Raw genomic sequence first — 115343 nt, 5'->3', positions numbered from 1 at the left:
CGTCGAGGAGGGCGGCGGTGTCGTCGGCCATGTCGGCCAGGCGGTAGGGCACCTGCGAGTGGTCGCCGCCCATGACGGCGAGGACGTCGGGCGCCCCGGCGTCGTCGAGGTGGGTGGACAGGCCGATGTCCCGGTTGTCGAACCGGACGACGTACAGGCCGCGCTCGGCCAGCATCCGGCAGAACTCGTCGGGCCAGCCGATCATCTGCGTGGCCAGGCCCATGACCAGCAGCAGCGGCGGGTCCCCGGCCGAGCCGAAGGTCTCGTAGGCCAGGTCGACGTCGCCGGCGCGGGTGGTCTGCACCCCGGTGTGCTCCATGCCACGCACGCTAGTCCGGACGCGCGACCGCCCGGCACCGGACGGGACCGGTGCCGGGCGGCGCGGCGGGAGGGCCCGGTGGACGGCGGGCGGCCGTCCACCGGGACGAGGCGGTCAGCGCTCGGTGACCTGCCGGCCGGGTCGCGCCTCGGCCAGGACCTCCTGCAGCCGGGTGTAGGCCGGCTTGGGGTTGAACTGCTCGTCCATGACCGTCGCCTCGCCCTCGTTGGCGAAGAAGACCGGCACCCACGAGTACTTGTCGGTGAAGCCCCAGAGGGTGAAGGAGTTGCAGTCCTCGACGGCCAGGCAGGCCTCCAGCGTGCGGCCGTACCAGTCGGCCTGCTGCTCCAGCTGCGCGGTCGTGGGCTCGGTGCCGGGCGTGACGGGCATGCGGACGTCGAGCTCGGTGACGGCGGTCTCCAGGCCGAGGTCGTCGAACCGCTGCAGGTTCTCCTGGAGGGTGCCCGGGAAGGGGTACTGGAAGCTGAGGTGTGCCTGCACGGAGAAGCCGTGGACCGGGACGCCCTGGGCCTGCAGCTCCTGCACGAGCGCGTAGTAGGCGTTGCTCTTGGGGCCGACGTGCTCGACGGCGTAGTCGTTGAAGAACAGCTTGGCGTGCGGGTCGGCCTCGTGCGCCCAGCGGAAGGCGTCGGCGATGATCCCCGGACCCAGCTCGCGGATCCAGATGTTCTCCTGCCGGAGCTGACCCTGCTCGTTGAAGATCTCGTTCGCCACGTCCCACTGCTGGATCTGGCCCTTGTAGCGGCCGACCACCGTCTGGATGTGCTCGCGCAGGATCTCGCGCAGCTCCTCGGCCGAGAAGTCGCCCTGCTCCAGCCAGGCGGGGTTCTGGCTGTGCCACAGCAGCGTGTGGCCGCGCACGACCTGGTGGTTCTCGCGGGCGAAGGCGACGATCTCGTCGGCCGGCCCGAAGTTCCAGACGTCCCGCTCCGGGTGGATGAACTCCCACTTCATCTGGTTCTCGGGCGACAGCGAGCTGAACTCCTCGGCGAGGACCTCGCGGTACTGCGCGTCGTTCGGGAACGGGTCGGGGTAGGGCATCGTCTCGTGGTGCCCGCCGCCGGCGACGGCGCTGCCGATGACCAGGTCCGGCGGCGCGAGGCGGCGCAGGCTGTCCTGCTTGTCGTATCCGGGAGCGGAGCCGGTGCCCCCGCCCGCCGGCGCGGCCCAGGCCTGGGCGCCGGTGGACAGCAGGGCAGAGGCGGCGCAGGTGGCAGCGGCCAGTCGGAGAACTCGCTTCACGGTGTCCCTCCAAGGACGTCCGGTGCGCGGGCACGGCCCTGTGGCCCGCGTCACTTCCGAAAGTTACCGGAACACAACCGGTCATCCGCAAGGGGGGTGGGCAGGACGGGAGCGCGGGTGTCGGCCACTCCCGGCCGTAGGCTGACCGTCGGCCCGGAGGAGGGGACGTGACGGACACCCAGCGCCAAGCCGTGACGATCTCCGACATCGCCGCGAAGGCCGGCGTGTCCGTGCCCACCGTCTCCCGGGTGCTCAACCACCGGTCCGACGTCGCGCCGCACACCCGGGAGCGGGTGGAGCGGCTGCTGCGCGAGCACGGCTACCAGCGCCGCGGCCCGCACCGGGAGGAGCGGGCGGGCCTGGTCGACCTCGTCTTCGACGACCTGGACAGCCCGTGGGCGCTGGAGGTCATCCGCGGCGTCGAGCAGGCCGCGCACGCCGCCGGGGTCGGCACCGTCGTCTCCGCCGTGCACCGGCAGCGCAGCTCGGCCCGGCTGTGGCTGGACAACGTCCGGGCGCGGGCCAGCGACGGCGTCATCCTGGTCACCACCGCGCTCGACCCGGACCTGCACACCGAGCTGCGCGGGCTGCACCTGCCGGCGGTCGTCGTCGACCCGGCCGGGCTGCCCGACCTCGACGTCCCCACGATCGGTGCCACCAACTGGGCCGGCGGGGTCGCCGCCACCGAACACCTCACCGCGCTCGGCCACCGGCGGATCGCCCACGTCGCCGGCCGGCCGGGCCTGTGGTGCACCCGCGCGCGGCTGGACGGGTACCGGGCCGCGCTGGACGACGCCGGCCTGGCGGCGGACCCGCAGCTCGTCGTCCCTGGCGAGTTCGACTACGCCTCCGGCGCGCGGGCCGCCGCGCGGCTGCTCGAGCTGGCCGACCCGCCGACCGCCGTCTTCGCCGCCAGCGACCAGATGGCGCTCGGCGTCTACGAGGCGGTGCGCCGCCGCGGCCTGCGGGTCCCCGACGACGTGAGCGTCGTCGGCTTCGACGACCTGCCCCAGGCCGCGTGGTCCTCGCCGCCGCTGACCACGGTGCACCAGCCCCTCGGGCAGATGGGGGAGCTGGCCGTCCGCACCGTGCTGCGGCTGGTCAACGGCGAGCGGCTCGAGGGGCCGAAGGTCGAGCTGGCCACCCGGCTCGTCGTGCGCGACAGCACCGGCGCCCCCCGCTGACCCGACGTGCCGCGACTCGCCGTCGCGACCTCGGGTGACGTGACGCAGCACACGCTTCCGCTTGCTCTCCGCTGTGACCGGTGCCACGCTCGGCCGCGCTCGTTCCGGAAGTTCCCGGGAAGTGAGCCGCCCCGCCGATCGTCGACAGGAGCCCCCGTGCGCCGTTCCACCCGCCTGGCCCGCCTCGCCGTCCCCGCTCTCACGGCCGGCCTCCTCCTGGCCGCCGCTCCGCCGGCGCAGGCCGGGCAGCCCACCGCCGAGGTCGTGACGACGACCCGGCACGACGACCGGTCGGTCGCCCTGACCTTCGACGACGGACCCAACCCGCCGGACACCTACCGCCTGCTCGAGGTCCTGCGCGAGCACCACGTGAAGGCGACGTTCTGCCTGTGGGGCGACCACGTCCGCCAGCACCCCGAGGTCGCCCGGGCGATCGCGCGCGACGGGCACACCCTGTGCAACCACACGATGCACCACGACGACATGTCGTCCTGGACGCCCGAGCAGATCCGCGCCGACCTCGAGGCCACCTCCGCGGTCATCCGCGAGGCGGTGCCCGGCGCGCACATCCCGTTCTTCCGCGCGCCCTACGGCAACTGGGGGCAGACGCCGGAGGTGGCGGCGGAGATGGGCATGCAGCCGCTGGGCTGGGCGCTGGCCATCGGCGACTGGGAGCCGCCGGGCACCGACGAGCTGGTCCGCCGCGTCGTGGACGGGGTGACCCCGGGCGCCGTCGTCCTCATGCACGACGGCGGCGGCGACCGCAGGCAGACCGTCGACGCCGTCGACCGGCTGATCCCGCTGCTGCGCGAGCAGGGCTGGCGCTTCGACCGCCCGGCGAAGACCGCCTGAGCGCGGGGCCGGCCCCCGGTTTCCCCGGCGACACGCCGGGCCGGTGATCGCTACGCTCCGCCGCCACGTACCGGTCGAGGGGAGCGGGGTCGCGGTGGCGGGAGCGTCGGAGGACGAGGCCAGGGAGTTCGCCGCGGGGCTGCGGTCCCTGCTCGACTGGCTGCAGTTGTCCGGGCACGCGGCGGGCAACGAGGTCGTCGCGCTGGTGCAGGGGGCCCTCGGCCCCGCCGGTCTCGGCCAGTCGGTCGTCGCCCGGGAGCTGCCGGCCTTCGAGCACGTCAACCTGCAGACCGCGCTCGACGCGTGGAGCGCCGCGCCCGGGCGCTCCGTGGAGGTGCGCGGCGTCGTCCTCCCGCCGCACTACGTCGGCATCGACCTGCAGCAGCTGATGACCGGGGAGGCGCTGCCCCCGGTGCGGCTGAGCGCGCCCGCGGTGGTCGACCTCCCCAACGGGCCGGGGTCGACGCTCGCCTGCCTGCGCCTGGCGCTGCTGCTCGTCACCGACGACGACGGCCGCTACGTCCTGCTGGTGCAGGAGGCGGGGGAGCACCGGCCGACGATGAGCGTCGAGGTGGCCGGCCTGCCGGTCCGGCGGGCGCAGGCCGTCCTGGCCGAGCTCGACCGGCTGCGCCGCGAGCTCAACGTCTACCGGGGCCGGCTGGTGGAGGTGACCCCCACGCCGACCGGCCAGGTCGTGCTCACCTTCCTCGACCCGCCGGACCTCACCCGCGACGACGTCGTGCTGCCCGCGGCGGTCCTCGACCGCGTCGAGCGGCACGCGCTCGGGGTGGCCGGGCACCGTGCCGGCCTGCGCGCCGCCGGCCAGCACCTCAAGCGGGGGCTGCTGCTCTACGGCCCGCCGGGCACCGGCAAGACGCACACCGTGCGCTACCTGCTCGGCCGCATGGGCGACTACACCCGGCTGCTGCTCACCGGGCGCTCGCTCGGCGTCGTCGGCTCGGTCACCGAGCTCGCCCGCGACCTGCAGCCGGCCGTGGTGGTGCTCGAGGACGTCGACCTCGTCGCCGCCGACCGCTCCTTCGGCCCCGGCGGCAGTCCCGTGCTGTTCGACCTGCTCGACGCGATGGACGGCGCGGCGCCCGACGCCGACCTCCTGTTCGTCCTCACCACGAACCGGGCCGACCTGCTGGAGCCGGCGCTGGCCGCCCGGCCGGGCCGCGTCGACGTGGCCGTGCAGGTCGACCTCCCCGACGCCGCGGCCCGCCGGCGGCTGCTGCTCCTCTACGGCCGGGCGGTGCCGCTGCGGCTCACCGACGACGACGTGACGCGCGCGGTCGACCGCAGCGAGGGCGTGACGGCGTCGTTCCTCAAGGAACTGCTGCGCCGCGCCGTGCTCGAGGCGCTGCACGAGCAGGACCCGGTCGTCGCGGTCACCGCGGAGCACCTCGACCGCGCCCTCGACGACCTGCTCGACTCCACCCAGCAGGTCACCCGCACCCTGCTCGGCGTGGGGGCCGAGGGTGCGGTGGCGGACGGCGACGGCCCGCAGCCCGGCCTCGCGCCCCTGCACTTCGAAGGCGGCTACCGCCCCTTCCGCCCGCGCTGACCGCGAGCGGCCGGCGGTCAGCGCAGCCGGTCCGCGATCTGCTGCAGCCCCTCCCGGACGGTCCGCCCGTAGGGGTCGTCGCCGAGCGCGCCGATCGCGGCCCGCGCCGCGCGGAGGTGCTCGCGGGCGCGGTCGAGGTCGCCCAGCCGGCGGTGGCACTCGCTCAGGTCCAGGTGCAGCGACGGGTACAGGCCGGCCGCCGGCAGCGTCACCCCGGCCTGCGCCAGCCGTTCGTCGGTCAGCAGGCCGGCGGCCGCGAGCGCCCGCTGGTCCCAGACCAGCTCCTGACGCACGTCGTCCTGGACGTCGGCCATCGCGTGGGCGAGCGTGCAGACGTGCAGGGGATCCCCGTCCTCGCCGCCGATCTCGTCCCAGATCGCGGCGAACAGCGCGCGGGCGGCCTCCCGCTCGCCCCGGTGGGCCAGCTGCACCGCCCGGCCGATCCGGATCAGCGTCTCGTCCGTGACCACACGCAGACGACCACCCCGGCGCGCGGAACTCATCGCCGGCGCCAGCCGATCCGCCGCGGGCCGGAGACGAGAACGGCCCGGACGGGGGACCGTCCGGGCCGTTCAGCAGGGAGTGCCCCCGGCAGGATTCGAACCTGCGCACCCGCCTCCGGAGGGCGGTGCTCTATCCCCTGAGCTACGGGGGCTCGGGGCAGGAGAGAAGTTACCAGCCCTCCCCGCCCGTCCCGGCGGCGGGTCAGGGCGCCGGCAGCGGCGTCCCGCCCCGCGCGGTCAGCATGCCGACCATCGTCGTCACCTCGGCGGTCTGCGTCTCGGCGATCGAGCGGGCCAGCGTCCGCACGGCCGGCTCGGCGGCGTTCTGCGCGGCGTACTGCGCCATGTCGAAGCCGCCCTGGTGGTGGCGGATCATCAGCCGCAGGAACTCGACGTCGAACGCCGTCCCCGACAGCGACCGCAGGGCGGCGAGCTCGTCCTCGGTGGCCATGCCGGGCATCAGCGCCCCGCCGGAACCGGACGTCGAGGACGTGTCGTGGCCGGCGTGCTCGCCGCCCATCCACGCCATGTGCTCACCGCCGGAGCGGGGGAGACCCCACAGCGCGAGCCAGCCCTCCATCTGCCCGGCCTGGTTGGTCTGGGTGCTGGAGATGTCGAAGGCGATCTGCCGGATCTCGGGGTCGGTGCTGCGCTCGAGGGCCAGGTTGGCCATCTCCACGCCCTGCCGGTGGTGCACCGCCATGTCCCGCGAGAAGCCGGCGTCGACGGAGTCCGCCGTCGGCGTCGCCTCCTGCCCGAGGCCGAGCCCCACCGCCAGCCCGCCACCGAGCGCGACCAGCGCGACGGCGATGACGGCCAGGAGCGCGGCCCGCAGGCCGCGGCCGCGCGGGCGGGCGGCCGGCGCGGGGGACTCCTGCCCGGGGCGGGTGGCGGTGGCGGTCACGGCGCGGTCACTCCGTCGGGGACTCGGTGGAGCCGTCGGCACCCATGGTCGGTGTGGTCGGCGCGTCGGTGGTCGCGCCCGCGCCGCGGCTCGCGTCGCCGGTGACGAGCGGGTCGCTGATGAAGGTCGGGTTCTCGCAGCTGGCGCCGACCTCGGGGTAGGCGCCCTCGACCTCGGAGTTGAAGGTGAGGAAGTCGGCGAACTGCTCGATCCGCGGGTCGTCGACGGAGTCGACCTTCAGCTGGTGGTTCCAGGACTGCAGGCTGACCGCGGAGTCCAGGCCGGCGTAGGGCGACAGCAGCCGGCCGGAGACGCCGTCGACCAGCTCGGCGAGCTTCGCGACATCGTCGCCGGTGACCTCGTCCGGGTCGTAGGTGATCCACACGGCGCCGTGCTCCATCGAGTGGACGGCGTTCTCGTGGCGGATGTCGACGTCGTAGACGGTGCCGGTGCAGTCGGCCCACTCGCCGTCGTGCGGCCCGCCGACCGGCGGCGCCTGCTCGTACTCGACCGGGGTGGTGACGTGCTCCTGGCCGGCGGCGTAGTCGAAGCTCTGGATGCCGGAGATCTCGTCGAGGGCGTCGATCTTCGCGGCGTCGGACTGCCGCACCTGGACGACGGCGTAGGTGATGGCCGCGGCGGCGAACACCACGACGGCGACGGCGGCGGCGATCAGGCCCCACGGCCGCTGCTGCGTCACCACCTGCGTCGGCGGACGGGTGCGGCCGCGGCCCCCGGGGCGGCCGGCGGGCGGGCGGGCCGACGACCCGCTGCCCGGCTTCGCCGTCGACACCGGACGTGCGCCGGACCCGGACCGGCTCGACCCGCCTCCGGCGCGGCCGGCCTCGGGCTTGCGGTCCTTCGCCACGTGCTCTCCTCAGTGATCGTCGAGTGGTGCGTCCGCCGGTCGTGGCGCACGATGGGCGCTCCGGCGCGGCAGGCCTCGCGGCTGCCCCCGCACGCGAGTCTAGGTCGCGCACCTGTGCGCACCCTGGCAACGCGGGTGCGGCGGGGAACCGGGTCGCGGCCGCTGCCTACGATGACGCGGTGACACCCGAGCAGCTGCGCAACCTCGTCCGGACCGCGGTCGCGGCGGTCGTCGAGCGCGGCACGCTCGCCGTCGCCGTCCCCGACGACGTCCTCGTCGAGCGCCCCAAGAACCCCGAGCACGGCGACTACGCGACCAACGTCGCCCTGCGCCTGGCCAAGCCCGCCGGCATGCCGCCGCGCGCCGTCGCCGACCTGCTGGCCGAGGAGCTGCGCGCGCAGCCGGCCGTGGAGCGGGTCGACGTCGCGGGTCCCGGCTTCCTCAACGTCACCCTCGCGCAGGGCGCGCTGGGGCGGATCGCCGTGCAGGCGGTCACCGCGGGGGAGGCCTACGGCCGGACCACCACGCTGGCCGGCCAGCGGCTGGACCTCGAGTTCGTCTCCGCCAACCCCACCGGCCCGGTGCACATCGGCGGCAGCCGGTGGGCCGCCGTCGGCGACGCGATCGGCCGGCTGCTGCAGGCCAGCGGCGCCGACGTGACCCGCGAGTACTACATCAACGACGCCGGCGCGCAGATCGACCGCTTCGCCCGCAGCCTGCAGGCCGCCGCGAAGGGCGAGCCGGTGCCCGAGGACGGCTACGGCGGCGCCTACATCGCCGACATCGCCGCCGCCGTCGTCGCCGAGGTGCCCGACGTCCTCGACCGCGACGACGACGCGCAGCGGCAGACCTTCCGGGACCGCGGCGTCGCGCTGATGCTCGACGAGATCCGCCGGTCGATGGAGGGCTTCGGCGTCGACTTCGACGTCTGGTTCTCCGAGAAGTCGCTGTACGACACCGGCGCGGTGGACAAGGCCCTGGCCCGGCTGCGGGAGCAGGGGCACGTCTACGAGTCCGACGGCGCGGTGTGGCTGCGCACCACCGACTTCGGCGACGACAAGGACCGCGTCCTGGTCAAGGCCGACGGCGAGACGACCTACTTCGCCTCCGACTGCGCCTACTACCTGGACAAGCGGGCCCGCGGCTTCGACCGGGTCGTGATCATGCTCGGCGCCGACCACTCCGGCTACGTCGGCCGGTACAAGGCGCTGGTGGCCGCGACCGGCGACGACCCGGACACCCACCTCGAGATCCTGATCGGCCAGCTGGTCAACCTGCTGCGCGACGGCGAGCCGGTCCGGATGAGCAAGCGGGCCGGCACGATCGTGCTGCTCTCCGACCTCATCGACGCGATCGGCGTCGACGCCGCCCGGTACGCCCTGGCGCGGGCCTCGGTGGACCAGACGATCGACATCGACGTCGAGCTGTGGAGCCGCAGCACCAACGAGAACCCGGTCTTCTACGTCCAGTACGCGCACGCCCGGATCTCCTCGGTGCTGCGCAACGCCGCCGACCTCGGCCTGGCGCTGGGGGAGGCGGACGGCGTCGACACGGGGCTGCTCGCCCACGAGCGGGAGAACGACCTGCTCCGGGCGATCGGCGAGTTCCCGCGGGTGGTCACCTCGGCCGCCGAGCTGCGCGCGCCGCACCGGGTGGCCCGCTATCTCGAGGAGCTGGCCGGCACCTACCACCGCTTCTACGACGCCTGCCGGGTCCTGCCCCGCGGCGACGAGGAGGCGACGCCGCTGACCACCGCGCGGCTGTGGCTGTGCGCGGCCACCGCGGTGGTGCTCCGCAACGGCCTGGGCGTGCTCGGCGTCTCCGCGCCGGAGCGGATGTGAGGGCCCACCCGGCGGGGCCGCTCCACGGCGCCTTCGCCCCGGAGCCCTCGGCCGGGATGCCCCCGGCCGACCTCGGCGAGCTCGACCCGCAGGTCTGGCCGCGCACGGCCCGCCGGGTCGACGGCGAGCTGCACCTGGGCGGCAGGCCGGTCACCGAGCTCGCCCGCACCCACGGCACCCCGCTGTTCGTCCTCGACGAGGAGGACTTCCGCGGCCGTGCCGCCGACTTCGCCGCCGCCTTCGACGGCGCCGACGTGCACTACGCCTCCAAGGCCTTCCTCTGCGGCCAGGTGGCCCGCTGGATCGCCGACGACGGCCTGCACCTGGACGCCTGCAGCGGCAACGAGCTCGCCGTCGCGCTGGCCGCCGGCTTCCCCGCCGAGCGGATCGCGCTGCACGGCAACAACAAGTCGCTGGTCGAGCTGCAGCTGGCCGTCGACTCCGGCATCGGCCACGTCGTGCTCGACTCCTTCGACGAGATCGACCGGCTGGTGCCCATGGCCGAGGCGCGGGTCGCCGCCGGCGGCAGCCCGGTGCCGGTGCTGGTGCGCACCACGGTCGGCATCGAGGCGCACACCCACGAGTTCATCGCCACCGCCCACGAGGACCAGAAGTTCGGCTTCTCGCTGGCCACCGGCGACGCGCTGACCGCCGCCGTGCGGGTGATCCGCGAGCCCGCGCTGCACCTGTCCGGGCTGCACAGCCACATCGGCTCGCAGATCTTCGACACCGCGGGCTTCGAGGCCGCCGCGCACCGCGTCGTCGGGCTCATGGGGCAGGTGCACCAGGCCACCGGCGAGGTGCTGGAGGAGCTCAACCTCGGCGGCGGGTTCGGCATCGCCTACCTGTCCGACGACGACCCGGTCACCCCCGCCGACGTCGCCCGCCGGCTGCGCACCGTCGTCGCCGCCGAGTGCGCCGCGCTGGACCTGCCGGTGCCGCGGCTGGCGGTCGAGCCCGGGCGCGCGATCGCCGGGCCCGGCACGGTGACGCTGTACGAGATCGGCACGATCAAGCCGGTCCGGCTGGGCGGCGGCGGCCACGGCGGACCGCAGGTGCGCAACTACGTCTCCGTCGACGGCGGGATGAGCGACAACATCCGCACCGCGCTCTACGACGCGAGCTACACCTGCGTGCTGGCCAACCGCACCTCCGACGCCCCGCCGGCGCTGTGCCGCGTCGTCGGCAAGCACTGCGAGAGCGGCGACGTGCTGGTCCGCGACCTGTGGCTGCCCTCGGACGTGCAGCCCGGCGACCTGCTCGCCGTCGCCGCCACCGGCGCCTACTGCTGGTCGATGGCCAGCAACTACAACTACCTGCTCAAGCCGCCGGTGCTGGCCGTGCGGGACGGCGCCGCCACCGAGATCGTGCGGCGTCAGACACTGTCCGACGTGTTCGCCCTCGACGCCGTGCTGGCCACGACGCCCGCCCCGTCCCCGGCGATCGACCAGCCCGCGCCCGAGCACCCGGTGGGAGCCCGCTCGTGAAACCGCTCAAGGTCGCCCTCCTCGGCTGCGGCACCGTCGGCAGCGCGGTGCTGCGCCTGGTCGACGAGCAGGCCGCCGACCTCACCGCCCGGGTCGGGCGCCCGGTGCAGGTCGCCGGGGTCGCCGTCCGCCGGCCCGACCGGCACCCCGACGTGCCCGCCGACCTGCTCACCACCGACGCGCTCGGCCTGGTCACCCGCGACGACGTCGACCTGGTCGTCGAGGTCATCGGCGGGATCGAGCCGGCCCGCACGCTCATCCAGGCGGCGATCGAGGCCGGCAAGTCGGTGGTCAGCGCGAACAAGGCGCTCTTGGCCGAGGACGGCGTCGCGCTGCACGCCGCCGCCGCCAAGGCCGGCGTCGACCTCTACTACGAGGCCGCGGTGGCCGGCGCCATCCCGCTGCTGCGGCCGCTGCGCGAGTCGCTGGCCGGCGACCAGATCCGGCGGGTGGTCGGCATCGTCAACGGCACGACCAACTACATCCTGTCCCGGATGGCCGAGACCGGGCACGGCTTCGCCGAGGCGCTGGCCGAGGCCACCGAGCTCGGGTACGCCGAGGCCGACCCGACCGCCGACGTCGACGGCTTCGACGCCGCCGCGAAGGCCGCGATCCTCGCGTCGCTCGGGTTCCACACCGCGGTCACCGCCGCCGACGTGCACCGCGAGGGCATCTCGTCGGTCACCGCCACCGACGTCGCCCGCGCCGCCGAGATCGGCTGCACGGTGAAGCTGCTGGCCATCTGCGAGCGGGTGCCGGCCAACGGGGACGGGGAGGGCGAGTCGGTCGCCGTCCGCGTCCACCCGGCGATGATCCCGACGTCGCACCCGCTGGCCGCCGTCGGCGGGGCGTTCAACGCCGTCTTCGTCGAGGCCGAGGCCGCCGGGCAGCTGATGTTCTACGGGCAGGGCGCCGGCGGCGAACCCACCGCGAGCGCCGTGCTCGGCGACCTGGTCGCCGTCGCCCGCAACCGGGTGGCCGGCGCCGCCGGGGCCGGGCCCACCACCTACGCCGAGCTGCCGGCCCGGCCGATCGCCGAGACGCCCACCCGGTACCACGTCAGCCTCGACGTGGCCGACGTCCCCGGGGTGCTGGCGACCGTCGCGACCGCCTTCGCCGAGCACGGGGTGAGCATCGCCACCGTCCGCCAGGACGGGCACGGCGACGCCGCCACACTGGTCATCGTCACCCACAGCGCCCCCGACGCGGCGCTGTCGGCGACGATCGCCGCGCTCCGGGAGGTCCCCGCGGTCCGCGGGGTCACCAGCGTGCTGAGGGTGGAGGGTCTGTCATGACGGGGACGCTGCACGGTGCCGTATCACCGGTCTGGCCCGGGCTGATCGAGGCCTACCGGTCGCGGCTGCCGGTCAGCGCCACCACGCCGGTGGTCACCCTCCACGAGGGCGCGACCCCGCTGGTGCCCGCCGTCGAGCTGTCCCGGCGCACCGGCTGCGAGGTGTTCCTCAAGGTCGAGGGCGCGAACCCGACCGGGTCGTTCAAGGACCGCGGCATGACCATGGCCATCACCAAGGCGCTCGAGGAGGGCTCGCGGGCGGTCATCTGCGCGTCCACCGGCAACACCAGCGCCAGCGCCGCGGCCTACGCCGCGCGCGCCGGGATGGTCTGCGCGGTCCTCGTGCCGCAGGGGAAGATCGCGCTCGGCAAGCTCGCCCAGGCGCTGGTGCACGGCGCGAAGCTGCTGCAGGTCGAGGGCAACTTCGACGACTGCCTGGCGCTGGCCAGCAAGCTGGCGATCGACTACCCGGTCAGCCTGGTCAACAGCGTCAACCAGTACCGCATCGAGGGGCAGAAGACCGCCTCGTTCGAGATCGTCGACGTCCTCGGCGACGCCCCCGACGTGCACTGCCTGCCGGTCGGCAACGCCGGCAACATCACCGCCTACTGGCAGGGCTACCGCGAGTACGAGGCCGACGGCCCCGCCACGCGGCGGCCGCGGATGTTCGGCTTCCAGGCCGCCGGCGCCGCGCCGATCGTCACCGGCCGGGTCGTCGAGAACCCGAGCACCATCGCGACGGCGATCCGCATCGGCAACCCGGCGTCGTGGACCAAGGCGCTGGCCGCCCGCGACGAGTCCGGCGGCCGCATCGACTCCGTCACCGACCGCGAGATCCTCGCCGCCTACCGGCTGCTCGCCCGCAGCGAGGCGGTCTTCGTCGAGCCCGCCTCGGCCGCCTCGGTCGCCGGGCTGCTCAAGGTGGCCGCGGCCGGGGAGCTGGAGCCGGGGCAGCGCGTGGTGTGCACCGTCACCGGCAACGGGCTCAAGGACCCGGAGTGGGCCATCTCCGGTGCGCCCGCCCCGGTCACCGTGCCGGTCGACGCCGCCGCGGCCGCCGCGCAGCTGGGTCTCTGAGTGGCCGCTCGCCCCTCGGTGCGGGTCCGCGTGCCCGCGACCAGTGCCAACCTCGGCCCCGCGTTCGACTGCGCCGGGCTCGCGCTGACGCTGCACGACGTCGTCGAGTTCGCCGTCGCCGACTCCGGGCTCGCCGTCGAGGTGTCCGGCGTCGGCGCGGGGGAGCTGCCCACCGACGAGCGGCACCTGGTCGTGCGGGCCTTCCGCGCCGCCTGCGAGCGGCTGGGCTGGACCCCGCCGGGCCTGTGCGTGCGCGCGGAGAACGCGATCCCGCAGGGCCGGGGGATGGGCTCGTCGGCCGCGGCCGTCGTCGCCGGCGTGGTCGGCGCGTTCGAGCTGTGCCCCGACGTCGACGTCCGGGACGACGACGCGGTGCTGCGGCTGGCCGACGAGCTCGAGGGGCACCCGGACAACGTCGCCGCGTGCCTGCTAGGCGGCGCGACGCTGTCGTGGACGACGCCCGGGGGCGCGCGGGCCGACCGGCTGCCGGTGAGCGAGGACGTCGTGCCGGTGGTGCTGGTGCCGGAGGCAACCCTGTCGACGCACACCGCGCGCACGCTGCTGCCGGACCTGGTGCCGCACGCCGACGCCGCGTTCAACGCCGCCCGTGCCGCGCTGCTGGTGCACGCGCTGACCGCGGAGCCCGCGATGCTGCTCGAGGCCACCGACGACCGGCTGCACCAGCGGCAGCGCGCGGCCGCGATGCCGGACACGATCGCGCTGGTCGACCGGCTGCGGGCGGCCGGTCACCCCGCCGTCGTGTCCGGGGCCGGGCCCAGCGTCCTCGTGCTCGCGCGGCGGCACCCCGACGACGTCCCGGGAGACGCGGCGGCGCGCGAGGTGAGCGGGATCACCCCGGACGGGTGGCGGGTGTACCCCCTGGAGGTGGACCACGGCGGCGCGCGCGTGGTGCGAGTGACGCCTGGGGTATCGTCTTCGTAACGAGGAACACTCCGCTGGTCAGCGGTGTTGTCCCGTCCGTGGGGCGAGTCCTAGGCTTGCTGCGTAGCCGCCCCTCGGGCGAGCCTCGCGCGGAACGTTGCAGACGACCTTCCTGTCGACGCTGATCCCCGCTCCGCACCCACTGGATCCGCCGTCCCCCCTGTCCGGAACAGATGGACGGGGCGGCGCCGGGTCACCTCCTGCGCTGGTAGGCGCAGGTCACCGCAGGGAAGGACCTGTACGTGAGCGAAACCACCGACCTCGCCACCACCGGCGCCCCCGAGGGCGCTGCGGGCGAGGCAGCTGCGGCCTCCGGCACCGCGGGCCGGTCCCGCCGCCGCGGCAGCGGGCTGGCCGGCATGCTGCTCCCCGAGCTGCAGCGGCTCGCGGCCGAGCTGGGCATCCCCGGCACGGGCCGCATGCGCAAGGGCGACCTCGTCGCCGCCATCTCCGCCCGCCAGGTCGGCGGTGCGACGCCGGGCAGCGTCCCGGCGCCCGGCGCCCCGGCCGACGCGACCCCCGACGTCCCGGCCTCGCGGGGCGCCGACGCCGTCGCCGCCACCGCCACGCCGGTCGAGGCCCCCGTCACCGGGGGCGCCAACAGCGGTCCGGTGACCGCCCCTGCCGCCGACGCCCCCGCCGAGGGCGCCCCGCGTCGCCGGCGTGCCGCCAGCCGCCCGGCCGGCGCCCCCACCTCGGACGCGCCCGCTGCCGCGGCCCCCGCTGCCGAGGCCCCGGCCGCCGAGGCCCCGGCCGCCACGCCGGCCGCCCCACCCGCGGAGCGGACCGAGGGCGAGCGTCCCGCCGGTGACCGCAGCGACGGCGACCGCGCCGAGGGTGACCGCCCGGCCCGCAACCGGGACCGCAACCGCAACCGGGACGGCCGCGAGGCCCGCGACGGCGACCGCGCCGAGCGTGGCCAGCGCGACGGCCAGCGCGATGGGCAGCGCGACGGCACCCGGGACGGCCGCGAGCCCCGCGACGGCGACCGCGCCGAGCGCGGCAACCGCGACGGGCAGCGCGACGGCACCCGGGACGGCCAGCGGGACGGGCGCGGTCCCGACCGCGGCGAGCGCGCCGACCGCAACGCCCGGCCGAACGACCGCGCCGACCGGAACGACCGCGCGGACAACCGCAACGACGAGGACGACGACGACTTCGAGGGCGGCCGCGGCCGCCGCGGGCGCCGCTACCGGGACCGCAACCGCCGCAACGGCCGGGACCGCTTCGACCAGCCCAGCGAGCCGACGGTCAGCGAGGACGACGTCCTGCTGCCGGTCGCCGGCATCCTCGACGTCCTGGACAACTACGCGTTCGTCCGGACCTCGGGCTACCTGACCGGCCCCAACGACGTGTACGTGTCGCTGTCCCAGGTCCGCCGGCACGGCCTGCGCCGCGGTGACGCGATCACCGGCGCCGTCCGCCAGCCGCGCGAGGGCGAGCGCAAGGACAAGTACAACGCGCTGGTCCGCCTCGACTCGGTCAACGGCCTGGACCCCGAGCAGGCCCGCAACCGGCCGGAGTTCACCAAGCTGACCCCGCTCTACCCGCAGGAGCGGCTGCGGCTGGAGACCGACCCGCACCAGCTGACCACCCGGGTCATCGACCTGGTCATGCCGATCGGCAAGGGGCAGCGCGCGCTCATCGTGTCGCCGCCCAAGGCCGGCAAGACGATGGTGCTGCAGGCGATCGCCAACGCGATCACCACGAACAACCCCGAGTGCCACCTCATGGTCGTCCTCGTCGACGAGCGGCCCGAGGAGGTCACCGACATGCAGCGCTCGGTGAAGGGCGAGGTCATCGCCTCGACCTTCGACCGGCCGCCGTCGGACCACACGACCGTCGCGGAGCTGTCGATCGAGCGCGCCAAGCGCCTGGTCGAGATGGGCCACGACGTCGTCGTCCTGCTGGACTCGATCACCCGTCTGGGCCGCGCCTACAACCTGGCCGCCCCGGCCAGCGGGCGCATCCTGTCCGGCGGTGTCGACTCGACGGCGCTCTACCCGCCCAAGCGCTTCCTCGGGGCCGCCCGCAACATCGAGAACGGCGGCTCGCTGACCATCCTCGCGTCGGCGCTGGTCGAGACGGGCTCGACGATGGACACGGTCATCTTCGAGGAGTTCAAGGGCACGGGTAACGCGGAGATCAAGCTCGACCGCCGGCTGGCGGACAAGCGGGTCTTCCCGGCCGTCGACGTCAACGCGTCGGGCACCCGCAAGGAGGAGATCCTCCTCTCGCCCGACGAGCTGGCCATCGTCATCAAGCTGCGCCGGGTGCTCTCCGCGCTCGAGCCGCAGCAGGCGCTGGAGCTGCTGCTCGACAAGCTGCGCAAGACGCGCAACAACGTCGAGTTCCTCATGCAGATCCAGAAGACGACGCTCGGCCCCGAGCGCGACTGACGCACCGCCCGCCGCCGCGCTCGGCCGATCGGGGATACTGGTCGGCCGAGCCCCGCTGCGCGGCCGGAATGACCGGCCGGCCGCCGGCGTTCACGACAACAGCACCGAGACGTCCCCGGAAGAGGCCCGCATCATGAAGTCCGGTATCCACCCCGACTACCACACCACCACGGTGACCTGTGGGTGTGGGAACACCTTCACCACCCGCAGCACCGCCCCCGGCGGCACGCTGACCGTCGAGACCTGCTCCGCCTGCCACCCCTTCTACACGGGCAAGCAGCGGATCCTCGACACCGGTGGCCGCGTGGCCCGCTTCGAGAAGCGGTTCGGCAAGCGCGGCGCCACCGCCGGCAAGTAGCACCCCCGACGGCGCCCGTCCCACCTCGCGTGGGACGGGCGCCGTCGTCGTGTCCGCCCCCGCCCCCCGTACGAGAGGCACCCCGATGAGCAGCCCGACCGACGCCGCGCCCGACCGGCTGCGCGGGCTGCTCGAGGAGCACGCCGCGCTGGAGACCGAGCTGGCCGACCCCGCGGTGCACGCCGACGCCGGCCGCGCCCGGCGCCTCGGTCGCCGCTACGCCCAGCTGGCGCCCGTCGTGGAGACCGCCCGCGCGCTCGACGCCGCCCGCGACGACCTCGACGCCGCCCGCGAGCTGGCCGCCGAGGACCCCTCGTTCGCCGAGGAGGCCCGCGGCCTCGAGACGCGCATCGACGAGCTCACCGACCGGCTGAGCGAGCTGCTGCTGCCGAAGGACCCCGACGACGACAAGGACGTCATCCTCGAGATCAAGGCGGGGGAGGGCGGCGCGGAGTCCGCGCTGTTCGCCGGCGACCTGCTGCGCATGTACCTGCGCTACGCCGAGCGCCGCGGCTGGGCCACCGAGGTCCTCGACGCCGTCCCCGCCGAGCTCGGCGGCTACAAGGACGTCTCGATCGCGGTGAAGTCCCGCACCGACGAGGGCATCTGGTCGCGGCTGAAGTTCGAGGGCGGCGTCCACCGGGTGCAGCGGGTGCCGGTCACCGAGTCGCAGGGCCGCATCCACACCTCCGCCGTCGGCGTGCTCGTGCTGCCCGAGGCCGAGGAGGTCGACGTCACCGTCGACCCGAACGACCTGCGCATCGACGTCTTCCGCTCGTCCGGCCCCGGCGGGCAGAGCGTGAACACCACCGACTCCGCCGTGCGGATCACCCACCTGCCCACCGGCATCGTGGTCAGCTCCCAGAACGAGAAGAGCCAGCTGCAGAACCGCGAGTCGGCGCTGCGCGTGCTGCGCTCCCGGCTGCTGGCCGCCGCCCGCGAGGAGGCCGCGGCCACCGCCAGCGACCAGCGCCGCAGCCAGGTCCGCACGGTCGACCGCAGCGAGCGGGTGCGCACCTACAACTTCCCGGAGAGCCGCATCTCCGACCACCGGGTCGGCTTCAAGGCGCACAACCTCGACCAGGTCCTCGACGGCGAGCTCGACCCGGTCATCGACGCGCTCACCCGCGCGCACACCGCCGAGCTCATGGCGGCCGGGTCCTGAACACTCGCACGCTGCTCGCCGGCGCCGCCCGCCGCCTCGCCGAGGCCGGCGTCGAGTCGCCCCGCGTGGACGCCGAGTTGCTGCTCGCCCACGTCCTCGGCTCCTCCCGGACGGCGCTGCTCACCCGCGGCGACGTCGACGACGACGCCGCCGCCCGCTTCACCGCGCTGCTCGACCAGCGCGCCGCCCGCGTCCCGCTGCAGCACCTCACCGGCCGGGCGCCGTTCCGCCACCTCGAGCTCGCCGTCGGCCCCGGCGTGTTCGTGCCCCGGCCCGAGACCGAGCAGCTCGTCGAGTGGGCGCTGGCGCGGCTGGCCGGCGTCGCCGAGCCGGTCGTCGTCGACCTGGGCAGCGGGTCCGGCGCGATCGCGCTGTCCATCGCGCACGAGCACCCCGGCGCGCGGGTCACCGCGGTGGAGCGCGACCCGCAGGCGATCGAGTGGACCCGCCACAACGCCGCCCTGCGCGCCGCGGCGGGGGACCGGCCGGTTCCCGTGCTCGCCGGCGACATGACCGACCCGGGCCTGCTGCGCGACCTCGACGGCACCGTCGACCTCGTCGTGTCCAACCCGCCCTACGTCCCCGACGGCGCGCGGGTGCCGCGCGAGGTCGCCGACCACGACCCGCCGCTCGCGCTGTGGGGCGGCCCGGACGGCCTCGACGTCGTCCGCGGGCTGCTGACGACGGCGGCCCGGCTGCTGCGCCCCGGCGGCGGGCTCGGCATCGAGCACGCCGACCAGCAGGGGAGCGCGCTGCCCGCGCTGGTGCGCGGCACCGGCGACTTCACGTCCGTCGCGGACCACCCCGACCTCGCCGGGAGGCCGCGGTTCACGACCGCGGTCCGGGCTGGGGGAGACTGACCGCCCGTGGCCGACCTCTACGACTGCACCGACCCCGAGCAGCGCGCCGCGGGTCTCGACGCCGCCGCCGCCGCGATCGCCCGGGGCGAGCTGGTCCTGCTGCCCACCGACACCGTCTACGGCGTCGGCGCCGACGCCTTCTCACCCGCCGCGGTCTCCGGCCTGCTGGCGGCGAAGAACCGCGGCCGCGCCATGCCGGTCCCCGTGCTCATCGGGGAGGCGTCGACGATGGCCGGGCTGACGATGAGCGTGCCCCGGGTGGCCCAGCGGCTGGCCGAGACCTTCTGGCCGGGCGGGCTGACCCTCGTCGTCGAGCACGCGCCGTCGCTGGCCTGGGACCTCGGGGACGCCGAGGGGACGGTCGCCGTCCGCCTCCCCGACGACGACGTCGCCCGCGACCTGCTGCGCCGCACCGGTCCGCTCGCCGTCTCCAGCGCCAACCGCTCCGGCCGGCCCGCCGCCACGAGCGCGCAGGAGGCGGACGCGCAGCTCGGCGAGCACGCCGCGGTCGTCCTCGACGGCGGCCCGCGCGCCGGCTCGGCGGCCAGCACGATCGTCGACTGCACCGGTCCGGTGCCGCGCGTCCTGCGGGTGGGCGCGGTGCCGGTCGAGCGGCTGCGCGAGGTCGTGCCCGAGGTCACGGACTAGGGCCCCGTCACCGGCCGCTGCGGATCCCGCTCCGTCCGGTGACGGGGGGATACCGTGGGGGTACCGCCCGTCCCGTCCGCCCGCCGTCTCGCCCCCCGGGAGCACCGTCGCGATGAGCACGCCCGCCGCGCGCCCGGCCGGGACCCTGCGCGGTCCGCACGGGGGCTGAGCCGTGCGGGAGTACGCCGTCGTCCTGCTGACCGCGGGCCTGGTCACCTTCCTGGCCACGCCGGTGGTGCGGATCGCGGCGGTGCGGCTGCGGATGATGGCCGCCCCGCGCGAGCGCGACGTGCACGTCATCCCCACCCCCCGCGGCGGGGGCGTGGCCATGTACCTCGGGGTCGCGGCGGCGGTGCTGGTGGCCACCCGACTGCCCGCGCTGCAGCGCACCTTCGACGACTCGCAGACCGCCGCCGTCCTCGTCGCCGGCGGGCTGATCTGCCTGCTCGGCGTCCTCGACGACAAGTTCGGGCTCGACGCGCTCACCAAGCTCACCGGCCAGATCGCCGCCGCCGGCGTCATGGTGCTGCTCGGCGTCCAGCTGGCGTTCCTGTTCCTGCCGGTCGCCGACATCGGCACGATCTCCTTCGGCCCGGACGTCGGCGTGCCGCTGACCATCCTGCTGACCGTCCTCACGGTCAACGCGCTCAACTTCATCGACGGCCTCGACGGGCTGGCCGCGGGCGTCTCGGCCATCGCGGCGCTGGCCTTCTTCGCCTACAGCTACAACCTCAGCCGGGTCGGCTACGACGAGGTCGCCAGCGCCCCGGCCCTGGTGACGGCGGTGCTCGCCGGCGCCTGCCTGGGCTTCCTGCCGCACAACTTCAGCCCGGCGCGCATCTTCATGGGCGACTCCGGGTCGATGCTCGTGGGCCTGATGCTCTCGGCCGCCGCGGTGAGCGCCACCGGCCGGGTCGACGCCCAGTCCTTCGACTCCGCGGCCAGCCTGCTGCCGCTGGCCCTGCCGCTGCTCGTGCCGATCGCGGTGCTCTTCATCCCGTTCGTCGACCTGCTCCTGGCGGTGGTCCGCCGGACCCGGCGCGGGCAGTCGCCGTTCTCGCCCGACAAGATGCACCTGCACCACCGGCTGCTGTCCATCGGGCACTCGCACCGCCGGGCGGTGCTGACCATGTACTTCTGGGCGGCTCTCCTGTCCTTCGGCGCGGTGGCCCTCTCGGTCACCGGCGGGACGGTCGAGCTGCTCGTCGTGATCGGGGTGCTGCTCGTCGTGGGTGTCGTCGTCGTCCTCGCCCCGCACGCCCGGCGTGCCGCCCGGGCGGCCCGGGCCGCCGAGATCGCCGAGCAGCGCCGCCGCAGCCGCGCCGCCCACCCGACCGCGCGGGCGCACCGCGCCGGGCGCCGGTCCCCGGAGCCCGCGCCGCCGGCAGGCCCCCCGGTGCCGGCCGCGGCGACCACCACCACCCCGTCCGCCCCGCGCGCGGCCGGGGCCGGTCAGGGGCTCCGGTGAGCGCGCCCCGCCCGGTCGCGCAGGTCCCGTGGGACCTGTCGTTCCTCAGGGTCGGCACGCTCGTCACCGGCTCGGTCGCCGTCGTCGCGGCCCTGGTCGTCGGCCTGGTGCTCGGCTGGCCCGACGCCGTGGGGGTCCTGGTCGGCGGCCTGGTGGTGACGGCGTTCTTCGTCGTCTCCGGCGTGGTCATCGCCTGGGCCGGGCGGATCAACGACACCTTCACGCTGCCGGCGGCGCTGGGCACCTTCTTCGTCAAGGCCGTCGTGTTGTTCGGGATCCTCAGCGCGCTGCCCGAGGACGGCTGGCTCGACCGGCGCACGCTGGCGTGGGCGGTGGTCGTGGGGGCCCTGCTGTGGAGCGGTGTGCAGCTCCGGTGGGTGTGGACCCGCCCCCTCTACTACGTGACGCCGCCCGCGCCACCCGGTCAGGCGACGGTCCCCCCGGCACCGGGAGGCGCCCCGACACGCGGCTGATAGTGTCCGGGCGATGGCCGAGGACGACCCCACCCGTGGGGAGCCCCGGCCCCGACCTGCGCGACCAGCCCCTCGGGGCAGCGGTGCCGAGACCGGCTGGGCCGTCATCGGGACCATGATCTCCGGGATGGCCGTGTGGGGCGGAGCCGGGTGGTTGCTCGACCGGTGGTTGGACACGCGGGTGTTCCTGCCGGTCGGGATCCTCCTCGGCATCTCGGCGGCCATCTACCTGGTCGTCAAACGGTTCGGCGGGCTGCCACCAGACCAGGGTGCACCCGAGCAGGGCAACACCCCGGGCGGACGACGGAGCCGGCCCAGGACGCAGAAGGGACAACGGTGACCTCCAGCGCCCTCGCGCTCGTGGACGTGCTCGCCGCCGAGGGCGGCGGGTCCGGAGACGGCTTCCAGGCCCCCGGCCTGGGCGAGTTCTACCCGGAGCCGCTCGCCGAGTTCTCGCTCTTCGGCATCGACTTCGAGATCACGCGCATCACCCTCGGCCTGTGGTTCGCCACGCTGGCGATGCTCGTCTTCATGGTCCTCACGGTCCGCAAGCCGCAGATCGTGCCGGGCAAGATGCAGTTCATCGGCGAGAGCGGCTACTCGCTCGTCCGGGACGGGATCGCCCGCGACGTCGTCGGCCCCAGGGGGATCCCCTTCGCGCCGTTCCTCGCGTCGCTGTTCTTCTTCATCCTCGCGAACAACTTCATGTCGATCCTGCCGTTCGCGCAGATCTCCCCGATGTCGAAGTTCGCGTTCCCGCTGGTGCTCGCCGCGATCTGCTGGGTGCTCTACATCTACATCGGCATCCGCGAGCAGGGCGCCGGCCGCTACTTCAAGGACATCCTGTTCCTGCCCGGCGTGCCCAAGCCGATGTACATCCTGGTCACGCCGATCGAGATCCTGCAGAACTTCATCGTCCGGCCGTTCACCCTCGCGGTCCGGCTCTTCGCGAACATGTTCGCCGGCCACATGCTGCTGGTGGTGTTCTCCCTCGGCGCGGTCTACCTGTTCAGCCGGGACAACTTCTCGGTCGTCTTCGGCCCGGTCTCGGCCCTGATGGCGATCGTCATGACCTTCTTCGAGCTGCTGGTCATCTTCCTGCAGGCCTACGTCTTCACCGTGCTGATGGGGACCTACCTCAACGGCTCGATCGAGGCCGAGCACTGACCGGCTGAGCAGGCACCTCCCGGACCGCACCACCCCCAAGACCCCCGCAAGCCGCCCGGAGACACCGGGCGACGACACAGGAGGAACACCCCGTCATGGATCTTCTGGCTGAGCTGTCCGGCAGCATCGGCTCCGTGGGCTACGGCCTCGCCGCCATCGGCCCGGGCATCGGCGTCGGCATCGTGTGGGCGGCCTACATCCAGGCCACCGCGCGCCAGCCCGAGTCGGCCGGCCTGACCCGTACCTACGCGTTCCTCGGGTTCGCGCTCTCCGAGGCGCTCGCGCTCATCGGCTTCGTCGTCCCCTTCGTCTTCGGCACCTGATCCGCGCCCCGCGGGCCGGCACCGACTGAGACAGGGACACTGAGACCATGAACATCCTCGCAGCGGAGGAAGCCCACAACCCGCTGATCCCGCCGCTGGGCGAGATCATCATCGGGCTGATCGCGTTCGCGATCGTCATGCTGGTCTTCTTCCGGTTCATCGCCCCGCGCTTCGAGCAGGTCTTCCGGGCCCGCCGCGAGGCCATCGAGGGCGGCATCGAGCGGGCGGAGGCCATGCAGGCCGAGGCCAAGGCCGCGCTGGAGCAGTACCGCGCCCAGCTGGCCGAGGCGCGCACCGAGGCCGCGCAGATCCGGGACCAGGCCCGGGCCGAGGGCCAGCAGATCCTCGAGGAGCTGCGCGCCCAGGCGCAGGAGGAGTCGGCGCGCATCGTCGCCCGCGGCGAGGAGCAGCTGGCCGCCAACCGCCAGTCGGTCGTCAACGAGCTGCGCGGCCAGATCGGCACGCTGGCCGTCGACCTCGCCGGCCGCGTGGTCGGGGAGTCCCTGGAGGACGAGGCGCGTCGTCGCGGCACCGTGGACCGGTTCCTCGACCAGCTCGACGGCATGGCCGGCGGGGCGGCGGGCAACGGCCGTGCCGGCAGCACCGTGTTCGTCCCCGGCGGCGACCGCTGATGGACGCCTCCAGCCGGGAGGCGCTCGCGGTCAGCCGCGAGCGCCTCGCCGCGACGACGGCCGGTGCCGCCGGCCCGGGCCTGCTGGCCCTGGCCGACGAGCTGTTCGCCGTCGCGCGGCTGCTCGACGGCACCGTGGCGCTGCGCCGGGCCCTGTCCGACCCGTCGGCCAAGCCGGCCGACCGGGCCGGACTGGCCCGCCGGATCCTCGGCGGGCGGGTCTCCGAGGCCGCCGTCGACCTCGTCGAGACCGCCGCCCGCCAGCGGTGGTCGCGGCCGCTGGACCTGGTCGAGGCCGCCGAGACCCTCGCCACCGAGGCCTCGCTGGACGCCGCCGAGGCGCGCGGCGAGCTCGAGGGCGTCGAGGACGAGCTGTTCCGCTTCGGCCGGATCGTCGGCGGCGACCCCGAGTTGTCCCGCATCCTCTCCGACGACTCGGCACCGGCCGAGGGGCGCGCGGCGCTGCTCGACCGGCTCCTGTCGGGCCGGGTCAGCCCGGTCACCGAGCAGCTGCTGCGGAACTCGCTGACCGCCCGGCACGTGGGGAACGCGGAGAACCGGGTCGAGCGGCTGTCCGTGGCGGCCTCCGCCCGGCGCGGCCGCTCGGTCGCCCACGTGACGACGGCGGTGCCGCTGACCGTGACGCAGGAGCAGCGGCTGCGCGACGTGCTCGGCCGGATCTACGGGCGGACGATCGGCCTGCAGGTGACGGTCGACCCCGAGGTGCTCGGCGGCCTGGTCGTGCGCGTCGGTGACGAGGTCATCGACGGCAGCATCGCCAACCGGCTCGAGTCCGCCGGCCGCCGGCTCGCCGGCTGACCCGCCCCACCCCAGACCACAGACAGCACGACCCAGCAGGGAAGAGGACGCGCGCCATGGCCGAGCTGACGATCTCCGCAGACGAGATCCGCAGTGCCATCCAGAACTACGTCACCGAGTACTCCCCGGACGTGTCCCGGGAAGAGGTCGGGATCGTCACCGAGGCGGGCGACGGCATCGCCCGGGTCGAGGGCCTGCCCTCGGTCATGACCAACGAGCTGCTCGAGTTCGAGAGCGGCGTCCGCGGCCTCGCGCTGAACCTCGACGTCCGCGAGGTCGGCGTCGTCATCCTCGGTGACTTCGCCGGCATCGAGGAGGGCCAGCAGGTCCGCCGCACCGGCGAGGTCCTGTCGGTGCCGGTCGGCGACGGCTACCTCGGCCGCGTCGTCGACCCGCTCGGCAACCCGATCGACGGCGGCGGCGAGATCGCCACCACCGGCCGCCGCGCGCTGGAGCTGCAGGCCCCCACCGTCGTGCAGCGCAAGTCGGTGCACGAGCCGCTGCAGACCGGGATCAAGGCCATCGACGCCATGACCCCGATCGGGCGCGGCCAGCGCCAGCTGGTCATCGGCGACCGCCAGACCGGCAAGACGGCGATCGTGCTCGACACGATCATCAACCAGAAGCAGGCCTGGGCCACCGGCGACCCGAAGCAGCAGGTGCGCTGCATCTACGTCGCCGTCGGTCAGAAGGGCTCGACGATCGCGGCGATCCGCGCCTCCCTCGAGGAGGCCGGCGCGATGGAGTACACGACCATCGTCGCCGCTCCCGCGTCGGAGGCCGCCGGCTTCAAGTACATCGCCCCCTACACCGGCTCGGCCATCGGCCAGCACTGGATGTACGAGGGCAAGCACGTCCTGATCGTCTTCGACGACCTGTCCAAGCAGGCCGAGGCCTACCGCGCCGTCTCGCTGCTGCTGCGCCGCCCGCCGGGCCGCGAGGCCTACCCGGGCGACGTCTTCTACCTCCACTCCCGGCTGCTGGAGCGCTGCGCCAAGCTCTCCGACGACCTGGGCGCCGGGTCGATGACGGGTCTCCCGCTCATCGAGACCAAGGGCAACGACGTGTCGGCCTACATCCCGACCAACGTCATCTCGATCACCGACGGGCAGATCTTCCTCGAGACCGGTCTGTTCAACTCCGGTGTCCGCCCGGCCATCAACGTCGGCATCTCGGTGTCCCGGGTCGGCGGCTCGGCGCAGATCAAGGCGATGAAGTCGGTCGCCGGCCGCCTGCGCCTGGACCTCGCCCAGTACCGCGAGCTCGAGGCCTTCGCCTCGTTCGCCTCGGACCTGGACGCCTCCAGCCGGGCCACCCTCGACCGCGGCCAGCGCCTGGTGGAGCTGCTCAAGCAGGGCCAGTACCAGCCGTACCCGGTCGAGCGCGAGGTCGTCTCGCTGTGGCTGGGCACCACCGGCAAGCTCGACCGCGTGCCGGTGTCCGACGTCCGCCGGTTCGAGTCGGAGTTCCTCGACTACATCGGCCGCAGCGAGAGCGGTGTCTTCGACGAGATCCGCACCTCGCGGGCCCTCGGCGACGACGCGGTGAGCAGCCTCGAGCGCGCCGTCGAGAGCTTCTACCAGCAGTTCACGACCTCCGACGGCACCTCGCTGGTCAACGAGCCCGAGGCCGAGGCCATGGACGCGTCCGAGCGTGGCCAGGAGCGCGTCCAGGTCAAGAAGGCCTGACCGGTGGCCGGTTCCCTTCGCGCGCTGCGGCGGCGCATCCGCTCCACCCAGTCGACGAAGAAGATCTTCTCGGCCCAGGAGCTGATCGCCGGCGCCCGCATCGTGCGCGCCCAGGCCCGGGTGGAGGCGTCCAAGCCGTACGCCCGGGAGATCACCCGGGTGCTGTCCGCGCTGGCGTCGTCGGCCTCGCTCGAGCACCCGCTGCTCACCGAGCGGCAGGCGACGCGGCGGGCCGCGGTCCTGGTGGTCACCTCCGACCGCGGGTTCGCCGGCTCGTACAACGTGAACGTGCTGCGGCGGACCGAGGAGCTGCTGTCGCTGCTGCGGCAGGAGGGCAAGGAGCCGCAGGTCTACGTCATCGGCCGCAAGGGGGAGACCTACTACTCCTTCCGCAACCGGCCGGTGGTGCAGACCTTCACCGGGTTCTCCGAGCAGCCGGCCTACCCCGATGCCCAGGAGGTCGGGCGCGTCCTCATCGACGCGTTCACCGCCGGGGCGGACGACGCGGACGGCGGCCCCGGTGCCGACGGCGTGGCCGGCGTGGACGAGCTGCACATCGTCTACACCGAGTTCCGCTCGCTGCTCGCCCAGGTCCCGGTCGCCAAGCGGCTGGCCCCGCTGGAGGTCGAGGAGGTCGAGGAGTTCGACTTCGAGCGGGAGGACCGCGAGGCCGGCCGCACCGGCGACTCCGGCGTCCCCACCTCGTACGAGTTCGAGCCCTCGGCCGACGCGCTGCTCGACGCGCTGCTGCCGAAGTACGTCACCACCCGCATCTACGCGGCGCTGCTCGAGGCCGCGGCCTCCGAGTCGGCGTCGCGGCGGCGGGCGATGAAGTCGGCCTCGGACAACGCCGAGGAGCTGGCGAAGAACCTCTCCCGCCAGGCCAACCAGGCGCGCCAGGCCGAGATCACCCAGGAGATCAGCGAGATCGTCGGTGGTGCCGACGCGCTGGTCGCAGCCAACGCCGACGACTGACCACCCCGGTCCCCGCCCGAGGCGGGGGCCGCAGGATCTCCGATCCACCTGACCGAGGAGCCCCCCTCATGACCGTCACCGAGGACCGTCCGACCACCCAGACGACCGGCCGCGTCGTCCGGGTCACCGGGCCGGTCGTCGACGTCGAGTTCCCGCGCGACGCGATGCCCGACCTGTTCAACGCCCTGCACGTCGACGTGACCCTCGCCGACCTGGGCAAGACGCTGACCCTCGAGGTCGCCCAGCACCTGGGCGACAACGTGGTCCGCACCATCTCCATGGCCCCGACCGACGGTCTGGTCCGTGGCGCCGAGGTCCGGGACACCGGAGGCTCGATCAGCGTCCCGGTGGGCAACGAGGTCACCGGGCACGTGTTCAACGCCCTCGGTGAGTGCCTCGACAAGCCCGGCTACGGCCAGGACCTGCCGCGCTGGTCGATCCACCGGCACGCGCCGCGGTTCGACCAGCTCGAGGGCCGCACCGAGCTGCTCGAGACCGGCATCAAGGTCATCGACCTGCTCACCCCGTACGTGGCCGGCGGGAAGATCGGCCTGTTCGGCGGTGCCGGCGTGGGCAAGACCGTGCTGATCCAGGAGATGATCCGCCGGGTCGCCCAGGAGTTCGGTGGCGTGTCGGTGTTCGCCGGCGTCGGCGAGCGCACCCGCGAGGGCAACGACCTCATCACCGAGATGACCGAGTCCGGGGTCATCGAGTCCACCGCGCTGGTCTTCGGCCAGATGGACGAGCCGCCGGGCACCCGGCTGCGGGTGGCGCTGTCGGCGCTGACGATGGCGGAGTACTTCCGCGACGAGCAGAACCAGGACGTGCTGCTCTTCATCGACAACATCTTCCGGTTCACCCAGGCCGGGTCCGAGGTGTCCACGCTGCTGGGCCGCATGCCCTCCGCCGTGGGTTACCAGCCGACCCTCGCCGACGAGATGGGCGAGCTGCAGGAGCGGATCACCTCGACGCGGGGTCACTCGATCACCTCGCTGCAGGCGATCTACGTGCCCGCCGACGACATCACCGACCCGGCGCCGCACACCACCTTCGCCCACCTCGACGCGACGACGGTGCTCTCCCGGCCGATCTCGGAGAAGGGCATCTACCCGGCCGTCGACCCGCTGGACTCCACCAGCCGGATCCTCGACCCGCAGTACGTCGGGCAGGAGCACTACCAGGTCGCGCAGACGGTGAAGCAGATCCTGCAGCGCTACCAGGAGCTGCAGGACATCATCGCGATCCTCGGCATCGACGAGCTCTCCGAGGAGGACAAGGTCACCGTGCAGCGCGCACGGCGGATCGAGCGGTTCCTCTCGCAGAACATGTTCGTGGCCGAGGCCTTCACCGGTCAGCCCGGCTCGTTCGTGCCGCTGTCGGAGACCCTCGAGGCCTTCAAGGCGCTCACCGAGGGCAACTACGACCACGTTCCCGAGCAGGCCTTCTTCATGTGCGGTGGGCTCGAGGACCTCGAGCGCAACGCGGAGAAGCTCAAGCGCGGCTGAGGAAGGACCCCGTCCTCCTCACCCCACGCACGCTCGGGGTGGGCCTCTGGACGGGGCCACACCACGTCACGGCCGGGTGTCCCTGCGGGGACACCCGGCCGTCGTGCGTCCGGGGCCGCCTCCGCGTGCAGGACCGGTCACGGACGGTCGGGACGGGCCAGGGCGTGGCGCGCGAGGTGGTTGACGTACCCGGCGTCGTGGGCAGGTGCCTTCCGGGCGCACCTCAAGAGCGGGAGCCTTGCTGCCGATCGGAGAGGGTGGCGCCCGGAGGGACCGGACGCGTCGTGTGGGAGAAGACCATGGAGTGGCTGGACGCGACCAGCACCGACGGCACGGTGACCCGCCTGCCGGCCGGGACCGCCGATCCAGGGTGGACCTGGCCGTCGACGTCCGTACCGCACGTGCACGACATCGCCTACGACACCGAGGAGTGGGCGCCCGCCTCGACGGTGCGCCACCCGTGGGTCCGCGTCGGTCGCTGGACCCTGCTCTACCGCCGCGCCGCCTGACGAGGGACCGGGGCCGCCGCCCGGCCGGGTGAGCGCCGGACGGCCCGCGCCGGGTGCCCCGCGTCCCGCGGCTAGAGTGGGCGACGACCGTCGCCGTGCCCGCTTCCCGGCCGGCGTCCCAGCACCGCCCGTCGGTGAACCCGGAGGAGTGTCGTGGCGACCCTGCAGGTCGAGTTGGTGGCCGTCGAGCGGACCATCTGGTCCGGTGAGGCGAGCATGGTCATCGCCCGCACCACCGAGGGCGAGATCGGCGTCCTGCCCGGCCACGCCCCGCTGCTCGGCGAGCTCGCCCCCGGTGGCGTGGTCACCGTCCGGACCACCGAGGGCCCCGACATGGTCGTCGCCGCGCACGGCGGCTTCCTGTCGGTGACGCCGAAGGGCGTGTCCATCCTCGCCGAGACCGCGGAGATCTCCTCCGAGATCGACGTCGAGCGGGCCCGCGAGGCGCTGCGCCGCGCCGAGTCCGCCGGCGACGACCCCGAGGCCCTCGCCGCCGCCCGCCGCGCCCAGTCCCGCCTGCGGGCCGCCGGACAGGCCGACTGACCCGACCGGACGCGCCCGCCCCAGCCGACGGTGACCACCGCCCTGCTCGTGCTCGCCGGGGTGCTGGTCGTCGTCCTGGTGGTCGCCTTCCTCATCCGCCGCCGGCTGCTGCTCTCCGGCCTCGGCGCGGTGACGATGTGGCTGCGCCCGGCCGGCAGCTCCCGGTGGTCGGTGGGCGTCGCCTGGTACGGCGGAGAGGCGCTGCTCTGGTACCGCGCGCTGTCGCTGTCGGTCCGCCCGCAGCAGCGGCTGTGCCGCACCGAGGTGCAGGTCGAGGGCCGGCGGCCGCCGGGCCGGGACGACGTCGCCCTGCCCGACGACGCGGTCGTCCTGACCTGCGTCACCGGCAGCGGCCGCAAGGAGCTGGCCATGGACCCCTCCACGGTGACGGGGTTCCTCTCCTGGGTGGAGTCGGCCCCGCCCGTGCACTGAGGGCCGGCGTCAGCCCCGCGCGGCCCGCTGGGCGTGGACGCCGCTGTGCGCGCCGGGTGCCCACAGCACGTCGCCGTCCGGGTTCGCCTCGCGGGCGAGGATGAACAGCAGGTCCGAGAGCCGGTTGAGGTAGCGGGCGGTCTCCGGGTTGGTGCGCTCACCGTCGGCCGCCAGCAGCGCCCACACGCTGCGCTCGGCCCGCCGGACGACCACCCGCGCCTGGTGCAGCAGCGCCGCCAGCGGCGTGCCGCCGGGCAGCACGAAGCTGGTGAGCCTCGGCAGCGCCTCGTTGTGCTCGTCGCAAGCGGCCTCGAGCCGCTCGGTGTAGGCGGCGGTCACCCGCAGCGGCGGGTGCGCGGGGTCGGGGACCACGGGCGTGGACAGGTCGGCGCCGACGTCGAACAGGTCGTTCTGCACGCTGCGCACGAGCTCGGCCAGCTCCGGCGACGGCGCCCCCAGCGCCAGGGCCACGCCGAGCACGCTGTTGGCCTCGTCGACGTCGGCGTAGGCGACCAACCGCGGGTCGGTCTTGGCCACCCGGCTCATGTCGCCCAGGTGCGTCTGCCCGGCGTCACCGGTCTTCGTGTAGATGCGGGTCAGCCGGACGGTCATGGAGCGAGCGTAGGACGCTGCCCGGAGCCGCCCGGGCACCCGCCGTAGGGTGGTCGGGTGCACTGCTTCGAGGTGACCGGCGGCACCGCCCTCAGGGGCCAGGTACGGGTCACGGGGGCGAAGAACAGCGCCCTCAAGCTCATGGCCGCCGCGCTCCTGGCCTCCGGGCGGACGACGATCGACGAGGTGCCCGACATCCTCGACGTCGCGATCATGAGCGAGGTGCTGCGCCGCCTGGGCTGCGGCGTCAGCTACGAGCGCTCGGGGCAGCCCGGGGGCGGCGGCCGGGTCGTCGTCGACGTGCCGGAGGACCCCGCCACCGAGACCGACTACGACCTGGTCCGCAGGATGCGCGCCTCGATCAGCGTGCTCGGCCCGCTGGTCGCACGCTGCGGCAGCGCCCGGGTGGCGCTGCCCGGCGGCGACGCGATCGGCTCCCGCGGGCTGGACATGCACATCTCCGGCCTGGAGCGGCTCGGCGCCTCGATCCACAGCGAGCACGGCTTCCTCGTCGCCTCCGCGCCGCGGCTGGTGGGCACGTCGATCTGGCTGGACTTCCCGTCGGTGGGCGCCACGGAGAACCTGCTCATGGCCGCGGTCCTGGCCGAGGGGACGACGGTCATCGACAACGCCGCCCGCGAGCCGGAGATCGTCGACATCTGCTCGATGCTCACCGCCATGGGCGCCCGCATCGACGGCGCGGGCACCTCCACGCTCACCGTCGAGGGCGTCGACGCGCTGTCGCCGGTGACCTACTCGACGGTGCCGGACCGGATCGTCGCCGGGACGTGGGCGATCGGCGCGGTGATGACCCGCGGCGACGTCGTCGTCGAGCGGGCCGTCCCCGACCACCTCGCGGTCCCGCTGGACAAGCTGGTGAGCGCCGGCGCCACCGTGGAGGTCGTCGAGAACGGCGTCCGGGTCGCCATGGACGAGCGGCCGCGCGGGGTCGACGTCGTCACCCTGCCGTTCCCCGGCTTCCCGACCGACCTGCAGCCGATGGCGGTCGCGCTGGCCGCGGTGTCCACCGGCACGGCGCTGATCACCGAGAACGTGTTCGAGGGCCGGTTCATGTTCGTCAACGAGCTGGTGCGCCTGGGCGCCGACGTGCGCATCGACGGCCACCACGCCGTCGTCCGCGGGCGGGAGCGGCTGTCGTCGGCGCCCGTGCTGGCCACCGACATCCGCGCCGGCGCCGGGCTGGTGCTCGCCGGCCTGCTGTCCGACGGCGTCACCGAGGTGCAGGACGTGCACCACGTCGACCGCGGCTACCCGGACTTCGTCGAGCAGCTGCGCGGCCTGGGCGTGCGGATCGAGCGGGTCGAGCGCCCGAGCGACCTCTAGGCCGCGGGGAAGGACGACGCCAGCGCGCGGGCGCGGTCGGCGTCCTCGGGGAAGACCAGCACGTCGGCGCGGTGCGCCTCGGGGAAGCGGACCGTCGAGCGGATCCCCGCGTCGGAGAGCACCGCGCGCAGCGCCATCGCCGACTCGCGGCGGGAGAGCGTGGCGACCCGGGTGAGCAGGCCGTCGTCGGTGGGCGAGGGACGGCCCCGGCGCATGCCCCCGGTGGAGCTGCCGCCGAAGGCCCAGCGCATGAAGAGGGCGAGCAGCACCATGACGACGATCGCGATGACCGGTCCGGCGATGTAGCTCAGACTGCCCGGCTGCAGCACGGCGCCTCCCCTCGGCGGGCGGCGTCCGGGCCCCGACAGGCCCGGTCGCACGCGATCGAGTGTGCCACCGCGGGGCTCCCGGACCGGTGCTGCTACTCGCCGGTAACCCCCTTACACTCCGCTGGCATGCCGTTCCCTTCATCGCCGAAGGAGCGCGACCGCCCCTGGGTCATGCGCACCTACGCCGGCCACTCCTCGCCGGCCGAGTCCAACGCGCTCTACCGCCGGAACCTGGCGAAGGGGCAGACCGGCCTGTCGGTCGCCTTCGACCTGCCGACGCAGACCGGCTACGACCCGGACGACGAGCTCGCCGTCGGTGAGGTCGGCAAGGTCGGTGTCCCGGTCACGCACATCGGCGACATGCGCGCGCTGTTCGACGGCATCCCGCTCGACGAGATGAACACGTCGATGACGATCAACGCCACCGCCATGTGGCTGCTCGCGCTCTACCAGGCGGTCGCCGAGGAGCACGGGCACGACGTCGCGAAGCTCGCCGGGACGACGCAGAACGACATCATCAAGGAGTACCTGTCGCGCGGGACCTACGTGTTCCCGCCCGGACCCTCGATGCGGCTGATCACCGACATGGTCGCCTACACCGTGACGGCGATGCCGAAGTGGAACCCGATCAACATCTGCAGCTACCACCTGCAGGAGGCCGGGGCGACGCCGGTGCAGGAGATCGCCTACGCGATGAGCACCGCGATCGCCGTCCTGGACTCGGTGCGCGACTCCGGGCAGGTGCCGCAGGAGCGCTTCGGCGAGGTGGTCGCGCGCATCTCCTTCTTCGTCAACGCGGGCGTCCGCTTCGTCGAGGAGATGTGCAAGATGCGCGCCTTCACCCAGCTCTGGGACGAGCTGACGCAGGAGCGCTACGGCGTGCAGGACCCCAGGCACCGCCGCTTCCGCTACGGCGTGCAGGTCAACTCCCTGGGCCTCACGGAGGCGCAGCCGGAGAACAACGTCCAGCGGATCGTGCTGGAGATGCTCGCCGTCACACTGTCCAAGGACGCCCGCGCCCGCGCGGTGCAGCTGCCGGCGTGGAACGAGGCGCTCGGCCTGCCCCGGCCGTGGGACCAGCAGTGGTCGCTGCGGCTGCAGCAGGTGCTCGCCTACGAGACCGACCTGCTCGAGTACGACGACCTGTTCACCGGGTCGGTCGTGGTGGAGCGCAAGGTCGCCGAGCTCGTCGAGGGCGCCCGTGCCGAGATCGCCCGGGTGCAGGAGATGGGCGGGGCGGTGGCCGCCGTCGAGTCCGGCTACATGAAGGGGCAGCTGGTCGCCTCGCTGGCCGAGCGGCGGCGCCGGATGGAGAACGGCGACGACGTCGTCGTCGGCGTGAACCGGTTCGACAGCACCGAGCCCAACCCGCTGACGGCGGACCTCGACACCGCGATCATGGTCGTCGACCCGGCCGTGGAGGCGGCCGCGAAGGAGGCCGTGCAGCGGTGGCGGGCCGAGCGCGACCCGGCGCCGGTGGAGGCCGCGCTGGCCGCGCTGCGCGAGGCCGCCGGCAGCGACGTCAACCTCATGGAGGCGACCCTGCAGTGCGCCCGCGCGGGCGTGACGACGGGGGAGTGGGCCGGCGTGCTGCGCGAGGTGTTCGGCGAGTACCGCGCCCCCACCGGCGTGGCCGCGGCCACCGGCGGCGGCGAGGCCGACGAGACGCTGGCGCAGGTCCGCGAGCGGGTGCGCGCCACCGGTGAGGAGCTGGGCGGGCGACTGCGGTTCCTGGTCGGCAAGCCCGGCCTCGACGGGCACTCCAACGGCGCCGAGCAGATCGCCGTCCGCGCCCGCGACGCCGGGTTCGAGGTGGTCTACCAGGGCATCCGGCTCACGCCCGCGCAGATCGTGTCGGCCGCGATCGAGGAGGACGTGCACGTCGTCGGGCTCTCGGTGCTGTCCGGCTCGCACCTGCAGGTGGTGCCGGCGGTGCTGCGGGGCCTGCGGGAGGCGGGCCTGGACGACGTCCCGGTCGTCGTCGGCGGGATCATCCCCGACAGCGACGCCCGCCGGCTGCGCGAGCAGGGCGTGGCCCGGGTGTTCACGCCCAAGGACTTCGGGCTCACCGACATCATGGGCCAGGTCGTCGACGTGATCCGCGAGGCGAACGGCCTCGACGAGAAGGTGCCCGCCTCCGTGTGAGGGCCCGGCCGGCGCCGCTCAGGAGATCGGCGCCGGCCGGCCGAACAGGTGGCCCTGGCCGTAGCGGACGCCGCGGGCGAGCAGGGCGTCGCGCTCGGCGGTGGTCTCGATGCCCTCGGCCACCAGCGTGGCGCCGGTGTCGGCGGCGAAGGCCACCATCGCCGCGGTCATCGCCTGCCGGGCCGGGTCGACGTCGACCCCGCTGACCAGCGCGATGTCGAGCTTGATGGTGTCCGGCCGCAGCCGCAGGATGTGCCGGAGGCTCGCGTAGCCGGCGCCGGCGTCGTCGATGCTGAGCCGGATCCCGGCCGCCCGCAGCGGCGCCAGCGCGCCCAGGACCGGCCCGTAGTCCGCGATCGGGCTGTGCTCGGTGATCTCCACGGTCAGCGCCGTCCGCCGGACGCCGTCGAGGAGGGCCTCGCCGACCTCGGGGGACAGCAGCGCCTCGGGGGAGAGGTTGACCGCCAGCCGCAGGCCCCGCGGCAGCCGGTCCCCGGCCTCCAGCGCGGCGTGCACGGCCAGCAGCTCCAGGTCCACGCCCAGGCCGACGACGGCGGCGTCGGCGAACAGCGTCGCCGGGCCGCCCTCGCTGCCCGGGAAGCGGGACAGCGCCTCGTGCGCGACGACGGTGCCGCTGTGCATGTCGACGACCGGCTGGACGTGCACCTCCACCGCGCGCCGCTCCAGGACGCCGCAGACCCGCGCGCGCCGGGCGGCCAGCTCGGCCTCGGCGGCCTCCTCGGCGGTCAGCCGCTCGCCGATCAGCTCGGCGAGCATCTCCACCGTCCGCACCGACGAGCCGTCCAGCTGCTCCCCGGGGTCCCGGCTGATGCAGCACAGCATCCCGAGCGGGCGCCGGTCGTCGCCGCGCACCGGGGCGCCGACGTAGGAGCCGATCCCCAGCTGCCGGGTGACCGCGAGCTCGCGGGTGACCGGGTTGCGGTCGGCGCCGGTGACCACCGGCGGCAGCTGGCCGGACAGCACCCGCACGCAGAAGGACTCCTCGAGCGGCATCGACATGCCCTCGGAGACGTTCATGGCGCCGAGCTCGCCGGTGGCCGAGGCGATCTCCTGGCGGTCCTGGGTGAACACCGACAGCCAGGCGACGTCCATCCCGAGCCGGGCGCGCGCGAGCTCGAGCAGGCGGTGCACCCAGTCCTCGCCGGCGTCGTCGGTCGTCGGGTCGGCCGTCGCCACGGGCTGCGGTGCTCCCACCCGGGCAGTGTCGCCGCTGGGCGCCGTCTTGCCCAGGGGGTTGCGGAACGGCTCCGTGCGTCAGACGCGGGGGCCGAAGCGGACGTCGACGCCGGGGGAGAACAGCACGCTGTCCGGCGGGCCGCCCACGCCGGGCAGCCCGGCCGCGGCGAGCAGGTCGCCGTCCCAGGTCAGGAGCTCGGCGCGGTGCAGCGGCCAGGCCGGGTGCTCGTTGGGCCAGTAGCGCGTGCGGCCCCGGCTCGTCTGGTGCAGGCCCCAGCGGCCGGTGAGGAAGCGCTCCAGCGGACCGGGCCGCTCCAGCCGCGGGCCCACCCGCACCTCGACCCGGCCGCCGGCCCCGCGCGGCCCGGGCCAGCGCCGCCGGCAGGTGTAGGTCAGCAGGTCGCCGTCGCGGGTCAGGCGCATCCGCGACCACAGGTAGGGCAGCCCCGCGGCGCGGGCGACCAGCACCGGCAGCAGCCGGTCGGCGTCGAGGGACGCGAAGACGACGCCGCGCCGGCCCTCCCCGTCCACGGAGTACAGCCGCACGTTGGTCTCGAGGAACGAGCCGACCCAGGGCAGGCCGGGCGAGCCGAGGACGCCGATGCGGCGCATGCGGAAGGGCACCAGCCCCACCCAGCTGCGCCCGTCCGGGGTGGTGTCGGGCCGGGTGCCCGGCGGCAGCAGCGGCGCGACGACGTCCGGGTCGACCGCCCAGTGCAGGAACGCGACGTCCCGCCAGCCCTGGGTGAACAGCGTCCGCCCGGCGGCGCGGGGCGCGGTGTCGGTGACCTCCTCGGCGTCCACCCCTCCAGCGTCCCCAGCCGCGTTGCCCCCGACCGGCGGTCCGTGGTGAGGTCGGTCACGTGACCGCCGAGGGAGCTCCCCGCGTCGAGCGCGACGGCGACGTCGTCCGCATCACGATGTGCCGCCCGCAGCGGCGCAACGCGCTGTCCCGCGACCACCTCACCCAGCTGCTGGCCGCCGTCACCGACGCCGGCGCCACCGACGCGGCGGGCATCGTCCTCGGCGCGGAGGGACCGGTGTTCAGCGCCGGGCACGACTTCCGGGACGTCGTCGACCGGCCGGTGACCGAGGTCCGCAGCCTGCTCGCGCTGTGCACCGAGCTGATGCAGACGCTGCAGGACGTGCCGCAGGTCGTCGTCGCGCGGGTGCACGCCCTGGCCACCGCCGCGGGCTGCCAGCTGGTCGCCTCCTGCGACCTCGCGGTGGCCGCGGAGTCGGCCGGCTTCGCCGCCCCGGGCGGCAAGGGCGGCTGGTTCTGCCACACGCCGATGGTGGCGATCGCCCGCAACGTCGGCCGCAAGCGGGCGATGGAGCTCGCGCTCACCGGCGACGTCATCGACGCGCGCACCGCGCTGGACTGGGGGCTGGTGAACCGGGTCGTGCCCGACGGCGAGCTCGACGCCGCCGTCGACGAGCTGATGGCGCGCGCCACCCGTGGCTCGCGGGCGAGCAAGGCCTGGGGGAAGCAGACGATGTACGCCCAGCTCGACCGGACCGAGCGGGACGCCTACGCCGTCGCCGTCGAGGTGATGGCGTCGGCCAGCCAGATCGACGGCGCCCGCGAGGCCATGCGGTCGTTCCTGGAGAAGCGCCCGCCGGCCTGGACGGACTGAGGGCGGGTCAGCCGGTCAGGTCGGCGCAGCCGGTCTCGTGCGGGAGCACCGGCCGGAACGCGATCGACCAGCGCGCGCCGTCGACGGTGACCCAGGGCGTCAGGACGTTCGCCGGGGCGGCGGCCGCGAGCACGTCGGCGGCCTGCTGCCCGGTGGCGCTCACGCAGGTCAGGCCGGCGCCCAGCGGCGTGCCGGGCAGCTCGGGACCCGGCCAGGCGACGTCGGGCTGGGGGAACTCCGGGTCGGCGCCGGCGTGCGGCTGGACCACCGCGGCGACCGTCTGCGGCACGTAGGACTCCGCCGGGCCCGTGCCGGCCAGGCCGGTGAGCTCGTCGACGAGGTCCTGCAGCCGGCCGCGGGCCTCGGCCTGCTCCGGGGTCAGCGACCCGTCGGGGGTCTCGGCGAGCGCGTAGACCTCGCGGACCGCGGTGCCCTCGTCGGTGGTCAGGGTGATGCGGGTGGTGGGCGCGTCGGCCACCGGCGGCTCGCCGAGGTCGGCGTCCTCCGCCACGCCGGCGTCGACGGCGCGGTCGAGCAGATCGCGCACGGTGGCCTCCCCGACCTCGGTCACCTGCACGTTCGGCAGCGCGGGCGAGGGCCAGATCTCGATCTGCGGGCCCTCGGTGAACACCCGGCCGTCGCCGTAGACGGTGACCAGCGGCAGCCGGGTGACCAGGTCCTCCGGGGGCACGAAACCGCCGGTGTGCTCGACCTGCAGCACGGGGCCCGCGGGCAGGGGGGCGGGTGACGGCGCCGCGGCGTCGGCACCGTCCTGCGCGCACCCGGCCAGTGCCAGCGCGCCGGCCAGCAGGGCGGCCGCGCGCACCGTCGACGTCGTCGTCACGGTCCTGCGGACGCGCGACCCGGCTCGGCGGTTCCCGTCGTGACCGGACCGGTACCGTCGGCCCCCGTGCGTCTGGTCATCGCCCGCTGCTCGGTCGACTACATCGGGCGGCTGACCGCCCACCTGCCCATGGCCCCGCGGCTGCTGCTGGTCAAGGCCGACGGCTCGGTGTCGGTGCACGCCGACGACCGCGCCTACAAGCCGCTGAACTGGATGAGCCCGCCGTGCTCCCTGAAGGACGAGCTGGTCGACGGGTCCGGCACCTGGACGGTCACCAACAAGGCCGGTGAGCAGCTGGTCATCACCATCGAGTCGGTCGAGCACGACTCCGCGCACGAGCTGGGCGTGGACCCCGGCCTGCAGAAGGACGGCGTCGAGGCCGAGCTGCAGCGGCTGCTCGCGCTGCACGTGGAGACCTTCGGGCAGGGCTGGTCGCTGGTCCGCCGCGAGTACCCGACGGCGATCGGCCCGGTCGACCTGCTCTGCCGCGACGCCGACGGCCGGACCGTCGCCGTCGAGGTCAAGCGGCGCGGGGAGATCGACGGCGTCGAGCAGCTGACCCGCTACCTCGAGCTGCTCAACCGCGACCCGCTGCTGGCCCCGGTCAAGGGCGTGTTCGCCGCGCAGGAGATCAAGCCGCAGGCGCGGGTGCTCGCCGGCGACCGCGGCATCGAGTGCGTGACCGTCGACTACGCCGTCCTCAAGGGCACCGACGACCCCACCCAGCGCCTGTTCTGAGACCGCTACCCACCGGTAGCCCCGGGCCGTTCGGGTGGGAGACTGCCCCGGTCAACGCACGGGAGGAGATGGCAGCGTGGCCAGAGAACTGACCGAGGTCGGCGTGGTGGGCCTGGGCACCATGGGTGCGGGCATCGCCGAGGTGCTGGCCCGCGCGGGCCTGTCGGTGACCGCCGTGGAGATCAGCGAGGACGCGCTGAGCCGGGGGCGCGGGCACGTCGAGCAGTCCACCGGCAAGGCGGTCGCGCGCGGCAAGCTCGACGACGCCGAGCGCGAGGCGATCCTCGGGCGGATCCGCTTCACCACCTCGCTGGAGGACCTCTCCGCCGCGGAGCTGGTCATCGAGGCCGTCCCGGAGCGGATGGAGCTCAAGACCGAGCTGTTCGCCGAGCTGGACAAGATCTGCCCGCCGGACACCATCCTCGCGACCAACACCTCGAGCCTGTCGGTGACCGAGCTGTCGGTGGCCACCGGCCGGCCGAGCAAGGTCATCGGGATGCACTTCTTCAACCCGGCGCCGGTCATGAAGCTGGTCGAGGTCGTGCGCACCGTCGTCACCGAGCCCTCGGTCATCGAGGACGTCGAGGCCCTGGCCGAGCGGCTGGGCAAGGTCGACGTGACCATCGGCGACAAGGCCGGCTTCATCGCCAACGCGCTGCTGTTCGGCTACCTCAACCACGCGGTCTCCATGTACGAGAACCGCTACGCCAGCCGCGAGGACATCGACGCCGCCATGCGGCTGGGCTGCGGCCTCCCGATGGGCCCGCTCGCGCTCATGGACCTCATCGGCATCGACACCGCCTACGAGATCCTCGACACGATGTACAAGCAGTCGCGCAACCGGCTGCACGCGCCCAGCCCGATCATCAAGCAGATGATGACCGCGGGCCTGCTGGGCCGGAAGTCCGGCCGCGGCTTCTACACCTACGCCCAGCGCGACTCCGCCGAGGTCGTGCCGGACGCGCTCACCCCCGGCGCCGGGCAGGCCGCGGAGGGCGCCCGCCCGGTGTCGAAGGTCGGCGTCGTCGGCTCCGGGACGATGGCCACCGGCATCATCGAGGTCGTCGCCAAGGGCGGCTACGAGGTCGTCTTCGTCGCCCGCACCCTCGACAAGGTCGAGGCCGTGCACACCGCGCTGCGGAAGTCGCTGGACAAGCAGGTCGCCCGCGGGCGGCTCGACGAGGCCGGCCGGGACGAGGTCCTCGCCCGGGTCACCGGCACGGCGTCGCTGGACGACCTCGCCGACGTCGACCTGGTCATCGAGGCCGTCGTCGAGCACCTGGCCACCAAGCAGGCGCTGTTCGCCAACCTCGGCGAGATCTGCAAGCCCGGCGCGGTGCTGGCCACGACGACGTCGAGCCTGCCGGTCATCGAGTGCGCCAAGGCCAGCGAGCGCCCCGCCGACGTCGTCGGCCTGCACTTCTTCAACCCCGCGCCGGTGATGAAGCTGGTCGAGGTGGTCAGCACCATCGCCACCGCCCCCGACGTCGCGGCCACCGCGCACGCGGTCTGTGCCCGGCTCGGCAAGCACGCGGTGTCCTGCACCGACCGGGCCGGTTTCATCGTCAACGCGCTGCTGTTCCCGTACCTGAACGACGCGGTGAAGATGCTCGAGGCGCACTACGCGACCGCCGACGACATCGACGCCGCCATGAAGGTCGGCTGCGGCTACCCGATGGGCCCGTTCGAGCTGCTCGACGTCGTCGGTCTCGACGTCTCGCTGGCCATCGAGCGGGAGCTGTACGTCGAGTTCCGCGAGCCCGGGTTCGCGCCCGCGCCGCTGCTCGAGCACCTGGTCACCGCCGGCTACCTGGGCCGCAAGACCGGCCGCGGGTTCCGGGACTACTCCCGGCGCTGAGGTGCCCCGCAGGGGACGACGCAGCGGGGGGCGGCCGACCCGCCGCCCCCCGCGCGGGCCTCGGCGCGTGGAAGGCGAGGAGGCCGCGGCCCGCCCCAGGGTCGTCCCCCGGCTGACCCCGGCCGCCAGGACCAAGCCCTACCGCTGCCCGGGGTGCGACCAGGAGATCCGGCCGGGCACACCGCACGTGGTCAGCTGGCCGGCCTACGCCCGCGACTCGGACCTCGAGCCCTGGGACACCGACTCCGCCGCCGACCTGCGCCGGCACTGGCACACCGCCTGCTGGCAGGCCCGCGACCGCCGCCGCTGACGAGGGGCTCAGGCCGTCGCGGTCGCGAAGACCACGACGTTGTCCTCGTAGCTGCGCACCGAGCGGTCGAAGGCGCCGCCGCAGGTGACCAGCCGCAGCTGGGCGTCCGCCGTCGGCCCGTACACGGCGTCGGTGGGGAAGGCGTCCTTCGGGTGCCGCTCGACCCGGGTGACGGTGAACGCCACCGTGCTGCCGTCGGCGCGGTCGACGAGCACCTCGTCCCCGGGGGCGAGCTCGCGCAGGCGCCAGAAGACCGCCGGGCCGCTGCGGGAGTCGACGTGCCCGGCCAGCACCGCCGGGCCGACGTCGCCCGGCGCCGGGCCGCCGGTGTACCAGCCGGCCGTGGCGAAGTCGGCCGGGGCCGCCAGCGCGCCGGCGGCGTCGAGGCCCAGGTCGACCAGCCCGCTGTCGAGGCCGATCGCGGGCGCCCGCACCCGCACCGGCGGCACGGCCGCGGGGGCGGAACGCTGGGCGAGCACGACCGGCCCCGGGACGGTCGCGGCCGGCGCCCCGGCGGCGGCCGGCGGGGGAGCGGCCGGCTCCAGCAGAGCGACCGCCCCCGCGGCGAGCGCGAGGAGGGCCAGCGCCAGCCGCAGCAGGCCTCCCCGGCTCCAGCGGGGCGCGCGGTGCCGGGACCGGCGGGCGGGAGCGCGGTGGCAGGCGGCCGGCCCGCTCACCGGCGCCGGCGGCCCGCGGCGTGCCGGCCCGGAGCCGCGCCGGCGGCCGCCCGCCGCGTGGTGAGCAGGACCAGGCCCGCGGCGGCGGCGAGGACGGTGGCCGTGACCGGCGCGGGCAGCGAGGGGTCGTCCACCGCGCCGCCGGCACCGGCCTCCACCCCGCCCGAGGGGACGACCCCGGCGCCGGCGGCGTCGAGGGCGGTCCGCACGGTCAGCCCACCGCCGGCCCGGTCGAGCACCAGCACGCTGTACACGGATCCGGCGTCGACCTGCACCGGCAGGTCCGTGGCCTGGCCGCCCTGCGGCGTCACGCTGACCGCCGTGGCGCCCGCGGGGACGTCGACGTAGCCGGTGGTGTCGGCGAACGCCAGGCCGGTGGCCAGCGAGGGCCCGCCGGGGACGGCGACGTCGAGGGTCTGCGCGCCGGCCGCCGCCGCGACGACCCGCAGCCGCGCGGTGCCCGGCGGCGGCGGGGTGAGGTCGTCGTCGAGCACCTCGAGGCCGAGGTCGGCGAAGGCGCCGACGCCGGCCACGGTGTGCGCGCTGTCCGCGCCCACCTGCACCGTCGTCGACAGCACCGGCGGGCTCCCCGGGCCCGCGCCGGCGGCGCGCATGCTCACCGCGTAGGTGCCGGCGGGGACGGGCTGGTAGTCCGACACCGTGCCGTAGCCGACCGCGGGGAACACCTGGCCGGCCGCGGGGTCGGCGACCGAGTCGACGTAGACGTCGACGGCCGGCGTGTCGGGGGACAGGTGCGCCAGCCGGAGCAGGCCGCCGTCGTCCGCGGCCGCCGGGCCGGTGGGCAGCCCCGCCATCGTCGCGGTCAGGGCCACCACCGCCAGGACCCGGCTCGTCCTGCTCACGCGCGCCTCCCGGTGCAGGGTCGGATCCCCGCCGTCGTCAGGGGATGACCCAACGTCTACCTCGTGGGTCCGCGGGCCACACCCGCGGGGTCCGCCGGGCGCGCCGTCAGCCGGTGGCGGCGGTCACCAGGGCCTCCGGCGCGGAGACGTAGCGGAAGGACACGAGCACCCCGGCGTCGGTCACCTCGACGTCGTCGGGGGCGAACGGCGGGAGCTGGGCGGCGAGCCACGCCCGCAGCCGCTCGGTGGCCTCCGGGTCCCCGGGCACCGGCGCGCCGCCGACGGCGTCGACGAGCGCCCGGCGGGCCGGCGTCGCGGCGCCCTCCTCGCCCGGCAGCGCGGGGAACGCCGCGACACCCACGCCGTCGGCGGCGGCCACGGCGGCCAGCACGGTGAGCAGCCGCTCGTCGACGGCGGCGTCCTGGAGGACGGCGGCCGCCGCGCCCTCGGCCCGGGTGGTCGGGTTGGCGAGCAGCGCCCGGGCGAGGTCCTGCCGGCGGGCGACCTCCCCGGCCGTGGGCTCGCCGGGCGCGGGGTCGACGACGAGCAGCTCGCTGCCGTCCCCGTGCCGGTCGAAGCGCGCCACCACCCGCGTGCCGGCCGGCGCGGCCCCGACGACGGCGAGCAGCGTGCCGGGCGGGACGCCGTCCTCGGCCGGGCGCAGCCGGCCGGCCGGGACGCCGGCGTCGGTCAGCTCCCGCCGGACGGCGGCCGTGGCGGCCAGGTCCGTCTGCGGCGGCAGCGCGGCGCCGAGCCAGCCGGCCACCGGCTCGGCGCCGTCCGGGGGAGTCGCGTCGTCGCCCGGACCCAGGGTGCTCGCGGTGGACGGGCGCGCCGCCGGGCCGGCGTCGTCGCGGCCGAGCGCGGCCTGCCCCAGTCCCACGCCGCCGACGAGGACGGCCAGGCCCGCGGCGAGCAGCGTGCCGCGCACGGCGGGACGCCGCGGGCCCGCGGGCCGCGCGCGGTGCCGGTGCCGGGCACGCCGCCCGCGCCTGGCGGCGCGCGGTGCGTCCGGACCGGGAGTGACCGATCCGGACGCGTCTGTCACGTCTCCTGCCTACCCCGCCGCGGTCCGCGGCGCGCGGGCAGCAGGTCAGCGACGCCCGGGGACGGCGGGCTGGCCGCCGGTGTCGCCGCTGCGGACGGCGGGCTGCACCGCGGTCTGCGGGCCCTGGGGCTCCGGGGCGCCCTCGGGGGACGGCTGCTCGGCGCGGGTCGACCCGCCGGCCGGCCGGCCCTCCTCCTGACCCGCGGTGTGCACCGGGCGGATCTGCTGGGTCTCCGCCACCGACGGCCGGCCGGACCCGGACTCCTGCCCGGTCGGCGGCTGCACGGCGGGCATGGTCTGCGGCGACGACGGCCGGGTGGGCTGCCGGGCGGCGGCGGCCTCGCCGGCGGGGGCCTCGGCGGGCCGGGTGTGCGGCGTCGGGCGGGGTGCGGCCGGCTGCCCGCCGCTCTGCGGGCCGACGGCGCGCTGCACGGCCGTCTGCGGCCCGACGGCGGGCTGCACGAGCGTCTGCGGCTCCCCGGCGGGGCGGCCGACGGCCGGCTGCACCGCGGTCTGCGGGCCGTCGGCGTCGCGGCGGGCCGCGGGCTGCTGCTCCTGCGGCGACGACTGCGCGGGCTGCGGGGCCGGGGCCGCCGGCTGCGGGGCGGGGGCGGCCGGCGGGCGGGTGGCCTGCTGCGTCGGCTGGCCCGGGCGCTGCGCCTGCGGCTGGGGCCGGTCGGCCAGGTCGGGCAGGGTGGACAGCACCCGCCGGGCCTCGTTGAGCCGCGCGGTGAGCTCGTCGCGCACCCGGCGGACGGCGGCGGCGGAGGCCTCGGCGTCGGTGACGACGGCGGCCGCGTGCGCCTCCGCGGCGGCGACGCGCTCCTGCGCGGCCCGCACCGACTGCTGGTCGCGCTCCTCCTCGATCCGCGCGGCCTCTGCGCGGCGGGCGCGCTGCGCGATCTCGAAGTCCTCCTCGACCTTGGCGCGGCGGGCCTGCGACTCGGCGTCGAGCCGGGCGACCTTCTCCTGCGCCTTGGCCACCAGCTCGTCGGCGCGGATCTGCGCCTTGCTGGCGATCTGCTCGGCGTTCTGGCGGGCCTCGGCGAGCATCCGCTCCACCTCGGCCTGGCCCGCCGCGTGCCGCTCGAGCATCGCGCGTTCCTCTGCGGCGGTCTGCTCGCGCAGCGCCCGGGCCTCCTGCTCGGCGGTCGCGCGGATGTCGGCGGCCTCCTCCTCGGCCAGCCGGAGCATGTGCGAGATGCGCTCGCTCATGTTCTCGAACGTGGCGGGGCCCGAGTTCGCGGCCTTGCGGCGCAGCTGGTCGATCTCCGCGTGCATCGCCGACAGCTGGCCGGCGAGGTCGCTGACGCGCGCGGCCGCGGCGTCCCGGTCGGCCAGCGCGACCCGGATGTCGGCCTCGAGGCGCTCGATGGTCTCGGCCACCTGGTGGCGGTCGTAACCCCGCAGCACCACGTCGAACGAGTGCTGGGCCTCGCGCATCGGCAGCAGGTCGCGGCGGGGATCGGTCATGCGGGTCATCCTCGCAGAGTCGGGGGAGGGGCGTCAGCGTGTCGAGGCGGGTCCGGCCGTTCGGCGTGTGGCGCCCCGGGTGGTGCCGGTGGGCCCCGGACCGCGCCCCGTCGGACAACGAGGCGGCTCCCCCCAGGGTGCCCGGTCGCCGGCCGGCGTCCGGGCGCCCCCGTCCGGGGACCGGTGGATCAGATGCCGCGGAAGCGGTTGATCGCCGGCAGGTGCTTCTCCCGCTTCTCGGCGTCCTTGACGCCGAGGCCCTCCTCCGGGGCGAGGGTCAGCACGCCGACCTTGCCCTGGTGGAGGTTGTGGTGGACGTCGTAGGCGGCCTGGCCGACCTCGTCCATCGCGTAGGTCTTCGACAGGGTCGGGTGGATCAGCCCCTTGTCGATGAGCCGGTTGGCCTCCCACGCCTCCTTGTAGTTGGCGAAGTGCGACCCGACGATCCGCTTGAGGTTCATCCACAGGTAGCGGTTGTCGTAGGAGTGCATGTAGCCGCTGGTGGAGGCGCAGGTGACGATCGTGCCGCCCTTCTTGGCGACGTAGACGCTGGCGCCGAAGGTCTCGCGGCCGGGGTGCTCGAAGACGATGTCGACGTCGTCCCCGCCGGTCAGCTCGCGGATCCGCTTGCCGAACCGCTGCCACTCCCTGGGGTCCTGGGTCTGCTCGTCCTTCCAGAACCGGTAGCCCTCGGCGGAGCGGTCGATCACCAGCTCGGCGCCCATCTTCCGGACGATGTCGGCCTTCTCCGGGCTGGAGACCACGCAGACGGGGATGGCGCCGCCGTTGAGGGCCATCTGGGTGGCGTAGGAGCCCAGGCCGCCCGACGCGCCCCAGATCAGGACGACGTCGCCCTGCTTCATGTCCGCACCGTTGCGGGACACCAGCTGGCGGTAGGCGGTGGAGTTGACCAGCCCGGGGGCGGCCGCCTCCTCCCAGGACAGGTGCGCGGGCTTGGGCATGAGCTGGTTGCTCTTGACCAGCGCGAGCTCGGCGAGGCCGCCGAAGTTGGTCTCGAAGCCCCAGATCCGCTGCTGCGGGTCCATCATCGTGTCGTCGTGGCCGGCCGGGTCCTCGAGCTCGACCGACAGGCAGTGCGCCACGACCTCGTCGCCGGGCTTCCACCTGTTCACGCCCGGGCCCACCCGCAGGACGACGCCGGCCAGGTCGGAGCCGACGACGTGGTAGGGCAGGTCGTGCCGCTTGGTCAGGTCGTTCTGTCGCCCGTAGCGCTCGAGGAACCCGAAGGTGCTGACCGGCTCGAAGATCGACGTCCAGACGGTGTTGTAGTTCACCGAGGAGGCCATGACGGCGACGATCGCCTCGCCCGGGCCGAGCTCCGGGGTGGCGACCTCCTCCACGTGCAGCGACTTGCGCGGGTCCTTCTCCTTGGTGGGCATCCCGGCGAACATGTCCTGCTCGTCCTTGCGGACGAGGACCGCCCGGTAGGACTCCGGCACCGGCAGGCCGCCGATGTCGCTGAGCTGGTCGGCGAGGATGGCGTCCCTGATCTCGTCCACGTGTCTCTCCCGGGTCTTCGTCGGCGCGGAGGGTGGTAGGGCGGGTGCGCGGCAGGTTACCGGCCGGTAACCCACGGGTCGTGCGCAGGTCGGGGGCGGGGCTGGCCCCGGCTGGTCAGTGCGGGGTGCGGGCCGGCTCGACCAGCTCGACCAGCACGCCGCCGGCGTCCTTGGGGTGCACGAAGTTCACGCGGCTGTCCGACGTCCCGCGCCTGGGGGTGTCGTAGAGCAGCCGCAGGCCGCGCTCGCGCAGCGTGGCGCTGACCGCCTCGACGTCGTCGACGCGGAAGGCGAGCTGCTGCAGGCCCGGGCCCGACCGGCCGATGAACTTGGCGATCGTCGACTCCGGCGTCAGCGGGGCGAGCAGCTGGATGCGGGTGTCGCCGGAGCCGACGGCGAGCATCGCCTCGCGGACGCCCTGCTCCTCGTTGGTCTCCTCGTGCACGGAGCGCACGCCGAAGGCCTGTGCGTAGAAGGCGATCGCCTCGTCCAGGTCGGGGACGGCGATGCCCACGTGGTCGATGGTGGTGAACAGCTCGGCGGGCAGGCCCGCGGGAGCAGACGCGTCGGCGGTCACCGCGTCATCCTGACGCAAGACGTCTGAGACGACTCCCCGGTGTGGCCACCATCACGCCCTCGGGGTGGGGGACGGGGGCAGCCCGGTCGGGCCGCCCCGAGGACGGCCGGGCCGCTGCCACCGGTCGCCCCGGGCGACCGCTCGCCGCTGACCTCGGACGGGACGACCGCGCCGCCGTCGCCGTGGACGACCGGGGTCGGCGCAGGCCGTCGACCCCGGTTGGAGAACCGATCTATCCTGTGCCGCAGCCCGACCGCCGCGACCCGTCCGCCCGGCGCGGCCCGACCCGCGGTCGCCAACGACGGCGACCCGCACTGGAGGCAGCATGTCCCGCTCGGTCATCGTCAGCGGCGCCCGGACCCCCATGGGCCGGCTCCTCGGCTCCCTCAAGGACTTCTCCGCCGCCGACCTCGGCGGCATCGCCATCAAGGCCGCCCTCGAGCGCGCCGGCATCTCCGGCGACCAGGTCGACTACGTGATCATGGGTCAGGTCATCCAGGCCGGCGCCGGCCAGAACCCGGCCCGCCCGGCGGCGGTCGCCGGCGGCATCCCGATGTCGGTGCCGTCGTTCACGCTCAACAAGGTCTGCCTGTCCGGCCTCGACGCGATCGCCCTGGCCGACCAGCTCATCCGCGCCGGCGAGTTCGACGTCGTCGTCGCCGGGGGCATGGAGTCGATGACCCAGGCGCCGCACCTGCTGCCCAGCTCCCGCACCGGCACCAAGTACGGCGACGCCACGCTCGTGGACTCGATGGCCCACGACGGGCTGTCGGACACCTTCGACCAGATCGCCATGGGCGCCCTCACCGAGCGGGCCAACGAGCGGTACGACCTGACCCGCGAGGAGCAGGACGCCTTCGCCGCGGAGAGCCACCAGAAGGCCGCCCGCGCCGCGAAGAACGGGGTCTTCGACGAGGAGATCACCCCCGTGCTCATCCCGCAGCGCAAGGGCGACCCGATCGAGTTCCGCGAGGACGAGGGCATCCGCGCCGACACCACGGTCGAGACCCTCGCCAAGCTCAAGCCGGCCTTCGCCAAGGACGGCACCATCACCGCCGGCACCGCCTCGCAGATCTCCGACGGCGCGTGCGCGGTCGTCGTCATGTCCGCGGAGAAGGCCGCCGAGCTCGGCTGCACCGTGATCGCCGAGATCGGCGCGCACGGCGTCGTCGCCGGGCCGGACGCCACGCTGCAGAGCCAGCCGTCGCGGGCCATCCAGAAGGCCTGCGCGCGCGAGGGCATCGACCCCAAGGACCTCGACCTGGTCGAGCTCAACGAGGCCTTCGCGGCGGTGGGCATCGTGTCCACCCGCGAGCTCGGCATCGACCGGGAGAAGGTCAACCCCAACGGCGGCGCGATCGCCCTGGGGCACCCGGTCGGCATGAGCGGTGCCCGCATCGTGCTGGACCTGGCCCTGGAGCTGCGCCGCCGCGGTGGCGGCGTCGGCGCCGCCGCGCTGTGCGGCGGCGGCGGCCAGGGCGACGCGCTGATCCTGCACGTGCCCGCTCCCGCCTCGGCGTGACGGAGTCCCCGCAGGGGACGGCTGTACGGACGCCCGGCCCCGTCGCCCCCCGCGGGCGGCGGGGCCGGCGCGCTGTCGACGTCCCCGACCTGGTCGCCCGCGCCCGCGACGGCGAGGCCCGGGCGGTGGCCCGGCTGATCTCGCTGGTCGAGGACGCGAGCCCGGTGCTGCGCGAGGTCGCCGCCGCGCTGGCCCCGCACACCGGGCACGCGCAGGTCATCGGCCTGACCGGCTCCCCGGGCGTGGGCAAGTCCACGACGACGACGGCGCTGGTGCGCGCGCTGCGGGCGGCCGGGAAGCGGGTGGGCGTGCTCGCCGTCGACCCGTCGTCGCCGTTCTCCGGCGGGGCGCTGCTCGGCGACCGGGTGCGGATGCAGGACCACGCCGGCGACCCCGGCGTCTACATCCGCTCGATGGCCTCCCGCGGGCACCTCGGCGGGCTGGCCTGGGCGACGCCGCAGGCGCTGCGGGTGCTCGACGCGGCCGGCTGCGACGTGGTGCTGGTGGAGACCGTCGGCGTCGGGCAGTCGGAGCTGGAGATCGCCTCGCTGGCCGACACCACGCTGGTGCTCGTCGCGCCGGGGATGGGCGACGGCATCCAGGCGGCGAAGGCCGGGATCCTCGAGGTGGCCGACGTCCTCGTCGTCAACAAGGCCGACCGCGACGGCGCCGACCGGACCGTGCGGGACCTGCGGTACGCGCAGTCCCTCGGCGGGCGGCACGCCGGCCCGGGCGCGTGGAAGCCGCCGATCCTGCGCACCGTGGCCGCCCGCGACGAGGGGATCGACCGGGTCCTCGCCGAGGTCGAGGCGCACCGGCGGTGGCTCACCGGCTCCGGTGAGGGCACCCGGCGCCGCGCCGAGCGGGCCGCCCGGGAGATCGAGGCGATCGCGCTGGCCGGGCTGCGGGCGCGGATCGGCGAGGTGCGCGGCTCGGCGGCCCTGGCCGCGCTGGCCGACGAGGTGGTGGCGGGGGCGACCGACCCCTACCGCGCGGCCGACCGGCTCCTCGCGCAGCTCTGACCTGCCCCGGGCAGACTGGCCCGGTGAACGGGAAGCCGGACGCCGTCGTCGTCGGGGCCGGGCCGAACGGCCTGGCCGCCGCCCTCCGGCTGGCCGCCGCCGGCCTGCGCGTGCAGGTGGTCGAGGCGGCCGACAAGCCCGGCGGCGGGATGCGGACCGAGGAGCTCATGCGGCCGGGGTACCGGCACGACGTCTGCTCGATCGTGCAGCCGATGGCCGCGGCGGCGCCGTTCTTCCGCGAGTTCGACCTGCCCAGCCGCGGCGTGCGGCTGGTGCAGCCGGAGGTCAACTTCGCGCACCCGCTCGACGGCGGGCGGGCCGCGGTCCAGTACCGCTCGCTGGAGGAGACCGCGGACGCGCTCGGGCCCGACGGCGCGGCCTACCGCCGGCTGTTCGAGCCGCTGGTGGAGCACGGGCAGGACGTCGTCGACTTCTTCCTGACCAGCCGGCTGCGGCGGCTGCCGACCCGCAGCGTGCCGCAGATCGTGCACTTCGGGCTCAACGGGCTGCCGAACGTGAGCTGGCTGGCGCACCGGTACTTCGAGACGGAGGAGGCCCGCGCGCTGCTGGGCGGGGCCGCCGCGCACGGCATGCTCGACCTGAGCCAGCCGCTGACGTCCGCGCTCGGGATGCTGCTGGCGATGCTCGGCCACCACGTCGGGTGGCCGCTGGTCGAGGGCGGGTCGCAGAACCTCGCCGACGCGATGGTCACCGCGCTGGAGCAGCAGGGCGGGGAGGTGGTCACCGGGCACCTGGTCACCGACCTGCGCGAGTTCGACGGCGTCCCGGCGGTGCTGCTGGACACCGCCCCCGAGGCGTTCGTGTCGATGGCCGGCGACCGGGTGAACGAGGGCTACCGGCGGTGGGTGCGGCGGTACAAGCACGGCGCCGGCGTGTTCAAGATCGACTGGATCCTGTCCGAGCCGGTGCCGTGGACCAACCCCGACGTCCGGCGGGCCGGGACGCTGCACGTCGCCGGGACGCTGGAGGAGACGATCGCCGGCGAGCGCGCGCCCAACCAGGGGAGGGCCGCCGAGCGCCCGTACGTGCTCGCCGTCCAGCCGACCGTGCCCGACCCGACGCGCGCCCCCGCGGGCGGGCACGTGTTCTGGGCCTACGTGCACGTGCCGCACGGCTCCGACGTCGACATGACCGCGGCCATCGAGGACCAGGTCGAGCGGTTCGCGCCGGGGTTCAAGGACACGATCGTCGACCGGGTCACCAAGAACGCCGTCCAGATGGAGGCGTGGAACCCGATGTACATCGGCGGGGACATCTCCAACGGCCAGGCGACCCTGCGGCAGATGCTGTTCCGCCCGGTGCCGCGGTGGAACACGTACAAGACGCCGGTCGACGGCGTGTACCTCGCGTCCTCGGCCACCCCGCCCGGTCCCGCGGTGCACGGCGCCTGCGGCGACAACGCCGCGAAGGTGGCGCTGCGCGAGGTGTTCGGCGTCCGCGAGGTGCCCCGCCTCCGCCCCGCCGCCTGAGCCTTCTCTCCGGCGGCGGCAGCGCCGGTGTCGACCTGCGGCTGTCTCAGCGCCCCCGAGGCGACCGCAGGTCGACAACGGGCGCAGTGGCTGTCAGCTCGGCGGCGATGCGGGCGACCAGTACGTCCGGCTCCCGCAGGTCCTCGGCGGTCACGAACACCACCCGCCACCCGGCCGCGGTGAGCCGGTTGAGCCGGGCGCGGTCCGGGGCCACCTGCTGCGGACGGCCGTGCCACCGGCCCTCGTACTCGACCGCCAGCCGCTGCTCCGGCCACGCGAAGTCCACCCGGGCCACGAACCCGCCATCGGCGTCGCGCACGGTGTGCTGCGCGAGCGGCCGGGGGAGGCGGGCGCCGTGCAGGAGGAGCCGCAGCCGGGTCTCCTGCGGCGACCCGGCCAGCCCGTCGGCCAGCTCGGCGACGCGGCGCGCACGACGGCAGCCGGGACCGGTCGCGGCCGCCGCGGCGGCCCGGACGGCGACCAGCTCGGTCGCCCGGCAGGTGACCAGGGCGTCGACGAGCGCGACGGACTCCTCCAGCGGTCCGGGACCCCGGCCGATGTCGACCGCGGTGGTCTCCGCGATGGTCACCGGGATGCCGCGGCAGGTGGTCACCGCGTCCGCCGGCAGCGCCCACCGGCGGACCCGGACGCCCGGGGCCGTCGACGCCGACGACCCGGGCGGCACGGTGAGCTGGACGTCGTCGTCCGGTCCGGCGGCGTCCACCCCCCACAGGACGGCGGCGCTCCGGCCGGAGACCACCGCACCCGGCACGAGCAGGAGGGCCGCCGCCCCGGCGCGCACCTCGTGCGTGACCGCGACCGACGAGCACGCATAGACGTCGCGGAAGAGGCGCTGCCAGGCGGTGCTGCGCAGCTGTCCCCGGGTCAGGCGGCCGGCGGCGACCTGGGACGAGCCGCGAAAGACCCGGCCGTGCAGCCGGGCGGGACGGGCGGGTCGGATGGGCACCGCCGGAGGATGGCGGAGCGGGCCCGTGCCGCGCTGACGCCGTCCACAGGCACGGCGCCCGTTGTCGACCTGGCGTCGTCTCGCGGCGGCTGAGGCCGCAGCAGGTCGACGGGGCGCGTCCGGGTGACCGGCACGGCGCACGGGGCGGGCCCGCGGCGCGGGGCAGGTAGCGTCGGGCGCATGGTCCGGGCGCTGGGGCTGCCGTTCGACCCGATCGAGCGCGCGGGGGAGACCTGGGAGCAGCGCTTCGGCCCCGCCTCGGCGATGCGCGCGGCGACGTCGGTGTTCCGGGTCCAGCAGATCCTGCTCGCCCGCTTCGACGAGGTGCTGCGCCCGCACGGGCTGACCTTCGCCCGCTACGAGGTGCTCGTGCTGCTCACCTTCAGCCGGACCGGGCAGCTGCCGCTGAAGGTGATCGGCAGCCGGCTGATGGTGCACCCGACCAGCGTCACCAACGCGATCGACCGGCTGGTCGCGGCCGGCTTCGTCGACCGCCGGCCCAACCCCGCCGACGGCCGCGGCGTCCTGGCCGGCATCACCGACCGTGGCCGCGAGGTCGTCGAGGTGGCCACCGGGCAGCTGATGGCCCTCGACTTCGGCCTCGGCGACCTGCCCGAGGCCGAGCAGGCGCAGCTGTTCGGCCTGCTGCGCCGCGTCCGCCTCGGCGCCGGCGACGTCGCGGACGTCGACCCGGCCCCGTCCGCCGAGGGCTGACACCGCACCCGCCCGCCGGTGGGATCATGGAGGCATGCAGCCCACCCGTCCCGGACGCCCCGACCCGCGCGCGCAGGCCCAGCAGGCCCAGCTGGCCGCCTCACTGGCCGGTGCGGTCGACCTCGCCGCCGTCAAGGCACGCTCCGAGGCCGCCGCGCGGGCCCAGGCCGCCCCGCCGCCGAGCGCCGCCGCGCCGGCGGGTGCCCCCGGCTCGGCCGTCGTGGACGTCACCGAGGCCACCTTCCAGACCGAGGTCCTCGACCGCTCCTTCCAGGTGCCGGTCGTCCTCGACCTGTGGGCCGAGTGGTGCGGGCCGTGCAAGCAGCTGTCCCCGGTCCTCGAGCGGCTGGCCGCCGAGGGCGGCGGCTCGTGGGTCCTCGCCAAGGTCGACGTCGACGCGAACCCGGCGCTGGCCCAGGGCCTGAGGGTGCAGGGCATCCCGGCGGTCAAGGCCGTCTGGCAGGGGCAGCTGGTCGCCGAGTTCACCGGCGCCATCCCCGAGGAGCAGGCCCGCCAGTTCGTCACCGAGCTGGTGCGCGCCACCACCGGCGGCGCGGTGCCCGGCGCGGAGGGCGCCGAGGACGAGGGCCTCGACGACCCCCGCCTGGACGCCGCCGAGGCCGCGCTCGAGCGCGGGGACCTGGAGGCCGCCGAGGCCGCCTACCGGGCGATCGTCGACGCCGAGCCCGACCACCCGGTCGCCGCCCTCGCGCTGCGCCAGGTGCAGCTGTTCCGCCGCGCCGACGCCGCGGGCCCCGACGCGCTCGCCGAGGCCGACGCCGCCCCCGACGACGTCGCCGCCCAGACCCGGGCCGCCGACTTCCTGCTGGGCACCGGCGACGTCGAGGGCGCCTTCACCCGCCTGGTCGACGTGGTCCGCCGCACCGCCGGCGAGGACCGCGACGCCGCGCGCAGGCACCTGGTCGAGCTGTTCGACGTCGTGGGCGCCGAGGACCCGCGGGTGGTCGCCGCGCGCCGCCAGCTCATGGCCGCCCTGTACTAGGAGGACCCCCGGCCCCCTGCAGGGCCTCGCCGGCTCGCGGCGGGGCCCTGCAGGGGGCCGGCTCGGAGGACGGAGGCTCAGGCCCCGACGTCGCAGGCGCCGGCGCCCTGCAGGAACCCGGCGCGGAACACGTCGACGAGCTGGAAGCCGGTCAGGTCGACGTCGGCCAGCACGTCGGGGTCGTTGCCGTAGATGAGCAGGAACTGCACGCTCTCGTCGATGTCACCCGGTGAGATCTGCACCGACGCCAGCTGGTTGTTGTAGACCTGCGCGGAGTACCAGCCGGTCAGACAGACCGCCGACTGCAGGGCGGCGGTGTCGTCGGTGGACAGGCCCAGCTGGTCGCGCGCAGCCAGCGCGTAGGGGATGGCCACCCCCGTGACGACGGCGAAGTCGCCGAGGTCGTAGGCCTGCCCGGCGAAGTCCTCGTCGTACGCGACCAGCCCGGAGCTCCCGCCGCCGTCGGGGCAGTAGACGAGGGCGACGTCGGCCGGGGCGCAGTCCGGCGGCCTCGTGGTGCTCTCCAGCTGCGGCTCGGTGAACCGTGCGTCCAGCACCTCGCTGAACGCGCGGCTCCAGAACTCGGGCAGGGACTCCTCGATGATCCCCACCGTCTGGCCGAAGGGTGCGTTGCCGCCGCGGGCGAAGTCGTCGTCCCTGGTGAACTCGCCCTGGGTGAAGACGCGGTCGGGGCCGTAGCGGTCGCGGCAGGCCTCGGCGCCGTCGTCGAACCCCTCCTGGAACGAGGAGACGCGGTCGAAGTAGGAGCCGTGCGCCTGCTGCTCGCCGGTGCCGGTGCCCACCGGGTCGCGCAGCAGGAAGTACCCGCGCAGCAGCTGGTCGAGGTCGGGAGTGTCGACGGAGGAGAACTCGGCGTTGCCGTCGGCCACCCACGCGGTCCACGCGCCGGCCAGGCAGTCGGCCTGGGTCTCCGTGGCGATCGACGTGTCCGGATAGCCGACCCGGGCCTGCACCGCGTGCCCGAACTCGTGCGCCATGACCAGCTGCGGCAGGACCTCGCCGTACTGCGAGGCCAGCTCGCCGAGGAAGGCGCGGTCGTAGCTGATCGAGTCGGAGTTCGGCACGCCCGACGAGGAGCAGTAGAAGGCGTTGTTCTCCAGGTCCCGCGGGTCGGTGCCGCAGCCGATGCCCTGGGGGTAGGCCGCCGGGTCGACGTCGTTCGGGTCGACGCTGAAGTAGCCGCCGGTCAGCGGCTGGAACGCCTGGCCGAAGACGGTGGGGAAGGTGTCCGACCAGAACGTCTGCAGGTCGGCCAGCGCGTTGCGGGCGAGGGTGTCGATCGGCCCGTCGGTGGCGCCGACGACGCGCAGGGTGTCGTCGCCGACCGACTGGGACGGGGCGCCCTGCGAGCGCGCCTGGCCGATGACGACGTAGGAGCACCCCGTCGTCAGGAGGACGCCGAGCGCCACGACGACGGCGAGTGCGCCCCGGGAGTGCCTGCGGAGGTCCATCGCGGGAGCCTCTACCCGGCACGGGCCTGCGTGAACGCGGACGGCGCCCGCCCCCGTGCGGGGGACGGGCGCCGTCACGGGCGGTGCGCTCCTAGAGGCCGATCTCGCAGCCGGCGCCGCCGTCGAGGAAGCCGTCGCGGAAGGCGTCGACCATCTCGAAGCCGGAGAGGTCGGTGTTCGGGAAGACGCTCTCCTGCTGGCCGTAGGTGAGCAGGAAGATCGCCGCCTCGTCGACGTCGCCGGGGGACAGGGCGCCGACGTCCTGGAAGTCGCCGGTCCAGAACCGCCCGGCGTACCAGCCGGTCAGGCACACCGCGGAGCTGACGGCGGTGGCGTCGTCGATGGACAGGCCGAGCTCAGCGCGCGCGGCCTGGGCGTAGGCGAGGGAGACGGCGGTGGCCACGGCGAAGTCGCCGATCCCCTCGTAGGCCGGGCCGAGCAGGTCGGTCTCGTCGACGTAGACGGTGCCGTCGGCCTCGCAGAACCCGAGGTCGCGGTCCTCGGCGCCCATGTCGCCGCAGTCGGGCGCGGTGCCGTCGAAGACCTGGATGGTCGGCGCGGTGAAGTCCTGGCCGAGGCCGGGGAACACCTGCTCGTAGAACAGCGGCAGCGACTGCTCGGTCAGCCCGGCGATGTCCTCGTACGGGGCGTTGCCCTCGTTGTCGAGGTCGTCCTCGGTGAGGAACTCGGTGGCGACGAACAGCCGCTGCTCGGTGAAGTCGTCCCGGCAGGTGCCCACGCCGCCGTCGTAGCCGGCGTAGAAGCCCGACAGCCGGTCGAAGCCCGAGCCGTGCGCCCGGTCGTCGTCGGGGGAGAACCCGACCGGGTCGCGCAGGCCGATGAACCCGAGCACCACCTGGTCGAGCTCCGAGACGCGCAGCGCGATGTGCTCGGCGTTGCCGTCGATCACCCACCGGGTGAAGGCGCCGGCCAGGCAGTCGGCCTGCGTCTCGACGACGATCGTCGAGTCGGCGAAGCCGAACCGGCCCTGCATGGCGTGGCCGATCTCGTGCGCCATGACGGCGGGGCCGAGGTAGGGCCCGAACTCGGCGCTGAGCTGGTCGAGCAGGGCGCGGTCGTAGGCGACGGCGTCGCAGTTGGGGTCGTAGTGGGCGTTGTTCGCCACGCCGTCGGGGTCCTCGGGCGCCCGTTCGCAGCCGATGCCGGTGCTCGGGTAGGCGGACTCGTCGATGTTCGTGGAGTCGACCGAGAAGTAGCCGCCGGTGATCGGCTGGTACTCCTCGCCGAAGAACTCGGGGTAGGCCTCGCTCCAGAAGGTGTCGAGGTCGGCCAGCGCGTTGCGCGCCAGCCGGTCGGCCTCGGTGTCCGCGGAACCGGTGATCGGGAACTCGCCGTCGGACACGTCGACCGGGACGCTCGGCCCGCGGGAGGCGGCGCCGACGACGGTGCTCGAGCAACCGGTGAGCAGCACGCTGCCCGCCGCTGCCGCGACGATCGCGCGGCGCAGACCATGCCTCATGGAGCTGGGGTTCCTTCTCTGCCGGGGTGCGGGCGCCCGAGGGAGCCGGGGCCGGTCCGCGCCACCGGGGCGCGGAGCCGGGCCATGATGCACGGGCAGGCGGCAGCGGGGAACGGGTCCGCGCGCGACGACGGCCGGGCCGCTCCACACCGTGGAGCGGCCCGGCCGTCGGGGATTAGGCCTGGTGGGCGGCCGGGGGATCAGCCCTCGTGCAGCAGCCAGAGCGTGCCCAGCGGCGGCGCGGAGACGGTGGCCGAGAACGGCTGGCCGTGCCAGGGCTCCTCGACCGCGTCCACCCCGCCGTAGTTGCCGACCCCCGAGCCGCCGTACCCCTCGGCGTCGGTGTTGAGCACCTCGCGCCACCGCCCGCCGCGCGGCAGGCCGATCCGGTACCCGTGGTGCGGGGCGCCGGCGAAGTTGCAGACGACGGCGAGCACCTGGCCCGGCGTCTGCCCGCTGCCCTCGACGACGGCGGCCTCGGTGCCGCTCTCGGCGGCCTCGGTCGGCGTCGGGACGTCGGCGACCTTCGGCCGGCCGTAGCGCAGGAAGGTGATGACGTTGCCCGACGCGTCGTTGGCGTCGATCCACTGGAAGCCGGCCGGGTCGACGTCGAGCGACCACAGCGCCTCGGTCTCCCGGTACCGGGCGTTGAGGTCGGTGACCAGCTGCAGGACGCCGCGGTGCGCGGGGTCGTCGAGGTGCCACCAGTCCAGCGAGCGGCTCTCGGCCCACTCGCCGTCCTGGGCGAACTCCGAGCCCATGAACAGCAGCTGCTTGCCGGGGTGGGCCCACATGTAGGCGAGGTAGCCGCGCACGCCGGCCAGTTGCTGCCACCGGTCACCCGGCATCTTCCGCAGCAGCGAGCCCTTGCCGTAGACGACCTCGTCGTGGCTGATCGGCAGCACGTAGTTCTCGGAGTAGGCGTACATCATCGAGAACGTCAGCTGGTTGTGGTGGTAGCTGCGGTGCACCGGCTGGCGCTGGACGTAGGCCAGCGAGTCGTGCATCCAGCCCATGTTCCACTTGAAGCCGAAGCCCAGGCCGCCGAGGTAGGTGGGCCGGGTGACCCCGGGCCAGGCGGTCGACTCCTCGGCGATGGTCACCACGCCCGGCACCTCGCGGTAGACGGTGGCGTTGACCTCCTGGAGGAACGACACCGCCTCGAGGTTCTCCCGCCCGCCGTACACGTTGGGGATCCACTCGCCGTCCTCGCGCGAGTAGTCGAGGTAGAGCATCGAGGCGACGGCGTCGACCCGCAGCCCGTCGACGTGGAACTCCTGCGCCCAGAACAGCGCGTTGGCGACCAGGAAGTTGCGCACCTCGGTGCGGCCGAAGTTGAAGACGAAGGTGCCCCAGTCCGGCTGCTCGCCGCGGCGCGGGTCGTCGTGCTCGTAGAGCGCGGTGCCGTCGAACCGGCCCAGCGCCCAGGCGTCCTTCGGGAAGTGCGCCGGCACCCAGTCGACGATGACGCCGAGGCCGGCCTGGTGCGCCCGGTCGACGAGGTAGCGGAAGTCGTCGGGGCTGCCGAACCGCGACGTCGGGGCGTAGTAGCTGGTGACCTGGTAGCCCCACGAACCGCCGAACGGGTGCTCGGCGACCGGCAGGAACTCCAGGTGGGTGAACCCGGCGGCGACGGCGTAGTCGACGAGCTCCTCGGCCAGCTGGCGGTAGGACAGGCCCTGCCGCCACGAGCCCAGGTGCACCTCGTAGACGCTCATCGGCCGCTCGTGCCAGTTGCCGCGCGCGCGCTCGGCCAGCCACGCGTCGTCGTTCCACTCGTGGGAGGACTCGACGACGACGGAGGCGTTGGCCGGCGGCACCTCGGTGGCGAACGCCATCGGGTCGGACTTCTCCCGCCAGACGCCGTCGGCGCCCAGGACGTGGAAGCGGTACCGGGTGCCGACCTGCACGCCCGGGATGTAGATCTCCCAGACGCCGATCGAGCCGAGCTGGCGCATCGGGTAGGCGCGGGCCTCCCAGTAGTCGAAGTCGCCGGTGACCTTCACGCCCTGCGCGTTGGGCGCCCAGACGGCGAAGGAGACGCCCTCGACGGCGCCGCGCGGGGTCTCGTAGCGCCGCACGTGCGCGCCGAGCGCCTCCCACAGCCGCTCGTGCCGGCCCTCGCCGATCAGGTACATGTCGAGATCGCCGAGCGTGGGCATCCAGCGGTAGGGGTCGTCGACGGTGAAGGTGTCCCCGCCGTAGGTCACCTCGAGCCGGTAGTCCCCGGGCTGCTGCGGCAGGGTGGCCTCGTAGATGCCCCCGCCGTGGATCCGCCGGGCCTCGTAGCGGGAGTCGTCCTGGTCGACGACGACCACCGCGGAGGCGTCGGGCCGCAGCGTGCGCACCACCCAGCCCTCGGTGGTGGCGTGCGCGCCGAGCACCCGGTGCGGGTCGCGGGACCAGCCGTCGACGATCGCCCGCAGGTCCTCCTCGCTGACCTGCTCAGGGGCGTCGTGCTCGCCCCCGCCGCCGGCGCCGCTGGTGAGGCCGCCCTCCTCGACGCCCGGCGGCGTCGGCTCCGGGGCCCGCGCGACCGCGGTCCCGGTGGAGGCGACGGCAGCCGTGCCCTCCTCGGGCGCCTGCGGCGTCGACGGCTCGGCCGGGTCGGGCGAGGGCGGCTCCGGCTGTCCGGCGGGCGCGCCCGAGGGGGAGCCGGGCTCGGCGATCGGCGCGGGGGCGACCACCGGCGCCGCGGTGCCGCCCTGCTCGGCGACCACCTCGGCGGCGGGCTCGGCGATGCTCTCCGCGGCCGTCTTGCGCGGCGCCCGCTTGCGGGTGGCCTTGACCGGCGCCTCGCCGTCGGCCGCCGGCGCCGCCTTCTTCGCGGCCCGCTTCGTGGTCTTCTTCGCCGCGGCGGGCTCGGCGGCGCCGTCGCCGCCGGCCACCGCGGCGCTGGCCGCGTCCGCGGGGGCGGCCTTCTTCGCGGTGGCCTTCTTGGCCGGGGCCTTCTTCGCGGCGGCCTTCTTGGCCGGCGCCCGCTTGCGCGCCGGGGTCGGGTTCACGACCGGCTCGGCCTCGGCGGCCTCGGCCTGGGCGGTCATCTCCTCGACCGCCCGCTGCAGCTCGTCCTTGGTGGCCGGCGAGTCGGCGGTCTCCGCGGCCGCCCCGCTCGCGGGTGTCGGGTCGCTCGTCGTCATCGTCGCGTTGCCGTCCTCTTCGTCGTCTGCTGCGTCGTCTGGTGCTGCGTCGTTCTGGTGCGTCGTCGTCTGGGGTGGGGTCAGGTGCTCGCGGCGGTGAGCCGGGACAGCGAGTGCAGCGGGATCATCAGCCAGTTCGGCCGGTTGCGCGCCTCGTAGACGCACTCGTAGACCGCCTTGTCCGCCTCGAAGGCCCGCAGGAGGGGGGAGTCCCCGCACGGGTCGATCCCGCTGGCCGCCGAGTAGCCCGCGCAGAACGCGCCGCGGTTGCGCACGGCCCACTCCTGCGCCCGGTAGGCGCGCTGGGGGTCGTCGGGCTGCTCGACGAGCATGTGCCGGGCGGCGTAGTCGAAGCTGCGCAGCATCCCCGCGACGTCGCGCAGCGGGCTGTCCAGCTGCCGCCGCTCGGCCAGGGGCCGGGCCGGCTCGCCCTCGAAGTCGAGCACCACCCAGCCGGTCGCGGTCCGCAGCACCTGGCCCAGGTGGAAGTCGCCGTGCACCCGCTGGCGCACCACCTCCTCCGGGCTGTCGGCCACCGCGGCGTAGACGGCGCGCAGGCCCTCGAGGTGCTCCTCCAGCTGCGGGACGACGGCCAGCGCCGCCTCCAGCCGGTCGGTCATCGCCCGCGCGGTGGCGGCGAACCACTCCCGGTCGGCCGGCTCGGTGTCCAGGACGCGGGCGAGGTCGGCGTGCACCGAGGCGGTGGCCGCGCCCAGCCGCTCGCTGTCGGCGGCGAAGTCGCCCCCGACCTCGTCGGCGTGCAGGTCGCCCTCCGCGTAGAGGTCGCGGACGCTGGCGGTGGCCAGGCGCCACCCGTCGCTGGCGCCGCGGACGAAGGTCTGCAGCATCGCGGCCGTGGCCGGCTCGCCGCCGTCCGGGTCGTCGATCTCGATGTACCCGAGCAGCGGCGCGATGTGCGGGTTCTCCGTCTTGCGCAGCGCCTGGCCGATCTCGACGTCGGGGTTGAGCCCGGGCTCGAGCCGGCGGAACAGCTTGAAGATGGCGTCCTGGCCGTAGACCAGCGAGGTGTTGCTCTGCTCGGTCGAGACGACGTCGCCGGGCACGCCCTCGGGGATCGGCGCGACGCCGGCCGGGTGGAAGTGCATCGGCCCCACCGTGGAGGCGGCGACCAGGTGCGTCAGCCACGGCGGGGTGGCGTCGCGGTCGCGCAGCGCGTCGTAGGCGTAGTTCTCGCGGTCGGTCCCGTCCGCGCCCTTGGCAGGGACGGCGCCCACGAGCGCGGAGGACAGGTCCTCCTCCGGGTGCGCCCGCCACGACAGCGGCACCAGATAGGTCTCGACGGCGCCGTCGGCGTAGGTCACCCGCACGCGGTGCACCGACAGGACCGGCTCGGACCGCGAGAGGAAGAAGCCCTCCTCGGTGACGTCGGCCCACTCCCGGCCCTTGCCACCGAACCAGCGCTGGTGCGGCATCCACTCGCGCAGGACGTCGGCCAGGGCCTTGCTCATTCGGCTGCTCCGCTCATCGGGGTCCTCCGCTGCTGGGCGGGACGTCGTCGCCGGTCCGGGTGTCGCTGTCGCCGGGGATCTCCTCGGCCTCGCTGACCAGGCCGGCGGCCAGCAGCGAGTCGGCGACCGGGCTGGTGGCGGCCTCGGGCTCCGCGGCCGGCTCCTCGACCGGCTCCACCGGCTTGGCCAGCTCGAACCAGTAGAAGCCGTGCCCGGCCAGGGTGAGCATGTAGGGCAGCACGCCGATCTGCGGGAACTCGACCCGGCCGGTGAGCTCGATGGGCGTGTAGCCCTCGAACCGGCGCAGGTCCAGCTCCACCGGCTGCGGGAAGCGGGACAGGTTGTTGACGCACAGCACCACGTCGTCGCCGAACTCGCGGACGAACGACAGCACCGTGGGGTTGCGCGAGCCGACCTCCTCGTAGCTGCCCAGGCCGAAGGTCGGGTGCTCCTTGCGGACGGCGATCATCCGGCGGATCCACTGCAGCATCGAGTTGGTGTTGCGCAGCTGCGCCTCGACGTTCGTGGTCTGGTAGCCGTAGACCGGGTCCTGGTTGAGCGGCAGGTACATCCGCTGCGGGTCGGCGGTGGAGAAGCCGCCGTTGCGGTCGGGCGTCCACTGCATCGGCGTGCGGACGCCGTCGCGGTCGCCGAGCCAGATGTTGTCGCCCATGCCGATCTCGTCGCCGTAGTAGAGGACCGGCGAGCCGGGCAGCGAGAGCAGCAGCGCGTTGAACAGCTCGAGGGTGTTGGTGTCGTTCTCCAGCAGCGGCGCCAGCCGGCGGCGGATGCCGATGTTGGCCTTCATGCGGGGGTCCTTGGCGTACTCCGCCCACATGTAGTCGCGCTCCTCGTCGGTGACCATCTCGAGGGTCAGCTCGTCGTGGTTGCGCAGGAAGATGCCCCACTGGCAGTTGTCGGGGATCGGCGGCGTCTGGGCCATGATCTCCGAGATCGGGAACCGCTGCTCCCGGCGGGCGGCCATGAACAGGCGCGGCATCACCGGGAAGTGGAAGGCCATCTGGCACTCGTCGCCGTCCTCGCCGAAGTACTCGACGACGTCGGCCGGCCACTGGTTGGCCTCGCACAGCAGCACGCGGTCGGGGTAGTCGGCGTCGACCACCTTGCGCACGTGCTTGAGGAACTCGTGGGTGCGGGGGAGGTTCTCCCCGTTGGTCCCCTCCTCCTCGAACAGGTAGGGGACGGCGTCGAGGCGGAAGCCGTCGATGCCCAGGTCCAGCCAGAAGCGCAGGGCGTCGATGATCGCCTCCTGCACCTTCGGGTTCTCGAAGTTGAGGTCCGGCTGGTGCGAGAAGAAGCGGTGCCAGAAGTACTGCTTGCGCACCGGGTCGAACGTCCAGTTGGACGACTCGGTGTCGACGAAGATGATCCGCGCGTCGGCGTAGCCGGTGTCGTCGTCGGCCCACACGTAGAAGTCGCCGTAGGGGCCCTCGGGGTCGCTGCGGCTGGCCTGGAACCAGGGGTGCTGGTCCGAGGTGTGGTTCATGACGAAGTCGATGATCACGCGGATGCCGCGGGCGTGGGCGGCGTGCAGCAGCTCGCGGAAGTCGTCGATGTCGCCGAACTCCGGCAGCACGGCGGTGTAGTCGCTGACGTCGTAGCCGCCGTCCCGCAGCGGCGAGGCGAAGAACGGCGGCAGCCAGAGGCAGTCGACGCCGAGCCACTGCAGGTAGTCGAGCTTGTCCATCATGCCGCGGAGGTCGCCCACGCCGTCGGCGTTGCTGTCGGCGAAGCCGCGGACCAGGACCTCGTAGAACACGGCGCGCTTGAACCACAGCGGGTCGGTGCCGCGTGCGGGCAGGCCGGATGCGCCGCTGTCGGGAGCGGGCACGGGGAGCGTCATCGGTGCGGGGAGCCCTCGCTGGTCGTCGTGGGTGGGGAGGGGATCAGCTGACCGGCGGCGGCCAGGTCACCGGCCGGGGCAGGTGGACCGAGAACACGTGCGCGGGCTCCCAGTAGGGGTCCAGCTCCACGTAGTTGAACTGGCCCCAGTCGTAGCGGGCGCCGGTGATCTCGTCGGTGACGCCGAACCGCTCGTGCCAGTCCAGGCCGAGGGTCGGCATGTCCAGCGCCGTCGTCCCGATCTGCCGGTTCTGGCTGTCGAGGGCGCAGACCACGAGGACGGCGTCCTGCGACCCCGGGTCGGTCTTGGAGAAGCAGATGAGGTTCGGGTTGTCGACCGGGTGGAACCGCAGCGTCCGCAGCTGCTGCAGCGCCGGGTGCGCGCGGCGGATCTCGTTGAGCCTGCGCAGGTAGGGCGCCAGGCTGCGGCCGGCCGCCTCGGCGCCGGCCCAGTCGCGTGGGCGCAGCCGGTACTTCTCGCTGTCGAGGTACTCCTCGCTGCCCGGCCGCACCGCCACGTGCTCGTAGAGCTCGTACCCGGAGTAGACGCCCCAGGTCGGGCTCATCATCGACGCGAGCACCGCGCGGATCTTGAACATCGGCGGGCCGCCGTACTGCAGGCTCGCGTGCAGGATGTCCGGGGTGTTCACGAAGAAGTTCGGCCGCATGTAGTGCGCGTTGGTGGCGAGCTCGCGGCCGTAGTCCTCGATCTCGGCGCGCGCGGTCCGCCACGTGAAGTACGTGTAGGACTGGGTGAACCCGATGCGCGCCAGCTGGTGCATCATCGCCGGCCGCGTGAAGGCCTCGGCGAGGAAGAGCACGTCCGGGTCGGTCTCCTTGACCTTCCAGATCAGCCAGTGCCAGAAGTCCAGCGGCTTGGTGTGCGGGTTGTCGACCCGGAAGATCCGCACGCCGGCGTCCATCCAGACCCGCACCACCCGCAGCACCTCGGCGTAGATGCCCTCGGGGTCGTTGTCGAAGTTGACCGGGTAGATGTCCTGGTACTTCTTCGGCGGGTTCTCCGCGTAGGCGATGGTCCCGTCGGGCTTGGTGGTGAACCACTCCGGGTGCTCCTTGACCCACGGGTGGTCCGGCGCGGCCTGCAGCGCCAGGTCCAGCGCCACCTCCATGCCCAGGCCGCGGGTGCGGGTGACGAAGGCGCGGAAGTCCTCCATCGTGCCCAGCTGCGGGTGGACGGCGTCGTGGCCGCCCTCGTCGCTGCCGATCGCCCACGGCGAGCCGACGTCGTCCGGGCCGACCTCGTGCGGGTTGCCGCCGGGGAACTGCGGCGTGTTGGGGCCCTTGCGGTTGACCTTGCCGATCGGGTGGATCGGCGGCAGGTAGACGACGTCGAAGCCCATCTCGGCGACGGCCGGCAGCCGGTCGCCCGCGGTCTGGAACGTGCCGTGCGCGGGGACGCCGCCGACGACGGGGCCCTCGGAGCGGGGGAAGAACTCGTACCAGGAGCCGTAGAGCGCGCGCGGCCGGTCGACCCACACCTCGTACTCCGGCGTCGGGGTGACCAGCTCGCGGACCGGGTGCTCGTCGAGGTAGCGCTGCACCCCGGCGGCCAGCGCGGGCGCGACCCGGTCGGGCAGCGTGCGGGAGGTGTCGCGCAGGGCCGCGACGGCGTCGCCGAGGCGGCCGCGCCACTCGTCGTCGGCACCCTCGGCGACCCGCTCGAGCAGCCGCGCGCCCTCCTCGAGGTCGTTGGCCAGCTCCCCGGGGCCCTGGCCGGCCTCGATCTTCACCTCGACGGCGTGGTGCCAGGTGGCCAGCGGGTCGCTCCACGCCTCGACCCGGAACGTCCAGCGCCCCTCCCGGTCGGGCACCACGGTGGTGATCCACCGGTCGGGCTCCGCGCCGAAGCGGCGCATGCGGTTGAGGGGTCCGCGGGTGCCGTCCGGAGCGGTCCAGACGACGTCGGCCGCGACGGCGTCGTGGCCCTCCCGGAAGACGGTGGCGGTGACCGGCAGGTGCTCGCCGACCACGGCGCGGGCCGAGAACGACCCGCAGGACACGACGGGGGCGACATCGGTGATGCCGAGGCGGAGGTCAGCGCGGCGAGTCATCCCGACCACGCTATCCACCTCCGGCACCGGTCACACCTCGGCCGCCGAGACGTCCCCGGCCGGGTGCCCGGCCCCGCCCGTGTGGTGCGCCCGACCTGTCCGGACGCGCCCTGCTGGCTAGGCTCCCCGCGTGCGAGCTCTGCGTCGGTTCACCGTCCGGGCGGCCCTGCCCGAGGCCCTCATGCCGCTGTCCCAGCTGGTCATGAACCTCCGCTGGTCGTGGCACCCGGAGACCCGCGACCTGTTCGAGGCGCTGGACCCCGAGTTGTGGCGGACCTGCAACAACGACCCGGTGAAAGTCCTGGGCGAGGTGTCGGCCGAGCGGCTGGCCACGCTGTCGACCGACCGCCGGTTCCTCCGCCGCCTCAAGGACGTCGTCGACGACCTCGACGACTACCTGTCCTCCGAGCACTGGTACCAGTCGCTGGGCCCCGAGGCGCCGCGCAGCATCGCCTACTTCTCCGCGGAGTTCGGCATCACCGAGGTGCTGCCGCAGTACTCCGGCGGCCTGGGCATCCTCGCCGGCGACCACCTCAAGGCCGCCTCCGACCTCGGCGTCCCGCTGATCGGCGTCGGCCTGCTGTACCGGGCCGGCTACTTCGAGCAGGGGCTGTCGGCCGACGGCTGGCAGCTGGAGCACTACCCGTCGCTGGACCCGCACGGCCTGCCGGTCAAGCTGCTGCGCCAGCCCGACGGGTCCGCCGTCGTCATCACCGTGCCGCTGCCCGAGGGCCGCACCCTGCACGCCCACGTGTGGCGGGCGCAGGTCGGCCGGGTGTCGCTGCTGCTGCTCGACAGCGACATCGAGGAGAACGCCCCGGCCGAGCGCGGGGTCACCGACCGGCTCTACGGCGGCGACGAGGACCACCGGCTGCGCCAGGAGATGCTGCTCGGCATCGGCGGCGTCCGGGCGCTGCGCGCCTACTGCCAGCTCACCGGCACCCCGCAGCCGGAGGTGTTCCACGCCAACGAGGGCCACGCGGGCTTCCAGGGCGTCGAGCGGATCCGCGAGCTCACCGAGTCGCACGGGCTGTCCTTCGCCGAGGCGCTGCAGGCCGTCCGCGCCGGCACGGTGTTCACCACGCACACCCCGGTGCCCGCCGGCATCGACCGGTTCCCGCGGGCGCTCATCGAGCGGTACTTCGCCGGGTTCGGCGTCCCGCTCGAGCAGCTCATCCCGCTCGGCGCCGAGGACGACCCGACGAAGTTCAACATGGCGCACATGGGCCTGCGGCTGGGGCAGCGGGCCAACGGCGTCAGCGAGCTGCACGGGCACGTCAGCCGGTCGATGTTCAACCCGCTGTGGCCGGGCTTCGACGAGGCCGACGTGCCGATCACCTCCATCACCAACGGCGTGCACGCGCCTACCTGGACCGCCCGGGAGCTGGTCGAGCTCGGCACCCAGACCTCCAGCGACGGCGACCCGTTCGAGGGCACCGGGCCGGCGTCGTTCGACGGCGTCGACCGGATCCCGGCGCTGGAGCTGTGGAACACCCGCCGGGTGCTGCGCGGCCGGCTGGTCGAGGAGGTGCGCCGCCGGCTGCGCGAGACGGCGCGCTCCCGCGGCGCGGCCGAGGCCGAGGTGCGCTGGACCGACACCGCCTTCGACCCCGACGTCCTCACCATCGGCTTCGCCCGCCGGGTGCCCTCCTACAAGCGGCTGACCCTCATGCTGCGGGACCCGGAGCGGCTGCGGGCCCTGCTGCTCGACGAGGAGCGGCCGGTCCAGCTGGTCATCGCCGGCAAGAGCCACCCGGCCGACGACGGCGGCAAGCAGCTGATCCAGCAGATGGTGAAGTTCGCCGACGACCCCGCGATCCGGCACCGCATCGCGTTCCTGCCCGGCTACGACATCGGGATGGCCCGCTACCTCTACTGGGGCTGCGACGTCTGGCTGAACAACCCGCTGCGGCCGCTGGAGGCCTGCGGCACCTCGGGCATGAAGGCCGCGCTCAACGGTGGGCTCAACCTCTCCATCCGCGACGGCTGGTGGGACGAGTGGTTCGACGGCCAGAACGGCTGGGCGATCCCCACCGCCGACGGCGTCACCGACCCCGAGCGGCGCGACGACGTCGAGGCGCGGGCCATCTACGACCTGCTGTCCACCCAGGTGCTGCCGCGGTTCTACGAGACCGACCGCGACGGCATCCCCACCCGCTGGGTCGAGATGGTGCGGCACACGCTGCGCGAGACCGGCCCCAAGGTGCTCGCCACCCGGATGGTGCGCGACTACGTCGAGCGGCTGTACGTGCCGGCGGCGGGTTCGTCGCGGACCATGGCCGACGGCGGGTACGCGCCGGCGCGGGCCGAGGCGCAGTGGCGGGCGCACCTGCTGGAGAACTGGACGGGCGTGCGGGTCGCGCACGTGGAGGCCACCGGCGCCGGTGACACCCCGGAGATCGGCTCGACCCTGGCGCTGCGCGCGGAGGTGGAGCTGCCGCACCTCACCCCGGCCGACGTCGAGGTGCAGGCGGCCTACGGGCGGGTCGACGACGCCGACGGCCTGCACGAGGTGACGACGGTGCCGATGCGGCACGAGCACACCGAGGGCTCGCGGCACTGGTTCACCGCGACGCTGCCGCTCGAGCGCACCGGCGCGTTCGGGTACACGGTGCGCGTGCTGCCGCACTCCGAGCACCTGGCCGACCCCGCGGAGCTGGGCCTGGTCCGTTCCGCCTGACCGGAGGCTCATCCGTCACGCCGGTCGCAGCGTCCCCACGGGCGGCGTGGCGGTGCGGCCGGACCACGCACGGCGGCGTGCGGTCACTAGGCTGGCGCGCATGCCCGACCGCTGTGAAGTCCTGCCCGGAGACGCCCTCGTGGCCCGTCGCGGCGGGGGACTGCTCTGGGTCGACGCACCCGGCTCGCCGGCCCTGGTCGCCGCCCTGCACGCCTGCCTGGGTGTGTCCGGCCCCGGCGCCGACCGCGTCCTCGCGGCGGTCGCCGCCCAGGTGCCCGCGCTCGGGGGCGGCTCGGCCTCCTTCGCGCTCGTCCTCGTCGACACCGGCGACGGCACGGGCACCGGCGTCGCGCTGTGGTCCGGCAAGGGCCAGCCGGCCGTCGACGGCGTCCCGGTCTCCGGCCAGCCGGCCGACGGGTGCAGCCTGGCCGCCGGGTTCCCGCTCGGCGCCACGCTCTACGTGGGCCCGGGCCAGGCCACGCCGCAGATGCCGCCGGGCGTCGCCTACGACCTCGTCGAGGGGGCGGTCCCCGGCGCCGGCGCGCTGCTGCAGCTCGCGGCGGCCTCCTCCGCCCCGGCCGCCGTCCCGCCGGCCACCCACGCGCCGGCGTCGTCGTTCAGCGCGGGCTCGGACGCCGGCTTCGCCGCCGCGCCGTCCTACGGCGCCCCGGTCGGGTCCTCGGTGTCGGGGCAGGGGTCCACCCGCGTCGACGACGGCGGCGAGGAGACGGCGTTCTGGAAGCCCGACGCCGCCGCCGCGCCAGTGCTGCGCTTCGACGACGGCCTGGTCGTCACCGTCGACGAGGACCTCGTCCTCGGCCGCCGTCCCGACAGCCACGAGCTGGTGACCGCCGGCAACGCCCGGCCGGTGCCGATCGCCGACACGCAGAACGTGCTGTCCTCGGCGCACGCGGCCATCCAGCGCTCCGGCCGCGAGGTCACGCTCACCGACCTCGGCTCGCTCAACGGCACCCACGTCGCGGGCCCCGAGGCCACCGAGTGGACCCAGCTCGAGCCGGGCGTCGCCCACCCGCTCTCCGACGGCGACCGCCTCCTGCTCGGCTGGACGGTCATCACCTACGAGCAGCCCCAGGACTGAACGACACGGCGAGAGCCCCGGTCCACCGCGGACCGGGGCTCTCGCCGTCTGCGGGGCCGTCCTGGCTCACCGGAACGCGTCCTGGCTCAGCGTCGACGGTGAGCCAGGACGCCGCACGATCAGCTCACCTGATCATGCGGGCGGCGCAGGACGCGCAGCAGCCAGACGGTGCGCGGCGGCACCTCGATCGCCCCGGGCGCGACGACGGCCGGCCGCGGCGGCGCCCCAGTCGGGTACTCGGTGCTCAGCACGAGCTCGTAGCCGTCGGACCACGGCGCCCCCGGCAGCTGCACCGTCACCGGGTCCGGCCCGGCGTGCAGCTGGACGAGGTAGGAGTCGTCGACCACCGGGCGGCCGCGCTCGTCGCGGTGCCGGATGCCGCGGCCGTCGAGGTACATGCCGACCGTCTGCAGGCCGGTGTCGAACCAGTCCGCGGTGGTCAGCTGCCCGCCGCCGGGCGCGAACCAGGCCACGTCGCGGGTGCCGCCGGTGCCCGGGATCTCGTGGCCCTCGAAGAACGCCTCCTGGCGCAGCACCGGCGAGTCGCGGCGCACCCGCAGCAGCCGGCGGACGAAGGCGAGCAGGTCCCCGTCGGCGGCGTCCCAGTCGATCCAGGACACCGCGTTGTCCTGGCAGTAGGCGTTGTTGTTGCCGCCCTGGGTGCGGCCGAGCTCGTCGCCGGCGGTGAGCATCGGGACGCCGGTCGACAGCAGCAGCGTCGTCAGCAGGTTGCGCACCTGGCGGGCGCGCAGCGCCTGCACCCCGGGGTCGTCGGTGGGCCCCTCGACGCCGCAGTTCCAGTTGCGGTTGTGGCTCTCGCCGTCCCGGTTGTCCTCGCCGTTGGCCTCGTTGCGCTTGCGCTCGTAGGTGACCAGGTCGGTGAGGGTGAACCCGTCGTGGGCGGTGACGAAGTTGACGCTGGCGAACGGGCGGCGGCCGTCGGAGCGGTAGAGGTCCGAGGAGCCGGTCAGCCGGTAGGCCAGGTCGCGCACGCCGACGTGGGAACCGGCCCACACGTCGCGCACCGTGTCGCGGTAGCGGCCGTTCCACTCGGTCCACAGCGGCGGGAAGTTGCCCACCTGGTAGCCGCCCTCGCCGATGTCCCACGGCTCGGCGATGAGCTTCACCTGGCTGACGACGGGGTCCTGGTGGACGACGTCGAAGAACGCCGACAGCCGGTCGACGTCGTGGAAGGACCGGGCCAGCGCGGCGGCGAGGTCGAACCGGAAGCCGTCGACGTGCATCTCGGTGACCCAGTACCGCAGGGAGTCCATGAGCATCGCGAGCACCTGCGGCCGGCGGACGTCGAGGGTGTTCCCGCAGCCGGTGTAGTCGGTGTAGCGGGCCCGGTTCTCGCCGTTGAGCCGGTAGTAGCCCCCGTTGTCGATGCCCTTGAGCGACAGCGACGGCCCGGTGTGGTCGCCCTCGGCGGTGTGGTTGTAGACGACGTCGAGGACCACCTCGATGCCGGCCGCGTGCAGGGCCTTCACCATCGCCTTGAACTCGGTGACCTGCGCCCCGCCGGACCCGGCCGAGCTGTAGGCGGCGTGCGGGGCGAAGTAGCCGAGGGTGTTGTAGCCCCAGTAGTTGGTCAGCCCGCGGCGCAGCAGGTGCGGCTCGCTGACGAAGTGGTGCACCGGCAGCAGCTCGACGGTGGTGACGCCCAGGCCCACCAGGTGCTCGACGAACGCCGGGTGCGCCAGCCCCGCGTAGGTGCCGCGCAGCGCCGGCGGCACGCCCGGGTGGCGCATGGTCGCGCCCTTGACGTGCACCTCGTAGACGACGGTGTCCGACCACGAGGTGGCCGGCCGCCGGTCGCCGTCCCAGGGGAAGGAGTCGTGGACGACGACGCCGCGCGGCACGTACGGCGCGGAGTCCCGTGGGTCGGCCGGGCCGGTGTCGGGGCCGTCGGCGCGGTAGGCGAACAGCGCCGGGTGCAGCGTCAGGTCGCCGTCGACGGCGCGGGCGTAGGGGTCCAGCAGCAGCTTGGCGGCGTTCCACCGGTGGCCGGCGCCGGGGTCCCAGGGCCCGTGCACCCGGTAGCCGTAGCGCTGGCCGGGTCCGACGCCGGGCAGCCGCCCGTGCCAGACCTGGTGGGTGGTCTCCTGCAGCCGGTGCCGGTGCTCGAAGCCGTCGTCGTCGAACAGGCACAGGTCGACGGCGGTGGCGCCGGCCGACCACAGCGCGAAGTTCGTGCCGGTGCCGTCCCAGTGCGCGCCCAGGGGAGCGGGGGAGCCCGGCCAGACCTCGACGTCCTCGCTGGTGGTCACCGGGCGATCGTGCCAAGACCGCCACCTCCCCGGGTGCAGGCGGGCGGGTTGGTTGGATGGGGTCGTGTCCAGCAGTGCCGCCGTCGGCGGAGCAGAACCGGTCGTCGAGATGCGCGGCGTGGACGTCGTCCGCGGGCAGTCGCACCTGCTGCGGGGGGTGGACTGGCTCGTCCGGCCCGAGCAGCGGTGGGTGGTGCTCGGCCCGAACGGCGCGGGCAAGACGACGCTGCTGCAGCTGGCGGGGGCCCACATGCACCCGACGCGGGGTGAGGTGCGGCTGCTGGGCGAGACGATGGGCGCGGTCGACGTCTTCGAGCTGCGCCCGCGGATCGGCCTGACCAGCGCCGCGCTGGCGCAGCGGATCGAGGCGGGGGAGCGCACCGGCGACGTCGTCCTGTCCGCCGGGTACGCGATCGTCGGCCGCGCGCGGGAGCGCTACGACATCCACGACCTCACCCGCGCCGCGACGCTCATGCAGCAGTGGGGCGTGCAGCGGATCGCGCACCGGCCCTTCGGCACCCTCAGCGAGGGGGAGCGCAAGCGGGTGCAGATCGCCCGCGCGCTGATGCCCGACCCGGAGCTGCTGCTGCTCGACGAGCCCGGCGCGGGCCTGGACCTGGGTGGCCGCGAGGACCTGGTGAGCCGGCTGTCGGACCTCGCCACCTACGTCTACGCCCCGGCGCAGGTGCTGGTCACCCACCACGTCGAGGAGATCCCGCCCGGGTACACGCACGCGCTGCTGCTGCGGCAGGGCGCGGTGGTCGCCTCGGGCCCGCTGGAACAGGTGATCACCGCCGAGCTGCTGTCGGAGACGTTCGGCCTGCCGCTGGCGCTCGAGCGTTCCGACGGCCGCTTCACCGCCCGTCGCCGGGGGTGACCGGCGGCCGTCTGGTTAGGGTCCAGGCGACGACGTCGTCCCCTCGCTGGAGGCCGTGCATGGCAGCGCCCGAGTTCGTGACCCTGTCGGTGGAGGACGGGGTGGGCACGATCCGCCTCGACCGGCCCAAGATGAACGCGATCGACGAGGAGCTGTACACCGAGGTGCGGGCCGCGGCGATCGAGGCGACCGAGCGCGCGGACGTGCGCGCCGTCGTGCTCTACGGCGGGGAGCGGGTGTTCGCCGCCGGCGCCGACATCAAGGCGATGTCGCAGCTGACCGGCTCCTCGATGGTCGCCTGGGGCCGCGAGCTCACCCACAGCTTCACCACCGTCGCCCGCATCCCCAAGCCGGTCATCGCCGCCATCACCGGTTACGCCCTCGGCGGCGGCTACGAGCTCGCCCTGTGCGCCGACTTCCGGGTCATGGGCGCCGGCGCCAAGGTCGGCCAGCCCGAGATCCTGCTCGGCGTCATCCCCGGCGCCGGCGGCACCCAGCGGCTGGCCCGCCTGGTCGGCCCGGCCAGGGCCAAGGACCTCGTCTTCACCGGCCGGCACGTCGGCGCCGAGGAGGCGCTGGAGATGGGCCTGGCCGACGCCGTCGTCCCGGACGCCGAGGTGTACGACACCGCCGTCGCCATGGCGCGCAAGCTCGCCGCCGGGCCGCCGCTGGCGCTGGCCGCGGCCAAGCAGGCGATCGACGAGGGCCTCGACGGGCCGATCGAGCAGGGCCTGGCACTGGAGAGCCGGCTGTTCGCGGAGCTGTTCGACACCGAGGACCAGAAGACCGGGATGCGCTCCTTCCTCGAGAGCGGGCCCGGCAAGGCGACCTTCACCGGCCGCTGACCCCCGGGGTCCGCCGAACGTTCCCCGGACCGTCACCGGAACCGGCCCTGCGGACGGTCCGGTTCTGCCACCATCCGTCGGGCCCCCCGCACGGCGCACCGCCCTGCCGGCCGGGGCCGTCCGACAGCTCCCGAGGAGGACCTCCGTGCGATCCACCCCCACCCTGAGGACCGCGACCGTCCTGGCGGCCGCGACCCTCGTGCTGACCGCCTGCGGCGGCGGCGGCGACGACGGCGGCTCGGGCGGGGGTGGGGGCGGCTCGGACGCGGCCAGTGCCCGCTCCGCCGAGGACCTCGGGGGCATGGACGCCCTCGTCGAGGCCGCGCAGGCCGAGGGCGAGCTCAACGTCATCGCGCTGCCGCCGGACTGGGCGAACTACGGCGAGATCATCTCCGCCTTCGAGGAGGAGTACGGGATCACCGTCAACAGCGCCTCGCCCGACGGGTCCAGCCAGGACGAGCTCAACGCCGTCGAGAGCCAGCGCGGCCAGGACCGGGCCCCCGACGTCCTCGACCTGGGCACCGCCTTCGCCCGGCAGGCGCAGGCCCAGGACCTGCTCGCGCCCTACCAGGTGGAGACCTGGGACGACATCCCCGAGGGCCAGAAGGACCCCGAGGGCCACTGGTACAACGACTACGGCGGCTACATCTCCATCGGCTGCAACGCCACGGTGATCGCCGAGTGCCCGACCAGCTTCGCGGACCTGCTCGACCCGCAGTACGCCGGCCAGGTCGCGCTCAACGGCAACCCGACCCAGGCCGCGGCGGCCTTCTCCGGCGTCTGGGCGGCGTCGCTGGCCAACGGCGGCAGCCTCGACGACATCGGCCCGGGCATCGACTTCTTCGCCCAGGTCAAGGAGGTCGGCAACTTCAACCCGGTCGAGATCACCCCGGCCACCATCCAGAGCGGCGAGACGCCGCTGGCGATCGACTGGGACTACCTCAACGCGGGCCTGACCGGCACCCTCGCCGAGCAGGGCGTCGACTGGCAGGTAGCCGTCCCGTCCGACGGGCTGTTCGGCGGCTACTACAGCCAGGCGATCAGCGCCTACGCCCCGCACCCGGCCGCCGCGCGGCTGTGGCAGGAGTTCCTCTACAGCGACCGCGGCCAGAACCTGTACCTGGCCGGTGGCGCCCGGCCGGTCCGGCTGCCGGTGATGGAGGAGGCCGGGACCGCCGACGCCGAGGCGCTGGCCGCCCTGCCGCCGGTCGAGGGCACCGCGGACTTCCCGACCCAGGAGCAGGAGAGCGCCGCCCAGCAGGTGGTCGCCACCCGGTGGAACCAGGAGATCTCCGGCTGAGCACCGCACCCGCACCCGCCGCGCCGGCGCCCCGCAGGGGGCGCCGGCGCGGCGCGCTGCTGCCCGCGCTGGGCGTCCTGCCGTTCCTGCTCTACGTCGCGCTCTTCCTGCTGCTGCCGGTCGGCGTGCTGGCCGTGGAGGCGTTCCGCGCCACCGACCCGGTCACCTTCGAGGAGAGCTGGTCGACGGCGAACATCGGCACGGTCACCGGCGGCGCCTACGCCCGCGCCTACCTCGGCAGCCTGCAGCTGTCGGCGACCACCGCGGTGCTGGGCGCGGTGCTCGGCCTGGCGCTGGCCTTCGCCGTCGTCGGCACCCGCCGCGGCCGCCTGCTGCGCCGGCTGGTGCTCACCGCCTCGGGCGTGCTGGCCAACTTCGGCGGCATCCCGCTGGCGTTCGCGTTCATCGCCACCATCGGCACCGCCGGCGTCGTCACGGCCCTGCTGACCGACACGCTCGGCCTGTCCGGCTTCTCGCTGTACTCGATGACCGGCCTGGCGGTGGTGTACCTGTACTTCCTCGTGCCGCTGATGGTGCTGACCATCGTCCCGGCGGTCGAGGCGCTGCGGCCGCAGTGGCGTGAGGCCTCCGACGTCCTCGGCGCCAGCCGCTGGCAGTACTGGCGGTACGTCGGCGGGCCCGTCCTGGCCCCGCCGGTGCTCGGCGCCACGATGCTGCTGTTCGCCTCCGCGTTCGCCGCCTACGCCACCGCCAAGGCGCTGGTCGGCTCGAGCCTGCCGCTGGTGACGCTGCAGATCGCCGACTCGCTGTCGAGCAACGTCGTCGTCGGCGCGGAGAACCTCGGCAAGGCGCTGGCCCTGGGGATGGTCGTCCTCGTCGGGCTGGTGATGGTCTTCTACACCTGGGTGCAGCGGCGCACGTCGCGGTGGCTGGCGTGAGCGCGACGACGACCGGGCTGTCCACCGCCGCCGTCGCCGGCGCGGGGGGCGTCGAGCCGGAGACCCCGGTCCGGCCCGCCCGGCGGGGACGGGGGCGGTGGCGGTGGGTGGTGTTCGCCGTCCTCGGCCTGTACTTCCTCGTGCCGCTCGGTGCCTCGGTGTGGTTCACCGTCCGGGGCCGCGACGGGGTCACCGCCGACGCCTACACGAGCATCCCGACCGCCGAGGGGTTCGCCGAGAACTTCGGCCGCTCGCTGCTGCTGGGCGTCCTCACCGTGCTGGTCGCGCTGCTGCTCGTGGTGCCCACGGTGGTGCTCGTGGAGCTGCGGCTGCCGCGGCTGCGCCCGCTGGTCGAGTTCCTCACCCTCGTGCCGCTGCTGCTGCCGCCGATCGCGCTGGTGGTCGGCGTGCGCAGCGTGCTGGCCTGGGCGCCGGACCACTTCTACGGCACCCCGCTCGCCGAGGCGTTCTTCGCGCTCCAGGAGCCGGCGCTGCCGTGGATCCTGGTGCTCGTCTACGTCGTCCTGGCCCTGCCGTTCGTCTACCGGGCGCTCGACGCCGGCGTCCGCGGCGCGCAGCTGCGCACCCTGACCGAGGCAGCCCGGGTGCTCGGCGCCTCGTGGCCGCGGGTGATGGCCTCCGTCGTGCTGCCGGTGCTGCGGACGTCGGTGCTCAACGCCGCCTTCCTCACCCTCGCGCTGGTGCTGGGGGAGTTCACCGTCGCCGCCATCCTCGGCTTCGAGACGTTCCCCACCTGGATCGTGCGCATCTCCGGCTCGCAGCCGCGGCTGTCGGTGGCGGTGTCGGTGCTCTCGCTGCTGCTGACCTGGGTGCTGCTGCTGCTCATCTCCGCGCTGGACCGCCGGCGCCGCGAGGAGGACCCCGCATGACCGCCGTCCGCGCCGCCGCCCCCGCCGACCTCCGGGAGGCACCCGGCGTCGATGTGCGGCTCGAGGGCCTGACCCGCCGCTACGGCTCCGTCCTCGCCCTCGACGGGCTGGACCTGGAGATCGCGGGCGGGGAGTTCCTCGCCCTCCTGGGGCCCTCGGGCTGCGGCAAGACGACGGCGCTGCGCGCGATCGCCGGCTTCGAGGCGCCCGACGCCGGCCGGGTGTGGTTCGACCGCCGCGACGTCACCGGCATCCCGCCGTCGAAGCGTGACGTCGGGATGGTGTTCCAGGCATACAGCCTGTTCCCGAACATGACGGTGGCCGAGAACGTCGCCTTCGGGCTGCGGGTGCGCCGCCGGGGCAGGGAGGAGCGCGCCGGGCGGGCCGCGGAGCTGCTGGAGCTGGTCGGCCTCGCCGACCGCGGGCAGCGCTACCCGCACCAGCTGTCGGGCGGGCAGCAGCAGCGGGTGGCGCTGGCCCGCGCGCTCGCCGTGGCGCCGCAGGTGCTGCTGCTCGACGAGCCGCTGTCGGCGCTCGACGCCCAGGTGCGCGTGCAGCTGCGCGAGGAGATCCGCCGCATCCAGCTGGAGCTGGGCATCACCACCGTGTTCGTCACCCACGACCAGTCCGAGGCGCTGTCGGTGGCCGACCGGGTCGGCGTCATGCGCGCCGGCCGGCTGGAGCAGGTGGCCACCCCCGACGACCTCTACGAGCGCCCGGCGACGGCGTTCGTGGCGGGCTTCGTCGGCACGATGAACCGCATCCCGGCCGTCCTCGGCGACGGCGACGTCGAGTTCCTCGGCGTGCGCCGCGAGGTGCTCGGCGCCGCCCCGCCGTCGGGCCCGGCGTTCGCGCTGGTGCGGCCCGAGGCGCTGGAGGTGGTCGAGGACCCGCGCGGGGTCGGCCGGGTGGTCACCCGCACGTTCTCCGGCGCCACCACGCGGCTGGCGGTCGCGCTGCCCGACGGCGTCGAGGTGCGGGCCGACGTCCCCAGCGCCGGCAGCCAGGGCCTCACGCCCGGGACGGCGGTCACCGTCACCCCGGCCGAGCGCCCCGCCCTGGTCGAGCCCGCGGGGGAGGTCCCGGCCGCCGGCTGAGGTGCACGAGGATGGCCGGGTGAGCGAGCGCCCGAGCCCCGAGGTCACCGACGTCGACCGGTCCGACCCCGCCGGGCGGGCGTGGGTGGAGCGGGCGATCGCCGTCGTCGAGGCCGACGCGGTGCGCAGCGCCGACACCCACCTGCTCGTCTACCCGCTGCCGCCGGAGTGGGGCGTCGACCTCTACCTCAAGGACGAGTCGACCCACCCGACCGGCAGCCTCAAGCACCGGCTGGCCCGCTCGCTGTTCCTGCACGCGCTGTGCTCGGGCTGGATCACCGAGGGCAGCACCGTCGTCGAGGCCTCCAGCGGGTCGACGGCGGTCAGCGAGGCCTACTTCGCCCGGATGCTGGGCCTGCCGTTCGTCGCGGTCATGCCGGCCTCGACCAGCCCGGAGAAGGTCGCGCTCATCGAGTTCGCCGGCGGGCGCTGCCACTTCGTCGACCGCGCCCCCGACGTCTACGACGAGGCGCGCCGGCTGGCCGCCGAGTGCGGCGGGCACTACCTCGACCAGTTCAGCAACGCCGAGCGGGCCACCGACTGGCGCGGCAACAACACGATCGCCGAGTCGGTGTTCGAGCAGATGGCCCTGGAGCGCCACCCGGTGCCGGAGTGGGTCGTCGTCGGGGCGGGCACCGGCGGCACCAGCGCGACCTTCGGCCGCTACCTGCGCTACCGGCGGCACCCCACCCGCCTGGCCGTCGTCGACCCGGAGAACTCGGCGTTCTTCCCCGGCTGGGTGGAGGACGAGCCGGCCTGGACGACGGGGATGCCGTCGCGGATCGAGGGGATCGGCCGGCCGCGGGTCGAGCCGTCGTTCCTGCCGTCGGTGGTCGACCGGATGATCCGCGTCCCCGACGCCGCGTCGCTGGCGGCGGTGCGGCACCTGGAGCGGGTGACCGGGCGGCTGGCCGGCGGCTCGACCGGCACCAACCTGTGGGGCGCGTTCCGGCTGGTCGCGGAGATGGTCGCCGAGGGCCGGACCGGCAGCGTGGTCACCCTGCTCTGCGACGGCGGGGAGCGGTACGCGCACACCTACCACTCCGACGTCTGGGTGGCCGAGCACGGACTGGACCTCGCGCCGTACCGGTCGGTCCTCGAGGAGTTCACCGCCACCGGCCGCTGGACGGCGTGACCGGGCTCACCGGCACCCCGCTCCGCCGCCCCGTTACCCCGCAGTAACCTCCACTATCGGAGCCAGGCGGGCCGCGGCCCGCGTCCCCCATGACCGACTGCGGAGGTAGGTCTGGCGATGAACATCGTCGTTCTGGTCAAGCAGGTCCCCGACTCGGGCACCCAGCGTTCGCTGGACCCGTCGGACAACACCGTCGCCCGCGCCACCGCGGACAACGTCATCAACGAGATCGACGAGTACGCGATCGAGGAGGCGCTGCAGGTCAAGGAGGCGCAGGGCGGTGAGGTCACCGTGCTGACCGTCGGCCCGGGCAGCGCCACCGACGCCATCCGCAAGGCCCTGTCGATGGGCGCGGACAAGGCCGTCCACGTGCAGGACGACGCCATCCACGGCTCGTGCGCGATCCAGACCTCGGCGGTCCTCGCCGCGGCGCTGCAGCAGCTCGAGTACGACCTGGTCCTCATGGGCGCCACGTCGACCGACGGCCAGATGGGCGTCATGCCGGCGCTGCTGTCCGAGCGGCTGGGCATCCCGCAGGTCTCCGGCGCCCGCAAGCTCACCGTCGAGGGCTCGACGGTGAGGGTGGAGCGGCAGACCGACGGCGGCTACTGGGCCCTGGAGGCTCCGCTGCCGGCCATCGTGTCCACCTGGGACACCATCAACGAGCCGCGCTACCCCTCCTTCAAGGGGATCATGGCCGCGAAGAAGAAGCCGGTGGAGAGCCGGTCGCTGGCCGACCTGGGCGTGGACGCCTCGGCCGTCGGCCTCGCCACCGCCACCAGCCAGGTCCTCGACTTCGCCGGCCGCCCGCCGAAGGGCGAGGGCGTCAAGGTCACCGACGAGGGCAACGGCGCCGAGGAGCTCGTGGGCTTCCTCGCCGGCCAGAAGCTCGTCTGACCCGGCCCGGATCGAAGCGAAGAGGAGACTGAACAGCCATGGCAGAGGTCCTGGTCCTCGTCGAGCTGAACCCGGCCGACGGCACCGTCCGCAAGGGCACCCTCGAGGCCCTCACCGCCGCACGCGCGCTGGGTGAGGTCTCGGCGGTCGTCGCCGGCGGCCCCGGCGTCGCCGCCGGCGCCCGCGAGCAGCTCGCCCAGTACGGCGCGGCGAAGGTCTACGTCGCCGAGTCCCCGGAGATCGACGAGTACCTCGTCGCCCCCAAGGCCGAGGTGCTCGCCCAGCTGGTGCAGCAGGCGTCCCCGGCCGCCGTCGTCATCCCGTCCTCCCCGGAGGGCCGGGAGATCGCCGCGCGGCTGGCGCTCAAGACCGGCAGCGGCTTCCTGACCGACGTCAGCGAGATCGCCGCCGACGGCACCGCCACCCAGGTGGTCTTCGCCGGCCAGCAGATCGTCCACTCGAAGGTGACGACCGGCACCCCGGTCTACACGCTGCGCGGCAACTCGGTCACGCCCGAGCCGGCCCCCGCCGCCGGCGAGGAGGTCCCGGTCGAGGTCAGCCTGTCCGACCAGGCGAAGCAGACCCGCGTCGTCGACCGGGTCGTGGAGCAGAAGAGCAACCGGCCCGAGCTGACCGAGGCCTCGATCGTCGTCTCCGGTGGCCGCGGTGTGGCCAGCGCCGAGAACTTCTCGATCATCGAGGCCCTGGCCGACTCGCTCGGCGCCGCCGTCGGTGCCTCGCGTGCCGCGGTCGACTCCGGCTTCTACCCGCACAGCTTCCAGGTCGGGCAGACCGGCAAGACCGTCTCGCCGCAGCTCTACATCGCCGTCGGCATCTCCGGCGCGATCCAGCACCGCGCCGGCATGCAGACCTCGAAGACCATCGTGGCCGTCAACAAGGACCCCGAGGCCCCGATCTTCGAGCTGGCCGACTTCGGCGTCGTCGGCGACCTGTTCCAGGTCGTCCCGGCCGCCACCGAGAAGATCGCCGCCCGCAAGTAGCAGGAGGCCCCCGCTGCAGGGGCCGTTCCAGCACGTCGCCACGGGCGCCGATCCCCTCCGGGGGTCGGCGCCCGTCGCCGTTCCCGGGGTCACCGGCGTCACCCGAGCGGGTCCGTCGTGCGCGACTAACCTGGGCGGAGTGACCTACCTCGACCACGCGGCGACCACGCCGGTGCTCCCCGAGGTCCTGGCCGCGATGACGGAACAGCTCGGCCGGGTGGGCAACGCCTCCTCGCTGCACGCCAGCGGCCGCGCCGCGCGGCGGGCCGCCGAGCAGTCCCGGGAGCGGCTGGCCGAGGCGCTGGGTGCCCGCCCGTCGGAGGTGCTGTTCACCGGGGGTGGCACCGAGAGCGACAACCTCGCGGTGAAGGGCCTGTACTGGGCGCGGCGGGAGGCCGACTCGCGCCGGCGGCGGCTCGTGGTGAGCCCGGCCGAGCACCACGCCGTCCTCGACAGCGCCGAGTGGCTGGCCAAGCACGAGGGCGCGGAGGTCACCTGGCTGCGCCTGGAGCCCACCGGGCGGGTGACGCCGGAGGCGCTGGCCGAGGCGCTGGGCGACGGCTCCGACGTGGCGATGGCCAGCGTCATGTGGGCCAACAACGAGATCGGCACGGTCAGCGACGTCGCCGCGCTGGCGCAGGTCGCCCACGCGGCGGGGGTGCCGCTGCACACCGACGCGGTGCAGGCCGTCGGCCAGGTGCCGGTGGACTTCGCCGCCAGCGGCGTCGACGCGCTCACCATGACCGGCCACAAGCTCGGCGGCCCGATGGGCGCCGGCGTGCTGCTGCTGCGCCGCGACGCGGAGTGCATGCCGCTGCTGCACGGCGGTGGCCAGGAGCGCGACGTCCGCTCGGGCACCCTCGACGTGGCGGCCATCGTCGGCCTCACCGTCGCCGCGACCACCGCCGTCGGGTCCCGGCCCGAGCGCGCCGCCCGGCTGGCCGCGCTGCGCGACCGGCTGGTGGCCGGGGTGCTCGAGCAGGTCCCCGACGCCGAGCTCAACGGCGCCCCGCTGGACGACGTCGTCGCCGGCGGGCCCGGCCGGCTGCCGGGCAACGCGCACCTGTCCTTCCCCGGTGCCGAGGGCGACGCGCTGCTCATGCTGCTCGACGCCCGCGGCATCGAGTGCTCGACCGGGTCGGCGTGCAGCGCCGGGGTGGCCCGGCCCAGCCACGTGCTCACCGCCGTCGGCGCCGACGCCGCGCGGGCCCGCAGCTCGCTGCGGTTCAGCCTGGGCTCGCCGAGCACCGACGCCGACGTCGACGCGCTGCTGGCCGTGATCGCCCCCGTGGTCGAGCGCGCCCGCGGGGCGGGGAGGTAGCGCCGTGCGCGTGCTCGCCGCGATGAGCGGGGGAGTGGACAGCGCGGTCGCGGCGGCGCTGGCGGTCGACGCGGGCCACGACGTCACCGGGGTGCACCTCGCGCTCTCGCCGGACCGGCAGACGCTGCGCAGCGGCGCCCGCGGCTGCTGCAGCGTCGAGGACGCCCACGACGCCCGGCGGGTCGCCGACGAGCTCGGCATCCCGTTCTACGTCTGGGACCTCGCCAAGCGGTTCACCGAGGACGTCGTCGAGGACTTCGTCGCCGAGTACGCCGCCGGGCGCACGCCCAACCCGTGCCTGCGGTGCAACGAGAAGATCAAGTTCACCGCGGTGCTCGACCGGGCGCTGGCGCTGGGCTTCGACGCCGTCGTCACCGGCCACCACGCGCGGCTGGAGGACGGCCGGCTGCGCCGCTCGGTGGACGCGGCCAAGGACCAGTCCTACGTGCTCGGTGTGCTCACGCCCGGCCAGCTGGCGGGGGCGGTGTTCCCGCTGGGCTCGATGACCAAGGACCGGGTGCGCGCGATGGCCGCCGAACGCGGGTTCGCCGTCGCCACCAAGCCCGACTCGCACGACATCTGCTTCATCCCCGACGGCGACACCCGCGGCTTCCTCACCCGGCGGCTGGGGACGGCGCCCGGGCCGGTCGTCGACGCCGCCACCGGCGCCACCGTCGGCACGCACGAGGGCACGCACGGGTTCACCGTCGGGCAGCGGCGCGGGCTGGGCATCGCCGTCGGCGACCAGCGCCCGCGCTACGTGCTGTCGATCGAGCCGGTCTCCCGGACCGTGACGGTGGGGACCGCCGAGCTCGCCGGCGTCGCCGAGGTGCGCACCGGCCGGCCGACGTGGACCGGGGCGGCCCCGGAGCTCCCGCTGCGTGCGGAGGTGCAGCTGCGGGCGCACGCCACCGCCGTCCCGTGCACGGTGACCGCCGGTCCCGACGGCGGCCTGGTCGTCGCGCTCGACGAGGCGCAGCGCGGCGTCGCGCCCGGGCAGTCGGCCGTCCTCTACGCGCCCGACCCGGAGCGGGGCGACCTGGTGCTCGGTCAGGGGACCGTCGCCGGCTGATCGCCCGTCACGCGATCGTCACCGGGAGGACCTGGTGTCGGAACGGTCCGTCACCTACGGTGTCGTCCGAGCCACTTCCCGAGCACGGCTGCGTAGCTCGGCTCACCACCCCCGCCCGGGCCGCCGTCTCCCGGTGGCCCGTTCCGCATGTCCTCCGGAGGACTCCTTGCGCCCAACGCGCTTCTCCCTCGCCGCCGCCGTCGCGGTGGCGACCACGGCCGGTCTCGTGGCCGTCCCGAGCACGGCCCAGGCCGCGCCCAGGCCGTCCGTCCCGGTCCAGCTGATCGCGATGAACGACTTCCACGGGCGGATCACGCCGCAGGGCGGAGCCGACGGCTCCCTGGCCACCGCGCCCGGTCCTGATGGTGCCTACGGCACGACCGACGACGTCACGACCCCGGTCGGCGGCGCCGCGCACGTCGCCGCCACCGTCGACGCGCTGCAGGCACGGTTCGCCGGGCAGAACGGCGGCTCGACCGACTCGTTCTTCGTCGGCGCCGGTGACCTGGTGAGCGCCTCGCCGTTCGAGTCGAGCGTCTACAAGGACGAGCCGACGATCGAGGCCCTCAACGCGATGGGCCTGGACGTGTCCTCCGTGGGCAACCACGAGTTCGACCGGGGCACCGAGGAGCTGCGCCGCATCTCCGGCGCCACCGACGACAGCCACACCGACGACGTCACGGCGTGCGAGGGCGTCGCCGCCGGTGTCGACGGCTGCTTCGGGACCGGCGAGCACGCCTTCCACGGCACGGAGTTCCCGTACCTGGCCGCCAACGTCATCTCCCGGGAGACCGGTGAGCCGATGCTGCCGCCGTACCAGGTCTTCGACGTCGCGGGCGGCCAGAGGATCGCTCTGATCGGCGTCGTCACCGAGACGACCCCGACCATCGTGTCGCCGGCCGGCATCACCGACGTCCGGTTCATCGACGAGGCCGAGGCCGTCAACCGCTGGACGCACGAGCTGAAGAAGCAGGGCATCCGCTCGATCGGTGTCCTGGTCCACGAGGGCGGCGACGTCACCGACCCCACCGCGGCTCCCACGGCCAACGGCTGCACCGGCCTGACCGGCCCGATCGTCGACCTCAACACCCGCATGGACAAGCAGGTCGACTTCATCGTCAGCGCGCACAGCCACGAGACCTACAACTGCCTGCTGCCGGTGCGCGGCAGCGAGCCGCGGCTGGTCACCCAGGCCGGCTTCTACGGTCGTCTGGTCACCGACATCCGGCTGACCATCAACCCGAACACCGGTGACGTCGACCGGCGCGCCACTTACGCCGCGACGAACGTCCCCGTGACGCGCACGGCGACCGACCCCGAGGTGCAGTCGATCGTCGACTACTGGAACGGCCGCTCGGCCGAGGCCCGCAACCGGGTCGTCGGCAGCGCGACGGCGACCATCGGCGCCTCCGGGTCGGCCAACCGGGCCACCGAGCAGCCGATCGTGAACCTGGTCGCCCAGGCCCAGCTCGAGGCGCTGAGCGACCCGGTCTTCGGCGGCCCGGTCATCGGCTTCACCAACCCCGGTGGGGTGCGCACCAACATCGCCGCCGGCGAGGTGACCTACGGCGAGCTCTTCGACGTCCAGCCCTTCGGCAACACGGTCAACGCCCTGACGCTGACCGGCGCCCAGATCGACGACGTCCTCGAGCAGCAGTTCCAGGCCCAGAGCGCCGGGCCGCGCAACAGCCAGCTGATCCTGGGCACCTCGCAGGGCTTCGCCTACACCTACGACCTGGACCTGCCCTACGGCGAGCGGGTGATCGACTCGTCGATCACGCTCAACGGGACGCCGCTCGTGCCGACGCAGGAGTACCGCGTCGTGGCCAACTCGTTCCTCGTCGGCGGCGGTGACGGCTTCACCGCCTTCACCGGCGGCACGAACGTCGCCACCGGTCCGTTCGACGTCGACGCACTGGTCGCGTACTTCGCGACCCGCTCCCCGGTCAGCCCGCCGCCCGCGAACCACAGCACGGCCGTCTGACCGACCGCACCACCCCGGGCCCGGCCGGTCGCGGCGGCGACGGTACTACCGTCGCCGCCGTGGCCACCCCGACCGAGCCCGACCCGACCAGCACCGACCCGAGGCCGGCTCCCGCACCGTGGGGGCCGGCCTCGGGCGTCGGATCGCTGCCCGGCACCGATCCGGCCGAGGCCCTGCGGGTCGTCCTCGGTGAGCTGCCCGGCCTGCCGCACCTGCCCGAGCTGCCCGCCCGCGGCGCGGGTGCCGACCTGCTCGGCCGCAGTGCCGCCCTCCTCGTCGACCTCGCCGTCGACCTGACCCCCGCCGGCTGGCGCCTCGTGCCGCGCCCCGGCCGGGACCTGCGCCGCGCGCAGGAGTTCCTCGCCCGCGACCTCGACGCCCTCCACGACGTCGCCGGCGACCACCGCGGCCCGTTCAAGGTGCAGGCCGCGGGGCCGTGGACGCTGGCCGCCGGTCTCGAGCGGGAGCGCGGCGAGCGGGCCGTCGTCGACGCCGGGGCCCGGCGCGACCTCGGGCAGTCGCTGGCCGAGGGCATCGCCGCGCACGTCGCCGCCGTGACCGCGCGGGTGCCCGGCGCGGAGGTCGTCGTCCAGCTCGACGAGCCCTCGCTGCCGGCGGTCCTGCAGGGCGCGCTGCCGACGGCCAGCGGCTTCGGCCGGCTGCCCGCCGTCGCCGCGCCCGACGTCGAGGCGGAGCTCGCCGCCGTCGTGGCCGCGCTGCCCGGCCCCGTGGTCGTGCACTGCTGCGCGAACCGGGCGCCGCTGGACCTGCTGCGCGCCGCGGGCGCGGCCGGGCTGTCGTTCGACCTCGGGCTGGTCCAGGACCTCGACGCCGTCGGCGCCGCCGTCGAGGCCGGCACCCACCTGCTGCCCGGCGTCGTCCCCGGGACCGACGCGCCGCTACCCGCGCCGAAGGCCACCGCCTCGCGGCTGCGCGCCTGGTGGCGCGAGCTCGGTTTCCCGGCCGAGACGCTGCACGAGGCGGTCACCCTCACCCCGGCGTGCGGCCTGGCCGGCGCCAGCCCCGCCCACGCGCGGGCGGCGATGGCCCACGTCCGCGAGGCCGCGCGGTACCTGCTGCCCGAGTGACCGACACCCGATCGGGCGGACCGGCGTCGGAGTCACACCCGGCGGATACCGTGCCCGCGTGAGCACGGACGCCGAGCTGGACACCCCGCAGGTCGCCGCGGTCGCCGACCGGGAGGACCTCACCGAGGTCCCCGACGACGCGCGCACGCGTCACCGCGACCTGTCCGAGGAGCTCGACCGCTACGCCTTCGCGTACTACGTGCGCGACGAGCCGCTGGTCAGCGACGGGCAGTACGACGCGCTCATGGGGGAGCTCAAGGCCGTCGAGGCGGCGCACCCGGCGCTGGTGACGCCGGACTCGCCGAGCCAGAAGGTCAACGGCGGGTTCGCCGCCACCTTCGCGCCGGTGCAGCACCTCGAGCGCATGCAGAGCCTGGACAACGTCTTCGACAGCGACGAGCTGGCGGCCTGGGCCGCCCGGGTGGAGCGCGAGGTCGGCACCGGCGCCCGCTACCTGTGCGAGCTCAAGATCGACGGCCTGGCGGTCGCGCTGCTCTACGAGCGCGGGCGTCTGGTCCGCGCCGCCACGCGGGGCGACGGCGTCACCGGCGAGGACGTCACCGCCAACGTCCGCACCATGCAGGACGTCCCGCAGCAGCTGACCGGCGAGGACCTCCCCGCGCAGCTGGAGGTCCGGGGGGAGATCTACTTCCCGGTCGCCGCCTTCGCCGACCTCAACGCGAGCATGGTCGAGCAGGGCAAGGCCCCGTTCGCCAACCCGCGCAACGCCGCCGCCGGCTCGCTGCGGCAGAAGGACCCGCGGATCACCGCCTCCCGGCCGCTGCGGATGATCGTGCACGGGCTCGGCGTGCACGACGGCTGGCAGCCGGAGAACCAGTCCGAGGCCTACGCCCGGCTGCGGGAGCTCGGCCTGCCCACCAGCGACCGTTTCGAGGTGGTCGACGACCTCGAGGGCGTCCGGGCCTACATCGAGCGCTACCGCGAGCAGCGGCACTCGGTGGAGCACGAGATCGACGGCGTCGTCGTCAAGGTCGACCAGATCGCCCTGCAGCGGCGGATGGGGTCCACCTCGCGGGCGCCGCGGTGGGCGACCGCGTTCAAGTACCCGCCGGAGGAGGCCACCACCGAGCTCCTCGACATCCGGGTCAACGTCGGGCGCACCGGCCGCGTGACGCCGTTCGCCTACATGGAGCCGGTCAAGGTCGCGGGCTCCACCGTGCAGCTGGCCACGCTGCACAACGCCAGCGAGGTCAAGCGCAAGGGGGTGCTCATCGGCGACACCGTCGTCATCCGCAAGGCCGGCGACGTCATCCCCGAGGTCCTCGGGCCGGTGGTCGCCGCGCGCACCGGCGACGAGCGCGAGTTCGTCATGCCGACGCACTGCCCCGAGTGCGGCACCGAGCTGCGGCACGAGAAGGAGGGCGACGCCGACATCCGCTGCCCCAACGCGCGGTCCTGCCCCGCGCAGCTGCGGGAGCGGGTGTTCCACGTCGCCGGGCGCGGGGCCTTCGACATCGAGGTGCTCGGCTACGAGGCCGCGGTCGCGCTGCTGGCCGAGCACCTGCTCGAGGACGAGGGCGACGTCTTCGACCTGACCGAGGAGAAGCTCTGCCGCACGTCCTTCTTCACGAAGAAGGACGGCACCCTGTCGGCGAACGGGCAGCGGCTGCTGGCCAACCTGCAGGTGCGCAAGGACGTCCCGCTGTGGCGGGTGCTGGTCGCGCTGTCGATCCGGCACGTCGGCCCGACCGCCGCGCAGGCGCTGGCCCGGGACTTCCGCTCGCTGGACCGGATCGCCGAGGCGTCGGAGGAGGAGCTCGCCGCCGCCGACGGCGTGGGCCCCACCATCGCCCGCTCGGTGCGCGACTGGTTCGCCGTCGACTGGCACCGCGAGGTCGTGGAGAAGTGGCGCCGGGCCGGCGTGAAGCTGGCCGACGCCGGCGAGGACGCCCCGCCCGGGCCGCTGACCGGCGTCACCGTCGTCGTCACCGGCTCGCTGCGGGACTACAGCCGCGACCAGGCGATCGCCGCGATCCAGGAGCGCGGCGGCAAGGTGACCGGCTCGGTGTCGAAGAAGACCGGGTTCGTGGTGGTCGGTGCCGACCCCGGCAGCAAGTACGACAAGGCCGTGCAGGTCAAGGCGCCGATCCTCGACGACGACGGCCTGCGCGTGCTGCTCGAGCAGGGGCCCGAGGCCGCCCGCGCCGCCGCGACCATCGGCGACGGGAGCGAGCCGGCGGGGAGTGAGCCGGCGGGGGAGTGAGTCAGGCCGGCGGCAGGTGGGCGACGCTCGCCGCGATCCCGGTCAGGTGGGTCAGCCGCAGCAGCTCGGAGCGGCGGTAGGCGGGCCCGCCCGAGCGCCCCAGGACGACGGCGGTGCGCGGGTCGCCGAAGGGCGCGGCCATCATCTCGACGGCCAGGTCCCGCCAGCGCTCGGGCAGCCAGTCGTCCTCGCTGGGCAGCAGCCGGGGCGAGGCCAGCGGCAGCCACGGCAGCCGCATGCCCTCGAACGCCGGCGCCGCGTCGGAGGCGGCCAGCGCCTCGCAGCCGCCGTCGTCGCCGGCGTGCAGCACCGCGGCCCAGCCGCTGTGGAACACCCGCGGGAGCTCCGCGGCCAGCAGCTTGACCGCGGTGCCCTCGGCGGCCCGGGCCAGCCCCTCGAGCAGGTCGAGCTCGCGGTGGGTGTCCAGCGGCCCGGCGAACGGGCGCAGCGCCTCCACCTGCACGCCGGGCACCGACTGCACGGCGGTGATCAGGCTGTCGGGGAGCCGGCCGGGCGGGAGGTCGACCACGACGTCGTCGACGGCGACACCGTTGCCGCGCTCGAGCACGTCGAGCGAGACGATGTCGACGCCCGCCGTGCCCAGGGCGGTGGCCACGGCGCCGAGCAGACCGGGGCGGTCGGGCACGACCAGGCGCAGGAGATAGGACACGGGTGCCTCCGCAGGCGACGAGGTGAGCCGATCTCCGTCGATCGTGGTCGCAGCAGCTTCCCGCATGCGCGGCCCGCGGTCGAGCACCGCGCCCGGCCGGACCGGCCCCGCACCCGCCCCACGTACAGTGAACAGGTTGCGTCCCTGGCGCCGGCCGGCGCCGACGACAGGAGTCCTCCCCGAGCATGAGCCCCACCACGCCCGACCGCGGAGCGTCACCCGCCCTCGGCCGCCAGGACATCGCGCACCTCGCGCGACTGGCCCGGCTGGCCGTCACCGACGAGGAGCTCGACCGCTTCGCCGGCCAGCTGGGCGCGGTCCTCGACGCGGTGGCCCAGGTGCAGCGCGCCGACGTCGAGGACGTCGCCCCGATGACCCACGCCGTCCCGCTGACCAACGTGCTGCGCGACGACGTCGCCACCCCGTGCCTGCCGCGCGACGCCGTCCTGGCCGGCGCGCCCGCCGCCGAGGACGACCGCTTCCGCGTGCCGCGCATCCTGGGGGAGGAGGAGTGAGCGACCTCACCGCGCTGCCGGTCACCGCGCTGCAGAGCGCGCTCGCCGCCGGCGAGACCTCCGCCGTCGAGGTCACCCGCGCCCACCTGGACCGGATCGCCGCCGAGGACGGCGACCTCGGCGCCTACCTGCACGTCGACGCCGAGGCCGCGCTGCAGCGGGCCGGCGAGATCGACGCCTCGGGCACCGCCGGCACCGGCCTGGCCGGCATCCCGGTGGCGCTCAAGGACGTCTTCGTCACCGAGGGCGTGCCCACCACCAGCGGCTCGCGGATCCTCGAGGGCTGGCGCCCGCCGTACTCGGCCACCGTCGCCACCCGGCTGCACGAGGCCGGCACGGTGCTGCTCGGCAAGACCAACATGGACGAGTTCGCGATGGGCTCGTCCACCGAGAACTCCGCGTACCAGGTCACCCGCAACCCGTGGGACCGCGACCGCATCCCCGGCGGCTCGTCGGGCGGCTCCAGCGCCGCGGTCGCCGGCCGGCTCGCCCCGTTCGCGCTCGGCACCGACACCGGCGGCTCGATCCGCCAGCCCGCCGCGGTCACCGGCCTGGTCGGCCACAAGCCCACCTACGGCTCGGTGTCCCGCTACGGCCTGATCGCGTTCTCCTCCAGCCTGGACCAGGCCGGCCCGATGGCCCGTACGGTCATGGACGCCGCCCTGCTGCACGAGGCGATCGGCGGCCACGACCCGCGCGACTCCACGAGCATCGACGCCCCGGTGCCCACCGTCGTCGAGGCCGCCCGCCGCGGCGCCGGCGGCGACCTGTCCGGCCTGCGGGTCGGCGTCGTCCGGGAGCTGGGCGGCGAGGGCGCGCGCGAGGGCTACGACGCGGGCGTGCTCGAGCGGTTCGCCGAGGCGGTCGCGCTGCTGGAGGCCGCCGGCGCCGAGGTGCGCGAGGTGTCCTGCCCCTCGTTCGGGCTGGCGCTGCCGGCGTACTACCTGATCGCGCCGAGCGAGGCGTCGTCGAACCTGGCCCGGTTCGAGGGCATGCGGTTCGGCATCCGGGTCGGCGACGACGGCACCCGCGACATCGACGAGGTCATGGCGCTCACCCGCGAGCAGGGCTTCGGCGCCGAGGTCAAGCGCCGGATCATCCTCGGCACCTACGCGCTGTCGGCGGGCTACTACGACGCCTACTACGGCCAGGCGCAGAAGGTCCGCTCGCTGATCACCCGCGACTTCTCCGCCGCCTTCGACGGCGGCGTCGACGTGCTGGTCAGCCCGACCAGCCCGACGGTGGCCTGGCCGCTGGGCGCCCGCGTCGACGACCCGCTGGCCATGTACGCCGCCGACCTGTGCACGCTGCCCGCGAGCCTGGCCGGCGTCCCGGCCATCTCGGTGCCGTGCGGGCTGTCCGAGGGGCTGCCGGTCGGCCTGCAGGTGATGGCGCCGGCACTGTCCGACGACCGCTGCTACCGCGTCGCCGCCGCCGTCGAGGCCGCCCAGGGCGCGCCGCTCGCCGACCGGCTCCCGGAGCGTGCCGCGTGAACGGCGCGCTCAAGGCCGCCTGGGGGCTGACCGCGTTCGTCATCCTCGCCGGACTGGTGCTGTGGCTGACCACCGGCCGGGCCGTCTTCGCCGTCTTCATCGTCCTGGGCGTGCTGACCGGCCTCGGTGCCTGGGTCACCGGCCGCAGCACCACCCCGAAGGGAGGGCCCACCCCGTGACCGAGTCCCTCGTCGACTTCGACGACGTCCTCACCCGCTACGAGCCGGTGATCGGCCTGGAGACCCACGTCGAGCTGGGCACCGAGTCGAAGATGTTCTGCGGCTGCTCGACGACGTTCGGCGCCGAGCCCAACACCCAGACCTGCCCGGTCTGCCTCGGCCTGCCCGGCTCGCTGCCGGTGGCCAACGCCGCCGCCGTCGAGTCGACCATCCGGATCGGCCTGGCCCTCGGCTGCCGGATCGCGTCCTGGTCGCGCTTCGCCCGGAAGAACTACTTCTACCCGGACATCCCGAAGGGCTTCCAGACCAGCCAGTACGACGAGCCGCTGTGCACCGCCGGGCACCTCGACGTCGAGGTCGACGGCGAGACCTACCGCGTGGAGATCGAGCGGGTGCACCTCGAGGAGGACACCGGCAAGAACCTGCACGTCGGCGGCGCCACCGGCCGCATCCACGGCGCCGACCACTCCCTGGTCGACTTCAACCGGGCCGGCATCCCGCTGGTGGAGATCGTCACCCGGCCCGTCGCGGGCGCCGGCGCGAAGGCCCCCGAGGTCGCCCGCGCCTACGTCACCGAGCTGCGCGAGATCATCCAGACCCTCGGCGCCTCGGACGTGCGGATGGAGCAGGGCAGCCTGCGCTGCGACGTGAACACCTCACTGGCGCCGATCGGCAGCCTGGAGTGGGGCACCCGCACCGAGACCAAGAACGTCAACTCGCTGCGGTCGGTGGAGCGGGCGGTGCGCTACGAGATGCGCCGCCAGGCCGCCGTCCTCGACGCCGGCGGGCGGGTGCTGCAGGAGACCCGGCACTTCCACGAGGACACCGGCAGCACCTCGCCGGGCCGCAGCAAGGAGGAGGCGACCGACTACCGGTACTTCCCCGAGCCCGACCTCGTGCCGCTCGCGCCCGACGCCGAGTGGGTGGAGAAGCTGGCCGCCGGGCTGCCCGAGCTGCCCGCAGCCCGCCGCCGCCGGCTGCAGGAGGAGTGGGGCCTGTCGGCCACCGAGATGACCTGGCTGGTCAACGCCGGGGCGCTCGGGCTGGTCGAGCAGACCGTCGCCGCCGGCGCCACGCCGGCCGACGCCCGCAAGTGGTGGCTGGGCGAGCTCGCCCGCCGGGCCAACGACGCCGGCGTCGAGCTCGCCGACCTCGCCGTCACCCCGGCCCAGGTCGCCGAGCTCACGACGCTGGTCGCCGAGGGCACGGTCAACGACAAGCTGGCCCGGCAGGCGCTCGACGGCGTCCTGGCCGGCGAGGGCGACCCGCGCGCCGTCGTCGAGGCCCGCGGCCTGGCGGTGATGGGGGAGTCCGACGAGCTCGTCGCCGCCGTCGAGGCCGCGATCGCCGGCGCCCCCGACGTCGTGGAGAAGGTGCGCTCGGGCAAGGTCCAGGCGCTCGGCGCGCTGGTCGGGCAGGTCATGAAGGCCACCCGCGGCCAGGCCGACGCCCCGACCGTGCGGCGGATGCTCGAGGAGCGCGTCCTCGGCAGCTGATGCCGGGCACCCCCGCGGAGGTCCGCGGGGGTGCCGCCTCACACGGGGGAGGAGCCGGTCGACGACGGCGGCAGGATCCGCAGCACCTTGTCGTCGTCCTCGGCGGGGGCGCCGACGCCGTCCCGGTTGGACGTGGTCACCCACAGCCCGCCCTCGCCGTCGAGGACGACGGTGCGCAGCCGGCCGTAGCGCCCGCTGATGAGCTCGGTCGGGTCCTCGCTGATCCCGCCGTCGCCGTCGAGCTGGACGACGTGCACCCGCTGGCCGTCGAGCGCGCCGAGGAACACCGTGGTCCCCGCCGCGGTGCAGCCGCCCAGGCCGCCCTCGGCGTTGCCGACCTCGAACACCGGCGCGATCGTCCCGGGGCCGGCGGCCGGCCAGCCGTGGTCGCTGCCCTGCACCAGCTCGTTGAGCTCGTCGGGCCCGGCGGTGGACTCGTCGACGGCGTAGAGCGTGCCCGCCTCGTCGCCGGACGGGCAGACCGCCGTGACGTCGGAGAAACCGCGGCTGTGGACCGGGCCCGAGGCGGTCGCGGGCTGGCCGAACACGTCGACGTGCAGCACCTTGCCGCCGAGCGAGGCGGGGTCCTGCGCCAGCGCCGGGTTGCCGGTGTCGCCGGTGCCGACGAACAGGGTGCCGTCGGGGGCGAAGGCGAGCCCGCCGCCGTTGTGCACCTCGCCGCGGGGGATGCCGGTGAGCACCGGGTTCGGGGTGCCGCCGAGCGGGAAGCGGACGACGCGGTTGTCGGTGGCCGTCGAGACGTAGGCGTAGAACAGCCCGTCCTCGTCGAACGTGGGGGACAGCGCCAGGCCGAGCAGCCCGCCGTCGCCGCCGGTGTCGACGCCGGGCAGGACCATGAGCTCCTGCGCCGGCGAGCGGTCGGGGAAGACGTGCAGCAGCCGGCCGGTCTCGCGCTCGCCCACGACCGCGCTGCCGTCGGGCAGCACGACCAGCCCGGTGGGCACGACCAGGTCGGTGGCGACGACGTTCGGGTCGCCGGCGGTGGAGCCGGAGCCGGGGTCGGCCGGGTCGCCGGGCGAGGGCGCGGGGGAGGACTCGGTGGGCGGCCCGACCTCGGGCGGGGCCCCCTCGGGCAGTGGCCGGAACGGCCCGGCCGGCTCGTAGCCGTCCTCGCCGCAGCCGGCGAGCACGAGCGCCAGGGCGACCGCGCAGGCCGCCGCGGCGCCGCGCCGTCCCCCCTGCCGCCTCACCCGCTCCACAGTACGGGCGGAACGCCGCCGGCAGCCGCACGCCGGGCGCCGTCCGGCACGCGCGCAGCGCCCCGGAGCAGTGCCGGTCCCCGGTAGGTTGCCGACCTCACCCGGGCGAGCAGCGGAGGCCGGCATGCGGATCGCGGGAGACGGCGGCGGGCGGCCGCGGGTGGTCACGATCGGCGGCGGCTTCGCCGGGCTCACCGCCCTGCGCAGGCTGCAGCGGCTGCTCCCGCCGGACGCCGCCGACCTGGTCCTGGTCACGCCGACGGACTACCTGCTCTACAGCCCCCTGCTGCCCGAGGTGGCCACCGGCGTGGTCGAGGCGCGGCACATCGCGGTCTCGCTGCGGCGGCTGCTGCCCCGGGTGCGCCTGGTCCTGGGCCGGGTCGAGGACGTCGACCTGGCCGCGCGCTCGCTCACGCTGCGGCCCGCGCACGGGACCCCGACGGCGATGTCGTGGGACCGGCTCCTGCTCACGCCCGGCGCGGTGACCCGCCAGGTGCCCGTCCCCGGCGTCCCCGAGCACGGCCGGGCGCTCAAGACCCTGGTCGAGGCGGTGTTCCTCCGCGACCACCTGCTCGAGCAGCTCGACCTCGCCGACGCCCTGCCCGACACCCCGGCCGGCCGGGCCGAGCGCGCCGCGCGGCTCACCGTGGTCGCCGTCGGCGCGGGCTACACCGGCACCGAGGTGGTCGCCCAGACCCAGCGCTGGCTGCGCCGGATCGAGGGCCGGTGGGACCGCACCCGCGCCGCCGAGGTGCGGTGGGTCCTCGTCGACCTCGCGCCCGCGGTGCTGCCGGAGCTGGGCCCCGAGCTCGGCCGCCGCGCGCTGGACGTGCTCGCCCGCCGCGGCGTCGACGTCCGGCTCCGCACCTCGGTGGTCTCGGCCGACGAGGACGCCGTCGTCCTCACCGACGGCGACACGATCCCGACCCGCACGCTGGTGTGGGGCGCCGGGGTCGTCGCGCACCCGCTGGTCGGCCGGCTGGGGCTGCCGCTGCGGCGGGGCCGGCTCGCCGTCGACCCCGACCTCGCCGTCCCGGGCGTGGCCGGCGTGTGGGCCGCGGGCGACGCGGCCGCCGTCCCCGACCTCGCCGCCGGGGAGCAGGACGGCGAGCTGCCGGACACCCCGCCGACGGCGCAGCACGCCCAGCGGCAGGGCGCCGTCCTCGGCCGGAACGTCGCCGCCAGCCTCGGCGTCGGCCGGCCCCGCCGGTACCGGCACCGCGACCTCGGCCTGGTCGCCGACCTCGGCGGCTGGGACGCCGTGGCCCGGCCGCTGGGGGTGCCGCTGACCGGGCCGCTGGCCAAGGTCGTCACCCGCGGCTACCACCTCTACGCGATGCCGGCGATGGCCAACCGGGTGCGGGTCGCGGCCGACTGGCTGTTCCAGACGGTGCTGCCGCCGGAGTCCACCCAGCTGTCGGTGGTCCGGCCCGAGGACGCGCGGATCGCCACCGCCCAGGGCCTCGCGCCGCAGGCGGTTCCCGGCCCGGAGGTCGCCGCCGGCGCCTCCTAGGGTCGGGGGCCGTGGCTCCCGAGATCCGCGGCACCGACGTCGTCGGCCCCGACGAGACCCTGACCGTCCTGGTGCCCTCGCGGGCGATGGTCGCGGCGGTGGAGGCGCTGTCCCCGCGCGTGCGCGCCGTCCGCGCCGACCCGGACGGGCCGCCGCCGGAGGAGGCCGCGCGGGCCCAGGTGTGGGTGCCCCGCAGCGGCGGCGGCCCGGACGACGACCTGCTCGCCGCGGTCCCACGGCTGCGGCTGGTCCAGCTGCTCAGCGCCGGCGCCGAGCGGTTCGTCGGCCGGCTGCCCGAGGGCGTCGTGCTGTGCAACGCCCGCGGCGCGCACACGCCCTCGACGGCCGAGTGGGTGCTGGCCGCGACGCTGGCCGCCCAGCGCGGCCTGCCCGACCTGGTCCGCGCGCAGGACGCCGGCCGGTGGAGCCCGGGGACGTTCTCGTCGCTGGTCGGGGCGCGGGTGCTCGTCGTCGGCGCCGGGGACATCGGCCGCCGGATCGGCGCCATGATGTCCGGCTTCGACGTCGAGCTGACCTACGTCGCGCGCAGCGCCCGCGACGGCGTCCACGGCACCGACGAGCTGCCGCGGCTGCTGCCCGGCGCCGACGTCGTCGTCCTCGTCGTGCCGGTGACCCCGGAGACCACCGGCCTGGTCGACGCGGAGTTCCTCGCCGCGATGAAGGACGGCGCGCTGCTGGTCAACGCCGCGCGCGGGGTCGTCGTCGACACCGACGCGCTGGTCGCCGAGCTGACCGCGGGCCGGCTGCGCGCCGCGCTCGACGTCACCGAGCCGGAGCCGCTGCCCGAGGGGCACCCGCTGTGGTCGGCGCCGGGACTGCTGCTCACCCCGCACGTGGGCGGGGCGGTGCCGCAGACCGCCGCCCGCGCGGAGGCCGCCGTCCTCGCGCAGCTGCGCCGGGTGCTGGCCGGGGAGCCCCTGACCGACGTCGTCGGCGACTACTGACGCCGGACCCCGGAGACGTGGTCCGGCGGCGCGGGATCATGGGGACGTGGCAACCCTCGCGCGCATGCGGCTGAGCCGGGTCGCGCTGCTCCCCGTCGTCTTCCTCGCCGTCTGCGTGCTGCCCTTCGCCGCCGCCTCGCCGTGGGCCGCGCTGGTCCTGCTGCTGCCGCTGCTGGCGGCGGTCTGGGTGCTGCGGGTGGGCGTCGACGTGGACGAGGAGGCGATCACCACGCGCGGGCTGCTCGGGCAGCGCCGGGTGCCCTGGGACGACCTCGCCGGCATCCGGGTGGGCCGCAACGCCCGGCTGGTGCTGGTCACCGCCGGCGGCGGGGAGGTGCGGCTGCCGGTCCTGCGCGCCCGCGACCTGCCGCGGCTGGCGGGGTGGTCCGGCGGCCGCTTCGACGTCCCCGCGCCGCCGGCCGCCTAGCCCGCGAGCGCGCGCAGCCGCCCGGCGCTCTCGCTGCCCTCGGCCGCGGTGTAGACGACCAGCTGCAGCCCGGGGGAGTCGGCGGGCGTGAGCTGGTGGTGCTCGAGCAGCAGGCTGCCCACCTCGGGGTGCTCGAAGCGGCGCTCCGCGGAGCTGAACCGGTCGACGTCGCGGCTGGCCCACCCGGCGCGGAACTCCGGGCTGGCCGCCTCGAGCCGGGCGACGAGGTCGACGACCGCCGGGTCGGCCAGCCGCGGGCCCACCTCGGCGCGGAACTGGGTGAGGAACCGCCGGCTGTCCCCGGCCCAGTCCGCCAGCAGCGCCCGCACCGCCGGGTCGGTGAACACCAGCTCCAGCAGGTTGCGCCGGTCCGCGGGGGCGGCGGCCACCCCGGGGTAGAAGCGCTCGTAAGCGCGGTTCCACCCGGCGATCCACCAGTCGGCGGTGATCGCGTAGGCGGGGGAGGGGCCCAGCGCGTCCAGCAGGCGCTGCACGTGGCCGGGCATCCCGCGGCCGGGGTCGCCGGGGGCGGCGCCGCCGTGGCCGGTCAGCCGCAGCACGTAGCCGTGCTCGGCCGGCGTCATGCGCAGCGTGCGGGCGAGCGCGTCGACCACCTGGCGGGACGGGCGGATGTCGCGGCCCTGCTCCAGCCACGTGTACCAGGTGGAGCTCACCCCGGACAGCAGCGCGACCTCCTCGCGGCGCAGCCCCGGCGTGCGCCGGGGGCCGCCGGAGGGCAGGCCGGTGTCGCGCGGGTCGACCTGGGAGCGGCGCGAGCGCAGGAACTCGCCGAGCTCCCGGCGGGCGGTGGCGGACACGGCGGCTCCCGGGTGGTGGTGTCGGTACCAGTATCGACGGCGTCTGGGAGCGCCCCGGGAGCGCGCCTACGCTCGCGGCGTGACGACCGTGGACGACCCCCGCACCACCGCCGACGTCAAGCCGCGCAGCCGCGAGGTGACCGACGGCATCACCAGGGCCCCGGCCCGGGCGATGCTGCGCGCCGTCGGCATGGGCGACGACGACTGGGACAAGCCGCAGATCGGCGTGGCCTCGTCGTGGAACGAGATCACCCCGTGCAACCTCTCGCTGGACCGGCTGGCCAAGCGGGCCAAGGAGGGCGTGCACGCCGCCGGCGGGTTCCCGCTGGAGTTCGGCACCATCTCGGTCTCCGACGGCATCTCCATGGGCCACGAGGGCATGCGCGCCTCGCTGGTCAGCCGCGAGGTCATCGCCGACTCGGTGGAGACGGTGATGTTCGCCGAGCGGCTCGACGGCTCGGTGCTGCTCGCCGGCTGCGACAAGTCCCTGCCCGGCATGCTCATGGCCGCCGCCCGGCTGGACCTCGCCAGCGTCTTCCTCTACTCGGGCTCGACGCTGCCGGGGAAGCTCGGCGACCGCGACGACCTGACGATCATCGACGTCTTCGAGGCCGTCGGCGCCTGCGCCCGCGGGCTGATCACCCAGGACGAGCTGGCCGCCGTCGAGCGGGCCGCCTGCCCCGGCATGGGCTCCTGCGGCGGCATGTACACCGCCAACACCATGGCCAGCGTGGCCGAGGCGCTGGGCATGAGCCTGCCCGGCAGCGCCGCCCCGCCGGCGCCCGACAGCCGCCGCGACGCCTTCGCCGTCGCCTCCGGCGAGGCCGTGGTGAACCTGCTGCGCAAGGGCATCACCGCGCGGCAGATCATGACCAAGCAGGCGTTCGAGAACGCGATCACCGTGGTCATGGCGCTGGGCGGCTCCACCAACGCGGTCCTGCACCTCATGGCCATCGCGCACGAGGCGCAGGTCGAGCTCACCCTCGACGACTTCAACCGGATCGGCGACCGCACGCCGCACCTGGCCGACGTCAAGCCGTTCGGCCGGTACGTCATGACCGACGTCGACCGCATCGGCGGCGTCCCGGTCGTCCTGCGCGCGCTGCTCGACGCAGGCCTGCTGCACGGCGACACGCTCACCGTGACGGGGAGGACGATGGCCGAGAACCTCGCCGAGATCGCCCCGCCGGACCCCGACGGCGCGATCATCCACGCGATGTCCCAGCCGATCCACCGGACCGGCGGCCTCACGATCCTCCACGGCTCGCTGGCGCCGGAGGGCGCCGTGGTGAAGTCGGCCGGCTTCGACCGCGACGTCTTCGAGGGCACCGCGCGGGTCTTCGACGGCGAGCAGGGCGCCATGGACGCCGTCACCGAGGGCACGCTGCAGGCCGGCGACGTCGTCGTCATCCGCTACGAGGGGCCCAAGGGCGGCCCGGGCATGCGCGAGATGCTCGCCGTCACCGGCGCGATCAAGGGCGCGGGGCTGGGCAAGGACGTCCTGCTGCTCACCGACGGCCGGTTCTCCGGCGGCACCACCGGCCTGTGCATCGGCCACGTCGCGCCGGAGGCCACCGAGGGCGGCCCGATCGCGCTGGTCCGCGACGGCGACCCGGTCCGGCTGGACCTCACCACCCGCACGCTGGACCTGCAGGTCGACGACGACGAGCTGGCCCGCCGCCGCGCGGACTGGGCGCCGCTGCCCCCGCGCTACACCACCGGCGTCCTCGGCAAGTACGCCAAGCTGGTGGGCTCCGCGGCGAACGGCGCCATCTGCGGTTGAAGGACCCCGCTGCCCCCCACGCCTCGCGAGCTCGGCGTGGGCCCCTGCAGCGGGGCCGTTCCAGCACGTCACCAGGAGGGGTGAGACCGCCCCCCGGGGCCTGTCCCCGGGGGGCGCCGCTGCCGACACCCCCGGTGTGGACAGGCGGATCAGGTGGCTGCTGGCGTGCGCCGTGCCGGCCGCAGCGGCGTGCGCCCTGGCGGTCGCCGTGCCCGCGCTGGACCCGGTCTCCGACGCCGTCACCGGCGTGGCCGGGCTGCTCGCCGCGCTCGCGCTGTGGGCGCTGAGCCGGCCCGGTGACCCCTCCGCCCCGCCGTGGCGGGTGCTCGCCGTCGCGGCGCTGTTCCCCGTCCTCGGCCTGGTCCTGACCACCGCGACCCGGCCGGGGACCGTGCTGTCCGCGGTGGTGCTGCGCTGGCTGCCCACCGTCCCCGGCTACGTCCTCGTGGTCGTGGCCCTGCTCGGCATGGTCGAGCGGTCCAGCCTGCGGCGCACCTGCCGGCGGACGACGCTCGAGCTCGCCCTCTTCGGCGTCGCCGCGCTCGCCGTCATGCAGTTCCTGCTGGTCGGCCCGGGCAACAGCTGGACCGCGCTGTCCCTGGGCGCCCAGCTCGTCCTCGGCGCCGCGGTCGTGGCCGCGGCCGCCACCATGGCCGCCGGCCTCACCGTGCTCGGCGCGGTCGAGGCGCACCGCCGGCGCATGGCCGCGGTGCTGCTCGGCGGCCTCGTCCTGCTCTGCGCCGCGCGCGGCACCGCCACCTCCGCCACGCTGCTCGGCGCGCACGACGTCGTCCCGGCCACCCGCGTGGCCGTCGTCGTCGGCCTGGCGCTGCTGGTGCTCGCCCGCCTGCTCGACCCGGGCACCGGCCCGGACGTCCCCCGCCGCGCGGCCGACGGCCGCACCGACGCGCTGCGCTCGGTGCTGCCGCACCTGGCGCTGGTGGCCGTGGTCGCGCTCGTCGTCGTGCCGCTGGCGCTGGGCACCCGGCCGACCCTGCTCACCCTCGCCGGGGCGCTGACCTGCGTGGGCCTGGCCGCCGCGCACCGCTGGGTCACCGCCCGCGAGGACCACCAGCGCGGTGCCCGGCTGCGCCGCGACGAGGCCTACTTCCGCAACCTGCTGCACTCCGGCCGCGACGCCGTCCTCGTCCTCGACGCCCGGCTGCGCGTCGGCTGGGCCTCGCCGGCGATGGCCGCGCTGGTCGGCGCCACGCCGGAGCAGCTCCTCGGCCGCGACGTGCTCTCCGGCGCCGCGGGCCGGCCCGGGACCCTGGAGCCCGCGGACGCCGCCGCGCTGCGCCGGGTCCTCGACACCGGTACCGGGGCCGGCGCCGACGGGCTCGTGACGCTGCACGTCCGCGACGCGGGCGGCGCGCGGCGCTGCCTCGAGGCCAGCGTCTCCGACCTGCGCACCGACCCGGCGGTCGCCTCGGTGGTGCTGCACTGCCGCGACGTCACCGAGCGGGTGGCCCGCGAGCGGGCGCTCGAGGAGCTCGCGTTCACCGACGCGCTCACCGGCCTGCCCAACCGGGCCGGCTGGGACGCGGCCCTGCAGGCCGCGACCGCCCGCGCCGGGTCCGCGGTCCTGCTCGTCGAGGTCGCCGGCCTGGACGAGGTCCGCGAGCACGCCGGCCGCGACGCCGTCGCCGCCGTCCTCGTCGAGCTGGGCCGGCGGCTGCGCGCCGCCGTGCGCGGCGACGAGGTCGTCGCCCGGCTGGTCGGCGGCACCTTCGCGGTCCTGGCCGAGGGCGACGGCGACACCGCCGCGCTGCTCGCCGACCGCTGCCTGGCCGTGCTCGAGCAGCCGGTGACCACCGCCGCCGGCGTCTTCGACCTCACCGCCGCCGTCGGCGTGGTCGTCGTCGAGCCGGGGACCGGCGCCGCCGAGGTCGGCGCCCGCGCCGAGCTCGCGGTCGCGGCCGCCCGGGCCTCCCGCTCGGCGCGCGCCACCTGCTGGACGCCGGCGCTCGGCGCGGCCGCCGCCCGCCGCGACCGGCTGCGCGCCGACCTGCCCGGGGCCGCCGGCCGCGGGGAGCTGTGGCTGGCGTTCCAGCCCGTGGTGTCGATGGCCGACAAGCGGGTCTCCGGCGTCGAGGCGCTGCTGCGCTGGCGGCACCCGGAGCTCGGGGAGGTCTCCCCGCGGGAGTTCGTCCCGATCGCCGAGCGGGCCGGGGTCGTCGGCGAGCTGCAGCGCTGGGCCCTGCGGGAGATCACCGCGGCCGCCGCCGTGCTGCCGGCCGGCGACGGCGGGCCCCTGCGGATCGGCATGAACGTCTCCGCCGCGCACGTGGCCGAGCGCACCCTCGTCGACGACGTCGCCGGCGCGCTGTCCGCCTCCGGCCTGGCGCCCGAGCGGCTGGTCCTGGAGATCACCGAGTCGACCGTGCTGGCCGAGGGCGACTCCGTGGCCGTCGACGTCGAGGCGCTGCGGCTCATGGGCGTGCACGTGGCCCTGGACGACTTCGGCACCGGCTCGTCGTCGCTGGGCCTGCTCACCCGCCTCCCGGTCGACGTGCTCAAGCTCGACCGGTCCTTCGTCTCCCGCGTCGACCGCGACCGGCAGAGCCGCGCGCTGTGCGAGGCGGTCGTGACCGTCGGCCGGTCCCTGGGGCTGCAGGTCGTCGCCGAGGGCGTCGAGACGCCGGCCCAGCTCGGCGTGCTGCGCGGCCTGGGCGTCGACCAGGCGCAGGGCTTCCTGCTGTCCCGCCCGCTGCCGCTGGCCGACCTCGTGGGGCTGCTGCGCGACGGCGCCGGCCTGCTGTGGCCGGGGCTGGTCGGGTCCTCGGCCGACCCGGTCCCGGCGCCGGTCGAGCCCTCCACCGTCCGGGCCGGCCGCCGTGGCTGACCGCGCCGCCCCGGCGGTCCAGGTCCTGCTGGCGGTCCTCGGCGTCGTCGCCGTGGTCGGCCTGCTCACCGGTGCGCCCGCCTGGCTGGTGCCCGCCCTGCTCGGGACGGCGTCCGCCGCCTCGGCCGCGGTGCTCGCCCGCGACGCCGCCCGGCTGCCCGGCCGCGCCGGCCGGCCCTGGCGGGCGCTGTCCGCCGCCGGCGCGCTGCTCGCCCTCGGCCAGGCACTCGCCCTCGGCCAGGCGCTGGCCCTCGCCGCACCCGGTCGCGACCTCGCCACCGGCGGCGTCGAGGACCTCCCGACGCTGCTCGGCGGCCCGGTCGCCGTCTCGGCGGCCGTCCTGCTGCTGCCGCCGCGGTCGCACCGGCGGCTGGGCACGCGGGTGCTGCTCGACGGCGTGGTCGTCACCGTCGCCGTGGCCCTGCTCGGCTGCGTGCTGCTCGGCGACCTCGTCGCCCGGACCACCGGGCCGGGCGGCGGCCTGGTCGCGGCCGGTTACCCGCTGGTCGGGGCACTCCTGTGCGGCATCGGCCTGGTCACCCTCACCGCCGTCCCCGAGGGCCGCCGCCGCGCCGCCGGCTGGCTGCTCGCCGCGTTCGTCGCCATGTCGCTGGTCGCGGTCGGCGGCGCGCTCGGCCGCACGTCGGCGGGCACCGCCCCGGGCTGGGGCGTGGTCGTCGTGCTCGGCTGGCTGGCCATGCTCGCCGCCGGCCTGCGCGCCGCCCGGGCCGACGCCGGCGCGCACGCCGCCGCCGACGCCGGCCGCCGCACGCTGCCCCTGCGCGGGGGCGTGCTCGCCCACGGCGCGGCCACCGCCGCGCTGCTCGCGGTCGCCGGCGGCACCGTCGCCGGACGCCCGCTGCCCGCGGCCGAGGCCGCCGCCACCGTCGTCCTCGTGCTGCTCACCTCGGCGCGGACGCTGTACTGGGCCCTGGACGCCGCGGCCCTGACCCGCCGCCTGGAGCGGACCGAGGGCTGGTTCCGGGCGCTGGTGCACAGCGGCGACGCCGTCACGCTGGTCCTCGACGGGGACGGCCGGGTCACCTCCGCCACCGGCCCGGTCGCCGAGCGGCTCGGCGTCGCGGAGGAGGGCCTGATCGGCCGGGTGCTGGTCGACCTGCTGCACCCGGGGGACCGGGACCTGCTCGACCGCGTCTCCGCCGCCCTGCGGGACGGCACGCCCGACGGCCTGCCGGCCACCGGCCGGCTGCGCGCCGCCGACGGCACCTGGCGCGACGTCGAGGTGTCCGGCGCCGCCCCCGCCGCGGGCCGCCGGTCCGGCGACGGGCTGGTGCTGCACCTGCGCGACGTCACCGAGCGCCGCGCCGGGCAGCGCGAGCTCGAGCGGCTGGCCTACACCGACTCGCTCACCGGGCTGCCCAACCGCGCCCGTTTCATGGCCGCCCTCGACGGCGCCCTGACCCAGGCGTCCCGTGGCCGGCGCTCCTGCGTGCTGCTGCTCGACCTCGACGGCTTCAAGGCGGTCAACGACGTCGCCGGGCACGACGCGGGGGACCGGCTGCTGTGCGAGGTGGCCGACTCCCTGCGCGCCGCGGCCCGCGCCGGGGACCTGGTCGCCCGGCTCGGCGGCGACGAGTTCGCCCTCGTCGTCGACGCCGGCCCCGACGAGGCGCTGGCCCTGGCCGAGCGGCTGGTCGCGCGGCTGGACCGCACCCAGCGCTACTCCGCCCCGGGCGACCCGGAGGGCGCCGGCCCGGTGCTGCGCACCTCGGCGAGCGTCGGCGTCACCGAGGTGGTCGCCGGCGCCGACGCCTCGGCGACCGTCCGCGAGGCCGACCTCGCGCTGCGCACGGTCAAGGCGCAGGGCAAGAACGGCGTCCGGGCCTCGGGGGAGGCGCTGGTGGAGGAGTCCGCCCGGCGCAGCCGGCTGGCCCGCGACCTGCCCGCCGCGATCGAGCGGGGCGAGCTGCGGGTGGTCTACCAGCCGGTGGCCGGTGTGGAGGAGCGCCGCGTCCTGGGCGTCGAGGCCCTGGTGCGCTGGGACCACCCGGTGCTCGGCCCCGTGCCGCCGGAGGAGTTCGTCGGCCTGGCCGAGGACGACGGGCTGATCGTGCCGCTGCAGCGGTGGGTGCTGCAGACGGCGACCGCCGAGCACGCCCGCCTCGTCGCGCAGGGCCGCGACCTCAAGCTCGGCGTCAACATCTCCGTGCGCCACCTGCAGGCCCGCTGCCTGGTCGAGGACGTCACCCGCGCCCTGCAGCGCTCCGGCCTGCCCGCCCACCTGCTGATGGTCGAGGTCACCGAGAGCGTCCTCATGGACGACGACGAGCGGCTGCTCGCCGAGCTCGCGGAGCTGTCCGCGCTGGGCTGCATCGTCTCCCTCGACGACTTCGGCAAGGGCTACTCGTCGCTGGCCTACCTCGCCCGGCTGCCCGTGCAGGTGCTGAAGATGGACCGCGGCTTCGTGTCCGGCATCGACACCGACCCGCGCGGCGCGGCGCTGGTCGGCAGCGTCGTCGACCTCGGCCGCACGCTCGGCATGGACGTCGTCGCCGAGGGCGTGGAGACCCGCGAGCAGATGGCCGTCCTCACCGCGCTGGGCTGCCGGTTCCTGCAGGGCTGGCTGATCGGCCGGCCCGTCCCCGGCGCCGCCCTGCCGGCGCTCGTCGACGCCTTCGACCCCGCCCTGCTGAACGGCCCGGTACCCGTCGCCGTCCCATGAGACGGACGACACGAGTCCACTGTGTGGGACAGCCTGGTTGACGTCGCGGCGGTCGAGGCGCACAGTGTCCGCGTGACCTCCGCCCGCCTGCTCCTCGTAGTCGCCTAGCGCGCCGGTCGCCCGACCGACGCGCTACGCCCCTCTGTGCCCACGGCACGAGGGGTTTTTTGTTGGCACGAGGCCCGGGGCGGGGCCGGCCCGGCGGACAGCCGGGACCCTCCCCGCACCCGGGCGACACCGAGCAGACACCCGGAACCGCACGCCCGTCCCGCCCGTCCGGCACAGGAGACGCCCGCATGACCAGCACCCCGAGCGAGTCCGCCACCCGAGAGGCCGCCTCGGCCCTCACCGGTGTCGAGACGACGGCCCGCTCGATCGCCGAGTCCGCCGCCGAGCCCGCGACCGGCATCACCGGCGCGCAGAGCCTGGTCCGCTCGCTCGAGGCCGTGGGCGTCGAGGTGGTCTTCGGCATCCCGGGCGGCGCGATCCTGCCCGCCTACGACCCGCTGTTCGACTCGCGCGTGCGGCACGTCCTCGTCCGGCACGAGCAGGGCGCCGGGCACGCGGCCACCGGGTACGCGCAGGCCACCGGCCGGGTCGGCGTCTGCATGGCCACCTCCGGCCCGGGCGCGACCAACCTGGTCACCCCGCTGGCCGACGCCTACATGGACTCGGTGCCGATCGTCGCGATCACCGGCCAGGTGCCCAGCGGCGCGATCGGGACCGACGCCTTCCAGGAGGCCGACATCCGCGGCATCACGATGCCGATCACCAAGCACAACTTCCTGGTCACCGACCCGGCGGAGATCCCGCAGCGGATCGCCGAGGCGTTCCACCTGGCCGCCACCGGCCGTCCTGGCCCGGTCCTGGTCGACATCCCCAAGGACGTGCTGCAGGCGACCACCGACTTCTCCTGGCCGCCGCGGCTGGACCTGCCCGGCTACAAGCCGACCACCCGCCCGCACGGCAAGCAGGTCCGCGAGGCCGCCGCGCTCATCGCCGGCGCCCGCCGGCCGGTCCTCTACGTCGGCGGCGGGGTGCTCAAGGCCCGCGCCACCGAGGAGCTGGCCGAGCTCGCCGAGCTCACCGGAGCGCCGGTCGTCACCACCCTCATGGCCCGCGGCGCGTTCCCCGACAGCTCGCCGCAGCACCTGGGCATGCCCGGCATGCACGGCACCGTCGCCGCGGTCACCGCGCTGCAGAAGGCCGACGTCCTCGTCGCCCTCGGCGCCCGCTTCGACGACCGGGTGACCGGTCAGCTGTCCTCCTTCGCGCCCGGCGCGCTCGTGGTCCACGCCGACATCGACCCCGCCGAGATCGGCAAGAACCGCCGGGCCGACGTGCCGATCGTGGGCGACGCGAAGGAGACGATCGCGGAGCTCGTGACCGCGCTGCGCTCCGAGCACGCCGCCGGCCGCACGCCCGACCTGGCCGCCTGGTGGGCGCAGCTCGACGACTGGCGGGCGCGCTACCCGCTGGGCTACGACTGGCCCGAGGACGGCTCGCTGTCGCCGCAGTACGTCATCGAGCGGCTCGGCGCGATCGCCGGCCCCGACGCGATCTACGCCTCCGGCGTCGGTCAGCACCAGATGTGGGCCGCGCAGTTCATCCGGTACGAGAAGCCGGGCACGTGGCTCAACAGCGGCGGCGCCGGGACGATGGGCTACGCCGTCCCCGCGGCCATGGGCGCCAAGTACGGCCGCCCCGAGACCACCGTCTGGGCGATCGACGGCGACGGCTGCTTCCAGATGACCAACCAGGAGCTGGCCACCTGCGCCATCGAGGGCATCCCGGTCAAGATCGCCGTCATCAACAACGGCAACCTCGGCATGGTCCGGCAGTGGCAGACCCTGTTCTACGAGGGCCGCTACTCCAACACCAAGCTGCACCCGGTGGACGACGAGGGCCGGCCCAAGCCGGTGCGCATCCCCGACTTCGTGATGCTGGCCGAGGCGCTGGGCTGCGTCGGGCTGCGCTGCGAGTCCAAGGACGACGTCGACGCCGTCATCGAGAAGGCCATGGCGATCACCGACGCCCCGGTGGTCATCGACTTCGTCGTCGGCCACGACGCGCAGGTGTGGCCGATGGTCGCCGCGGGCGCCAGCAACGACGACATCCTCGCCGCGCGCGGCCTGCGCCCGGTCTTCGGCGACAGCCAGGTCTGATGGAGGACCCCGTTCCTGCCCGCCACTCGCACGCTCGCGGCGGGCCCCTGGAACGGGGCCGAACGACGAATCGGAAGCAGGTTCCCCTCAGATGACCCGCCACACCCTGTCGGTCCTGGTCGAGAACAAGGCCGGTGTGCTGGCCCGCGTCTCGGCGCTGTTCAGCCGGCGCGCGTTCAACATCGAGTCGCTGGCCGTCGGGCCGACCGAGAACCCCGACCTGTCGCGGATGACGATCGTCGTCGACGCCGAGTCCGCGCCGCTGGAGCAGGTGACCAAGCAGCTCAACAAGCTCGTCGAGGTCATCAAGATCGTGGAGCTCGACGGCGGCGCCGCGGTCCAGCGCGAGCTGCTGCTGGTCAAGGTGCGCGCGCCGATGGCCGAGCGCACCACGGTGCTGCAGACCGCCGAGCTGTTCCGCGCCCGGGTCGTCGACGTCAACACCGACACGGTGACCCTCGAGGCCACCGGCACCCCGGACAAGCTGCAGGCCCTGCTCGCCGTCCTCGCTCCGCTCGGGATCAAGGAGATGGCGCAGTCGGGCACCGTGGCCCTCGGCCGGGGTCCGCGCTCGATGAGCGGCGCCGGTACCTTGCGCCCGGTCGACCGCAGCGCCTAGCCCCCGCACCCCCCGCACGAGAACAACCGAAGGAGCACGTACCGCATGGCCGAGATCTTCTACGACGACGACGCCGACCTGTCGATCATCCAGGGGCGCACCGTCGCCGTCATCGGCTACGGCAGCCAGGGCCACGCGCACGCCCTGTCGCTGCGGGACTCCGGGGTGGACGTCCGCGTCGGCCTGCCCGAGGGCTCCAGGAGCCGGGCCAAGGCCGAGGCCGAGGGCCTGCGGGTCGTCACGCCGGCCGAGGCCGCCGCCGAGGCCGACCTGATCATGATCCTGGCGCCCGACCACGTGCAGCGGACGCTGTACAGCGAGTCGATCGAGCCCAACCTGCAGGACGGCGACGCGCTGTTCTTCGGTCACGGCTTCAACATCCGGTTCGGCTACATCAAGCCCCCGGCCGGCGTCGACGTGGCGATGGTCGCCCCCAAGGGCCCCGGTCACCTCGTCCGCCGCGAGTTCGAGAACGGCAAGGGCGTGCCGTGCCTGGTCGCCGTCGAGCAGGACGCGAGCGGGCAGGCCCTGGAGCTCGCGCTGTCCTACGCCAAGGCCATCGGCGGCGCCCGCGCCGGCGTCATCAGGACGACGTTCGCCGAGGAGACCGAGACCGACCTGTTCGGCGAGCAGGCCGTCCTCTGCGGCGGCGCCAGCGCGCTGATCACCGCCGGGTTCGAGACCCTCACCGAGGCCGGCTACCAGCCCGAGGTCGCCTACTTCGAGTGCCTGCACGAGCTGAAGCTGATCGTCGACCTCATGTACGAGGGCGGCATCGCCAAGCAGCGCTGGTCGGTGTCCGACACCGCCGAGTACGGCGACTACACCTCCGGCCCGAAGGTCATCGACGCCCGCGTCAAGGAGTCGATGAAGGAGGTCCTCGCCGCGATCAAGGACGGCTCGTGGGCCGCGGCCTTCATCGCCGACCAGGACGCCGGGGCTCCGGACTTCAAGCGCCGCCGCGCCGAGGCCGAGGCGCACCCGATCGAGGAGACCGGCCGCAAGCTGCGCGGCCTGATGAGCTGGGTGTCGGCCTCCGACGACTACACCGGCACCGCCGCCCGCTCGTAGCGTCCGGCAACGCGAACGGCCCCCGCTGCCTGCTGGCAGCGGGGGCCGTTCGCGTGTGCGGGGGAGGTCAGTAGGCCAGGCCCCGCGAGGCGAAGTACTGCTTGGACTGCGGCTGCTGCAGGAAGAAGACGATCAGGCCCGGCAGCACGAAGCCGAGCAGCGCCGAGAACTCGAACCCGCCGCCGACGGCCAGCGAGATGATCAGCGTCAGCAGCTGGATGCCGATCGAGGCGTAGCTGCCGAGGAGCAGCAGTCGCGGCGACTTGCCGGTGAGCACCTGGATGCCGCCGACCAGCACGACGACGGCCGTGGCGACCGCCAGCAGGGTGACGATCCCGAGCAGCGGGCTGAGCGCGAACAGCAGGCCGATCCCCAGGATGGCGAGCAGGCCGAACAGCGAGCCCAGGCCGCCGATGACGACGCCGATCACCGCGGCCGCGGTGACCTGCCCGGGACGCTGGCCGGCCGGGGCGCCGCCGTAGGGGGAGGGGCCGCCGAAGCCGCCGCCGTAGGGGGCCGGGTTGCCCTGCGGCTGCTGCCCGTAGGGCTGGGCGCCGTAGGGCTGCTGGCCGTAGGGCTGCGCGCCGGGCGCGCCGTACCCGGGCTGACCCCCCGGCGGCGTGTTCTTGTCGAAGCTGGGGCTGGTCATGCTCGGGTTCCTCCTGGAGGTGGCTCCGCCCTGTCGGCGGTCGGCGGCGGAGTGTAGGGGCTCGCTGGCGTCCGTGGGGGTCCGCCGACGCGGCGTCCCCCACGGACGGACTCAGCGACCGCGGCGTGCGCGGTGTGCCGCGAAGAAGGCCGCGGCGGGCTTCAGGGACAGCAGCACGACGATCGCCAGCGCGGCCAGGAAGAACAGCAGGCTGGTGATGATCGCCCCCGCGCCGACGTTCCCGGCGTCGGCCAGCCCGCCGAAGAAGTTGATGGCAGTGAAAGCGAGGGCGATCGAGCCGCCGACCAGCAGCATCACGCGGCTGCGCCCGGTGAGGGCCCACACCGAGCCCCAGATCATGACGACGGTCCAGATCAACGCCACCAGGCCGAAGATGAGGACGACGCCACCAACGGCGCCCGAGAAGGTCCCGAAGCCAGGGATCTCGTCGTCGATCTCGTCGCCGGCGCCGCTGAACACGGCGCCGGCGAAGATGAGGAACAGGCTGATCAGGACGCCGATGGCCCCGAAGATGAAACCGAAGACGGCGGCAGTCACGACGCCGCCGGGCTTGGCCGGGACCGCGCCCTGGCCGTACTGCCCGTACTGCTGGCCGTAGGGCGCCGGCTGCCCGTACTGGCCGTACTGCTGCCCGTAGGGCTGGCCCTGGCCGTAGTCCTGCTGGCCGTAGCCCTGCTGCCCGTAGCCCTGCTGCCCGTAGCCCTGCTGCCCGTAGCCCTGCTGCCCGTAGCCCTGCTGGCCGTACGGCTGGGTCTGGCCGTAGCCCTGCTGCCCGTAGCCCGCCTGGCCGTACTGCTGGCCGTAGCCCTGCTCGCCCTGCCCCTGGCCCTGGCCCTGCTGCCCGTACTGCTGGCCGTACGACGGGTCCTGGGGCTGACCCTGGCCGGAGGCCGAGGCCCCGCCGCTGTCCTTGCTGAAGTCGGTCATGGTCTCCTCCGGAGGCGCCGGCTCGTCCCGGCGCGTCGCGCCCCAGCGTGCGGGGGGCCACCCGGCAGGGCAAGCGGCCCTCCCTCCGGGGCGGGGGTGTCGTGGCGGCTGGTGCGTACCGTCACCGCCCGGTGATCACGGGGACCCCGACGCGGGACCCCGCCCGGCCACCCGTCTCCCTAGGCTGTGGACCCGTGACCGCGAGCGCGCCCGTCGTCCTGATCACCGAGGAGCTGGCCCCGAGCGTGCTGGAAGTGCTCGGCGACGCCGTCGAGATCCGTCACGTCGACGGCGCCGACCGGTCCGCCCTGCTCCCGGCGCTGGCCGACGCGGCCGCGGTGATGATCCGCAGCGCCACGCGGATCGACGCCGAGGCCCTGGCCGCCGCGCCGAACCTCAAGGTGGTCGCCCGCGCCGGCATCGGCCTGGACAACGTCGACGTCGCCGCCGCCACCGAGCGCGGCGTCCTGGTGGTCAACGCCCCGACGGCGAACATCGTCAGCGCCGCCGAGCACGCCGTCGCGCTGCTGCTGGCCGCCGCCCGGCAGATCCCGGCGGCCGACGCGTCGCTGCGCGAGGGCCGGTGGGCGCGGTCGCGGTTCATGGGCGTCGAGGTCACCGACAAGGTGGTCGGCGTCGTCGGGCTGGGCCGGATCGGCCAGCTGGTCGCCCAGCGGCTGGCCGCCTTCGGCACCACGCTCATCGCCTACGACCCCTACATCCAGCCCGGCAGGGCCGCGCAGCTCGGCGTGCGGATGGTGTCGCTGGAGGAGCTGCTCCGCGACGCCGACTTCATCACCGTCCACCTGCCCAGGACGCCGGAGACCCTCGGTCTGATCGGCGCCGAGCAGCTGGCCACCACCAAGCGCGGGGTGATCGTCGTCAACGCCGCCCGCGGCGGGCTGGTCGACGAGGCCGCGCTCGCCGACGCGCTGCGCTCGGGCCAGGTCGGCGCTGCCGGCATCGACGTCTTCGCGACCGAGCCCACCACCGACAGCCCGCTGTTCGCGCTGCCCAACACCGTCGTCACCCCGCACCTGGGCGCCTCGACCACGGAGGCGCAGGACAAGGCCGGCACCGCCGTCGCGCACTCGGTGCGGCTGGCGCTGCAGGGGGAGTTCGTGCCCGACGCGGTCAACGTCCAGGCCGGCGGCGTCGTCGCCGAGGACGTGCGGCCCGGCCTGCCGCTGGCCGAGCGGCTGGGCACGGTCTTCACCGCCGTCGCCGGCGGGCTGGCCCAGTCGGTCACCGTCGAGGTCCGCGGCAAGCTCGCCGAGTTCGACGACTCGGTGCTGCAGCTGGCCGTGCTCAGGGGCGTCTTCGCCGACGTCGTCGAGGAGCAGGTCACCTACGTCAACGCGCCGCTGCTGGCCCAGCAGCGCGGTCTCGACGTGACCCTCACCAGCGACCTCGACAGCCCCGACTACCGCAACCTCGTCCGGGTGCGGGGCGCGATGGCCGACGGCCGCGAGGTGTGCGTCTCCGGCACGCTGTTCGGCAAGAACCAGGTGCCCAAGCTGGTCGAGGTCGACGGCTTCGACATGGACCTCGACCTGTCCGGCCACCTCCTGTTCTTCGTCTACACCGACCGGCCCGGCGTCGTCGGCACCGTCGGCGCGGCGCTGGGGGAGGCGGGGATCAACATCGCCGGGGCGCAGGTCAGCCGCACGACCCGCGGTGGTGAGGCGCTCATGGCGGTCGTCGTCGACAGCCCGGTGGCCGCCGATCTGCTCGCCGACATCGCCGGCCGGATCGGGGCGCGCGAGGCCCGCTCCGCGGACCTCGACCCGCGCTGACCTAGGGTCGTCGCCATGCGCCTGGCTGTGATCGCAGGGGACGGCATCGGTCCCGAGGTGGTGGCCGAGGGCCTCAAGGTCCTGGGCGCCGTCGCCCCCGACCTGGAGACGACCCCCTACGACCTCGGCGCCGCCCGCTGGCAGCGGACCGGCGAGCTGCTGCCGGACTCCGTGCTCGAGGAGCTGCGCGGGCACGACGCGATCCTGCTCGGCGCAATCGGCGACCCGGGCGTGCCGCCGGGCATCCTCGAGCGCGGGCTGCTGTTGCGGCTGCGCTTCGAGCTCGACCACCACGTCAACCTGCGCCCGGCCAAGCTCTACGACGGCGTCCGCAGCCCGCTGGCCGACCCCGGCACCATCGACATGCTCTGCGTGCGCGAGGGCACCGAGGGCCCCTACGTCGGCAACGGCGGCGTGCTGCGCCGCGACACCCCGCACGAGGTGGCCACCGAGGTCAGCCTCAACACCGCCTTCGGCGTCGAGCGGGTCGTCCGCTACGCCTTCGAGCGGGCGACCGCGCGGCCGCGCCGGCACCTCACGCTGATCCACAAGACCAACGTGCTCACCCACGCCGGGTCGCTGTGGTCGCGGACGGTGGAGGAGGTGTCGGCGGAGTTCCCCGAGGTCACCGTCGCCTACCAGCACGTGGACGCGGCGTCGATGTTCTTCATCACCGACCCCGGCCGCTACGACGTCATCGTCACCGACAACCTCTTCGGCGACATCGTCACCGACGTCGCCGCCGCGGTCACCGGGGGCATCGGCCTGGCCGCCAGCGGCAACCTCGACGCCTCGGGCGCCAACCCGAGCATGTTCGAGCCCGTGCACGGCTCGGCGCCGGACATCGCGGGCAAGGGCATCGCCGACCCGACGGCGACCGTGCTGTCGGTGGGCCTGCTGCTCGAGCACCTCGGCTCCGCCGACCTCGCCCGCAAGGTGAACGCCGCCGTGGCCTTCGACCTGTCGACCCGCGATCCGCAGGCGCAGGTCCGCACCGCCGAGGTCGGCGACCGCCTGGCCGCCCTCGCCGGCGGCTGACGAAGGCCCCCCTGCCCCCCCGCCCCTCGCAGGCTCGCGGCGGGACCCTGCAAGGGGGGCCGTTCCATCACGTCACCAGCGCTAGACTCAGTGGCGATGCACCTGTCCGGCACGATCATCATCGCCTAGCGCGCGGTCAGCACCCCCGACCGCGCGCAGACCCTCCGTCCCCGGGGGGTCTTCTTCGTGTCAGGGGCCTGATCGCCGTCGAACCCCCGGGAGCACCCGTGGCCACCGACAGCCCGACCGCCGTCAGCACCGACTTCCACGTCTTCGACACCACGCTGCGCGACGGCGCCCAGCGCGAGGGGATCAGCTTCTCCGTCGCCGACAAGCTCGCCGTCGCCCGGCTGCTGGACGAGATCGGCGTCGGCTACATCGAGGGCGGCTGGCCGGGGGCGCTGCCCAAGGACACCGAGTTCTTCGCCCGCGCCCGCAGCGAGCTCAAGCTGCGGCACGCGGTGCTGGTCGCGTTCGGCGCCACCCGCAAGGCCGGCGTCCGCGTCCAGGACGACCCGCAGGTGCGCGCGCTGCTCGACGCCGGGACGCCGGTGGTCTGCCTGGTCGCCAAGTCCGACGTCCGGCACGTGCGCGACGCGCTGCGGACCACGCTCGAGGAGAACCTCGCGATGGTCGCCGACACCGTCGCGTACCTGGTCTCCCACGGCCGGCGGGTGTTCCTCGACTGCGAGCACTTCTTCGACGGCCACGCCGCCGACCCCGACTACGGCGTCGCCGTGCTGCGGGCCGCGTTCGGCGCGGGCGCGGAGGTCGGCGTCCTGTGCGACACCAACGGCGGGATGCTGCCGATGGGCGTGGCCCGGGTGGTGGCCGACGTCCGGTCGCGGGTGGAGGGCCGGCTGGGCATCCACTGCCAGGACGACACCGGCTGCGCCGTCGCCAACTCGCTGGCCGCCGTCGAGGCGGGCGTGACCCACGTGCAGGGCACCGCCAACGGCTACGGCGAGCGGGCCGGCAACGCCGACACCTTCGCGCTGGTGGCCAACCTGGTCACCAAGATGGGCCTGCCGGTCGTGCCCGCGGAGTGCCTGGCCGAGCTGCAGCGGGTCAGCCACGCGATCGCCGAGCTGGCCAACATCGCCCCCGACGACCACCAGCCCTTCGTCGGCGCCTCGGCGTTCGCGCACAAGGCCGGCCTGCACGCCAGCGCGATCAAGGTCAGTCCCGAGCTGTACAACCACCTCGACCCGGCCGTCGTCGGCAACGACATGCGCATCCTGGTCACCGAGATGGCCGGCCGCGCCTCGGTGGAGCTCAAGGGCCGCGAGCTCGGCGTCGACCTCGAGGGGCACGCCGACGCCGTCGGCCGGGTGGTGGACCAGGTCAAGGTGCTCGAGGCCGAGGGCTGGTCGTTCGAGGCCGCCGACGCCTCGTTCGAGCTGCTGCTGCGCGCCCAGCTGCCCGGCGCCCCCGCCCCGCTGTTCGAGCTGGAGAGCTACCGGACGACGGTCGAGCACTGGGCCAACGGCGTCGTCATGAGCGAGGCGACGGTGAAGGTCCACGTCGACGGCGAGCGGATCATCAGCACCGGCGAGGGCAACGGCCCGGTCAACGCGCTGGACAACGCGCTGCGCCAGGCGCTGGTCAGCCGGTACCCGCGGCTGGCCGACGTCTCGCTGGCCGACTACAAGGTCCGCATCCTCGGCTGGAAGGGCGGCACCAGCGCCACCACCCGGGTGCTCGTCGACACCACCGACGGGGTGGGGGAGTGGACCACCGTCGGGGTCCACGACAACATCGTCGAGGCCTCCTGGCACGCGCTGGTCGACGCGCTGACCTACGCCGTCCGCCACCGCTGACGACGTGCCCGTCCCGCCTCTCGCATGAGAGAGGCGGGACGGGCGCGTCGGCTCAGTGGTGGGCGTACTCGTCCAGGCGCCACCACATCGCCAGCGCCATCGCGGGGAGCATCAGCACGTGCCCGGCGGTGAACAGGGCCGACGCGGAGATCGTCCCGGTCCAGTACGGCACCAGCAGGACGACGAACGGCACGTACATCGCCGCGGACATCTCGGCGATCGCCGGCCAGGAGTGCCGGCGGACGCGCATCCAGGCGGCCATCCCGATGGCCATCTCGGTCGCCATCACGATCGCGTGGACGTCGGCGCGGTCGTCCAGCGCCGGCCAGAGCCAGGTCCCGACCGGGCCGAGGACCACCATGCCGGCGACCATCGCCACGACCATCTCCAGGTAGTGGCGGGCCAGGTGCCAGGTGTGCCGGGTGCGGGCGGGGGTCTGCTCGGGAGGGGTCTGCGTCGTCATGCAGGGAGGGTCGGGCGCGGCGCCGTCCCCGCCACGTG

Annotated in this window: 99 protein-coding genes and 1 tRNA gene (1 of these 100 running past the window's edge); 69 read left to right on the top strand and 31 right to left on the bottom strand. The window is 74.9% G+C overall.

Features of this window, described 5'->3' with window-relative positions; all coding sequences use genetic code 11:
- A protein-coding gene (locus ACI79B_RS04470) for an alpha/beta fold hydrolase (RefSeq protein ID WP_456929317.1) crosses the window boundary here: on the bottom strand, positions 1-319 show its 5' end (the start). 575 nt of this gene lie to the left of the window's left edge; only the first 319 of its 894 coding nucleotides appear in the window; the start codon lies at positions 317-319; its stop codon lies beyond the left edge, outside the window.
- Between the two features lie 114 nt (positions 320-433).
- Complete coding sequence (locus ACI79B_RS04465; protein ID WP_456929318.1) at positions 434-1582, bottom strand: endo-1,4-beta-xylanase; 1149 nt, start codon at positions 1580-1582, stop codon at positions 434-436.
- A gap of 167 nt (positions 1583-1749) precedes the next feature.
- On the opposite strand from ACI79B_RS04465, the gene ACI79B_RS04460 reads away from it, so the two are divergent.
- The 3 genes from ACI79B_RS04460 to ACI79B_RS04450 all read left to right on the top strand — a co-directional run bounded on the left by ACI79B_RS04460 (position 1750) and on the right by ACI79B_RS04450 (position 5185).
- Positions 1750-2766, top strand: coding sequence for a LacI family DNA-binding transcriptional regulator (locus ACI79B_RS04460; RefSeq protein WP_456929319.1), 1017 nt, complete (start codon positions 1750-1752; stop codon positions 2764-2766).
- Between the two features lie 156 nt (positions 2767-2922).
- On the top strand, positions 2923-3618 hold the full coding sequence (locus ACI79B_RS04455; RefSeq protein WP_456929320.1) for a polysaccharide deacetylase family protein: 696 nt from the start codon (positions 2923-2925) through the stop codon (positions 3616-3618).
- A 94-nt stretch (positions 3619-3712) separates the two neighbouring features.
- Positions 3713-5185: an AAA family ATPase gene (locus ACI79B_RS04450; protein ID WP_456929321.1), complete on the top strand. Its 1473-nt coding sequence runs from the start codon at positions 3713-3715 to the stop codon at positions 5183-5185.
- A 17-nt stretch (positions 5186-5202) separates the two neighbouring features.
- Here the strand turns inward: ACI79B_RS04450 and ACI79B_RS04445 are convergent, their stop codons facing one another.
- The 4 genes from ACI79B_RS04445 to ACI79B_RS04430 all read right to left on the bottom strand — a co-directional run bounded on the left by ACI79B_RS04445 (position 5203) and on the right by ACI79B_RS04430 (position 7292).
- Complete coding sequence (locus ACI79B_RS04445; RefSeq protein WP_456929322.1) at positions 5203-5655, bottom strand: hypothetical protein; 453 nt, start codon at positions 5653-5655, stop codon at positions 5203-5205.
- 113 nt (positions 5656-5768) lie between these two features.
- A tRNA-Arg gene (locus tag ACI79B_RS04440) sits at positions 5769-5840 on the bottom strand.
- Positions 5841-5890: 50 nt separating this feature from the next.
- Positions 5891-6592 carry a DUF305 domain-containing protein gene (locus ACI79B_RS04435; RefSeq protein ID WP_456929323.1) on the bottom strand — a complete coding sequence of 234 codons (702 nt, stop codon included), beginning with the start codon at positions 6590-6592 and terminating at the stop codon, positions 5891-5893.
- A gap of 7 nt (positions 6593-6599) precedes the next feature.
- Entirely contained in the window at positions 6600-7292 is a 693-nt protein-coding gene (locus ACI79B_RS04430) for a DUF3105 domain-containing protein (protein ID WP_457000064.1), read from the bottom strand.
- 347 nt (positions 7293-7639) lie between these two features.
- Here ACI79B_RS04430 and argS point away from each other — a divergent pair, with 347 nt between their 5' ends.
- The 23 genes from argS (at position 7640) to ACI79B_RS04315 (ending at position 30064) form a co-directional block, all read left to right on the top strand.
- Positions 7640-9301 (top strand): arginine--tRNA ligase, encoded by a 1662-nt coding sequence (gene argS, locus ACI79B_RS04425; protein WP_456929325.1) that lies wholly within the window; start codon positions 7640-7642, stop codon positions 9299-9301.
- A 56-nt stretch (positions 9302-9357) separates the two neighbouring features.
- A complete protein-coding gene (lysA, locus tag ACI79B_RS04420; protein WP_457000063.1) occupies positions 9358-10788 on the top strand; it encodes a diaminopimelate decarboxylase in 1431 nt (476 codons plus the stop codon).
- The gene (locus ACI79B_RS04415) at positions 10785-12083 is read left to right on the top strand and encodes a homoserine dehydrogenase (protein WP_456929327.1); all 1299 of its coding nucleotides are present in this window, start codon (positions 10785-10787) and stop codon (positions 12081-12083) included. Before lysA ends, ACI79B_RS04415 begins: the two co-directional genes overlap by 4 nt.
- On the top strand, positions 12080-13159 hold the full coding sequence (thrC, locus tag ACI79B_RS04410; protein ID WP_456929328.1) for a threonine synthase: 1080 nt from the start codon (positions 12080-12082) through the stop codon (positions 13157-13159). Before ACI79B_RS04415 ends, thrC begins: the two co-directional genes overlap by 4 nt.
- Positions 13160-13189: 30 nt before the next feature.
- Positions 13190-14101, top strand: coding sequence for a homoserine kinase (thrB, locus tag ACI79B_RS04405; protein ID WP_456929329.1), 912 nt, complete (start codon positions 13190-13192; stop codon positions 14099-14101).
- Between the two features lie 242 nt (positions 14102-14343).
- Positions 14344-16500 carry a transcription termination factor Rho gene (gene rho / locus ACI79B_RS04400; RefSeq protein ID WP_456929330.1) on the top strand — a complete coding sequence of 719 codons (2157 nt, stop codon included), beginning with the start codon at positions 14344-14346 and terminating at the stop codon, positions 16498-16500.
- Positions 16501-16633: 133 nt separating this feature from the next.
- Positions 16634-16858, top strand: coding sequence for a 50S ribosomal protein L31 (rpmE, locus tag ACI79B_RS04395; protein WP_387992433.1), 225 nt, complete (start codon positions 16634-16636; stop codon positions 16856-16858).
- An 85-nt stretch (positions 16859-16943) separates the two neighbouring features.
- The gene (prfA, locus tag ACI79B_RS04390) at positions 16944-18023 is read left to right on the top strand and encodes a peptide chain release factor 1 (RefSeq protein WP_456929331.1); all 1080 of its coding nucleotides are present in this window, start codon (positions 16944-16946) and stop codon (positions 18021-18023) included.
- On the top strand, positions 18020-18883 hold the full coding sequence (prmC, locus tag ACI79B_RS04385) for a peptide chain release factor N(5)-glutamine methyltransferase (RefSeq protein WP_457000067.1): 864 nt from the start codon (positions 18020-18022) through the stop codon (positions 18881-18883). Before prfA ends, prmC begins: the two co-directional genes overlap by 4 nt.
- A gap of 6 nt (positions 18884-18889) precedes the next feature.
- Entirely contained in the window at positions 18890-19531 is a 642-nt protein-coding gene (locus ACI79B_RS04380; protein WP_456929332.1) for an L-threonylcarbamoyladenylate synthase, read from the top strand.
- Positions 19532-19703: 172 nt separating this feature from the next.
- Positions 19704-20999, top strand: a complete 1296-nt coding sequence (locus tag ACI79B_RS04375; protein ID WP_456929333.1) for a glycosyltransferase family 4 protein — start codon at positions 19704-19706, stop codon at positions 20997-20999.
- Entirely contained in the window at positions 20996-21472 is a 477-nt protein-coding gene (locus tag ACI79B_RS04370; RefSeq protein ID WP_456929334.1) for a hypothetical protein, read from the top strand. The genes ACI79B_RS04375 and ACI79B_RS04370 overlap by 4 nt, the downstream gene beginning before the upstream one ends.
- 13 nt (positions 21473-21485) lie before the next feature.
- The gene (locus tag ACI79B_RS04365; RefSeq protein ID WP_457000062.1) at positions 21486-21812 is read left to right on the top strand and encodes an AtpZ/AtpI family protein; all 327 of its coding nucleotides are present in this window, start codon (positions 21486-21488) and stop codon (positions 21810-21812) included.
- Positions 21809-22639: a F0F1 ATP synthase subunit A gene (gene atpB, locus ACI79B_RS04360; RefSeq protein WP_456929335.1), complete on the top strand. Its 831-nt coding sequence runs from the start codon at positions 21809-21811 to the stop codon at positions 22637-22639. The genes ACI79B_RS04365 and atpB overlap by 4 nt, the downstream gene beginning before the upstream one ends.
- Positions 22640-22734: 95 nt before the next feature.
- Positions 22735-22962: an ATP synthase F0 subunit C gene (atpE, locus tag ACI79B_RS04355; protein WP_387992453.1), complete on the top strand. Its 228-nt coding sequence runs from the start codon at positions 22735-22737 to the stop codon at positions 22960-22962.
- Between the two features lie 47 nt (positions 22963-23009).
- Positions 23010-23594 carry a F0F1 ATP synthase subunit B gene (locus ACI79B_RS04350; protein WP_456929336.1) on the top strand — a complete coding sequence of 195 codons (585 nt, stop codon included), beginning with the start codon at positions 23010-23012 and terminating at the stop codon, positions 23592-23594.
- Positions 23594-24412 (top strand): F0F1 ATP synthase subunit delta, encoded by an 819-nt coding sequence (locus ACI79B_RS04345; protein WP_456929337.1) that lies wholly within the window; start codon positions 23594-23596, stop codon positions 24410-24412. Before ACI79B_RS04350 ends, ACI79B_RS04345 begins: the two co-directional genes overlap by 1 nt.
- Before the next feature lie 56 nt (positions 24413-24468).
- Positions 24469-26100 carry a F0F1 ATP synthase subunit alpha gene (gene atpA / locus ACI79B_RS04340; RefSeq protein ID WP_456929338.1) on the top strand — a complete coding sequence of 544 codons (1632 nt, stop codon included), beginning with the start codon at positions 24469-24471 and terminating at the stop codon, positions 26098-26100.
- Between the two features lie 3 nt (positions 26101-26103).
- The gene (locus ACI79B_RS04335; protein ID WP_456929339.1) at positions 26104-27075 is read left to right on the top strand and encodes a F0F1 ATP synthase subunit gamma; all 972 of its coding nucleotides are present in this window, start codon (positions 26104-26106) and stop codon (positions 27073-27075) included.
- Between the two features lie 68 nt (positions 27076-27143).
- Positions 27144-28580, top strand: a complete 1437-nt coding sequence (gene atpD, locus ACI79B_RS04330; protein ID WP_456929340.1) for a F0F1 ATP synthase subunit beta — start codon at positions 27144-27146, stop codon at positions 28578-28580.
- A gap of 284 nt (positions 28581-28864) precedes the next feature.
- On the top strand, positions 28865-29089 hold the full coding sequence (locus ACI79B_RS04325; protein WP_456929341.1) for a hypothetical protein: 225 nt from the start codon (positions 28865-28867) through the stop codon (positions 29087-29089).
- Positions 29090-29242: 153 nt separating this feature from the next.
- Positions 29243-29632, top strand: coding sequence for a F0F1 ATP synthase subunit epsilon (locus ACI79B_RS04320; protein ID WP_387992473.1), 390 nt, complete (start codon positions 29243-29245; stop codon positions 29630-29632).
- A 30-nt stretch (positions 29633-29662) separates the two neighbouring features.
- Positions 29663-30064 (top strand): DUF2550 domain-containing protein, encoded by a 402-nt coding sequence (locus tag ACI79B_RS04315; RefSeq protein ID WP_456929342.1) that lies wholly within the window; start codon positions 29663-29665, stop codon positions 30062-30064.
- A 9-nt stretch (positions 30065-30073) separates the two neighbouring features.
- Here the strand turns inward: ACI79B_RS04315 and ACI79B_RS04310 are convergent, their stop codons facing one another.
- Positions 30074-30676 (bottom strand): cob(I)yrinic acid a,c-diamide adenosyltransferase, encoded by a 603-nt coding sequence (locus tag ACI79B_RS04310; protein ID WP_456929343.1) that lies wholly within the window; start codon positions 30674-30676, stop codon positions 30074-30076.
- 57 nt (positions 30677-30733) lie between these two features.
- Between ACI79B_RS04310 and murA the strand changes: the two genes are divergently transcribed.
- Positions 30734-32020 (top strand): UDP-N-acetylglucosamine 1-carboxyvinyltransferase, encoded by a 1287-nt coding sequence (murA, locus tag ACI79B_RS04305; RefSeq protein WP_456929344.1) that lies wholly within the window; start codon positions 30734-30736, stop codon positions 32018-32020.
- On the opposite strand, the gene ACI79B_RS04300 is transcribed toward murA, so the two are convergent.
- Positions 32017-32349: a hypothetical protein gene (locus ACI79B_RS04300; RefSeq protein WP_456929345.1), complete on the bottom strand. Its 333-nt coding sequence runs from the start codon at positions 32347-32349 to the stop codon at positions 32017-32019. The genes murA and ACI79B_RS04300 overlap by 4 nt on opposite strands.
- Before the next feature lie 126 nt (positions 32350-32475).
- Between ACI79B_RS04300 and ACI79B_RS04295 the strand changes: the two genes are divergently transcribed.
- Positions 32476-34494 carry a protein meaA gene (locus ACI79B_RS04295; RefSeq protein ID WP_456929346.1) on the top strand — a complete coding sequence of 673 codons (2019 nt, stop codon included), beginning with the start codon at positions 32476-32478 and terminating at the stop codon, positions 34492-34494.
- An 18-nt stretch (positions 34495-34512) separates the two neighbouring features.
- Here the strand turns inward: ACI79B_RS04295 and ACI79B_RS04290 are convergent, their stop codons facing one another.
- Both ACI79B_RS04290 and ACI79B_RS04285 read right to left on the bottom strand, forming a co-directional pair.
- On the bottom strand, positions 34513-35709 hold the full coding sequence (locus tag ACI79B_RS04290) for a sensor domain-containing phosphodiesterase (RefSeq protein ID WP_456929347.1): 1197 nt from the start codon (positions 35707-35709) through the stop codon (positions 34513-34515).
- 60 nt (positions 35710-35769) lie between these two features.
- The gene (locus tag ACI79B_RS04285) at positions 35770-36495 is read right to left on the bottom strand and encodes a YqjF family protein (protein WP_456929348.1); all 726 of its coding nucleotides are present in this window, start codon (positions 36493-36495) and stop codon (positions 35770-35772) included.
- Positions 36496-36554: 59 nt separating this feature from the next.
- Here ACI79B_RS04285 and ACI79B_RS04280 point away from each other — a divergent pair, with 59 nt between their 5' ends.
- Positions 36555-37328, top strand: a complete 774-nt coding sequence (locus tag ACI79B_RS04280) for an enoyl-CoA hydratase-related protein (protein WP_456929349.1) — start codon at positions 36555-36557, stop codon at positions 37326-37328.
- 7 nt (positions 37329-37335) lie between these two features.
- On the opposite strand, the gene ACI79B_RS04275 is transcribed toward ACI79B_RS04280, so the two are convergent.
- Positions 37336-38172 carry a hypothetical protein gene (locus tag ACI79B_RS04275; protein WP_456929350.1) on the bottom strand — a complete coding sequence of 279 codons (837 nt, stop codon included), beginning with the start codon at positions 38170-38172 and terminating at the stop codon, positions 37336-37338.
- A 66-nt stretch (positions 38173-38238) separates the two neighbouring features.
- On the opposite strand from ACI79B_RS04275, the gene nucS reads away from it, so the two are divergent.
- The 3 genes from nucS to ACI79B_RS04260 all read left to right on the top strand — a co-directional run bounded on the left by nucS (position 38239) and on the right by ACI79B_RS04260 (position 41078).
- The gene (gene nucS / locus ACI79B_RS04270; RefSeq protein ID WP_456929351.1) at positions 38239-38910 is read left to right on the top strand and encodes an endonuclease NucS; all 672 of its coding nucleotides are present in this window, start codon (positions 38239-38241) and stop codon (positions 38908-38910) included.
- A gap of 76 nt (positions 38911-38986) precedes the next feature.
- Positions 38987-40768 carry a 3-hydroxyacyl-CoA dehydrogenase family protein gene (locus tag ACI79B_RS04265; protein WP_456929352.1) on the top strand — a complete coding sequence of 594 codons (1782 nt, stop codon included), beginning with the start codon at positions 38987-38989 and terminating at the stop codon, positions 40766-40768.
- Positions 40769-40835: 67 nt separating this feature from the next.
- On the top strand, positions 40836-41078 hold the full coding sequence (locus ACI79B_RS04260) for a hypothetical protein (RefSeq protein WP_457000061.1): 243 nt from the start codon (positions 40836-40838) through the stop codon (positions 41076-41078).
- Between the two features lie 8 nt (positions 41079-41086).
- Here ACI79B_RS04260 and ACI79B_RS04255 read toward each other — a convergent pair whose 3' ends face one another.
- The 6 genes from ACI79B_RS04255 to mce form a co-directional block, all read right to left on the bottom strand.
- Positions 41087-41755 (bottom strand): class F sortase, encoded by a 669-nt coding sequence (locus ACI79B_RS04255; RefSeq protein ID WP_456929125.1) that lies wholly within the window; start codon positions 41753-41755, stop codon positions 41087-41089.
- A complete protein-coding gene (locus tag ACI79B_RS04250; protein ID WP_456929126.1) occupies positions 41752-42618 on the bottom strand; it encodes a DUF4397 domain-containing protein in 867 nt (288 codons plus the stop codon). The genes ACI79B_RS04255 and ACI79B_RS04250 overlap by 4 nt, the downstream gene beginning before the upstream one ends.
- Positions 42619-42724: 106 nt before the next feature.
- Positions 42725-43549: a hypothetical protein gene (locus tag ACI79B_RS04245; RefSeq protein ID WP_456929127.1), complete on the bottom strand. Its 825-nt coding sequence runs from the start codon at positions 43547-43549 to the stop codon at positions 42725-42727.
- Between the two features lie 162 nt (positions 43550-43711).
- On the bottom strand, positions 43712-45139 hold the full coding sequence (locus tag ACI79B_RS04240; RefSeq protein WP_456929128.1) for a hypothetical protein: 1428 nt from the start codon (positions 45137-45139) through the stop codon (positions 43712-43714).
- A gap of 188 nt (positions 45140-45327) precedes the next feature.
- Positions 45328-46659 (bottom strand): crotonyl-CoA carboxylase/reductase, encoded by a 1332-nt coding sequence (gene ccrA, locus ACI79B_RS04235; RefSeq protein ID WP_456929129.1) that lies wholly within the window; start codon positions 46657-46659, stop codon positions 45328-45330.
- Positions 46660-46774: 115 nt separating this feature from the next.
- A complete protein-coding gene (gene mce, locus ACI79B_RS04230) occupies positions 46775-47236 on the bottom strand; it encodes a methylmalonyl-CoA epimerase (protein WP_456929130.1) in 462 nt (153 codons plus the stop codon).
- 325 nt (positions 47237-47561) lie between these two features.
- Here mce and ACI79B_RS04225 point away from each other — a divergent pair, with 325 nt between their 5' ends.
- The 3 genes from ACI79B_RS04225 to ACI79B_RS04215 are packed head-to-tail and all read left to right on the top strand — an operon-like array spanning position 47562 to position 51270.
- Complete coding sequence (locus ACI79B_RS04225) at positions 47562-48758, top strand: acetyl-CoA C-acetyltransferase (RefSeq protein WP_456929131.1); 1197 nt, start codon at positions 47562-47564, stop codon at positions 48756-48758.
- Complete coding sequence (gene meaB / locus ACI79B_RS04220; RefSeq protein ID WP_456929132.1) at positions 48755-49780, top strand: methylmalonyl Co-A mutase-associated GTPase MeaB; 1026 nt, start codon at positions 48755-48757, stop codon at positions 49778-49780. Before ACI79B_RS04225 ends, meaB begins: the two co-directional genes overlap by 4 nt.
- A 23-nt stretch (positions 49781-49803) precedes the next feature.
- Entirely contained in the window at positions 49804-51270 is a 1467-nt protein-coding gene (locus ACI79B_RS04215; RefSeq protein ID WP_456929133.1) for a phytoene desaturase family protein, read from the top strand.
- A 46-nt stretch (positions 51271-51316) separates the two neighbouring features.
- Here the strand turns inward: ACI79B_RS04215 and ACI79B_RS04210 are convergent, their stop codons facing one another.
- On the bottom strand, positions 51317-52237 hold the full coding sequence (locus ACI79B_RS04210; RefSeq protein WP_456929134.1) for a hypothetical protein: 921 nt from the start codon (positions 52235-52237) through the stop codon (positions 51317-51319).
- 180 nt (positions 52238-52417) lie between these two features.
- On the opposite strand from ACI79B_RS04210, the gene ACI79B_RS04205 reads away from it, so the two are divergent.
- Positions 52418-52951 carry a MarR family winged helix-turn-helix transcriptional regulator gene (locus ACI79B_RS04205; RefSeq protein WP_456929135.1) on the top strand — a complete coding sequence of 178 codons (534 nt, stop codon included), beginning with the start codon at positions 52418-52420 and terminating at the stop codon, positions 52949-52951.
- 34 nt (positions 52952-52985) lie between these two features.
- A complete protein-coding gene (locus tag ACI79B_RS04200; protein WP_456929136.1) occupies positions 52986-53954 on the top strand; it encodes a tetratricopeptide repeat protein in 969 nt (322 codons plus the stop codon).
- A gap of 77 nt (positions 53955-54031) precedes the next feature.
- Here ACI79B_RS04200 and ACI79B_RS04195 read toward each other — a convergent pair whose 3' ends face one another.
- The 6 genes from ACI79B_RS04195 to ACI79B_RS04170 form a co-directional block, all read right to left on the bottom strand.
- Complete coding sequence (locus ACI79B_RS04195) at positions 54032-55426, bottom strand: neutral zinc metallopeptidase (protein WP_456929137.1); 1395 nt, start codon at positions 55424-55426, stop codon at positions 54032-54034.
- A 91-nt stretch (positions 55427-55517) separates the two neighbouring features.
- Positions 55518-56906 (bottom strand): neutral zinc metallopeptidase, encoded by a 1389-nt coding sequence (locus ACI79B_RS04190; RefSeq protein WP_456929138.1) that lies wholly within the window; start codon positions 56904-56906, stop codon positions 55518-55520.
- 200 nt (positions 56907-57106) lie between these two features.
- Positions 57107-60046 carry a 1,4-alpha-glucan branching protein GlgB gene (gene glgB / locus ACI79B_RS04185; protein ID WP_456929139.1) on the bottom strand — a complete coding sequence of 980 codons (2940 nt, stop codon included), beginning with the start codon at positions 60044-60046 and terminating at the stop codon, positions 57107-57109.
- Between the two features lie 80 nt (positions 60047-60126).
- On the bottom strand, positions 60127-61515 hold the full coding sequence (locus tag ACI79B_RS04180) for a maltokinase N-terminal cap-like domain-containing protein (protein WP_456929140.1): 1389 nt from the start codon (positions 61513-61515) through the stop codon (positions 60127-60129).
- A gap of 13 nt (positions 61516-61528) precedes the next feature.
- Entirely contained in the window at positions 61529-63367 is a 1839-nt protein-coding gene (gene treS / locus ACI79B_RS04175; protein ID WP_456929141.1) for a maltose alpha-D-glucosyltransferase, read from the bottom strand.
- A gap of 55 nt (positions 63368-63422) precedes the next feature.
- Positions 63423-65450, bottom strand: a complete 2028-nt coding sequence (locus ACI79B_RS04170) for an alpha-1,4-glucan--maltose-1-phosphate maltosyltransferase (protein WP_456929142.1) — start codon at positions 65448-65450, stop codon at positions 63423-63425.
- A 130-nt stretch (positions 65451-65580) separates the two neighbouring features.
- On the opposite strand from ACI79B_RS04170, the gene glgP reads away from it, so the two are divergent.
- Complete coding sequence (glgP, locus tag ACI79B_RS04165; protein ID WP_456929143.1) at positions 65581-68130, top strand: alpha-glucan family phosphorylase; 2550 nt, start codon at positions 65581-65583, stop codon at positions 68128-68130.
- Between the two features lie 100 nt (positions 68131-68230).
- Complete coding sequence (locus ACI79B_RS04160; RefSeq protein ID WP_456929144.1) at positions 68231-69229, top strand: FHA domain-containing protein; 999 nt, start codon at positions 68231-68233, stop codon at positions 69227-69229.
- A gap of 119 nt (positions 69230-69348) precedes the next feature.
- Here the strand turns inward: ACI79B_RS04160 and glgX are convergent, their stop codons facing one another.
- Positions 69349-71499, bottom strand: coding sequence for a glycogen debranching protein GlgX (gene glgX / locus ACI79B_RS04155; protein WP_456929145.1), 2151 nt, complete (start codon positions 71497-71499; stop codon positions 69349-69351).
- Positions 71500-71563: 64 nt separating this feature from the next.
- Here glgX and ACI79B_RS04150 point away from each other — a divergent pair, with 64 nt between their 5' ends.
- The 14 genes from ACI79B_RS04150 to ligA all read left to right on the top strand — a co-directional run bounded on the left by ACI79B_RS04150 (position 71564) and on the right by ligA (position 88129).
- On the top strand, positions 71564-72376 hold the full coding sequence (locus tag ACI79B_RS04150) for an ABC transporter ATP-binding protein (protein ID WP_456929146.1): 813 nt from the start codon (positions 71564-71566) through the stop codon (positions 72374-72376).
- A gap of 59 nt (positions 72377-72435) precedes the next feature.
- Positions 72436-73221, top strand: a complete 786-nt coding sequence (locus ACI79B_RS04145) for an enoyl-CoA hydratase/isomerase family protein (protein ID WP_456929147.1) — start codon at positions 72436-72438, stop codon at positions 73219-73221.
- Positions 73222-73366: 145 nt separating this feature from the next.
- Positions 73367-74521 (top strand): ABC transporter substrate-binding protein, encoded by a 1155-nt coding sequence (locus ACI79B_RS04140; protein ID WP_456929148.1) that lies wholly within the window; start codon positions 73367-73369, stop codon positions 74519-74521.
- On the top strand, positions 74497-75420 hold the full coding sequence (locus tag ACI79B_RS04135) for an ABC transporter permease (RefSeq protein ID WP_456929149.1): 924 nt from the start codon (positions 74497-74499) through the stop codon (positions 75418-75420). Before ACI79B_RS04140 ends, ACI79B_RS04135 begins: the two co-directional genes overlap by 25 nt.
- Positions 75417-76310 (top strand): ABC transporter permease subunit, encoded by an 894-nt coding sequence (locus ACI79B_RS04130; protein WP_456929150.1) that lies wholly within the window; start codon positions 75417-75419, stop codon positions 76308-76310. The genes ACI79B_RS04135 and ACI79B_RS04130 overlap by 4 nt, the downstream gene beginning before the upstream one ends.
- Positions 76307-77407, top strand: coding sequence for an ABC transporter ATP-binding protein (locus ACI79B_RS04125; protein WP_456929151.1), 1101 nt, complete (start codon positions 76307-76309; stop codon positions 77405-77407). The genes ACI79B_RS04130 and ACI79B_RS04125 overlap by 4 nt, the downstream gene beginning before the upstream one ends.
- Before the next feature lie 19 nt (positions 77408-77426).
- The gene (cds1, locus tag ACI79B_RS04120; RefSeq protein WP_456929152.1) at positions 77427-78542 is read left to right on the top strand and encodes an L-cysteine desulfhydrase Cds1; all 1116 of its coding nucleotides are present in this window, start codon (positions 77427-77429) and stop codon (positions 78540-78542) included.
- 117 nt (positions 78543-78659) lie between these two features.
- Positions 78660-79439, top strand: a complete 780-nt coding sequence (locus ACI79B_RS04115; protein ID WP_456929153.1) for an electron transfer flavoprotein subunit beta/FixA family protein — start codon at positions 78660-78662, stop codon at positions 79437-79439.
- A 38-nt stretch (positions 79440-79477) separates the two neighbouring features.
- Positions 79478-80440, top strand: coding sequence for an electron transfer flavoprotein subunit alpha/FixB family protein (locus tag ACI79B_RS04110; RefSeq protein ID WP_456929154.1), 963 nt, complete (start codon positions 79478-79480; stop codon positions 80438-80440).
- 139 nt (positions 80441-80579) lie between these two features.
- Positions 80580-81761 (top strand): cysteine desulfurase family protein, encoded by a 1182-nt coding sequence (locus tag ACI79B_RS04105; RefSeq protein WP_456929155.1) that lies wholly within the window; start codon positions 80580-80582, stop codon positions 81759-81761.
- Positions 81762-81765: 4 nt separating this feature from the next.
- On the top strand, positions 81766-82833 hold the full coding sequence (gene mnmA, locus ACI79B_RS04100) for a tRNA 2-thiouridine(34) synthase MnmA (protein ID WP_456929156.1): 1068 nt from the start codon (positions 81766-81768) through the stop codon (positions 82831-82833).
- Between the two features lie 166 nt (positions 82834-82999).
- Complete coding sequence (locus tag ACI79B_RS04095) at positions 83000-84817, top strand: bifunctional metallophosphatase/5'-nucleotidase (RefSeq protein WP_456929157.1); 1818 nt, start codon at positions 83000-83002, stop codon at positions 84815-84817.
- Positions 84818-84876: 59 nt separating this feature from the next.
- Positions 84877-85905: a methionine synthase gene (locus ACI79B_RS04090; protein WP_456929158.1), complete on the top strand. Its 1029-nt coding sequence runs from the start codon at positions 84877-84879 to the stop codon at positions 85903-85905.
- A gap of 58 nt (positions 85906-85963) precedes the next feature.
- Positions 85964-88129: an NAD-dependent DNA ligase LigA gene (ligA, locus tag ACI79B_RS04085; RefSeq protein WP_456929159.1), complete on the top strand. Its 2166-nt coding sequence runs from the start codon at positions 85964-85966 to the stop codon at positions 88127-88129.
- Position 88130: 1 nt separating this feature from the next.
- Here the strand turns inward: ligA and ACI79B_RS04080 are convergent, their stop codons facing one another.
- Positions 88131-88799: an ACT domain-containing protein gene (locus tag ACI79B_RS04080; protein WP_456929160.1), complete on the bottom strand. Its 669-nt coding sequence runs from the start codon at positions 88797-88799 to the stop codon at positions 88131-88133.
- Positions 88800-88984: 185 nt separating this feature from the next.
- Between ACI79B_RS04080 and gatC the strand changes: the two genes are divergently transcribed.
- The 4 genes from gatC to gatB are packed head-to-tail and all read left to right on the top strand — an operon-like array spanning position 88985 to position 92482.
- The gene (gene gatC, locus ACI79B_RS04075; RefSeq protein ID WP_456929161.1) at positions 88985-89314 is read left to right on the top strand and encodes an Asp-tRNA(Asn)/Glu-tRNA(Gln) amidotransferase subunit GatC; all 330 of its coding nucleotides are present in this window, start codon (positions 88985-88987) and stop codon (positions 89312-89314) included.
- Entirely contained in the window at positions 89311-90807 is a 1497-nt protein-coding gene (gatA, locus tag ACI79B_RS04070) for an Asp-tRNA(Asn)/Glu-tRNA(Gln) amidotransferase subunit GatA (protein WP_456929162.1), read from the top strand. Before gatC ends, gatA begins: the two co-directional genes overlap by 4 nt.
- Positions 90804-90986 carry a hypothetical protein gene (locus tag ACI79B_RS04065; RefSeq protein ID WP_456929163.1) on the top strand — a complete coding sequence of 61 codons (183 nt, stop codon included), beginning with the start codon at positions 90804-90806 and terminating at the stop codon, positions 90984-90986. The genes gatA and ACI79B_RS04065 overlap by 4 nt, the downstream gene beginning before the upstream one ends.
- The gene (gene gatB / locus ACI79B_RS04060; protein ID WP_456929164.1) at positions 90983-92482 is read left to right on the top strand and encodes an Asp-tRNA(Asn)/Glu-tRNA(Gln) amidotransferase subunit GatB; all 1500 of its coding nucleotides are present in this window, start codon (positions 90983-90985) and stop codon (positions 92480-92482) included. The genes ACI79B_RS04065 and gatB overlap by 4 nt, the downstream gene beginning before the upstream one ends.
- Positions 92483-92520: 38 nt before the next feature.
- On the opposite strand, the gene ACI79B_RS04055 is transcribed toward gatB, so the two are convergent.
- Positions 92521-93693, bottom strand: coding sequence for a PQQ-dependent sugar dehydrogenase (locus tag ACI79B_RS04055; RefSeq protein ID WP_456929165.1), 1173 nt, complete (start codon positions 93691-93693; stop codon positions 92521-92523).
- 133 nt (positions 93694-93826) lie between these two features.
- Between ACI79B_RS04055 and ACI79B_RS04050 the strand changes: the two genes are divergently transcribed.
- The 3 genes from ACI79B_RS04050 to ACI79B_RS04040 are packed head-to-tail and all read left to right on the top strand — an operon-like array spanning position 93827 to position 96607.
- Positions 93827-95215, top strand: a complete 1389-nt coding sequence (locus ACI79B_RS04050) for an NAD(P)/FAD-dependent oxidoreductase (protein ID WP_456929166.1) — start codon at positions 93827-93829, stop codon at positions 95213-95215.
- A gap of 11 nt (positions 95216-95226) precedes the next feature.
- On the top strand, positions 95227-96180 hold the full coding sequence (locus ACI79B_RS04045) for a 2-hydroxyacid dehydrogenase (protein ID WP_456929167.1): 954 nt from the start codon (positions 95227-95229) through the stop codon (positions 96178-96180).
- Positions 96181-96226: 46 nt separating this feature from the next.
- Positions 96227-96607 (top strand): PH domain-containing protein, encoded by a 381-nt coding sequence (locus ACI79B_RS04040; protein ID WP_456929168.1) that lies wholly within the window; start codon positions 96227-96229, stop codon positions 96605-96607.
- Here ACI79B_RS04040 and ACI79B_RS04035 read toward each other — a convergent pair.
- Complete coding sequence (locus ACI79B_RS04035) at positions 96604-97425, bottom strand: helix-turn-helix transcriptional regulator (RefSeq protein WP_456929169.1); 822 nt, start codon at positions 97423-97425, stop codon at positions 96604-96606. The genes ACI79B_RS04040 and ACI79B_RS04035 overlap by 4 nt on opposite strands.
- A 79-nt stretch (positions 97426-97504) precedes the next feature.
- Here ACI79B_RS04035 and ilvD point away from each other — a divergent pair, with 79 nt between their 5' ends.
- The 6 genes from ilvD (at position 97505) to ilvC (ending at position 108591) form a co-directional block, all read left to right on the top strand.
- Entirely contained in the window at positions 97505-99208 is a 1704-nt protein-coding gene (gene ilvD, locus ACI79B_RS04030) for a dihydroxy-acid dehydratase (RefSeq protein WP_456929170.1), read from the top strand.
- A 136-nt stretch (positions 99209-99344) separates the two neighbouring features.
- Positions 99345-102053 carry a putative bifunctional diguanylate cyclase/phosphodiesterase gene (locus ACI79B_RS04025; RefSeq protein ID WP_456929171.1) on the top strand — a complete coding sequence of 903 codons (2709 nt, stop codon included), beginning with the start codon at positions 99345-99347 and terminating at the stop codon, positions 102051-102053.
- On the top strand, positions 102046-104736 hold the full coding sequence (locus tag ACI79B_RS04020) for a putative bifunctional diguanylate cyclase/phosphodiesterase (protein ID WP_456929172.1): 2691 nt from the start codon (positions 102046-102048) through the stop codon (positions 104734-104736). The genes ACI79B_RS04025 and ACI79B_RS04020 overlap by 8 nt, the downstream gene beginning before the upstream one ends.
- A 296-nt stretch (positions 104737-105032) precedes the next feature.
- Complete coding sequence (locus ACI79B_RS04015; RefSeq protein WP_456929173.1) at positions 105033-106901, top strand: acetolactate synthase large subunit; 1869 nt, start codon at positions 105033-105035, stop codon at positions 106899-106901.
- A 91-nt stretch (positions 106902-106992) separates the two neighbouring features.
- On the top strand, positions 106993-107520 hold the full coding sequence (gene ilvN / locus ACI79B_RS04010) for an acetolactate synthase small subunit (protein ID WP_456929174.1): 528 nt from the start codon (positions 106993-106995) through the stop codon (positions 107518-107520).
- 45 nt (positions 107521-107565) lie between these two features.
- Positions 107566-108591, top strand: coding sequence for a ketol-acid reductoisomerase (ilvC, locus tag ACI79B_RS04005; protein ID WP_456929175.1), 1026 nt, complete (start codon positions 107566-107568; stop codon positions 108589-108591).
- Between the two features lie 67 nt (positions 108592-108658).
- Here the strand turns inward: ilvC and ACI79B_RS04000 are convergent, their stop codons facing one another.
- Together ACI79B_RS04000 and ACI79B_RS03995 are read right to left on the bottom strand one after the other, a co-directional pair.
- Positions 108659-109240 carry a hypothetical protein gene (locus ACI79B_RS04000; protein WP_456929176.1) on the bottom strand — a complete coding sequence of 194 codons (582 nt, stop codon included), beginning with the start codon at positions 109238-109240 and terminating at the stop codon, positions 108659-108661.
- A 111-nt stretch (positions 109241-109351) separates the two neighbouring features.
- Positions 109352-110188 (bottom strand): hypothetical protein, encoded by an 837-nt coding sequence (locus tag ACI79B_RS03995; RefSeq protein ID WP_456929177.1) that lies wholly within the window; start codon positions 110186-110188, stop codon positions 109352-109354.
- A 194-nt stretch (positions 110189-110382) separates the two neighbouring features.
- On the opposite strand from ACI79B_RS03995, the gene serA reads away from it, so the two are divergent.
- The 3 genes from serA (at position 110383) to cimA (ending at position 114842) form a co-directional block, all read left to right on the top strand.
- Entirely contained in the window at positions 110383-111984 is a 1602-nt protein-coding gene (gene serA, locus ACI79B_RS03990) for a phosphoglycerate dehydrogenase (protein WP_456929178.1), read from the top strand.
- Between the two features lie 15 nt (positions 111985-111999).
- Positions 112000-113022 (top strand): 3-isopropylmalate dehydrogenase, encoded by a 1023-nt coding sequence (locus tag ACI79B_RS03985; RefSeq protein ID WP_456929179.1) that lies wholly within the window; start codon positions 112000-112002, stop codon positions 113020-113022.
- 227 nt (positions 113023-113249) lie between these two features.
- Positions 113250-114842 carry a citramalate synthase gene (gene cimA / locus ACI79B_RS03980; protein WP_456929180.1) on the top strand — a complete coding sequence of 531 codons (1593 nt, stop codon included), beginning with the start codon at positions 113250-113252 and terminating at the stop codon, positions 114840-114842.
- Positions 114843-114894: 52 nt separating this feature from the next.
- Here cimA and ACI79B_RS03975 read toward each other — a convergent pair whose 3' ends face one another.
- Positions 114895-115305 carry a hypothetical protein gene (locus tag ACI79B_RS03975; protein ID WP_456929181.1) on the bottom strand — a complete coding sequence of 137 codons (411 nt, stop codon included), beginning with the start codon at positions 115303-115305 and terminating at the stop codon, positions 114895-114897.
- Positions 115306-115343 lie beyond the last annotated feature (38 nt).

The organism is Geodermatophilus sp. SYSU D00879, from assembly GCF_054050375.1.
This window is presented reverse-complemented; position numbering and strand designations above follow the sequence as displayed.

Coding starts and splice junctions, on each gene's coding strand:
- lysA (WP_457000063.1), top strand. CDS start 9,358: ATGCCCCCGGCCGACCTCGGCGAGCTCGACCCGCAGGTCTGGCCGCGC.
- thrC (WP_456929328.1), top strand. CDS start 12,080: ATGACGGGGACGCTGCACGGTGCCGTATCACCGGTCTGGCCCGGGCTG.
- rpmE (WP_387992433.1), top strand. CDS start 16,634: ATGAAGTCCGGTATCCACCCCGACTACCACACCACCACGGTGACCTGT.
- prfA (WP_456929331.1), top strand. CDS start 16,944: ATGAGCAGCCCGACCGACGCCGCGCCCGACCGGCTGCGCGGGCTGCTC.
- ACI79B_RS04365 (WP_457000062.1), top strand. CDS start 21,486: ATGGCCGAGGACGACCCCACCCGTGGGGAGCCCCGGCCCCGACCTGCG.
- atpE (WP_387992453.1), top strand. CDS start 22,735: ATGGATCTTCTGGCTGAGCTGTCCGGCAGCATCGGCTCCGTGGGCTAC.
- ACI79B_RS04350 (WP_456929336.1), top strand. CDS start 23,010: ATGAACATCCTCGCAGCGGAGGAAGCCCACAACCCGCTGATCCCGCCG.
- ACI79B_RS04345 (WP_456929337.1), top strand. CDS start 23,594: ATGGACGCCTCCAGCCGGGAGGCGCTCGCGGTCAGCCGCGAGCGCCTC.
- atpA (WP_456929338.1), top strand. CDS start 24,469: ATGGCCGAGCTGACGATCTCCGCAGACGAGATCCGCAGTGCCATCCAG.
- atpD (WP_456929340.1), top strand. CDS start 27,144: ATGACCGTCACCGAGGACCGTCCGACCACCCAGACGACCGGCCGCGTC.
- ACI79B_RS04310 (WP_456929343.1), bottom strand. CDS start 30,676: ATGACCGTCCGGCTGACCCGCATCTACACGAAGACCGGTGACGCCGGG.
- ACI79B_RS04295 (WP_456929346.1), top strand. CDS start 32,476: ATGCCGTTCCCTTCATCGCCGAAGGAGCGCGACCGCCCCTGGGTCATG.
- ACI79B_RS04240 (WP_456929128.1), bottom strand. CDS start 45,139: ATGACCGATCCCCGCCGCGACCTGCTGCCGATGCGCGAGGCCCAGCAC.
- ACI79B_RS04225 (WP_456929131.1), top strand. CDS start 47,562: ATGTCCCGCTCGGTCATCGTCAGCGGCGCCCGGACCCCCATGGGCCGG.
- ACI79B_RS04205 (WP_456929135.1), top strand. CDS start 52,418: ATGGTCCGGGCGCTGGGGCTGCCGTTCGACCCGATCGAGCGCGCGGGG.
- ACI79B_RS04200 (WP_456929136.1), top strand. CDS start 52,986: ATGCAGCCCACCCGTCCCGGACGCCCCGACCCGCGCGCGCAGGCCCAG.
- ACI79B_RS04195 (WP_456929137.1), bottom strand. CDS start 55,426: ATGGACCTCCGCAGGCACTCCCGGGGCGCACTCGCCGTCGTCGTGGCG.
- ACI79B_RS04190 (WP_456929138.1), bottom strand. CDS start 56,906: ATGAGGCATGGTCTGCGCCGCGCGATCGTCGCGGCAGCGGCGGGCAGC.
- glgB (WP_456929139.1), bottom strand. CDS start 60,046: ATGACGACGAGCGACCCGACACCCGCGAGCGGGGCGGCCGCGGAGACC.
- ACI79B_RS04180 (WP_456929140.1), bottom strand. CDS start 61,515: ATGAGCAAGGCCCTGGCCGACGTCCTGCGCGAGTGGATGCCGCACCAG.
- ACI79B_RS04170 (WP_456929142.1), bottom strand. CDS start 65,450: ATGACTCGCCGCGCTGACCTCCGCCTCGGCATCACCGATGTCGCCCCC.
- ACI79B_RS04160 (WP_456929144.1), top strand. CDS start 68,231: ATGCCCGACCGCTGTGAAGTCCTGCCCGGAGACGCCCTCGTGGCCCGT.
- ACI79B_RS04145 (WP_456929147.1), top strand. CDS start 72,436: ATGGCAGCGCCCGAGTTCGTGACCCTGTCGGTGGAGGACGGGGTGGGC.
- ACI79B_RS04125 (WP_456929151.1), top strand. CDS start 76,307: ATGACCGCCGTCCGCGCCGCCGCCCCCGCCGACCTCCGGGAGGCACCC.
- ACI79B_RS04115 (WP_456929153.1), top strand. CDS start 78,660: ATGAACATCGTCGTTCTGGTCAAGCAGGTCCCCGACTCGGGCACCCAG.
- ACI79B_RS04110 (WP_456929154.1), top strand. CDS start 79,478: ATGGCAGAGGTCCTGGTCCTCGTCGAGCTGAACCCGGCCGACGGCACC.
- gatC (WP_456929161.1), top strand. CDS start 88,985: ATGAGCCCCACCACGCCCGACCGCGGAGCGTCACCCGCCCTCGGCCGC.
- ACI79B_RS04050 (WP_456929166.1), top strand. CDS start 93,827: ATGCGGATCGCGGGAGACGGCGGCGGGCGGCCGCGGGTGGTCACGATC.
- ACI79B_RS04015 (WP_456929173.1), top strand. CDS start 105,033: ATGACCAGCACCCCGAGCGAGTCCGCCACCCGAGAGGCCGCCTCGGCC.
- ilvN (WP_456929174.1), top strand. CDS start 106,993: ATGACCCGCCACACCCTGTCGGTCCTGGTCGAGAACAAGGCCGGTGTG.
- ilvC (WP_456929175.1), top strand. CDS start 107,566: ATGGCCGAGATCTTCTACGACGACGACGCCGACCTGTCGATCATCCAG.
- ACI79B_RS04000 (WP_456929176.1), bottom strand. CDS start 109,240: ATGACCAGCCCCAGCTTCGACAAGAACACGCCGCCGGGGGGTCAGCCC.
- ACI79B_RS03995 (WP_456929177.1), bottom strand. CDS start 110,188: ATGACCGACTTCAGCAAGGACAGCGGCGGGGCCTCGGCCTCCGGCCAG.
- ACI79B_RS03985 (WP_456929179.1), top strand. CDS start 112,000: ATGCGCCTGGCTGTGATCGCAGGGGACGGCATCGGTCCCGAGGTGGTG.
- ACI79B_RS03975 (WP_456929181.1), bottom strand. CDS start 115,305: ATGACGACGCAGACCCCTCCCGAGCAGACCCCCGCCCGCACCCGGCAC.